This window comes from Actinomadura rubteroloni (assembly GCF_002911665.1).
Lineage (GTDB): Bacteria > Actinomycetota > Actinomycetes > Streptosporangiales > Streptosporangiaceae > Spirillospora > Spirillospora rubteroloni.
This window is the reverse complement of sequence record NZ_MTBP01000001.1, coordinates 2,459,120-2,574,462: the sequence shown is the minus strand read 5'-3', so window position 1 is coordinate 2,574,462 and position 115,343 is coordinate 2,459,120. Positions and strand designations below refer to the sequence as shown.

At 72.4% G+C, this 115,343-nt stretch carries 91 protein-coding genes, 3 tRNA genes, 1 pseudogene and 2 CRISPR repeat arrays (1 of these 97 cut by a window edge); of the genes and pseudogenes, 30 read left to right on the top strand and 65 right to left on the bottom strand.

Annotation, left to right across the window (positions count from 1 at the left end; translation table 11 throughout):
- Positions 1 to 880 carry the 3' portion of a fatty acid desaturase family protein gene (locus tag BTM25_RS11410; protein WP_103562901.1) on the top strand. 200 nt of this gene lie to the left of the window's left edge, so only the last 880 of its 1,080 coding nucleotides appear in the window; its start codon lies beyond the left edge, outside the window; it ends in the stop codon at positions 878 to 880.
- 4 nt (positions 881 to 884) lie between these two features.
- On the opposite strand, the gene BTM25_RS11405 is transcribed toward BTM25_RS11410, so the two are convergent.
- Positions 885 to 1,328: a DUF1877 family protein gene (locus tag BTM25_RS11405; RefSeq protein ID WP_103562640.1), complete on the bottom strand. Its 444-nt coding sequence runs from the start codon at positions 1,326 to 1,328 to the stop codon at positions 885 to 887.
- A 144-nt stretch (positions 1,329 to 1,472) separates the two neighbouring features.
- On the opposite strand from BTM25_RS11405, the gene BTM25_RS11400 reads away from it, so the two are divergent.
- A complete protein-coding gene (locus tag BTM25_RS11400; protein WP_103562639.1) occupies positions 1,473 to 1,994 on the top strand; it encodes a pyridoxamine 5'-phosphate oxidase family protein in 522 nt (173 codons plus the stop codon).
- A gap of 72 nt (positions 1,995 to 2,066) precedes the next feature.
- Here BTM25_RS11400 and BTM25_RS29160 read toward each other — a convergent pair whose 3' ends face one another.
- The 7 genes from BTM25_RS29160 to BTM25_RS11375 all read right to left on the bottom strand — a co-directional run bounded on the left by BTM25_RS29160 (position 2,067) and on the right by BTM25_RS11375 (position 8,451).
- Entirely contained in the window at positions 2,067 to 2,423 is a 357-nt protein-coding gene (locus BTM25_RS29160; protein ID WP_146059031.1) for a hypothetical protein, read from the bottom strand.
- The gene (locus BTM25_RS29155) at positions 2,424 to 2,705 is read right to left on the bottom strand and encodes a hypothetical protein (protein ID WP_146059030.1); all 282 of its coding nucleotides are present in this window, start codon (positions 2,703 to 2,705) and stop codon (positions 2,424 to 2,426) included.
- Between the two features lie 239 nt (positions 2,706 to 2,944).
- On the bottom strand, positions 2,945 to 4,081 hold the full coding sequence (locus BTM25_RS11395; RefSeq protein WP_235828340.1) for a winged helix DNA-binding domain-containing protein: 1,137 nt from the start codon (positions 4,079 to 4,081) through the stop codon (positions 2,945 to 2,947).
- 31 nt (positions 4,082 to 4,112) lie between these two features.
- Positions 4,113 to 5,252: a serine hydrolase domain-containing protein gene (locus BTM25_RS11390; protein ID WP_103562637.1), complete on the bottom strand. Its 1,140-nt coding sequence runs from the start codon at positions 5,250 to 5,252 to the stop codon at positions 4,113 to 4,115.
- Between the two features lie 120 nt (positions 5,253 to 5,372).
- Positions 5,373 to 6,353, bottom strand: coding sequence for a serine/threonine-protein kinase (locus tag BTM25_RS11385; protein ID WP_146059029.1), 981 nt, complete (start codon positions 6,351 to 6,353; stop codon positions 5,373 to 5,375).
- Between the two features lie 141 nt (positions 6,354 to 6,494).
- Positions 6,495 to 8,030 (bottom strand): acyl-CoA synthetase, encoded by a 1,536-nt coding sequence (locus BTM25_RS11380; protein ID WP_103562635.1) that lies wholly within the window; start codon positions 8,028 to 8,030, stop codon positions 6,495 to 6,497.
- 43 nt (positions 8,031 to 8,073) lie between these two features.
- Positions 8,074 to 8,451 carry a helix-turn-helix transcriptional regulator gene (locus BTM25_RS11375; RefSeq protein WP_103562634.1) on the bottom strand — a complete coding sequence of 126 codons (378 nt, stop codon included), beginning with the start codon at positions 8,449 to 8,451 and terminating at the stop codon, positions 8,074 to 8,076.
- A 315-nt stretch (positions 8,452 to 8,766) separates the two neighbouring features.
- On the opposite strand from BTM25_RS11375, the gene BTM25_RS11370 reads away from it, so the two are divergent.
- From BTM25_RS11370 to BTM25_RS11350, 5 genes are all read left to right on the top strand, one after another.
- Entirely contained in the window at positions 8,767 to 10,140 is a 1,374-nt protein-coding gene (locus tag BTM25_RS11370; RefSeq protein WP_103562633.1) for a wax ester/triacylglycerol synthase domain-containing protein, read from the top strand.
- Positions 10,141 to 10,166: 26 nt separating this feature from the next.
- Positions 10,167 to 18,371: a type I polyketide synthase gene (locus BTM25_RS11365; protein ID WP_103562632.1), complete on the top strand. Its 8,205-nt coding sequence runs from the start codon at positions 10,167 to 10,169 to the stop codon at positions 18,369 to 18,371.
- Positions 18,368 to 19,267 (top strand): patatin-like phospholipase family protein, encoded by a 900-nt coding sequence (locus BTM25_RS11360; RefSeq protein WP_168212079.1) that lies wholly within the window; start codon positions 18,368 to 18,370, stop codon positions 19,265 to 19,267. The genes BTM25_RS11365 and BTM25_RS11360 overlap by 4 nt, the downstream gene beginning before the upstream one ends.
- A 94-nt stretch (positions 19,268 to 19,361) precedes the next feature.
- Entirely contained in the window at positions 19,362 to 20,486 is a 1,125-nt protein-coding gene (locus BTM25_RS11355) for an NAD(P)-dependent alcohol dehydrogenase (RefSeq protein WP_103562630.1), read from the top strand.
- On the top strand, positions 20,486 to 21,907 hold the full coding sequence (locus tag BTM25_RS11350; protein WP_103562629.1) for an aldehyde dehydrogenase family protein: 1,422 nt from the start codon (positions 20,486 to 20,488) through the stop codon (positions 21,905 to 21,907). The genes BTM25_RS11355 and BTM25_RS11350 overlap by 1 nt, the downstream gene beginning before the upstream one ends.
- 112 nt (positions 21,908 to 22,019) lie before the next feature.
- Here the strand turns inward: BTM25_RS11350 and BTM25_RS11345 are convergent, their stop codons facing one another.
- The 3 genes from BTM25_RS11345 to BTM25_RS11335 form a co-directional block, all read right to left on the bottom strand.
- Complete coding sequence (locus tag BTM25_RS11345; protein WP_146059028.1) at positions 22,020 to 24,902, bottom strand: fibronectin type III domain-containing protein; 2,883 nt, start codon at positions 24,900 to 24,902, stop codon at positions 22,020 to 22,022.
- Between the two features lie 1,033 nt (positions 24,903 to 25,935).
- Positions 25,936 to 26,008 (bottom strand) — tRNA-Ala (locus BTM25_RS11340).
- A gap of 66 nt (positions 26,009 to 26,074) precedes the next feature.
- On the bottom strand, positions 26,075 to 27,064 hold the full coding sequence (locus tag BTM25_RS11335) for an NADP-dependent oxidoreductase (protein ID WP_103562627.1): 990 nt from the start codon (positions 27,062 to 27,064) through the stop codon (positions 26,075 to 26,077).
- 92 nt (positions 27,065 to 27,156) lie between these two features.
- On the opposite strand from BTM25_RS11335, the gene fxlM reads away from it, so the two are divergent.
- The 7 genes from fxlM to BTM25_RS11300 all read left to right on the top strand — a co-directional run bounded on the left by fxlM (position 27,157) and on the right by BTM25_RS11300 (position 35,963).
- Positions 27,157 to 28,326: a methyltransferase, FxLD system gene (fxlM, locus tag BTM25_RS11330; protein WP_103562626.1), complete on the top strand. Its 1,170-nt coding sequence runs from the start codon at positions 27,157 to 27,159 to the stop codon at positions 28,324 to 28,326.
- A 122-nt stretch (positions 28,327 to 28,448) separates the two neighbouring features.
- On the top strand, positions 28,449 to 30,269 hold the full coding sequence (locus tag BTM25_RS11325; protein ID WP_103562625.1) for a class I SAM-dependent methyltransferase: 1,821 nt from the start codon (positions 28,449 to 28,451) through the stop codon (positions 30,267 to 30,269).
- Complete coding sequence (locus BTM25_RS11320; protein ID WP_103562624.1) at positions 30,266 to 31,213, top strand: alpha/beta hydrolase; 948 nt, start codon at positions 30,266 to 30,268, stop codon at positions 31,211 to 31,213. Before BTM25_RS11325 ends, BTM25_RS11320 begins: the two co-directional genes overlap by 4 nt.
- Complete coding sequence (locus BTM25_RS11315; protein ID WP_103562623.1) at positions 31,210 to 32,922, top strand: fatty acyl-AMP ligase; 1,713 nt, start codon at positions 31,210 to 31,212, stop codon at positions 32,920 to 32,922. The genes BTM25_RS11320 and BTM25_RS11315 overlap by 4 nt, the downstream gene beginning before the upstream one ends.
- Complete coding sequence (locus BTM25_RS11310; protein WP_103562622.1) at positions 32,919 to 33,791, top strand: alpha/beta hydrolase; 873 nt, start codon at positions 32,919 to 32,921, stop codon at positions 33,789 to 33,791. Before BTM25_RS11315 ends, BTM25_RS11310 begins: the two co-directional genes overlap by 4 nt.
- A 51-nt stretch (positions 33,792 to 33,842) precedes the next feature.
- Positions 33,843 to 34,580 carry a GntR family transcriptional regulator gene (locus BTM25_RS11305; protein ID WP_103562621.1) on the top strand — a complete coding sequence of 246 codons (738 nt, stop codon included), beginning with the start codon at positions 33,843 to 33,845 and terminating at the stop codon, positions 34,578 to 34,580.
- A gap of 117 nt (positions 34,581 to 34,697) precedes the next feature.
- Positions 34,698 to 35,963 carry a hypothetical protein gene (locus BTM25_RS11300; RefSeq protein WP_103562620.1) on the top strand — a complete coding sequence of 422 codons (1,266 nt, stop codon included), beginning with the start codon at positions 34,698 to 34,700 and terminating at the stop codon, positions 35,961 to 35,963.
- Positions 35,964 to 36,003: 40 nt separating this feature from the next.
- Here BTM25_RS11300 and sigJ read toward each other — a convergent pair whose 3' ends face one another.
- The 8 genes from sigJ to nadD all read right to left on the bottom strand — a co-directional run bounded on the left by sigJ (position 36,004) and on the right by nadD (position 42,002).
- Complete coding sequence (gene sigJ / locus BTM25_RS11295; protein ID WP_103562619.1) at positions 36,004 to 36,909, bottom strand: RNA polymerase sigma factor SigJ; 906 nt, start codon at positions 36,907 to 36,909, stop codon at positions 36,004 to 36,006.
- Positions 36,910 to 37,022: 113 nt separating this feature from the next.
- Complete coding sequence (locus BTM25_RS11290; protein WP_103562618.1) at positions 37,023 to 38,132, bottom strand: tetratricopeptide repeat protein; 1,110 nt, start codon at positions 38,130 to 38,132, stop codon at positions 37,023 to 37,025.
- Positions 38,133 to 38,300: 168 nt separating this feature from the next.
- On the bottom strand, positions 38,301 to 39,107 hold the full coding sequence (locus tag BTM25_RS29150; RefSeq protein WP_146059027.1) for a hypothetical protein: 807 nt from the start codon (positions 39,105 to 39,107) through the stop codon (positions 38,301 to 38,303).
- A gap of 484 nt (positions 39,108 to 39,591) precedes the next feature.
- Positions 39,592 to 39,837 (bottom strand): hypothetical protein, encoded by a 246-nt coding sequence (locus BTM25_RS11280; RefSeq protein ID WP_103562616.1) that lies wholly within the window; start codon positions 39,835 to 39,837, stop codon positions 39,592 to 39,594.
- A 190-nt stretch (positions 39,838 to 40,027) separates the two neighbouring features.
- Positions 40,028 to 40,100 (bottom strand) — tRNA-Ala (locus tag BTM25_RS11275).
- A gap of 90 nt (positions 40,101 to 40,190) precedes the next feature.
- A complete protein-coding gene (locus tag BTM25_RS11270) occupies positions 40,191 to 40,844 on the bottom strand; it encodes a histidine phosphatase family protein (protein ID WP_103562615.1) in 654 nt (217 codons plus the stop codon).
- The gene (gene rsfS / locus BTM25_RS11265) at positions 40,837 to 41,238 is read right to left on the bottom strand and encodes a ribosome silencing factor (RefSeq protein WP_103562614.1); all 402 of its coding nucleotides are present in this window, start codon (positions 41,236 to 41,238) and stop codon (positions 40,837 to 40,839) included. Before rsfS ends, BTM25_RS11270 begins: the two co-directional genes overlap by 8 nt.
- A 161-nt stretch (positions 41,239 to 41,399) precedes the next feature.
- Positions 41,400 to 42,002: a nicotinate-nucleotide adenylyltransferase gene (nadD, locus tag BTM25_RS11260; protein ID WP_103562613.1), complete on the bottom strand. Its 603-nt coding sequence runs from the start codon at positions 42,000 to 42,002 to the stop codon at positions 41,400 to 41,402.
- A gap of 106 nt (positions 42,003 to 42,108) precedes the next feature.
- Between nadD and BTM25_RS11255 the strand changes: the two genes are divergently transcribed.
- Positions 42,109 to 43,149, top strand: coding sequence for a M48 family metallopeptidase (locus BTM25_RS11255; protein WP_205648029.1), 1,041 nt, complete (start codon positions 42,109 to 42,111; stop codon positions 43,147 to 43,149).
- Positions 43,150 to 43,156: 7 nt separating this feature from the next.
- Here BTM25_RS11255 and BTM25_RS11250 read toward each other — a convergent pair whose 3' ends face one another.
- The 20 genes from BTM25_RS11250 to BTM25_RS11155 all read right to left on the bottom strand — a co-directional run bounded on the left by BTM25_RS11250 (position 43,157) and on the right by BTM25_RS11155 (position 69,363).
- Positions 43,157 to 44,860: a TIGR03767 family metallophosphoesterase gene (locus BTM25_RS11250; protein ID WP_103562612.1), complete on the bottom strand. Its 1,704-nt coding sequence runs from the start codon at positions 44,858 to 44,860 to the stop codon at positions 43,157 to 43,159.
- Between the two features lie 57 nt (positions 44,861 to 44,917).
- Positions 44,918 to 46,171 carry a glutamate-5-semialdehyde dehydrogenase gene (locus BTM25_RS11245; protein ID WP_103562611.1) on the bottom strand — a complete coding sequence of 418 codons (1,254 nt, stop codon included), beginning with the start codon at positions 46,169 to 46,171 and terminating at the stop codon, positions 44,918 to 44,920.
- 34 nt (positions 46,172 to 46,205) lie between these two features.
- Positions 46,206 to 47,321: a glutamate 5-kinase gene (proB, locus tag BTM25_RS11240; RefSeq protein WP_205648028.1), complete on the bottom strand. Its 1,116-nt coding sequence runs from the start codon at positions 47,319 to 47,321 to the stop codon at positions 46,206 to 46,208.
- Between the two features lie 28 nt (positions 47,322 to 47,349).
- Positions 47,350 to 48,750, bottom strand: coding sequence for a GTPase ObgE (gene obgE, locus BTM25_RS11235; protein ID WP_103562610.1), 1,401 nt, complete (start codon positions 48,748 to 48,750; stop codon positions 47,350 to 47,352).
- A gap of 95 nt (positions 48,751 to 48,845) precedes the next feature.
- Positions 48,846 to 49,100, bottom strand: coding sequence for a 50S ribosomal protein L27 (gene rpmA, locus BTM25_RS11230; RefSeq protein WP_103562609.1), 255 nt, complete (start codon positions 49,098 to 49,100; stop codon positions 48,846 to 48,848).
- A gap of 12 nt (positions 49,101 to 49,112) precedes the next feature.
- On the bottom strand, positions 49,113 to 49,424 hold the full coding sequence (gene rplU, locus BTM25_RS11225; protein WP_103562608.1) for a 50S ribosomal protein L21: 312 nt from the start codon (positions 49,422 to 49,424) through the stop codon (positions 49,113 to 49,115).
- Between the two features lie 275 nt (positions 49,425 to 49,699).
- Positions 49,700 to 52,723 carry an Rne/Rng family ribonuclease gene (locus BTM25_RS11220; RefSeq protein ID WP_103562607.1) on the bottom strand — a complete coding sequence of 1,008 codons (3,024 nt, stop codon included), beginning with the start codon at positions 52,721 to 52,723 and terminating at the stop codon, positions 49,700 to 49,702.
- A 205-nt stretch (positions 52,724 to 52,928) separates the two neighbouring features.
- A complete protein-coding gene (locus BTM25_RS11215; protein ID WP_103562606.1) occupies positions 52,929 to 53,774 on the bottom strand; it encodes a TIGR03936 family radical SAM-associated protein in 846 nt (281 codons plus the stop codon).
- A 187-nt stretch (positions 53,775 to 53,961) separates the two neighbouring features.
- Complete coding sequence (locus tag BTM25_RS11210) at positions 53,962 to 55,884, bottom strand: TIGR03960 family B12-binding radical SAM protein (protein WP_103562605.1); 1,923 nt, start codon at positions 55,882 to 55,884, stop codon at positions 53,962 to 53,964.
- A 62-nt stretch (positions 55,885 to 55,946) separates the two neighbouring features.
- The gene (gene rodA, locus BTM25_RS11205; RefSeq protein ID WP_103562604.1) at positions 55,947 to 57,128 is read right to left on the bottom strand and encodes a rod shape-determining protein RodA; all 1,182 of its coding nucleotides are present in this window, start codon (positions 57,126 to 57,128) and stop codon (positions 55,947 to 55,949) included.
- Entirely contained in the window at positions 57,125 to 59,203 is a 2,079-nt protein-coding gene (gene mrdA, locus BTM25_RS11200) for a penicillin-binding protein 2 (protein ID WP_103562603.1), read from the bottom strand. Before mrdA ends, rodA begins: the two co-directional genes overlap by 4 nt.
- Positions 59,200 to 59,799, bottom strand: a complete 600-nt coding sequence (gene mreD, locus BTM25_RS11195; RefSeq protein WP_103562602.1) for a rod shape-determining protein MreD — start codon at positions 59,797 to 59,799, stop codon at positions 59,200 to 59,202. The genes mrdA and mreD overlap by 4 nt, the downstream gene beginning before the upstream one ends.
- Positions 59,800 to 59,801: 2 nt before the next feature.
- A complete protein-coding gene (mreC, locus tag BTM25_RS11190) occupies positions 59,802 to 60,773 on the bottom strand; it encodes a rod shape-determining protein MreC (RefSeq protein WP_103562601.1) in 972 nt (323 codons plus the stop codon).
- A 192-nt stretch (positions 60,774 to 60,965) separates the two neighbouring features.
- Positions 60,966 to 62,000: a rod shape-determining protein gene (locus BTM25_RS11185; RefSeq protein ID WP_103562600.1), complete on the bottom strand. Its 1,035-nt coding sequence runs from the start codon at positions 61,998 to 62,000 to the stop codon at positions 60,966 to 60,968.
- Positions 62,001 to 62,233: 233 nt separating this feature from the next.
- Complete coding sequence (ndk, locus tag BTM25_RS11180) at positions 62,234 to 62,644, bottom strand: nucleoside-diphosphate kinase (protein ID WP_103562599.1); 411 nt, start codon at positions 62,642 to 62,644, stop codon at positions 62,234 to 62,236.
- A 153-nt stretch (positions 62,645 to 62,797) separates the two neighbouring features.
- The gene (locus BTM25_RS11175; RefSeq protein ID WP_103562598.1) at positions 62,798 to 63,205 is read right to left on the bottom strand and encodes a DUF4233 domain-containing protein; all 408 of its coding nucleotides are present in this window, start codon (positions 63,203 to 63,205) and stop codon (positions 62,798 to 62,800) included.
- Positions 63,202 to 64,620 carry a bifunctional folylpolyglutamate synthase/dihydrofolate synthase gene (locus BTM25_RS11170; RefSeq protein WP_103562597.1) on the bottom strand — a complete coding sequence of 473 codons (1,419 nt, stop codon included), beginning with the start codon at positions 64,618 to 64,620 and terminating at the stop codon, positions 63,202 to 63,204. Before BTM25_RS11170 ends, BTM25_RS11175 begins: the two co-directional genes overlap by 4 nt.
- A 47-nt stretch (positions 64,621 to 64,667) precedes the next feature.
- Positions 64,668 to 65,777 (bottom strand): hypothetical protein, encoded by a 1,110-nt coding sequence (locus BTM25_RS11165; protein ID WP_103562596.1) that lies wholly within the window; start codon positions 65,775 to 65,777, stop codon positions 64,668 to 64,670.
- A 97-nt stretch (positions 65,778 to 65,874) separates the two neighbouring features.
- Positions 65,875 to 66,618 (bottom strand): ComEA family DNA-binding protein, encoded by a 744-nt coding sequence (locus BTM25_RS11160; RefSeq protein ID WP_235828339.1) that lies wholly within the window; start codon positions 66,616 to 66,618, stop codon positions 65,875 to 65,877.
- 126 nt (positions 66,619 to 66,744) lie between these two features.
- Positions 66,745 to 69,363: a valine--tRNA ligase gene (locus BTM25_RS11155; RefSeq protein ID WP_103562595.1), complete on the bottom strand. Its 2,619-nt coding sequence runs from the start codon at positions 69,361 to 69,363 to the stop codon at positions 66,745 to 66,747.
- A 148-nt stretch (positions 69,364 to 69,511) separates the two neighbouring features.
- On the opposite strand from BTM25_RS11155, the gene BTM25_RS11150 reads away from it, so the two are divergent.
- Positions 69,512 to 70,249: a sensor histidine kinase gene (locus tag BTM25_RS11150; RefSeq protein ID WP_103562594.1), complete on the top strand. Its 738-nt coding sequence runs from the start codon at positions 69,512 to 69,514 to the stop codon at positions 70,247 to 70,249.
- 32 nt (positions 70,250 to 70,281) lie between these two features.
- The gene (locus BTM25_RS11145) at positions 70,282 to 70,929 is read left to right on the top strand and encodes a response regulator transcription factor (RefSeq protein WP_103562593.1); all 648 of its coding nucleotides are present in this window, start codon (positions 70,282 to 70,284) and stop codon (positions 70,927 to 70,929) included.
- Between the two features lie 9 nt (positions 70,930 to 70,938).
- Here the strand turns inward: BTM25_RS11145 and BTM25_RS11140 are convergent, their stop codons facing one another.
- From BTM25_RS11140 to tig, 8 genes are all read right to left on the bottom strand, one after another.
- The gene (locus BTM25_RS11140; RefSeq protein ID WP_103562592.1) at positions 70,939 to 71,853 is read right to left on the bottom strand and encodes a serine hydrolase; all 915 of its coding nucleotides are present in this window, start codon (positions 71,851 to 71,853) and stop codon (positions 70,939 to 70,941) included.
- A gap of 68 nt (positions 71,854 to 71,921) precedes the next feature.
- Entirely contained in the window at positions 71,922 to 72,401 is a 480-nt protein-coding gene (locus BTM25_RS11135) for a protein-tyrosine phosphatase family protein (protein WP_103562591.1), read from the bottom strand.
- The gene (locus BTM25_RS11130; protein WP_103562590.1) at positions 72,398 to 73,288 is read right to left on the bottom strand and encodes an ABC transporter ATP-binding protein; all 891 of its coding nucleotides are present in this window, start codon (positions 73,286 to 73,288) and stop codon (positions 72,398 to 72,400) included. Before BTM25_RS11130 ends, BTM25_RS11135 begins: the two co-directional genes overlap by 4 nt.
- The gene (locus BTM25_RS11125) at positions 73,285 to 73,677 is read right to left on the bottom strand and encodes a GntR family transcriptional regulator (RefSeq protein WP_103562589.1); all 393 of its coding nucleotides are present in this window, start codon (positions 73,675 to 73,677) and stop codon (positions 73,285 to 73,287) included. The genes BTM25_RS11130 and BTM25_RS11125 overlap by 4 nt, the downstream gene beginning before the upstream one ends.
- A 98-nt stretch (positions 73,678 to 73,775) precedes the next feature.
- Positions 73,776 to 75,056 carry an ATP-dependent Clp protease ATP-binding subunit ClpX gene (clpX, locus tag BTM25_RS11120; protein WP_103562588.1) on the bottom strand — a complete coding sequence of 427 codons (1,281 nt, stop codon included), beginning with the start codon at positions 75,054 to 75,056 and terminating at the stop codon, positions 73,776 to 73,778.
- Positions 75,057 to 75,244: 188 nt separating this feature from the next.
- Positions 75,245 to 75,871: an ATP-dependent Clp protease proteolytic subunit gene (locus tag BTM25_RS11115; RefSeq protein ID WP_205648080.1), complete on the bottom strand. Its 627-nt coding sequence runs from the start codon at positions 75,869 to 75,871 to the stop codon at positions 75,245 to 75,247.
- Positions 75,872 to 75,944: 73 nt separating this feature from the next.
- Positions 75,945 to 76,574, bottom strand: coding sequence for a ClpP family protease (locus BTM25_RS11110; RefSeq protein ID WP_103562897.1), 630 nt, complete (start codon positions 76,572 to 76,574; stop codon positions 75,945 to 75,947).
- A 209-nt stretch (positions 76,575 to 76,783) separates the two neighbouring features.
- Complete coding sequence (tig, locus tag BTM25_RS11105; protein ID WP_103562586.1) at positions 76,784 to 78,292, bottom strand: trigger factor; 1,509 nt, start codon at positions 78,290 to 78,292, stop codon at positions 76,784 to 76,786.
- A gap of 318 nt (positions 78,293 to 78,610) precedes the next feature.
- Here tig and BTM25_RS11100 point away from each other — a divergent pair, with 318 nt between their 5' ends.
- On the top strand, positions 78,611 to 79,825 hold the full coding sequence (locus BTM25_RS11100; RefSeq protein ID WP_103562585.1) for a DMT family transporter: 1,215 nt from the start codon (positions 78,611 to 78,613) through the stop codon (positions 79,823 to 79,825).
- A 112-nt stretch (positions 79,826 to 79,937) separates the two neighbouring features.
- Here the strand turns inward: BTM25_RS11100 and BTM25_RS11095 are convergent, their stop codons facing one another.
- On the bottom strand, positions 79,938 to 82,346 hold the full coding sequence (locus tag BTM25_RS11095) for a Tex family protein (RefSeq protein ID WP_407923374.1): 2,409 nt from the start codon (positions 82,344 to 82,346) through the stop codon (positions 79,938 to 79,940).
- Between the two features lie 134 nt (positions 82,347 to 82,480).
- Here BTM25_RS11095 and BTM25_RS11090 point away from each other — a divergent pair, with 134 nt between their 5' ends.
- The gene (locus tag BTM25_RS11090; protein ID WP_103562584.1) at positions 82,481 to 84,058 is read left to right on the top strand and encodes a serine/threonine protein kinase; all 1,578 of its coding nucleotides are present in this window, start codon (positions 82,481 to 82,483) and stop codon (positions 84,056 to 84,058) included.
- Here BTM25_RS11090 and BTM25_RS11085 read toward each other — a convergent pair.
- From BTM25_RS11085 to BTM25_RS11060, 7 genes are read right to left on the bottom strand one after another with little or no spacing between them, the layout of a single operon-like run.
- A complete protein-coding gene (locus tag BTM25_RS11085; RefSeq protein WP_103562583.1) occupies positions 84,052 to 85,260 on the bottom strand; it encodes a TRAFAC clade GTPase domain-containing protein in 1,209 nt (402 codons plus the stop codon). The genes BTM25_RS11090 and BTM25_RS11085 overlap by 7 nt on opposite strands.
- Positions 85,257 to 86,828 carry a hypothetical protein gene (locus tag BTM25_RS11080; protein WP_146059026.1) on the bottom strand — a complete coding sequence of 524 codons (1,572 nt, stop codon included), beginning with the start codon at positions 86,826 to 86,828 and terminating at the stop codon, positions 85,257 to 85,259. Before BTM25_RS11080 ends, BTM25_RS11085 begins: the two co-directional genes overlap by 4 nt.
- 20 nt (positions 86,829 to 86,848) lie before the next feature.
- Entirely contained in the window at positions 86,849 to 87,403 is a 555-nt protein-coding gene (locus BTM25_RS11075) for a hypothetical protein (RefSeq protein WP_103562581.1), read from the bottom strand.
- Positions 87,400 to 88,518, bottom strand: a complete 1,119-nt coding sequence (locus tag BTM25_RS11070) for a hypothetical protein (RefSeq protein ID WP_103562580.1) — start codon at positions 88,516 to 88,518, stop codon at positions 87,400 to 87,402. The genes BTM25_RS11075 and BTM25_RS11070 overlap by 4 nt, the downstream gene beginning before the upstream one ends.
- Positions 88,518 to 91,124: a hypothetical protein gene (locus BTM25_RS11065; protein ID WP_146059025.1), complete on the bottom strand. Its 2,607-nt coding sequence runs from the start codon at positions 91,122 to 91,124 to the stop codon at positions 88,518 to 88,520. Before BTM25_RS11065 ends, BTM25_RS11070 begins: the two co-directional genes overlap by 1 nt.
- A complete protein-coding gene (locus tag BTM25_RS29145) occupies positions 91,121 to 92,437 on the bottom strand; it encodes a TRAFAC clade GTPase domain-containing protein (protein WP_146059024.1) in 1,317 nt (438 codons plus the stop codon). Before BTM25_RS29145 ends, BTM25_RS11065 begins: the two co-directional genes overlap by 4 nt.
- 2 nt (positions 92,438 to 92,439) lie before the next feature.
- Entirely contained in the window at positions 92,440 to 93,507 is a 1,068-nt protein-coding gene (locus BTM25_RS11060; RefSeq protein ID WP_103562578.1) for a hypothetical protein, read from the bottom strand.
- 369 nt (positions 93,508 to 93,876) lie between these two features.
- Here BTM25_RS11060 and BTM25_RS11055 point away from each other — a divergent pair, with 369 nt between their 5' ends.
- Together BTM25_RS11055 and BTM25_RS11050 are read left to right on the top strand one after the other, a co-directional pair.
- Positions 93,877 to 95,157: a sensor histidine kinase gene (locus tag BTM25_RS11055; RefSeq protein ID WP_103562577.1), complete on the top strand. Its 1,281-nt coding sequence runs from the start codon at positions 93,877 to 93,879 to the stop codon at positions 95,155 to 95,157.
- The gene (locus tag BTM25_RS11050) at positions 95,109 to 95,753 is read left to right on the top strand and encodes a response regulator (protein WP_103562576.1); all 645 of its coding nucleotides are present in this window, start codon (positions 95,109 to 95,111) and stop codon (positions 95,751 to 95,753) included. The genes BTM25_RS11055 and BTM25_RS11050 overlap by 49 nt, the downstream gene beginning before the upstream one ends.
- Here BTM25_RS11050 and BTM25_RS11045 read toward each other — a convergent pair.
- A complete protein-coding gene (locus BTM25_RS11045) occupies positions 95,750 to 96,127 on the bottom strand; it encodes a cupin domain-containing protein (protein WP_103562575.1) in 378 nt (125 codons plus the stop codon). The two genes, BTM25_RS11050 and BTM25_RS11045, sit on opposite strands and share 4 nt — an antisense overlap.
- Positions 96,128 to 96,183: 56 nt before the next feature.
- On the opposite strand from BTM25_RS11045, the gene BTM25_RS11040 reads away from it, so the two are divergent.
- The 3 genes from BTM25_RS11040 to BTM25_RS11030 are packed head-to-tail and all read left to right on the top strand — an operon-like array spanning position 96,184 to position 98,369.
- Complete coding sequence (locus tag BTM25_RS11040; RefSeq protein WP_103562574.1) at positions 96,184 to 96,648, top strand: MarR family winged helix-turn-helix transcriptional regulator; 465 nt, start codon at positions 96,184 to 96,186, stop codon at positions 96,646 to 96,648.
- 10 nt (positions 96,649 to 96,658) lie between these two features.
- Positions 96,659 to 97,339, top strand: coding sequence for an HAD family hydrolase (locus BTM25_RS11035; RefSeq protein ID WP_205648027.1), 681 nt, complete (start codon positions 96,659 to 96,661; stop codon positions 97,337 to 97,339).
- A 10-nt stretch (positions 97,340 to 97,349) separates the two neighbouring features.
- Positions 97,350 to 98,369, top strand: coding sequence for an NADPH:quinone reductase (locus tag BTM25_RS11030; RefSeq protein ID WP_103562573.1), 1,020 nt, complete (start codon positions 97,350 to 97,352; stop codon positions 98,367 to 98,369).
- Here the strand turns inward: BTM25_RS11030 and BTM25_RS11025 are convergent.
- Positions 98,356 to 99,759: a bifunctional aminoglycoside phosphotransferase/ATP-binding protein gene (locus BTM25_RS11025; RefSeq protein ID WP_205648026.1), complete on the bottom strand. Its 1,404-nt coding sequence runs from the start codon at positions 99,757 to 99,759 to the stop codon at positions 98,356 to 98,358. The genes BTM25_RS11030 and BTM25_RS11025 overlap by 14 nt on opposite strands.
- 92 nt (positions 99,760 to 99,851) lie before the next feature.
- Here BTM25_RS11025 and BTM25_RS11020 point away from each other — a divergent pair, with 92 nt between their 5' ends.
- From BTM25_RS11020 to BTM25_RS11005, 4 genes are all read left to right on the top strand, one after another.
- Positions 99,852 to 100,694: a universal stress protein gene (locus BTM25_RS11020; RefSeq protein ID WP_103562571.1), complete on the top strand. Its 843-nt coding sequence runs from the start codon at positions 99,852 to 99,854 to the stop codon at positions 100,692 to 100,694.
- 96 nt (positions 100,695 to 100,790) lie between these two features.
- The gene (locus BTM25_RS11015) at positions 100,791 to 101,669 is read left to right on the top strand and encodes a universal stress protein (protein WP_103562570.1); all 879 of its coding nucleotides are present in this window, start codon (positions 100,791 to 100,793) and stop codon (positions 101,667 to 101,669) included.
- Positions 101,666 to 102,469 carry a universal stress protein gene (locus BTM25_RS11010; protein WP_103562569.1) on the top strand — a complete coding sequence of 268 codons (804 nt, stop codon included), beginning with the start codon at positions 101,666 to 101,668 and terminating at the stop codon, positions 102,467 to 102,469. Before BTM25_RS11015 ends, BTM25_RS11010 begins: the two co-directional genes overlap by 4 nt.
- Positions 102,470 to 102,531: 62 nt before the next feature.
- Positions 102,532 to 102,605: transfer RNA gene (locus BTM25_RS11005), tRNA-Gly, on the top strand.
- 189 nt (positions 102,606 to 102,794) lie between these two features.
- Positions 102,795 to 104,372: direct repeats of the CRISPR family, unit length 37 nt; unit sequence GTTGCGATCCTCGCCCGCCAGCGAAGGCGGGCGCCAC.
- Positions 104,373 to 104,846: 474 nt separating this feature from the next.
- Here BTM25_RS11005 and BTM25_RS11000 read toward each other — a convergent pair.
- A complete protein-coding gene (locus BTM25_RS11000; protein ID WP_103562568.1) occupies positions 104,847 to 105,077 on the bottom strand; it encodes a DUF397 domain-containing protein in 231 nt (76 codons plus the stop codon).
- Positions 105,077 to 105,931, bottom strand: a complete 855-nt coding sequence (locus BTM25_RS10995; protein WP_103562567.1) for a helix-turn-helix domain-containing protein — start codon at positions 105,929 to 105,931, stop codon at positions 105,077 to 105,079. Before BTM25_RS10995 ends, BTM25_RS11000 begins: the two co-directional genes overlap by 1 nt.
- A gap of 222 nt (positions 105,932 to 106,153) precedes the next feature.
- Between BTM25_RS10995 and BTM25_RS10990 the strand changes: the two genes are divergently transcribed.
- A complete protein-coding gene (locus tag BTM25_RS10990) occupies positions 106,154 to 106,753 on the top strand; it encodes an ATP-binding protein (protein ID WP_103562566.1) in 600 nt (199 codons plus the stop codon).
- A 392-nt stretch (positions 106,754 to 107,145) separates the two neighbouring features.
- Positions 107,146 to 107,319: pseudogene (locus BTM25_RS30330) on the top strand (helix-turn-helix domain-containing protein); the annotation flags it as partial.
- Between the two features lie 402 nt (positions 107,320 to 107,721).
- Positions 107,722 to 109,881: direct repeats of the CRISPR family, unit length 37 nt; unit sequence GTTGCGATCCTCGCTCGCCGGTGAAGGCGGGCGCCAC.
- A 130-nt stretch (positions 109,882 to 110,011) separates the two neighbouring features.
- Here the strand turns inward: BTM25_RS30330 and cas2 are convergent.
- From cas2 to cas5c, 6 genes are read right to left on the bottom strand one after another with little or no spacing between them, the layout of a single operon-like run.
- Positions 110,012 to 110,302, bottom strand: a complete 291-nt coding sequence (gene cas2, locus BTM25_RS10980; protein WP_103562564.1) for a CRISPR-associated endonuclease Cas2 — start codon at positions 110,300 to 110,302, stop codon at positions 110,012 to 110,014.
- The gene (gene cas1c, locus BTM25_RS10975) at positions 110,302 to 111,372 is read right to left on the bottom strand and encodes a type I-C CRISPR-associated endonuclease Cas1c (protein ID WP_235828338.1); all 1,071 of its coding nucleotides are present in this window, start codon (positions 111,370 to 111,372) and stop codon (positions 110,302 to 110,304) included. Before cas1c ends, cas2 begins: the two co-directional genes overlap by 1 nt.
- The gene (gene cas4 / locus BTM25_RS10970) at positions 111,320 to 111,958 is read right to left on the bottom strand and encodes a CRISPR-associated protein Cas4 (protein WP_103562562.1); all 639 of its coding nucleotides are present in this window, start codon (positions 111,956 to 111,958) and stop codon (positions 111,320 to 111,322) included. The genes cas1c and cas4 overlap by 53 nt, the downstream gene beginning before the upstream one ends.
- Positions 111,959 to 111,963: 5 nt before the next feature.
- Positions 111,964 to 112,836, bottom strand: a complete 873-nt coding sequence (gene cas7c, locus BTM25_RS10965) for a type I-C CRISPR-associated protein Cas7/Csd2 (protein WP_103562561.1) — start codon at positions 112,834 to 112,836, stop codon at positions 111,964 to 111,966.
- Between the two features lie 24 nt (positions 112,837 to 112,860).
- The gene (cas8c, locus tag BTM25_RS10960) at positions 112,861 to 114,585 is read right to left on the bottom strand and encodes a type I-C CRISPR-associated protein Cas8c/Csd1 (RefSeq protein ID WP_103562560.1); all 1,725 of its coding nucleotides are present in this window, start codon (positions 114,583 to 114,585) and stop codon (positions 112,861 to 112,863) included.
- 4 nt (positions 114,586 to 114,589) lie between these two features.
- Entirely contained in the window at positions 114,590 to 115,294 is a 705-nt protein-coding gene (gene cas5c / locus BTM25_RS10955; protein ID WP_103562559.1) for a type I-C CRISPR-associated protein Cas5c, read from the bottom strand.
- Positions 115,295 to 115,343 lie beyond the last annotated feature (49 nt).

The following is a 115,343-nucleotide window of genomic DNA, read 5'->3' as shown; positions in this document are numbered from 1 at the left end:
CGCGCTGCGGCGTTCGGTGTGGGCGGCCGGGACGGTCACGCTCTCCCTGGCCAAGATCCTGGAGAACATGGAGATCGGGCACAACGTCATGCACGGCCAGTGGGACTGGATGCGCGACCCGAAGATCCATTCCACGACCTGGGAGTGGGACGCGGTCGCTCCCGCTGATCTGTGGAAGCACCTGCACAACGTCGTCCACCACACGAACACCAACGTGATCGGCGTGGACGACGACCTCGGGTTCGGTCTCCTGCGCATCACGCCCGAGCAGCCGTGGAACCCGGCGTGCGTCGCGCAGCCTCTGTACGCGCTGCTGCTGATGGCGTTCTTCGAGTACGGCGTCGCGGTCGCGGACCTGGAACTCGACAAGGTCCTGGCCAAGGAGGACGACCCGGAGGTCACGCGCGCCAAGCTCCGGAGGATCCGGGAGAAGATCGTCCGGCAGTGGAGCAAGGACTATGTGGCGTTCCCGCTGCTGTCCGGGCGGCGGTTCGGGTCGACGCTGGCCGCCAATTTCGTGGCCAACACCGTCCGGAACCTGTGGGCGACGACGATCATCTACTGCGGCCACTTCCCCGAGGACGTCCAGGTGTTCCCGCCCGAACGGCTGGACGGCGAGACGCGCGGGCAGTGGTACGTCCGGCAGCTCACCGGCTCGGCGAACATCGCGGGCGGGCGGGTGCTGGACCTGCTGAGCGGCAACCTCAGCCACCAGATCGAGCACCATCTGTTCCCGGACATGCCCAGCCACCGGCTCGCCAAGATCGCCCCGCAGGTGCGGGCGCTGTGCGACAAGTACGACCTTCCGTACAACTCGGGGTCGCTGGCGCGGCAGGTCGGCAGCACGTGGAAGAAGATCTTCCGCCTCTCGCTCCCCTAGCGGCTCACGTGATGTAGAAGGCGACGCCCAGGTTCTTGCCCGCGGCGACGGCGTAGAACTCGGCGAGCCGCTCGACCTCGTCGGCGATGAAATCGGGGGCCTCGGCGGGTTGGAGCAGTTCCAGTTCGTACAGCTCGTGCTCGTCGATCAGCGCGTCGAAGTCCGCCCGCGCCACCTCCGCGCGCAGCCGCTCCATATCCAGCTTCGCTAGACGCTCGGCGTTCTCGGCGACCTCGTCCGGACTGAGCAGGTGGAACCAGCCGGTCTCCAGCGCCGCACTCGTCACGCTCTCGCCGGGCTTGAGCGGGGCCGCGAAGTACTCGACGGCCGCGTACAGATGCGTCCAGCACGACAGCGCCGTATCGAGACGGTCGATCGAGGACGCGTCGCGCCGGAGTGTCGCCGCCTCCTCGTCCGTCACGGCCTGCAGCCAGTGCGCCATCGCCATGTTCCCGCTCCCGATCCCTCGGCCTGTCCCGCGGACGACCCTAACCAGCGCCACCGACACACGCACGGCACGGGCGGTCGATGAGTTTCCGGCCGTCCGCTGGTCTCATGAACAGACCGCACGATCCGACCGGGAGGACGGCGCATGCCGCAGCGAGAGCCCACCTCGACCACCAACCTCGACATCTACGACGACCCGGCGCTGCCGTGGAGCAGAGCCCATGAGCGCCTGAAGGTCGACCTGGTCGAGATGAGCACCCCGGTGTTCCTCGGGACGACGCGACCGGACGGCCGTCCCCACTCCGCCGGCATCGGCGCCCTCTGGCTGGACGACGACCTCTACTTCACCAGCGGCCCGGACACCCGCAAATCCCGCAACCTGGCCGCCAACCCGTCCTGCACGCTCTCGATACGCCTCCAGGGCATCGACCTCATCCTCGAAGGCGAAGCAACCCGCGTCACCGACCCCGAAACCCTCACCGCGGTCGCCCGCGCCTACAGCGAAGGCGGCTGGCCCGCCGAGGTGGACGGCGACGCCCTCACGGCCCCCTACAGCGCCCCCAGCGCGGGCCCGCCCCCGTGGCACGCCTACCGCATCACCGTCCACACCGCCTTCGGCGTCGCCACCACCGAACCCTACGGCGCAACCCGCTGGCGCTTCCATTAATAATCCGCACGGCACATAAAAATAATCACAGTCAAGCATAACAAGGAGATCGTAGAAAAAGACAGGGCGGCGTTATTCAACACCTTGCAACGAGCCAAAACTGGATGGCGAATGGGCACCGCCGTCATCTTCAGCCCATTGACAATGCGTGGCGATGACGTAATCGGTGCCATCGTTAATTGAAAATATCTTTCCACGCATTGGGAAATCTTCCGGAATGCCCACCAGCCGTCGATCCGTCGTGGCGATTTCGCGAATGGAAATCGAATCATATAGAGATCGCACACGCAGATATTCAACGTTGCTAAATAGTATTTCAACCCGCTTCGGCGTCAAACTTTGATCGATTCCACGAATCAGCAGTCGCGAATATCTTACATTATAGTGCCACAATTGAAATTGGCGATCCCATTCGACAGATCCGGCCATTCATCCTCCCGAAAAGTCCGGTTTTGGAAAATCTTCTACTGCTTGCCCGTCGCGATAAAAGGTTATACTATCCCATGTCCGATAGCCGCGACGGACCGCATCGCCGACGATCTTCATCTCCCGTTCCGTGGTGAACCAGTTGTCCCCAGCCCCTCGGTCATAGGCTGCTTTGAACGCGGCGGCAGGGTTCTCGGCATGATCGAATCCATCGAGAATAATGTGCACGCGCACATTTGGCTTCCAGAACGCTACATTCCGCACCGAACCCAGGGCATCGTCCATAGCCATATCCAAGAAGTGTGTATGTCCGTTTGACTCGGCGAATTCCTGTAGGCGGCCCTCCCCCTCATCCCGAGCGCGACCCCACAGGTGTGGACAAGGACCGGGGCGGGACCCGCCAGCACGTAGAAGGTGTGCGTGTCGGCGACTCGATACGCAAGATCCGAAGAATGTCAACGAGTATCGAATTCCAGAAAGTCGACAAGCACTCACCATGGAGGTGACACGAAGACGCCGGCCGGTCAGGGGTCGGTGATGTGGAGGGCGGTGCTGGCGCCTTCGGAGAGAAAGGAGGCCAGGGTTTCGCCTTCTTCGGTTATGGCTGTGCGGTCGTGGGGGGTGAGGGGGTGGAGGGGGGTAATGGTCAGGGTGTTGTTTTTCGTGGTCCAGGTTGCGGCTACTCGGCCGTCTACGAGGACGACTCTGGTGCCTGCTACTGAGAGGTTGCGGTGGGCGTCGTCCACGATCCTGGTTCGGTCGTGGTAGCCGAGCAGGGCGTTGTCAAAGGCTGGGAGGAAGCGGACGGGGGCTGGGGTGTCGGGGTCGGGGCGGGGGGCTTCGGGGAGATCCAGTAGTTCTCGGCCGTTTTCGTCGTGGAACGTGATGAGTTCTGGGCGTAGGGCGGTCACGGCGGCCGGGAGGCCGGTTAGTCCGCACCAGGCGCGTAGGTCGGCGGTCGTTGCCGGGCCGAATGCGGCTAGGTAGCGGCGGACCAGGGTTTGGCCCACCGGGTCTTCGGCGTCGGTGGAGAGGGGGTCTGGGGCGCGGCCCAGCCAGGATGTGAGCAGGGCGTTGCGGACGCCTGCTCGTTGTCGCCATAGGCCGCGTGGCGGGAGTTGCGCCATCGGGAGTAGGGCCGCGACTAGCATTTCGCCTAGTGCCCTTGGGGGTGGGGACGGCCAGCGGTCGGATACGGCTCGTGCCAGTTCGGCCATCGTGCGGGGCTCGCCGTCGGCCATGATCGCGTGGCCTGCTCTTGCCAGTTCTTCGAGGTCTACTCCTTCTAGTTCTCGGCGGTAGGTCGTCAGCACCCGCTGGCGCAGCATGGCGTCGTGGCGGGAGCGCCAGGCCAGGGCGTCGGTGGCCGTGACCAGGTGGACGGTGCGGCGCATCAAATGGGTTCGTACGACCTGCCGTTGGACCAGCAGGTTCGAGAGCGTCGCCGGGTCGAAGGTGCGCAGGCGCGTCCATAGGCCGATGAACGGCTCCTGCGGTTCTTGGGCTTGCAGGCCGCACAGGTGTCCGACGGCGTCCAGGGGCGGGAGGTCGGCGCGGTCGAGCAGGAGTTGGCGGGCCAGCGTCGCGCGGTTGAGCGCCCGGGTGGTGAGGCGTGTCTTCACTGCTGCGTCCTTGCTCTCGGCGGCCACTCTCGACGCCACGATGGCAGCCGAAGCGGTCAGATTCTGGCCGCTACCAGGGCAGTGGGACGACGGGCTCAGGGGTCCGTGCGGTGGTGGCCGTCTGTCCGGCGCAGAACGTGTTCGATGCGGCCTGGTCGATCGTGCCGCTGTTCATTCCGGGGTAGACGTTCATGGCGATGACCACTTGGCGGCGTCCGTCCGGCGTGGACATCCAGGTGTTGATGTAGCCGAGGACGGCGCCCTTGTGCATCCACGCCACCCCGCACGGAGTTTGCGCTCGGACCAATCCGATGCCGTAGCCGGTGCCGTCGGTGCCGGTCGGCGCCGCGGTCCGGAGTTCTTCCATCTGCTTCGGCGGCAGCAGTTTCCCGGTCAGCAGCGCCCGCGCGAAGTTCGCCTCGTCCTTGAGGGTGGAGACGATGCCGCCGGCGGTGCCGGTCACGTAGGTGTTGGACGCCGAGACGTCCAACAAGAACTCGTAGCCGTGCATGAAATCGCCCGACAGCTTCGATGCACCGGTCGGGAGATAGGTGCTGGTCAGGCCCAGCGGGACGATGATGCGCCGGTTGATCTCGGCGGCCGGGTCGTGGCCGGTGACGGCCCGGATCACCATTCCGGCGAGGATGTAGTTGGTGTTGGAGTAGTGCCAGCCGCCGCCGGGCGCGAAGTACGGCTTGTTCCGGTTGGCGATGTCGACGAGTTGCTGCGGCGTGTACTTGAGGTCGGCGAAGAGGTTGACGCCGTAGGTGACGAGCAGTCCCAGGTCGGACATGTAGTCGTAGATGCCGCTGGTGTGGTTCAGCAACTGCCGGACGGTCACCTTGTCACCGTCGCGCAGCGCGCCTGGCAGCCATCGGGCGACCGTGTCGTCCAGCGAAAGTCTTCCCTCGGCTTCGAGCTGCAGCAGAACCGTCGACACGAACGCCTTGGTGTTGCTGCCGATGCGGAACTGCGCCGCAGGGTCGGCCTTCGCGCCCGCGTAGAGGTCGCCGTGACCGGAGGCGGCGGTCTGCTCGGTCCCGTCCGCGCGGACCAGTCCGATCGCGCCGCCGCCGTTCGCCGTGACCACGGCGTCCAAGCCGGACTGGAGGGCGCTCGGCGGGGCGGGCGCCGCGACCGCGGCACCGCAGACCGCGACCGTCGCCGCGACGGTCACCATGAGCACGCCCGTTCTGCCCATTCTCTTCATGACCGCTCCCCAGGTGACGCACCTCACGATGAACAACCCGAACGGTAGCCACGCCGGGGAGCGGCAACAATGCGTCGCCGGACAGCGCTCGCCGCGTCCGGTAGCACTTCGCGGTGGGGCTCAGGCCGTTCCGGTGAACTGTGCGAGTTCGGCGCGGAGTCGGGCCACGGTCGGACGCGCGGCCGGGTCTTTCGCGAGCAGACCCGTCAGCAGCGCGCCCAAAGGCCGGCCGGCGCGTTGCGGGACGGGCGGCGCCTCGGTCAGGACGGCCGCCATCGCCGCCGTCGGGCTCGGACGGCCGAATGCGGAACGGCCTTCGACGGCATAGAACAACGTGGCGCCGAGGCCCCACAGATCCGTGGCGGGCGTGCATTCCGTCCCCCGGATCTGCTCGGGCGCCATGTAGGCGGGCGTGCCCATGATGGCGCCGGCCTCGGTGAGCGTCGGGTCGCCCTCGAACCGCGCGATGCCGAAATCGGCGAGCTTCACCGAACCGTCCGCGCCGACCAGGACGTTCGCGGGCTTGATGTCGCGGTGAATGATGCCGAGCGCGTGCGCCGCCTCCAGGACGTCGAGCAGGGCGAGACCGATAGCGGCGACGCGCGCGGACGGAAGCGGCCCGTCCGACGCGACCGTCCTGTCGAGGGCCGCCGCCTTGACGAGTTCCATCACGATGAGCACCGAGTCGTGGTCCATGATGACGTCGTGAACGGTCACGGCGTTGCGGTGGTGGAGTTGCGCGGCGGCCCTGGCCTCCCGCAGCATGCGCGCCCGCACGGCGTCCCGGGCGCCGGGCGCGAGACCGGACGGCGGGAGGAGCTGCTTGACCGCCACCTCCCGTCCCAGCACGACGTCCTTGGCCCGCCAGACCACGCCCATCCCGCCCCGGCCGAGTTCCTCCAGCGGCGTGTAGCGGTCCGCCGGACGAGCGGCGGCGGCCGGGGCCGGGACCGGGGCCGGGGCCGGGGGCACGGCGGGCGGCGGCACCCGGCGGCGGAGGCCCCGCGCCAGAACGACGCCGATCACGACGAACACGGCGACGACCGCAGCGACGAGAAGCGGGTCGACGTACCAGGAGTCCGCTGCCTCCGCTGCCGCCACGAGAAGCCCTTTCCGGCCGAACACAGGACGTAGCTCGTCCACCGGGCGCGAATCTACACGTAGCGCCCGTGCGGCCCGAGGTCCTGCGCGTCCCGGACCGCCATCGCGGCGGGACGGCGCCGGACGCCGTGCGCGGGACGTTCAGCGGACGGAGCGCGGCTGGCCGTTCCAGTGGCGCTCCCGCAGCTCGCGCTTGAGGATCTTGCCGGTGGGCAGGCACGGCAGCTCGTCGGTGAACTCGGTGCTGCGCGGCGCCTTGTATCCGGCGATCGTGCGCTTGCAGTGCTCGCGAATCTCCTCGTGGGTGAGCGTGTGCCCCGGCCGCAGGACGATCACGGCGTGGACCCGTTCGCCCCACTCCGCGTCCGGCACACCGATGACGGCGCACGCGGCGACGGCGGGATGCGCGGCGACGGCGTTCTCGACCTCGGTGGAGTAGACGTTCTCGCCGCCGCTGATGATCATGTCCTTGAGGCGGTCCACGATGTGGACGTAGCCGTCGTCGTCCATGAAGGCGCCGTCGCCGGTGTGCATCCAGCCGTCCCGGACGGCGGCGGCCGTCTGCTCGGGATCCCGCCAGTAGCCGAGCATGACGTTCGCGCCCCGGACGGCCACCTCGCCGACCTGCCCGCGCGGCACCTCCGCGCCGTCGGGGCCGACGATCCGGACCTCGGCGTGCGGGGCGGCCCGTCCGCACGTCCGCAGGTGCTCGCGCGCGGCGTGGTCGGCGGCCGAGAGCAGGGTGGCGACGGGGGCCAGCTCGGTCATCCCGTACGCCTGGACGAAGGAGGTCCCGGGCAGCGCCGCCATCGCGCGCTCCAGCGTCTCCTCCGGGATGGGCGAGGCGCCGTAGACGATCGACCGGAGGCTGGACAGCTCGCTCGCCGCGAGCCCCGGGTGGTCGACGAGCGCCCGGATCATGACCGGCGCGAGCAGCGTCGACGTCACCCGCCGCGTCTCGACGGCCGACAGCACGGCCGCGGGCTCGAAGGCGGGGACGATGACGTGGGTGCCGCCGACGACGGTCTGCGCCGTCCACGCCGCGAGGTCGGCGAGGTGGAACATGGGGGACGCGTGCAGGAGCCGTCCGCCCGGGATCGCGAAGTCCACCGCCGCCTGGCTGCCCATCGCCGAGACGAGCAGGTTGGCGTGGCTCAGCATGACGCCCTTGGGGAAGCCCGTGGTGCCGCCGGTGTAGAAGATGCCCGCGAGCCGGTCCCCGCCGCACCGCGCGTCCGGCACGGGGTCGCCGCCGGTCAGGTCCTCGTAGGCGAGCATGTCCGGCGGCGCGGGCCCGTCCGCGCAGTGGACGACCGTGTCGAGGTCGTCGCGCAGGTCCGCGGCCAGGGGCGCGAAGGTCTCGTCCACCAGGAGCACGCGCGCCCCCGACTGCCGGAGCGCGTACCGGTTCTCCGGGACGGCCCACCGGATGTTGAGCGGGACGACCACGGCACCGATCCACCAGGTGGCCAGAAGGTATTCGTGGAAGCGGTCCGAGTTGAGCGACAGGATCGCGATGCGGTCGCCCGCGCCGATGCCGAGCCGCCGGAACGCTCCCGCCAGCCGCATGACGCGGTCCGCGCTCTCCCCGACGGTGCGGATCCGGTCGCCGAAGACGGTCAGCGGCGCGTCCGGATTCTGCTGGAGCGCCCGGTGGAGTCCCTGGGTCAGATACATGCGGCCCTCCTGTCGTGGTCGAAATGGAACGGTCTGCGGGCGCTCACTCCCGGTCGCCCGTCCAGACGAATGCCGCCTCCAGGCGACTGTGCACGCCGAGCTTTCGGAATATCGAGTAGACGTGGTTCTTCGCGGTCTTCTCGGCGATGCCGAGGGCACGCGATATCTCCCGGTTGGATTTTCCCGCGCAGATCAGGTCGAGGACCCGCCGTTCCTGCCGGGTGAGCCGCCCGGCCGTACCGCTCGATTCCGCCGGTGCAGCCGTTTCCCCCGCTTGTGTGGAACGTGCGTTTTCGAGGGAAGCGAGCAGGCGTTCCAGTGCGGCCAGAGTTCTTCCGATCACCTCGAGGGCCGCGGTGACCTCCGCGATGACGTCGGCCTGCCCGGGCCGGTCGACGGCGGGCGGAACGTGCTCTTCCATTTACTACCGAGCCCGAAGCGATCGGAGGCCGCCGGATGCGGCGGCCTCTCTTGTAAGGTCCACCAGCGCGCGGCGAGATGTCAAGACCCGGCCCGTTATTTCGCATCCTGAAACGCACTCCCGGGCAGTGCCCACGGCAGAAGACCCGGCGGCTTGGGCAAAAGTACCCAGTATCGGGGTGAAAACCGGGGGTACGACGGAGCGCGATGCTCGGGACGGTCATTGATCAAGTGCCCGTCCGTTCCCGGGAAACGTTGGATCGGAGCCGCTTTGACCACCGCACCGCGTGTCGACGGATGGGGTCCCGCCTCGCTTATGAATGGCATGGAAACGGCGATGTGGCGGATGGATTCCGACGCCGCGCTGCGCACCGACGTCGTCATGGTGTGGACGCTGGACCGGGTCCCGGAGTGGGACCGGTTCCTGGAGTGCTGCGCGTGGCTGACCGGGGTCCTGCCGCGGCTGCGGCTCCGGGTGGCCGAGCCGCCGCTGCGGATCGGCCGGCCGGTCTGGGAGGTGGACGAGGCGTTCGACCTCGCCGCGCACGTCCACCGCGTCCGGTTGCCCGCCCCGGGCGGACGGCGCGAGCTGCTGGACCTCGCCGAGGACGTCGGCGCCTCGGTCTTCGACCCCGCCCGTCCGCCGTGGCGCGCGGTGCTCGCCGAGGAGGGCGAGTCCGGCCGGGCGGCGATCGTGATCAAGCTCCACCACTGCCTCGCCGACGGCGCGGGCCTGCGGCGGGCGATGGTCGCGCTGCTGCCCCGCTCGCGGCGGGCGTCGCTGCGTCCGCCCGGCCCGCCGCCCGACGCCCCCCGCCACGCGAGCCCCTGGGAGGTCGCGGCGCGCGGGCTGGCGAGCGATCTCGGCTCCGCGCCCGGACGGATCAGGCGCGGCGGGACCCGGCTGGCGGCGGGCCTGGCGCACGCGTCGACGTCCCCGGGGGACCTGCCCGCGCGGGTCGACGGGCTGGTCCGTTCGCTCGGGCGGACGGCGGTCGACCCCCGGCGGTCCCCGCTGCTCGCCCGACGCGGGCGCGAACGCCGGTTCGAGGCCGTCGAGATGCCGCTGGCCGACCTGAAGGCGGCCGGGAAGACCGCAGGCGCGACGGTCACCGCGGCCTTCATCACCATCATGCTCGGCGCATTCGCCGACTACCACCGCCTCCACGGACGGGCCGGCGGCACGCTGTCGATCGCGGTGCCGGTGGACGTGCGCGACGGCGGCCCGGAGGACGGCAACAACATCGTCGGCGGCCTCGTGCTCGGCGGATCCCTCAAGGAGATGGGCCCGCACGACCGCCTCGCCGAAGTGGGCGCGATGCTGCGGCGCGCGCGCCGGACCCCGCTCGCCGGATGGTCGGCGGCGCTGACGTCGCTGTTCCCCGTGCTGCCCGTCCCGGTGCTGCTGCGGGCGACCCGCTGGACGAGCGGCGTCCAGGACCTCAAGACCAGCAGCGTGCCCGGCGTGCCGCGTCCGGCCTACATCGCCGGAGCGCGGCTCCTGTCGACGCTGGTCTTCGGACCGCGCGTCCACGGCGCCTGCACCGCCGTCCTGATGTCCCACGACGAGACCGCCGGGCTCGGCCTGAACGTCGACCCGGCGGCGGTCACCGACACGTCCTCGTTCGGCCGCCTCGTCCAGAAGAACGTCGGCGCCGTCCTCGCGCTGGCCGACCCGGCGCGCACCTGACCACAAATCACCCTGAAAGGCATGTCATGCACGAATTCCACGTCGCCATCGGCCGTCTTGAGCGGGCCCCGCTGGTGCTGTCGGCTCCCGACGCGACCTCGCTGCGCTCGGCGGCGGCGACGCTGGCCGGCGAGGTCCGCGCGGCCGGGAACCCGAACATCGGCGGCCTGGCGGCCGACCTCGCCGCGCGGGACACGGCGGGCCGCCACCGAGCGGTCGTCCTCGCGGCGGACCGGACACAGCTCCTCGACGGCCTGGACGCCCTGGCCGCCGGACGCTCGGCGCCGTCGCTCGTGACCGGCGCGCCGCCGTCCGCGCGGCGGCCCGTCCTGGTGTTCCCGGGCGCGGGCTGCCAGTGGCCGGGAATGGCCCGCGCGCTGCGCGACGCCTCTCCCCCGTTCGCCCGCCGTCTCGACGAGTGCGCTCGGGCGCTGGACGCCGACCGGTCCCCGCACACGCTGCCGGACGGCGACCCGGCCTGGGACCGCGTCGAAGTCTGCCAGCCGGCTCTGTTCGCGGTGATGGTGTCCCTCGCGGAGCTGTGGCGGTCGTTCGGCGTCGAGCCCGCCGCCGTGCTCGCGCAGTGCATCGGCGAGGCGGCCGGGGCGTACGCGGCGGGCGCGCTGTCGCTGGACGACGCCGCCCTGGCCTGCGCGGCGGCGGCCGAGGCGCAGGCCGGGGTGGCGGCGCTCGGGGACATGGCCGCCGTCCGGCTGCCCGTGCCGGCGCTCGCCGCGAAGCTGAAACGCTGGGGCGGACGGCTCTGGATCGCGGGCGTCAACGCGCCCGACTGGACGCTGGTCTCCGGTGACCGCGGGGCGCGCGACGAACTCCTCGCCGCGCTCGACGACGAGGGCGTGTTCGCGACGGCCGTCCGGACGGGCGCGCCGACCCACACCGTCCGCCTGGACGGCGCCCGGACGGCGATGCTCGACCGGCTCGCCGGGATCGCGCCGCGCGCCGGCCGCGTCCCCTTCCACTCGGCGACCACGGGCACCGAGACCGATGGAGCGCTCCTGGACGCCGACCACTGGCACCGCTGCGTCCGTGAGCCGATCCGGTTCGAGGAGGCGACGCGGTCCGCGCTCGCCGGCGGCCCGGTCGCGCTGATCGAGTGCACTCCGCATCCGTCCCTGCTGACGCCGATGCGCGACACGGCCCAGGCGGACGCGGGCGCGGACGCGGTCGTGATCGGTTCGGTCGACCGCGACGACGACGGCCTCGACCGGTTCGCCCGCTCGGTCGCGGAGGCGTACTGCCACGGCGTCGCGGTGGACTGGGCGGCGGCGCTCGCCCCCGCGCCGGAACCGGAGCCCGTCGCGGCCGAGCCGGACGCCCCCCACGAGCCGATCGCGATCCTCGGCATGGCCTGCCGCTTCCCCGGCGGCATCGCGACCCCCGAGCAGTTGTGGGACGCGGTGGTCGAAGGCCGCGACCTGATCGGCGCCCTGCCCGACGACCGCGGCTGGGACACCCGCAAGCTGTACGAACCGGACTCCGGGAAGCCGGGGACGTCCTACACCAGGGAGGGCGGCTTCCTCGCGGACGCGGCGGAGTTCGACGCCGAGCTGTTCGGGATCAGCCCGCGCGAGGCGGCGGCCATGCACCCGCAGCAGCGCATCCTGCTGGAGATCGCGTGGGAGGCGTGCGAGCGCGCGGGGCTGGACCCCCTGTCGCTGCGCGAGAGCGACACCGGCGTGTTCATCGGCGCCTTCGCCACCGAGTACGGCCCGCGCATGCACGAGGCCGGCGCCGGTCCCGGCGGGTACATGCTGACCGGCGGCACCCTGAGCGTCCTGTCCGGCCGCATCGCCTACGCGCTGGGGCTCATGGGCCCGGCGATGACGATCGACACCGCGTGCTCGTCGTCGCTGACGTCGGTCCACCAGGCGGTCGGGTCGCTGCGGTCGGGCGAGTGCTCGCTCGCGTTCGCCGGCGGGGCGAGCGTGCTCGGCACGCCGGGGCTCCTGGTCGACTTCAGCCGCCAGCACGCCCTGTCGCACGACGGGCACAGCCGCGCGTTCTCGGCGGACGCCGACGGATTCGGCATGGCCGAGGGCGCAGGGATGCTCGTCCTCGCCCGGCTCTCGGACGCGGTGCGTCTCGGGCGTCCCGTGCTCGGCGTCATCCGGGGCTCGGCGCTCAGCCAGGACGGCGCGAGCGAGGGCCTGGCCGTCCCCGACGCCGGGGCGCAGGAGCTGGCGATCCGGCGGGCCCTGGAGGACGCGGGCCTCACGGCCGGCGACATCGACCTCGTGGAGGCCCACGGGACGGGCACCAGGGTCGGCGACCCGATCGAGGCCCGCTCCCTGCTGGCCGCCTACGGACGGTCCGCCGGGCACCCGGTGTTCCTCGGGTCGGTCAAGTCGAACATCGGCCACAGCATGGCCGCCGCGGGCGTCGCCGGGGTCATCAAGACGGTGCTGGCGCTGCGCCACGGCGTCCTGCCCAAGAGCCTGCACGCGGAGCGGCTGAACCCGGACGTGGACTGGTCGCGGGGCCACGTCCGCGTCCTGCGCGAGAACCGGGACTGGCCCCGGACGGGCCGGGTCCGCAGGGCGGCCGTGTCGGCGTACGGCATCAGTGGCACGAACGCGCACGTCATCCTGGAGCAGTCGCCGTCCGAGCGGGCCGGCGGCCGGGCGCCGCAGGACGTCCCGGGGCTCCCGTGGGTGCTCACGGCCCGGTCCCCGGAGGCGCTGCGGGCGCAGGCGGACCGGCTGCTGCGGTACGTCCGGGAGAACCCCGACGCCCGCGCCGCCGACGTGGGCTGGACGCTGGCGACGGCGCGGGCCCGGCTGGAGCACCGGGGCGTCGTCGTGGGCGACGACCGCGCGGCGCTCGTCGACGGCCTCGCGGCGCTGGCCGGCGGTACCGACGCCCCCGGCCTGGTGCGGGGCGCGGACGTCCACGGCGCCCGCAACGTGTTCGTCTTCCCCGGCCAGGGGTCCCAGTGGGCGGGGATGGCCGCCGAGCTGCTGGAGCGGTCCCCGGTGTTCGCGCGGCGGATCGCCGAGTGCGACGAAGCGCTGGCGCCCTACGTCGGCCGGTCGCTCACCGGGCTGCTGCGCGCCGGCGTCCCGGAGGACGCGGGGACGGACGTCGTCCAGCCCGCGCTGTTCGCGGTGATGGTGTCGCTCGCCGCCGTGTGGGAGGACCACGGCGTCGTCCCGGACGCGGTGCTCGGGCACAGCCAGGGCGAGATGGCGGCGGCCGTCGTCGCGGGGGCGCTGTCCCTGGAGGACGCCGCCCGCGTGGTGGCCCTGCGCGCCCGCGCGCTGCGCGTGCTGGCCGGGACGGGCGCGATGGCGACCGTCGCGCTGCCGCCCGACGCGGCGGCCGAACGGCTCGCCCGGCACGGACGGCTGTCGGTGGCGGCGATCAACGGCCCCGGCGAGGTCGTGGTCTCCGGCGACACCGACGCCGTCGTGTCCCTGCTGGCGGAACTGGAGGCCGAGGGCGTCTGGGCGCGCCGGATCGCCGTGGACTTCGCGTCGCACTCGGCGCACGTCGAACGGCTTCGCGACCGCCTGCTGGACGACCTGGACGGCATCCGGCCGAAGGCGTCGGACGTCCCGTTCTACTCGACCGTCACCGGCGGCCTCCTGGACACCGAGGCGCTGGACGCCGGGTACTGGTTCACGAACCTGCGCGACCCCGTCCGCTTCGACCCCGCGCTCCGCGCCGCGCTCGCGGCGGGCCACCGGGCGCTGATCGAGATCAGCCCGCACCCGATCCTGACCATGGGGATGCAGGAGGTCGTCGACGACGCCGGGGCCGACGCCGTCGCGCTCGGAACGCTCCGGCGCGGGGAGGGCGGCCTGCGGCGGTTCCGGCTCGCGGTCGCCGAGGCCGACGCGCACGGGGTCGCCGTCGACTGGTCGCGGGCCTTCGCGGGCACCGCGCCGCGCCGTCTCGACCTGCCGACCTACGCCTTCCAGCACAAGCGCTACTGGCTCGACGCCGACGGCCCGCGCACGGCCGACCTGCCCGCGGCGGGCCTGGAGGACGCGGGCCACCCGCTGCTCGGCGCCGCGACGGACCTCGCGGGCTCCCCGGCGCTGCTGCTCACCGGATCGGTGTCCCTGCGGACCCACCCGTTCCTGGCCGACCACGCGGTGCACGACGCCGTCCTGTTCCCGGGCACCGCGTTCCTGGAGATGGCCCTCCAGGCGGCCGACCGGGCCGGGTTCGAGGGCGTCGAGGAACTGATCCTGGAGGCTCCGCTGGTCATGCCCGCCGACGAGCCGGTGCGGTTCCAGGCGACGGTGGACGAGGACGGCTCCCTGGAGATCTTCTCCCGCCCGGAGTCGGCCCCGGCGCGGCAGCCGTGGACGCGGCACGCCACGGGCACGGCCGGCGATCCCCCGCCGTCCGACACCGGCGACCTGGCCGCGTGGCCGCCGCCCGGCGCCGAACCCGTCCCGCTGGACGGCTTCTACGACCGGCTCGCGGAGCGCGGCTACCGGTACGGTCCCGCGTTCCGCAACCTGCGGGCCGCCTGGTCCCGCGGCGACGACGTGTTCGCGGAGATCGCGCTCACGGGCGACGAGACCGACGCGTACGCCCTGCATCCCGCGCTGCTCGACGCGGCGCTGCACGGCACGCTGCGCGACGCGGCGGACGGGCTGCGGATGCCGTTCTCGTGGCAGGACGTCCGGCTGCACGCCGTCGGCGCCGCCACGCTGCGGGCCCGGCTGTCGCGGACGGGACCGGACGCCTACGGCGTGACGATCGCCGACGCGACCGGCCGCCTTGTCCTGACCGTCCGGTCGCTGGCTCTGCGGGCCGTGGAGCGGCTGTCGGCGACCGGCTCCGGCAACCTGTTCCGGCTCGACTGGCCCGTCGTGCCGCCGCCGGACCGCGCCGCTCCGGACGCGCGGACGTGGGCTTTGATCGGCTCCCCGGACGCGACGGCGGGCGTCCCCGACGCGGCCGTCCATCCCGACGTGGCCGCCCTGCGCGCGTCGAGTGTCCCGGCGCCCGACGTCTGCGTCCTGGTCTGCCCGCGCGGCGGGGTGCCCGAGAGCGCCGAGTCTCTGCACGAAACGGTCGGCCATGTGCTGTCGGAGGTGCGGGAGTGGCTGGACGACGAGCGGCCCGGCGTGCTGGTCGTCCTCACGCGGGGGGCGGTCGCCGTCCATCCGCGCGACGCGGTGACCGATCTCGCGCACGCGGCGGTCTGGGGCGCGGTCCAGTGCGCGCAGTCCGAGCACCAGGGCCGGCTGGTCCTGCTCGACGGGGACGCGGCGTCGGTCGCGTCCGCGCTGGGCACCGGCGAGCCTCGGCTCGCGCTGCGCGACGGGACCCTGCACGTTCCGCGCCTGGTCCCGTCCCGGCCGGGCGACGCGCCGGACGAGCGGCCGTGGCGCCTCGACCTGGAGCCGGGCGACCCCGACAGCCTGCGGATCGTCCCGGCCGACGAAGCGCCGCTCGGGCCGGGCGAAATCCGGGTGGCCGTCCGCGCCGCCGCGATGAACTTCCGCGACGTCGCGGTCGCGTCCGGGCTCGTGGAGCGGCACCGGGTCTGGCCGCTCATGGGCTTCGACGGCGCGGGCGTCGTCGCCGAGACCGGGCCCGGGGTGACGGGCGTGGCGCCCGGCGACCGGGTGATGGGCGTCTTCACCGGGAGCACCGCGTTCGCGTCCACGGCGGTCACCGACGCGCGGCTGGTCGTCCCCGTCCCGGACGACTGGACGTTCCCCGAGGCCGCGACCGTCCCGGTGGCGTTCCTGACCGCCTGGCACGGGCTCGCCGAACTCGCCGCGGTGCGGCCCGGGGACGCGGTGCTCGTCCACGCCGCCACCGGGGGCGTCGGGCTGGCGGCCGTGCAGGTCGCCCGGCATCTCGGCGCCGAGGTCTTCGCCACCGCCTCGCCCGCCAAGCACCCGGCGCTGCGGGCGCTCGGCCTGGACGACGCGCACATCGCCTCGTCCCGTTCGACCGCCTTCGAGGAGCACTTCCGCGCGGCCACCGGGGGCCGGGGCGTGGACGTCGTGCTCAACTGCCTCACCGGCGACGTCCTCGACGCGAGCCTGCGGCTGCTGGCGCCCGGCGGACGGTTCATCGAGCTGGGCCGGACCGACCTGCGCGACCCCCGGGACCTTCCGGGCATCACCTACGCCGAGTTCGATCTCGGCCTGCTCGATCCCGAACGGCAGCACGCCCTGTTCGGCGCGCTGCGCGGCCTGTTCGACCGGGGCGTCCTGCGCGCCCTGCCGTTCACGTCATGGGACGTCCGGGACGCGCGGGACGCGTTCCGGCGGATGCGGCGGGCCGGGCACATCGGCAAGATCGTCCTGACCGTGCCGCGTGCGCCCGACCGCGACGGGACCGTCCTGGTCACCGGCGGCACCGGCACGCTCGGCGCGCTGACCGCCCGGCACCTGGTCACCGCGCACGGCCTGCGCCACCTGCTGCTGGCGGGCCGCCGGGGGCCGGACGCGCCCGGCGCCGACGCCCTGCGCGCCGAGCTGACGGCCCTCGGCGCACAGGTCACGATCGCCGCCTGCGACGCGGCGGACCCGGCGGCGCTGCGGCGGCTGCTGGACGGCATCCCCGCCGAGCACCCGCTGACCGCCGTCGTCCACACGGCGGGCGTGGTCGACGACGGCGTCATGACCGCGCTGACGCCCGAGCGGATCGACCGCGTCCTGCGTCCGAAGGCCGACGCGGCGCTCAACCTGCACCGGCTCACCCGGCGGTCGGACCTGGCGGCGTTCGTGCTCTACTCGTCCGTGGCGTCGGTGCTCAGCGCGGGCGGGCAGGCGAACTACTCGGCCGCCAACGCGGTCCTGGACGCCCTGGCGCTGCATCGCGGCCAGCACGGCCTGCCCGCGACGTCCCTGGCGTGGGGGCTCTGGGAGCGGACCAGCGAGCTGACCGGAGCGCTCGCGGACACCGACCGGGCACGCCTCGCGCAGAACGGACTGCTCGGCCTGTCCGACCAGGACGGCCTGGCCCTCCTGGACGCCGCTCTCTCCGACGGACGGCCGTTCTTCATCGGCGCCCGTCTGGACGCGGGCGCGTTCGCCGGACGGCCCGAGGACGGGGTGCCGCCGGTGCTGCGCCGACTCGTCCGTCCGCAGCGGGCGAAGGCGACCGCGCGTCCCGCCGAGACGGGCCCGGCGCCGCTCGGCGAACGGCTCGCCGCGCTCCCGGCCGACGACCGCGTCCGCGAGCTGCTGGGCGTCGTCCGCGCGCAGGCGGCGTCCGTCCTCGGCCACAGCCGGGCCGAGGAGATCGACGCCGGCCGGCGGTTCCGCGAGATGGGGTTCGACTCGCTCATGGCGGTCCAGCTCCGCAACCACATGAACCGGCTGACCGAGCTGAAACTGCCGACCACCCTGGTGTTCGACCACCCGACTCCGCTTGAACTGGCCCGCGAGATCGACGCGAGGCTCGCGGCGCGGCCGGGAGGGCGGCCGTCGGCCGACGACACCGCCGCGCGCGTCCAGCGCGTTCTCGGCGACGACCGGGATCTGGAGGAGAAGGTCGCGTTCCTGCGGGAAGCCGTCGACGCCCGCGAACGCCGTTCCGGCGGCGACTCCGCCGACCTCGCCGTCCGGCCGGTGCGCCTTTCCGAGGGGCGTGCCACGCCGCGCCTGTTCTGCCTGCCGTCGATCCTCGCCCCCGCGGCGCCCGAGCAGTACGGCGAGTTCGCCGGGTTCTTCCAGGGGCGCCGCGACGTCGTCGCCCTCACCCTGCCCGGCTTCTCCGACGGCGAGCCGCTGCCCGCGACGGCCGACGCGTTCAGCCGCGCGGCGGCCCGCACGGTGCTGGCCGAGGCGGCGGACTCCCCCTTCGTCCTCCTCGGGCACTCGTCCGGCGCGTGGCTCGCGCACGCCGTCGCCGAGCAGTGCGAGAAGGACGGACGGCGCCCCGCCGGGCTCGTCCTTCTCGACCCCGCCGACGTCAACCGGAACGACCCGCGCGACATCGCCCGGACGGCTGACCGCCTCTGGGCGCGGATGGACCTTCTCCCCCTGCTCGACGAGGCGAACGTGTCCGCCATGATGCGCTACGCGGAACTGTTCGGCGCATGGACTCCGGGCACGCTCCAATGTCCCGTCCTGGCCTTGCGGGCCGAAGAGGCCATGCCCGGCACGAGCGCCGACTGGGCGCACGCCGGACGCACGGAACGCACGCCCGGCGACCACGTGACCATGATGACGACCCGCGCCGCCGCCACGGCGCAGGCCGCCGAGACCTGGGCGGAGGACCTGACATGAGCCCGTCCGGACCGGTCGCGTTCGTCCTCAGCGGAGGCGGCAAGATGGCGAGCACCGAACTGGGCATGCTGGCCGCCCTCGCCGAGGCGGGAATCCGGCCCGACATCGTCCTCGGGAGTTCCGCCGGAGCCATCATCGGCGCGGCGTTCGCCGACCGCTCCGGCGCCGGCGTCCTCGGCTCGGTGTACGACTGCTGGACCGAGATCCTCACCGCGCCGCCGCTCGAATGGACGATCCCGCACGCCGTGGCCAGGCTGATTTCGCCACGGGCGAGAACCGAGGCGCAGAACTGCGTGCGATCAATCGTGCAGCGCCACATCAAGGCCCGCACGTTCGACGAACTGGCCGTGCACTTCGAGTGCAACGCCGTCCAGTTGGGCACCCTGCGCGAGCACTGGTTCGACTCCGGGCCGCTCATCCCCGCCCTGCTCTCCGCCGGGGCCGCGCCCGCCATGATCGCGCACACGAAGGTCGACGGCGCGAACTACATCGACGGGGGGTTCATCAACCCCGTCCCCGTCGACCGGGCCCTCCACCTGGGCGCCCGCACCGTCTACGTCCTCCAGGCGAGCGATTTCAGCGAGGCGCCCAGCTTCCCGCGCACGCTCTGGGAGAAAGGCCCCACGGAAGGAAGCTTCCGCTTCCTCTTCGACAAGCTTCTGCGCGACCTGCCCGAAGGCACCGAAGTGCATCTCCTGCCCATCGGACGCCGCAGCCCTCCGCACGGCCTGAACATGCTGCGCCGGATCTACGGCTTCGACACCGCGCGGGCGCGATACGAGGGCGAGCACTACATGGAGGCGGCCTACCAGGCCACGGCCGCCTACCTCCGCCTGGAAGGCCAGGTCGGCAAGTCCGCCCGCAAGAGAGTCGGCACCCGCCGGCCCGGCGCATGAGACGGGGAGCGACGACTTGCCACGACCCTGACCGCTCGCCTATGTTTCGTTAGACAGGACTATATTCCTGAATTTCGAGACTCAGGGAGTGCGCATGCCCACCCCGACCACCGCCGCCGTCGCACGGGCCGGCGCCGGCACGCTGCACTGGGAGAACGTCCGGCTCGACGAGCCCGCGGCCGGTGAGGCGCTCGTCCGGATCGTCGGCGCGGGGATCTGCCACACCGATCTGTCGGTCCTCGCGGGACGGCTGCCGGTGCCGCTGCCCGCCGTCCTCGGCCATGAGGGCGCCGGGGTCGTCACGGCCGTCGGCCCGGGAGTGACCGCCGTCCGGCCCGGCGACCAAGTGGTGCTGTCGTTCAACTCGTGCGGACGATGCGAGAAGTGCCGGACGGGCCGTCCCACCGAGTGCCCGGCGTACTGGCCGCTCAACTTCGGCGCCGCCCGCCTCGACGGCACCACGCCCGTCTCCGGCGCGGACGGCGGGCCGCTCGGCGGCCTGTTCTTCGGCCAGTCCTCCCTGGCCGCGCACGCCCTGGTCTCCGAGCAGAGCATGGTCCGGGTGGACGCCGCCGACGAGGACGAGCTGGCCATGCTCGCGCCCATCGGCTGCGGCGTGCAGACCGGCGCGGGCACGGTCCTGAACGTCCTGCGTCCATCGCCCGGCGACACGGTCGCGGTGTTCGGCGCGGGAGCCGTCGGGCTGTCGGCGGTGATGGCGGCCCGCCTCAGCGGAGCGCGCCGGATCATCGCGGTGGACGTCGTCGCGTCCCGCCTCGCGCTCGCCGCCGAACTCGGCGCGACCGACCGCGTCGACTCCGGCCGGGAGAACCTGGCCGAACGGCTCGCGGAACTGGCCGGCCCGGGCGGCCTCACCCACGTCGTGGAGTCGACGGGCGTCCCGGCGCTGCTGGAACTGGCGATCGACGCGGTCGCCGCCGACGGGACGGTCGCGGTCATCGGGGCCCCGGCGGCGGGCACCAGGGCGTCGTTCGACGTCAACGCGCTCATCGGCGGCCGCACCGTCCGGGGCGTCACCGAGGGCGCCAGCGACCGCGTGACCTTCGTCCCGGCGCTGGTCGACCTCGTCCGCCAGGGCCGGCTGCCCATCGACCGGCTGATCCGCCTCTACCGGCCCGACCAGCTCGCCGAGGCGATCGAGGACGCCCGCTCGGGCCGCACCGTCAAGCCCGTCATCCGTTTCGAGGGAGCCCTGTGATGGCCCACGCCCGCAACCTGATCGCCGGCGAGTGGCGCGACGGACACGCGGTCGGCGAGTCCCTCGACCCCGCCACCGGGGAGGTGCTCGGCACGTTCGCCGACGCCGGGGCCGTCACCGCGCGGGCCGCGATCGACGCCGCCCGGACCGCGTTCACCGCGACGCCCTGGGCCCGCGACCGCGAACTGCGCGCCCGCGCGCTCCTGCGGCTCGCCGACCGGATGACCGAACGCCGCGACGACCTGGTCGCCACCCTGTCGCGCGAGAACGGCAAGAAGCGCGCCGACGCCGCGATGGAGATCGACGCCACGATCCCGAAGCTCCGCTACAACGCCGCGCTCGCGCTCACCGACGCCGGACGCGCCGGGGAGTTCCGCCCCGGCGCCTACTCGATGTCGCTGCACCAGCCGCTCGGCGTCGCCGCCGTCATCGTCCCGTGGAACTCGCCGGTGATCCTCGCGGTGCGGTCCTTCGCGCCCGCGCTCGCCGCGGGCTGCACCGTGGCGATGAAGATGCCCGCGCAGACGGCGCTGACCAACGGCCTACTGTACGAACTCGTCCGCGAGTGCCTGCCGCCCGGCGTCCTCAACGCCTTCACCGAGTCCGGCAACGACGGCGCCCCGCTCCTGGTGTCCGACCCGGGGACGGACGTGGTCAGCTACACCGGCAGCACCGCCGTCGGCCGCGTCATCATGGCCGGGGCCGCCGCGCGGCTCAAGCCGGTGTCGCTGGAGCTGGGCGGCAAGAGCCCGATGCTGGTGTTCGACGACGCCGACCTGGACGCCGCCGTGCCCGTCCTCACCGCCGCCGTCACGACCTTCGCCGGGCAGTTCTGCATGGCGGGCAGCCGGATCCTCGCCCAGCGCGGCATCGCCGGGGAACTGCGCGCCCGGCTCACGGCCGCGCTGGAGGCCGTCCGCGTCGGGCCGGGCGACGACCCCGCCACCGACATGGGACCCGTCATCGACCGCGCGCAGGCGCTGCGCATCGACGGGCTCGTGGCCGGCGCCGACGGGACGGTCCTGGTGCGCGGCGGGCTCGTCCACCCCGGCCCGGACGCCCGCGACGCGCTGCTGCGGCCCGCGCTGGTGGAGGTCGCCGACGTCGCCGCGCCGATCGTCCAGCGCGAGGTCTTCGGGCCCGTCGCCACGTTCGAGGTGTTCGCCGACGAGTCCGAGGCCGTCGCGCGCGCCAACGCCACCGAGTACGGCCTCGCCGCGTCGGTGTGGACGCGGGACGTCGACCGTCCGCTGCGCGTCGCCCGGGAGCTGGACGCCGGGACGGTCTGGACCAACACCTGGGGCGTCATCCACGACCAGATGGAAGAGGGCGGCTTCAAGCAGAGCGGCGTCGGCCGCCTCAACGGCCCCCGCGCTCTCGCCGAGTTCCACGAGATCAAGCACATCGTGCTGCGCGGGTAACGGTCACCGACCCCGCGCGGCCGATGGTGCCGCACTGAAGCGGAAAGCCCCCGCCGCCGCTGGACGCGGCGACGGGGGCTCCGTCTCACTGCTGGTCAGCCGTGACCGGTGGTCACTTCTTGGCGGCCTTCAGGGTGACGGTGTTGCCCGGGCCCGCCGCGATCGCACTGATCAGCGGGTTCAGGAAACCGCAGCCCTTGAGGGCGGGCAGCGTGTACGTGCCCTTCAGGTCGCCGCCGTTCGCACCGAAGTTGGACGACTCCAGCGGGATGTCGGCCGGCGCGGTGGTCTGGCAGGTCGAGCTGCCGATCTCGAAGCCGAAGACCTTGATCGAGGTCAGCTTGACGACCGTCTTGGTCCGGGTCTTCAGCGCGGCGCCGGCGAGGGTGCCGGTCGTCTTGCCCTGCGGGGCGAAGGCGACGTTGACCGTGCCGGGAAGGAACCCGAAGAGCGAGAACTTGCCCGCGCCCGGGTTGAGCTTCAGGTCGCCGGAGACCTTGCCGCCGCTGATCGTCGTGGCGACGCTGCCGGTCAGCGGGATCGTCCCGTTGACGCCCTTGACGAACGACGAACCGGTCAGCGCGTAGGTACCGGTGGTACCGCCGCCGTCGGTGACGTTCACCGTCGCCTGCACCGGGCTGCTCGCGTCAGAGACGTTGCCGGCCTTGTCGACGGCCTTCACCGTGAAGGTGTAGGTGCCGTTCGCCAGGCCGCTCACGACCTGCTTGGTGCCGGTCACCAGACCGCCGAGCTGCTTGCCGTCCTGGAAGACGTAGTAGCCGGCCAGGCCGGAGCCGCCGTCCTCGTCCTTGGACGCGGACCAGGTCAGCGTCACGTCCTTCTGGTTCACCGCGGCCTTGACGTCGCCCGGGACCGAGGGCTTCGTGGTGTCGGGCTTGGCCTGGGTCTTGGCGTCGACCGAAGCCGAGGCGCCGTCGCCCGCGGTGTTGTTCGGGGTGACCGTGACCTTGTACGAGGTGTTGGCGTTCAGGCCCTTGATCGTGTAGGTGGTGTCGGCGGTCTCCGCGGAGCCGCCGTCCCACGTGATCTTGTACTTGGTGGCACCGGTGCTCTGGTCCCACTTGAGCGTGATCGAGTCGAAGGTGGTGCCCGCGACCGTCAGGCCCTTGAGGTCCGCCGGCTTCTGGGGCGTGTCCTCCTGGGTCTTGGCGTCGACCTTGGCCGCGTCGCCGTTGCCCTGCTTGTTCACGCCGTACACCGAGAAGGAGTACGGGGTGTTCGGGGTCAGGCCGCTGATCGTGGCCGTGGTGCCCGTCGGGACTTCCTGGGTCTTGTCGCCGTACTTCACGACGTACGACTCAGCGCCCTCGGCGGCGTTCCACTTCAGCGACACCGACTTGGACGTCGTGCTGGTCGCTTCGAGACCCGTGACCGGACCCGGCTTCTGCGCCTCCGCCTTGGTGTCGAACTCGACCGAGCTCTTGGCGGACTCGTTGCCCTTGTTGTCGATCGCGCTGACTTCGAGCTTGTAGTGCTTGCCCGCTTCCAGCCCGGTCAGCGCCGCCTTCGGCTCGGTGACGGTGTCACCGAACTTGGTGCCGTTGAGGTACAGGTTGTACCCCTTCAGGCCCGAGCCGCCGTCCTCGTCCTTCGAGGCGCCCCAGGTCGCGTTCGCCGTGGTGCCGGTGATGGCGGTCACGGCCGGAACGCCGGGAACGGTCGGAGCCTTCGTGTCCTCCGGGTTGGGGACCCCACCGGTGATCTTGAAGGTGTGGATGATGTTGTTCTGGCCGGTCGGCGCAGCCGGGCCGTCCAGGGTGCAGGGGACCTGGAAGGGCTTGCCGCCCGCGTTCAGGTCGGGGTGCGGGTTGCCGTCCTTGTCGCGCAGGATGACGTACAGGTCGAGACGCTGCACGCCCATCTTGCCCTCGCCGGCCTTGGAGAAGACCAGCGGCGGGGCCGTGCCCAGCAGGCCCTTGATCGGGAGCGTGCCCGACTCGGGAACCGGGATCTTCGCGATCGGCAGCTTCAGCTTCGCCGCCAGCGGGGTCTGGCCGTTCTGGATCTCCGGCGCCCACAGGTTGGCCGTCGCGATGGCGTAGCCCTCAAGGGACGCCGCAGGCGGGTCGATGACCGTCTGCATCGCGTTGACCGTGTACGCGTTGACCTCGGCGTCCGAAGAGACCTTCATCTCCGGGGTCAGCATGTTGGTCTTGATGTCCTCGGGATACGGCAGGCTCGCGTCGACCTTCAGGCCCTGCGGCTTGATGATCGGGAACTTGCACGAGAACACCAGGCCGGACAGCTTGCCGTCGACCGAGGTGTGCTTGTCGGCCGCCGGCTCGGGCGCGACCGGAACGTCCCAGTTCACGACCGGAGCCGTGCCGGGGTTCTCCGACCCCTCCTTGACGTAGATCGCGGCGATCTGGTTGTTCTGGCCGGCCTTCTGGTAGCACTGGACGTCGAACTCGCCGAGCGCCGTCAGCTCGCCCGCGGCGTTCTTCGGCGCCACGTGCAGCTTGAGGTTGCCGACGTTGACGCGGCCCCAGCCCTTGGTGTTCGGCGCGGTGATCGCCTTCGGCGTCTTGCCGTTCACCGACATCGGGAAGCTTCCCTCATCGGGAACGCTCGTCTTGGGGATGGGCAGGTCGCCGGTCAGGACCTCGGTGTGCCCGTCGGGCCACGTCCCCTGGACCTCGGCGGTCGCCGTGCCCTCCAGGGACTTGGCGTCCATCGCGAACAGGCCCTTGGTGGTCTGCGCGCTCACGGTGTCGACCGTCTCGATCGGGAGCGGGTCGACCGTCTGGCCGAACGACACCGTGTCGGGAATGCCGGTGACCTTGACCTTCACCGTCAGGTCCTGGGCGCCGATCATCGGGTAGACGCAGCGGTAGTTGAGCGTCAGCTCACCGTGCGGCACATCCGCCGAGGCGGACGGCGCCGTCCCGAAGGCGACGGCACCGGAGAAGGCCGTGGCCGCCGCCGCGACGACCGCGACGACCCTGCCCCTCCGTGCTCGTGAATTCGAACTCACCGTTTATCTCTCCTGTGTTTGGCCGACCATGGGCTCGCGCCGAGTGGAACTCATTTCGACGGTGGAGCCTGCACTTTGACGACTGGTCGCCCGACGACCGCCGAGGCGTTCCCCGGGCTGAGCTTGCGGGCGATGGTGCTACCGGACTGGGACGCGAAGGCAGTGAGGACGCCGTTCAGCGGGCCCCAGTCCCCCAGCTAGGCGACCGAGTGCCTAGCGGCCCGTCCACCGCGCCGGCGGCGGCCACGGGACCCGCCGCAGCCGACTCCCGGCCGGCGCTCGCAGCCCCGGCACCGATGACCGCGCCACGGGCCGGGCCCGTCCCGATCCCCGTCTTCTTAGGATTCACGCCATGCCTTTCTGATGCGAAAAGCACCCATCGGGTGTCCGCTCGCAGCGCGGGCACCCGACTCCTGGTCCGTTCTCGAAAAGATCGAGGGAATCACCCGGGCGGGGGTTGATGGCGGGCCGCACCGGCTCACATCGAGCCGTTTCCTCCGACGTTTCGTGGACGTAAACTACAGCCGGACGAGACGAACGTCATCGTACGGCTGTGACAAGTTTCACGCCCCAGGGGCTCACTCGAAGCCCAATAATCCACGCACAGGTCAACGGACGGGCCGCCACTCGCCGGACCGACCACGATGCGGATACGCGGGCCTACCGAAACGTCTTTCGGCAGCAGGTTTCCAAGCCGACTCACCGGCTCCGCACAGCGTTCCGAAACCCCACGGCGACAGTGGGTGACGACCGAACCCGGACGGCGACACCGCGACACCCCAGCCGGAACACGATGCCTTTTACGGCTCGCGCCCTACCGCTAAACCGTTCATCACCCGAACAGGATCAGTTGTCCCCGGAAAAGAGGGGCGCGCATTCCAGACGCCATGACATTCCCGCACGAACACCGGCCGAGAGGGGGCGTGGGGGCGGAGCCCCCACATCGGGGGGTTCGGGGGGTCGTCCCCCCGGAAAACACTGCGGGCCCTTGCGGAAGGTGCGCGAAGCGCACCGACCACAAGGGCCCGACTCGTGGAGCTATGGGGATTCGAACCCCAGACCTCCTCCATGCCATGGAGGCGCGCTACCAACTGCGCCATAGCCCCGTGTCCTCGCGTGGTGCGGGGACGGGGGCAAGCCTAGTGCATGTTCGGGGCGGGCGCGGACGCGCGTCAGGTGAGGCGGACGAGCATCTTGCCGGTGTTGGCGCCTTTGAGGAGGCCGAGGAAGGCGCCGACGGCGTTGTCGATGCCGTGCACGACGGTTTCTTCGCTGCGCAGGGTGCCTTCGCGGACCCAGGCGGCGGCGCGGGTCTCGTACTCGTCGAGCAGGTGGTAGTGGTCGAGGACGAGGAAGCCGCGCAGGGTGAGGCGGCGGGCGATGGCCTGCCAGAGGTCGGCGCCGGGGGCGGGGCGTTCGCGGTGGCGGGAGACGGCGCCGCAGAGGGCGATGCGGCCGTGGTCGCGCATGGCGTCGAGGGCGGCGCGCAGGTGGGAGCCGCCGACGTTGTCGAAGTAGACGTCGACGCCGTCGGGCGCGGCGGCGGCGAGGCGGCGGTCGAGGTCGCCCTCGCGGTAGTCGATGGCGGCGTCGAAGCCGAACAGGCCGGTGAGGCGGGCGCTTTTGGCGGGGCCGCCGGCGGAGCCGATGACGCGGGCGGCGCCGAGGCGGCGGGCGATCTGTCCGGCGGCGCTGCCGACGGCTCCGGTGGCGGCGGAGACGAACACGATGTCGCCGGGCCGGACGCGGGCGATCTCGGTCAGTCCGACGTAGGCGGCGAGGCCGGGCAGGCCGAGGACGCCGAGGTAGGACTGGGCGGATGCGGCGGAGGTGTCGACCACGCGTCCCGTCCGGACGACGGCGTACTCGCGCCACCCGAGGGAGTGCAGCAGTGTCGTCCCGAGGGGACGGTCGGGGTCGGCGGACGCGACGACCTCGCCGACCGCCGCCCCGGTCAGGGCCGCGCCGAGCGGGTAGGGCGGAGCGAAGCCGGGGTCGGCGTCCATCCGGAACCGCATGTACGGGTCGACGGAGATCCAGTCGTTGCGGACGACGCACTCGCCGGGCCCGGGGGCGGGCACGTCGGTCTCGGCCATGGCGAAGTCGGCCGGGCACGGTTCGCCGCGCGGCCGGGCGACGAGGCGGATCTCTCGGCTCTTCATGTCAACGGACCTCCCCGCCCAGACGGTACCCGTAGCGCTCTGTGACCGTACGCTTGCGGGGAGGAGACCTTCGGCGGATTAGGCTGCGGGCGATGAGCGCCGACGATGCCGCCGAGCGGGCGAGGGACCGGCTGGTCGACCGTCTCCGGGACGAGGGGACGGTCGAGTCGCCCCTGGTCGAGAAGGCCCTGCGCGCCGTGCCCCGGCACCGGTTCCTGCCGGACGCGGGCGTGGAGGAGGCGTACGCGGACCGTCCGGTCGTGGTGAAGCGGTCGGCGGGCGGCGCGCCGCTGAGTTCGGCGAGCCAGCCGACGATCGTGGCGTCGATGCTGGAGCGGCTGGGGGTGCGTCCCGGCGACCGCGTCCTGGAGATCGGTACGGGCTCGGGGTACACGGCGGCGCTGCTGCGGGAGCTCGCCGGCGCGGACGGCGAGGTCACGACGGTGGACGTCGATCCCGATCTCGCGGCGGCGGCGCGGGAGCGGCTCGGCGCGGCGGTGACCGTGATGGCCGCCGACGGCGCGGCGGGCCACGCGGCGGGCGCGCCCTATGACCGGATCATCGTCACGACGGGCGCCTGGGACGTCCCGCCGACGTGGTGGGACCAGCTCGCCGACGACGGGCGGATCGTTGTTCCGCTTCGCTGGCGCGGCATGACGCGGTCGGTCGCGCTGGACCGCGACGGCGACCGGCTGACGGCGCGGTCGGCGATCGCGTGCGGCTTCCTCCCGATGCGGGCGGCGGACGGCGAGCGCTCGCTGGACCTGGCCGGGGACGGCCGGGTCCGGCTCGTCCACGACGAGGACCAGGCGATCGGCGCGGACGCGCTGGCGGCCGTGCTGGACCGGCCGCGCGCCGAGACGTGGTCGGGCGTCCACGTGACCGGGTCGGACGCGGTGCACGCGGTGTGGCTGCGGCTCGCGGCGGCCGAGCCGGGCACGTGCGCGCTGGCGGCGCGGCCGGCGGCGATCGACGGCGGCCTGGTGTCCCCGGCGCTGCCCGGGACGAGCCCGGCGGTGGTGGACGGCCCGTCGCTGGCGTACCTGGCGACGCGTCCCATCGGCCCGGACCTGGCCGAGCTGGGGGCGATCGGCCATGATTCGGGCGATCTGACCGACCGGATGGCCGACCAGATCGCCCTGTGGCACGAGGCGGCGCCCGCGCCCGTGCTGACGGTGTACCGGGCGGGTGCGGCGCCGCCGAAGCCCGAGCGCGGGACGGTCGTGCGCAAGCGTCACACGACGCTCGTCCTGTCCTGGTGACCTCCGCTTGCTCACCCGGCTGAAGGGTCGGGGCCGCGTGATCAGCATCTGGCCACATTGTTGTGCGCACACTGTGTGGCACAGAATGCGGGTCGGAAAGCGACACAGAGGAGGCGGAGGCCGTGACGATCGCACTGGCGTGCCTGGTCGCCGCCTGCATGGCCGCGAACGCGATCCGGCTGCGGCGGCGCCTGACGGCTCTGGACCGCCTGCGCCCGTCCGGCCCCGGCGGCGGCGCGGCGTACACGCTGCTGACCGCGCGCGGCGTGACGGTCCCGGACGCGGTGCGCGCCGCCGCCGAGGCCCATGCGCGCGAGCACGGGCTGGCGATGCTGGACCTCGTCCCGTCCGACCTCCCGGTGGACGAAGCCCTCGACCTGATCCGGCACCTGGACGTCCGCCGCTACCGGGACGACACGCTCGGCATGGGACGCGGCGCCTGCTACGCCCTGCTGGTCGATGCCGAGGCGCTGGCACGGTCCGGAATCGCCGCGACCGAGGACCTCGACCCCGACGAACTGGGCGAGGCCACAGCACGGCTCAGGCTCTACACCGGCGCGGCCGACCTGGTGGTCGCGGACGTGCGAGCACACGACCGCATCCAATTCCGGAGGTCGCGCCTACGGTCGCTGGCCCTTGTCATCCCGCAGACGCTGGCCCTGCCGCAGACGCTCATGGCCGCGGCGGTGGGCTACCTCCTGATGCTGGCGTGCGTGGCGCTGGCCTGGCCGTACGGGCTGCTGGTGGCCGCGCTGTACTGCGCACTGCCGTGCGTGGTGTTCGCAGGCACGCCGGTTATCCCGCGTGACCTGCCCCGGGTGACGGTGACCCGTCTCGTCCACACGCCGTGGTCCATCTGGCGGACGCTGCGCGCCCCGCGCACCCGCTGGGAACGACGTCTCATCGCCCGCCGCGAGGAGGCGCGCGTCTGGTACCGGGCGCAGATCGACCAGGGCGTCGAACGGTTCGCCGGACCCCGCCGCAACGACTGCCCGTGGTGCGGTTCCGAGCGGATCGGTCGGCTCGTGACCGTCCGGGACGTCCTCCAGGGCAAGCCCGGGACGTTCCGCCTGGACCGCTGCCGCGACTGCCGCCACGTCTTCCAGAACCCCCGCCTCACCCCCGAGGGCCTGGACTTCTACTACAAGGACGTCTACGACGGCCTCGGCGACGTCCTGGCCGAGCGCATCTTCAGCTCCAACACCGCCTGGTACCTGGCCCGCGCAGCGATGGTCCGCCGCTTCGCCGAGCCCGGCGCGTGGCTGGACGTCGGCACCGGCAAGGCGCACTTCTGCCGTGCGGCGCGGACCGTCCTGCCGCGCACGCGGTTCGACGGCCTGGACATGAGCGCCGGCGTCCAGGAGGCCGTCGCCCGCGGCTGGGTCCACAACGGTTATCGCGGCGCGTTTCTTGCGGCGGCGCACCGGTTGAACGGACGCTACGACGTCATCAGCATGCACCACTACCTGGAGCACACCGCCGAGCCGCTGGCGGAGCTGGACGCGGCGGTGAAGGCGCTGCCGTCCGGCGGGCACCTGCTCCTGGAGATGCCCGACCCCGAATCGTGGTTCGGGCGCGTCCTGCGCGGCTCCTGGGTGCCGTGGCTCGCGCCGCAGCACCTCAACATGATCCCGCTCGGCAACCTGCGGCAGGCCCTGGAGCTGCGCGGCATGGAGGTCCTGGCGGTGGAGCGGCGCGAGGCCGACCAGGGGCCGGACTTCGTCGCGTCGGCCGCCGCCGTCGTCAACCGGCTCGGCCTGGACGTGGACCGGCCGTGGTGGCCGCGCCCGCCGGGGCGCCGCGAGTACGCGGGCGTCCTCGGGACGCTCCTGCTCGCCGCGCCGCTCATGGGCGCCGCGATCGTCGCGGACGTCGCGACGCTGCCCCTGCGGCGCACCAACAGCAACGCGTATCGGATCCTGGCACGGAAGCAGGCGGGATGAGGAAGTTCCTGGGCGCACTGATCGTCGCCCTCGGTCTGGTGGCGGCGCCCCCCGCCCACGCGGGCACCACGGTCAACGAGCGGTGGGTGGACGCCCGGACGCTCGACCTGACGTGGCACTCCGCGAACGTGGGCGAGGACGTCAGCGCACGCGTCCTGCTGCCGAGCGGATGGACGCGCAATACCCGGCGCACGTGGCCCGTGGTGTACGCCTTCCAGGGCGGACGCGACGACTACACCTCGTGGACGCGCGAGACCGATATCGAGAAGCTGGCCGCGCGCTACGACGTCATGGTCGTCATGCCGTCCGGGGGCGAGAACGGCAGCTACGTGGACTGGTGGAACGACGGCAAGGGCGGGATCCCGCGCTGGGAGACGTTCCACACCGTCGAACTCCCGAAGCTGATGGCGCGCTACCACGCGGGGACGCGACGTGCCACGCTCGGTGTTTCGTCCGGCGGGCAGGGCGCGGTGGCCTACGCCGCACGGCATCCCGGCATGTACGAGTACGCGGCGTCGTTCAGCGGCTCCACCCATCTCACGATGGACGGGATGCAGCTCTTCCTGACGACGGTCAACCTGCTCGGCTCCGGCCCGGACGCGTTCCGCATCTTCGGCCTGCCCGGACGCGACGACGCGAACTGGCGCGCCCACGACCCGTACGTCCAGGCCGCGCACCTGCGCGGGACGGGCCTCTACATCTCCAGCGGCACCACCGGCATGAACGGCCCGTACACGCCGCCCGGCGGGGTGTGGCGGCTCACGCAGCTCAGCGAGATCCTCATCGGCCAGATGAACCGATCGTTCGTGGACCGACTGCACACGCTGAAAATCCCGGTGACCAGCCACATCTACGGCGACGGCTGGCACGCCTGGCCCGAGTGGACGCACGAGCTGCACACCGCCTGGCCGCTGATCATGCGGGCGCTCGGAGCGTCCCGATGAGCCCCCTCCCCGCCGACGAGCGCCCGCTGATCCTCCGGCTCTCGCAATGGGCGTGGGAGTTCGGGCACGAGACCGCCTACACGTTCGTGGACCACTCCACCGATCCGGCCGGCGTCCGGACGCATCTGACCTGGGCGGAGCTGGACCGCCGCGCCCGCGCCGTCGCCGCCGCGCTGCGCGAGACCAGCAGCCCCGGCGACCGCGCCGCGATCCTCGCCCCGCAGTCGCCGGACTACCTGGTCGCGTTCTTCGGCTGCCTGTACGCGCGGGTCGTCGCGGTGCCGCTGTTCAGCCCGGACCTGCCGGGCCACGCCGACCGGCTGACGTCGGTGTACCGCGACGCGGAGCCGTCCACGGTCATCACGACGTCGGCGTCCGCCGACCGGGTGGAGACGTTCCTGGACGAGCAGGGGACGCGGCCCAAGGGCGTCCTGCTCGCGGACCGCGTCGGCGACGGTCGTTGGACCGACGAACCGATCCGTCCCGACGACATCGCGTATCTCCAGTACACGTCCGGGTCCACGCGTGTGCCGGCGGGTGTCGTCATCACGCACCGCAACCTCACCGCCAACGCCGTGCAGCTCCACCATGCCGGAGAGGCGACGCCGCGTACGTCCAGCGGGGTGAGCTGGCTGCCGCTGTTCCACGACATGGGGTTGGTGTTTACAGCGGCACTTCCGCTCGTCCACGCCAACCCATGCGTGTTCATGGACCCCGTCGCGTTCGTCATGCGGCCCCTGCGGTGGCTGGAGCTGCTGAGTGCACAGCGCGACGTCTATACGGCCGGACCCAACTTCGCGTACGAGTACCTCACGCGGCACGTCACGGACGAGGAGAAGCGGCAACTCGACCTCAGCGGGGTGCGGATGCTGCTGAACGGCGCCGAACCGATCCGTCCGGCCACTTTGGAGGAGTTCTTCGCTGCGTTCGCGAGCTGCGGGCTACGCGCCGAGGCCCAGTCCCCCGCGTACGGGCTCGCGGAAGCCACCGTCTACGTCCTCGCGTGTTCGCCGAGCACGCCGCCCACGACCGCCGCGTTCGACCGCGCCGCGCTGGCCGCAGGCGTGGCCCGCCCCGCCGACGACGACGCCGCGACGCTGGTGTCCTGCGGCACGCCGTTCGGGCAGCACGTCGCGGTGGTCGCCCCGGACGGGCGCGTCCTGCCCGACGGCCGCGTCGGCGAGCTGTGGGTCCACGGCGCCAACGTCGCCGCCGGGTACTGGGGCCGGACGGACGCCACCGAGCAGACCTTCCGGGGCGTCCTCGCCGACCCGGCCGACGGCCTGCCCGCCCGGCCCTGGCTGCGCACCGGCGACCTCGGGTTCCGCCATGCCGGCGAGTACTACGTCACCGGCCGCGACAAGGACCTGATCATCATCGACGGCCGCAACCACTACCCGCAGGACGTCGAGCACACCGCCGCGACGGCCCACCCGGGCGTCCGCGCGGGCTACGTCACCGCGTTCGCCGACACCTCCGGCGGCGGCGAGCGCCTGGTCGTCGTGGCCGAGCGGAACCGGCGCGTGCCCGTCCGGCGGCTGGACAGCGCGGCCGTCGCCGCCGCCGTCCGGGGCGCCGTGCAGCGCGACCACGGGCTGACCGTGGACGACTTCGTGCTGGTCGAGCCGGGCTCGCTGCCGCGCACCAGCAGCGGGAAGCTGACCCGGACGGCCTGCCGCGACGCCTACCGCGCCGGCCGGTTCCGGTGAGCGTCGAGGTCCTGGACGACGAGCGCGCCGGGGAGCGGCTGCGGATCCTGACCGTCCGGGCGGACTCGGTGCCCGGCGAGGAGCTGCGCGTCCAGGTGCTGCTGCCCCGGGGCTGGTCGCCGAACGCGTCCCGGACGTGGCCGCTGGTCACGCTGCACCACGGCGGGCTGGACGACTGCACGTCGTGGACGCGGTGCACCGATCTCGAACGGTTGAGTCGCGACGACGACGTCCTGATCGTCATGCCCGACGGCGGACGCGCGGGCGGCTACACCAACTGGCGGCGTGGACCGCAGTGGCAGACGTTCCACGTCCGCGACGTGTACCGGCTCATGCGCGATCGGTACCGGGCCGGTTCGGCGCGCGCCGTCGCCGGGGTGTCGGGCGGCGGATACGGCGCGCTGCTCAGCGCGGCGCTGGCGCCGGGCGCGTTCCGGGCGGTCGCCGCGCTCAGCGCGCCGTGCTCGATCCGGACGCCGGTCACGATGGTCGGGCTGCTCGCCGCCACCGGTCTCGCCGGACGGGTGAACCCGCTGCGCATGTGGGGCTTGCCGATCGTCCAGGACCGGCACTGGCGCGCCAGCGACCCGCTCTACCTCGCGCCGCGCCTGCGCGGGACGCGGCTGCACCTGTCGGCCGGGCTCACCGGCAGGCCGGGGCCGCTGGACCCACCGGACGCGCCATGGAGCCCGGCCAACCTCGCCGAGCCGGCCGTCCGGTCGACGGTCGGGCCGTTCCTGCGCCGCCTGCGCGCCCACCGCATCCCGTACACGACCCATCTCTACCGCGACGGCACCCACTCCTGGCCCTACTGGGAGCGGGAGCTGCACCGGGCGTGGCCCCTGCTGATGCGGTCCGTCTCGGCCTGAAACCGCAGCCTTACACTGTGGGTCACCCGCGAAGGAACCGGCAGGAGCCCCATGACCCGCAGCACGATGGTCGACGAGATCACAGAGCGCATCGCGTTCCAGATCGCTTCGGGGCAGTTGCGGGCGGGCGACCGGCTCCCGTCGATCCGCCGGCTCGCCGAGGAGCACGCGGTCAACCCGACGACCGTCCAGCTCGTGCTGGCGCGACTGCGCGCGATGGGGTTCGTGGAGCCGCACCACGGGCTCGGGGTCGTCGTGAACGACATCGAGGCGCGCGGCGGGATCGAGACATGGCGCTACCTGTTCCGCTTCTCGCGCCGTCTGCCCGAGACTTCGGTGCGCATCCTGCGGGACCTGCTGGAGACGCTGTCGATCGTCTACGCGTCGGTGGTCACCAAGCTGGAGGCCGACCCGGCGGCCTACGACCCGCGTCCGGTGCGGCAGGCGCTGTCCCGGCTGGACCGGCTGGTCGCGAGCGGTGACGCGTCGCCGACCGACGTGCACCAGGGCGTCCTGGACGTGCTGCGCGCCGGGTCGTCGGCGATCGGCGGCGGGATCCTGCTCGGTGTCCTGAACTCACTCGGCCCGATGCTCGGAGACGTCCCTGAAGTGCTGGACGCCGTCTTCCACGACGCCGGCGCCCATGTGTGGTGGTGGGACCAGGTCGTCACGGCGTGGGAGAAGGGCGACGCGGAGGCGGCGCGTGCGGCCCTCGCGCTCCTGGACCCGTGGCACGCCGAGGTGACCGAGCGGCTGCGGCTCTCCCTGCAGGCCCAGCCGGCGAGCTGAGCCTTCAAAAGTACGCAGAATTTCTCCTGAGGACGCTCATTCGGCTGCATAGGCACGGGGCAACTGTGTGACACAAACTGTGGCACGAGTGTCCCCGAGGTGAAGGATGAGAAGCCCATGCGGCCGAGACCACGACGCGCCGAGCCCGCCGGCGCCCCCCGCCCCCGTTCCCGCCGCGCCGCGCTCGCGGCCGGCGCGGCCCTGCTCGCCTCGACGCTGACCGCGATGCCGTCCGCGCGGGCGATCCAGCCGACGGACCTGCCCGCCGTCGGCGTCGACACCGGACGGTTCAAGCTCCCCATCGCCTGCACGATCAACTTCGCGGGCGTCCTGCCCGTCCTGTGGCTCCCGCTGGACGTCGACATCCAGGGCGTCGCGCCGGTGCAGCTCGGCCCCGGCCAGGAGTTCTGGCTGACGCAGGGCTCGGGCAGCATCACGTTCCCCGAGTGGCTGACGGCCCTCGCCCCGATCCTCGGCCTCGACAAGGCCGACGCGACGATCAGCGACATGTCGATCGGGGCGACGCACTCGACCCCGGACGCGGTCAACATCGCCAAGGACCCGATCTCGATCAAGGACATCCCGATCGTCGCGGGCAAGCCGCTGAAGGTCGGGCTCCCGGCGGCTGGCCAGAAGCCGTTCGACGTCGGCCCCTACAAGGCCCCGCAGAGCGGCAAGGTGACGCTCGGCTTCAACAGCGCGGTCGCGAAGGTCGACCTCAAGTCGAGCTGGGGCTTCTCGCTGCCCATCACCGCGGACTGCAAGCCGCGCGGCGGCAACGCGCTGCTGACGATCGCGGTCGGCGGCGCGTCCGGCCAGGCCCCCGCCAAGATCCAGGGCGCACCGCTGAACTTCGGCGAACCGAAGTCCGGTGAACTGGCCGGCATCATCAACGCGCCGTACCAGTGCGTCTGGAACGGCCAGACCTACGGCGCGGGCATCGCGGTCGGCGCGGACGGGATCCCGCTGACGGTGAGCAAGTCCGGTTCGTTCTCGTTCACGAACGCGTCCGGGGCGCTGACCGTGCCGAAGGAGACCGTGAACAAGCTGCTGGACCAGGGCGCTAAGACCGTCTCGGGCAAGGTCACGAACCTGACCCTGGACGTCGAGGGCGGCACCCCGCAGAGCCTCAACGTCATCCCGGACAGCGGCATCGCGATCCCCACGACCACGCTCACGCGGGACCACGAGATCGTCGTGCCGCTCCCGCAGGACGGCACGCTGACCGCAGGCCCGTTCAATCCCGCGTCCGGCGCGTCGAGCGTGCAGGTATCGCTCGGCGGCGCGACCGCGACCCTGTCCTTCGACGGCGGCACGCCCACCACGGCGACGTGCGCAAAGCCGTCCCCGACCGTCTACCTGGTCGACAACCCGGTGACCTGACCGCGCGGGCGGGGGCGTCCGCGTTGGGACGCTCCCGCCGTCAGGCCCTGACGGGCGCGACCCCGCCCGGCACCAGCCCCGCCATCTTCTCCGGGTTGGTGATGACGAACACCTCGCGGACCAGGCCGTCCGCCACGAACGGCTGCAAGAACGCGACCGGACGCTCCCGGAGCGTCAGCACCACGCCCGGCAGCCCATTCGCATTGACGAACGCGACACCGACATCGTCCGGGCCTGCTCCGAGCCGGTCCAAGAAATGGTCGCGCCCCGCGCCGTGCAGAATCCCCCGCAACAGCCGAGCCGTCCGCTCAGACCCCTGCACGACCCGCCGCGCGTTAGGCATGACCCCACCCCCATCCCCGGTGAGCCGAACATCCGGAGCCAACGTGGCGATCAGCTCATCCACCCCACCCGTGGCACAAGCCAGAAAGAACCGGTCCGAAACCTCCCGCCACCGCTCCCGATCGACTTCATAACGCGGCTTGGCCTCCCGCACATGCGCCCGAGCCCGCACCGCAAGCTGCCGGACAGCAGGCTCCCGCCGCCCGATCATCTCCGCGATAGCGCCGTACGACTCACCGAACACGTCCCGCAGCACGAACACAGCCCGCTCCAAGGGCGACAACGACTCCAGCACCACGAGCACGGCCAACGTCACCGACTCGTCCCGAACAACCCGCTCACCGACGTCCTCGGTCAACACCGGCTCAGGCAGCCACTCCCCCGGATACACCTCGCGCCGCGCCCGCGCCCGCCGCAACCGATCAATTGCCAGCCGCGTCGTCACCCGCACCAAAAACGCCTCAGGATCCTCAACGTCACCCCGGTCCGCCGCAGCCCACCGCAGATAAGCGTCCTGGACGACGTCCTCAGCGTCGGCGACCCGCCCCAACACCCGGTACGCAACCCCGACCAGCCGATCCCGATGCTCAACAAACCCGTCCACCCCCCAAGCATCCCGCCCCGCCCCGGCGCGCCTTCAACCCACCCCGGCGACCCCCTATGCCGCACATGAACGGCGGCGTGGTGCGGCGCCGCTACATCAGTGCGCTGACGCCATCAAGAATCATCTTTGAGCAGCTCGGCGATCTGCTGCGACGTGGCGCCAAGCCCCCGGGCTTCAGCGACCACGTCCGCCAATTTCGCATGCTCGCCCACTCTTTTGAGCATCATTCCGTAGTTTAGCGCCGCATTGAGCTGACCGAACTGGATGGCCTGCCGGAAGTAATGTTCGGCCTTATCGTACTTGCCGCAATCAGCATAGAGAAGCGCCACGTTGTTCTGGGCAGAGTCCGAGCCCTCCTCGATGGCACGGAGATACAATCGAATTGCCTCGTCCACTCGACCGATGTCACCTAGATACAACGCATAATAGAATGCAGCGTCTTCCTCATCGTCAGCCAGTGCAGCCCGATATTCGCGCTCAATCTCTTCAGTATTTGAGAGCCGATGGGCCGCCCGAAAGTTCGTTCGAGCCAGGCGCGCTCCAGGGATTTCATGCGCAACGGCCTGCTCCAGATGAATTTCCGCTCGATCCAGATTCCCAATACCCTCTTCGGCTTCGGCAAGCTGCAGCAGAACCTTGTGGTTACCGCCTTCAAGCGCCTGGGCCAATAGCCGCACAGCAGCTGTGAAGTTTTCGCGATCGAGTTCAAGTCCGCCGAGGTTGCCGAGTGCGAGATCATCGCCATCCGCGATAGCATCGCGATAGAGCCGCTCGGCCTCCTCGTAACGCGCCGGATCTTCGGCGAGAAAAGAAGCGTAGTCGTTTTTGGCGCGATGATCTCCCGCATCGATAGCGCGCCGGTACCAGGATTCAGCTTCCCGCCGATCGTCCAGGACATCCGAAAGAATGACCGCTGCATGCAGCGCCGACCTGACGTCGCCCGCTCCAAAAGAACGGCGCAGAGCCGCTACGGCTTCATCAGCACGGCCGGTTTCAACGAGCACATCCGCCAACGGGTGAACACAAGACAGATCGCCGCCACTGAAAGCGTCGCGCAGCACACGCTCCGCTTCATCGAATTCTTCCAGATCCAGCAGGAGCTCGCCATAGCGGTAGGCGGCCTGCGGGATGCCTATCCGAACCGCTTCCCGATAGAGGAGCCTGGCCCCGTCCGTATCCGTCGCTTCGAGCGCCTCGGCACGAGCCATCAAGTCGTCAGCCATGTTCCTTCACCCCGCTTGACCTGCCCTGGCCCGCCCTAGAGGTTCCGACCAGCTCTTGAGAATTGATCACGCTGCGAGCCGGACCCACGGCCGCGATTCCTGCACATCGGCCCCCGGCCATCTCGACCGCACCAGCCCCGAACATTTGAAACCTCATTCACGCGGACACTAGCGATGAGCATCTCGGTATACAACTTTGAGATCCGGATAAGCTGGATCAAAATGGGGGCTCCCGGGTGCAATTATCGGAGACAAGGCCGTGAACACTCTTTCCATGGCGTTCTCATCATATTCACCAATGGACGATGTAGCACAAAGCAAGAGAGAGCCGTCGGCATTTTGTTGCACGCCTCGAAAGGCTCCAGATTCTATCAGGAGCGCGACATCGTCAAACTTTTGTGCTAGTTCGCGCGGGCAAATAGTCAGCCAAGAGTAGCCGCGCAGATATCTGCGCGCCTCACTCAAGGATGCGCGCCTGGAACGCCTGAGAGCAAAGTCGAGAGAGGTCATCCCCAGAAGATTGCGATCACCGATACTGCCAAACACGGCGCGGGCATGCTCACAAACGGCGACAGGGATGTTCCGAAGAGCCGAGCAGTATGATTTGTCAACAAGGAATGAGTCTGCTACGCCTAGCGTCGCATCGAGGCTAAAGAATTCACCATACTTCTTCTCGCGCCCAACTTCGACTGTTACAAAGCGCGTGTCCCGTTCACCTTCAGCCGCACCAGATGTGCTCAGGAGCACGTCCGTTTCACCGCTGGCCAACACATCGAATACGGCGTCACGAGCGTGCTCGAGTCGATGAAACCTGCGTAGTCTTCCTTCATTGACCGAAATAGCCGCCGTACGCCCTGCTCCTTCGCCGGCCCCTCCCTCGGCTTCCCCACTTCGAGCAAAGGCCGATAGGACTTCGGCGAACCAGCTCGAAAGCCCTGCGGCGGTATTTTCTCCATCAGGAGCTTCGATTGTCATTTGACAATATATATGATTAAGCATTTGGAAACACCGCCTCGCCACCGCACGCCGGTTCTGCGTGAGAGTCGGTTGGAGACTGCGCAGCCCAGCTCCGATCAGACCGAGCGCCACGGGGACCGCGACAGGGTCGCCAATGATTCCAGATCCGACCGGCTAGTGAAAAAGGAGGCCAATGCATCGCTGGATTACACCGATCGTCCCAACACCCCGGCGAGGACGAACATGGACCCGACCATACGAGCCGTGATTCTCCGCTGCCGTACGAGATCCCTGTCGCGCCACGGGGGGAGCCGCCGCAACTTCTCCGGCACCTCGGGAGACTGCGCCCACCGGGTTATCACACCGTTGACATTGAACAGGACGACCAGGCCGATTGCCAGCATGACAGGCGAAAGAACGAACGTCAGCAAAAAATCAATAAACTCCGGTGGCGAGGACTTCCTCGCCGAGCCATCGCCGAACGACAAGATCCTGTCCCACGTCACCTGACCAACGCCTTGATAAGCCAAACGACAGTCGATATGAAACAAATGATACCAGCCGCTATGGGAAAGTAGCCCGAGCGGCGCAGCGGCTCATATTCCTGCAACCGCAGGTCCCTGTCGGGACCCGCGTAACCTTTCATCCACCCGATGTAGCGAAGGGACCACTTCAGCCATGCCGCACCGAGACCGATGGCGATCAAGCCGAACAGAGGGAGAATAATGTAACCACTGGTCTCCGTCACCGATCAAAATACCTTCCCGGCATCGACCTTATTCCCAGCCGAGCCGAAGAAGGAGTTCCGGAGTCGGCTCACCAATGAGGGGGCGTGGGGGCGGAGCCCCCACATCGGGGGGTTCGGGGGGTCGTCCCCCCGGAAAACACTGCGGGCCACCGGGGAAGGCGCGAAGCGCCGACCACGGTGGCCCGACTCGTGGAGCTATGGGGATTCGAACCCCAGACCTCCTCCATGCCATGGAGGCGCGCTACCAACTGCGCCATAGCCCCGTGCGGCTACGTGGACGTTCATCCCGTAGCGCGTGGCCAGTTTAGCCGAGGTGGCGATGGGGGTCGAATCGGTTGTCGCGGGGCGGACGGTCAGCGGCCGACGGCGGGGCCGTCGTCGCCGAGGACGGGTTCGGGCAGCGTTCCGGCGTTGTGCTCGGTGAGGCGGAAGCCGCCGTCGCGGCGTTCGGACAGGACGGACCAGCAGCAGTTGGAGAGCCCGCCGAGGCGTTCCCAGGTCTCTTCGGGGAGGCCGAGGAGGTGGCAGAGGCCGAGGCGGAGGGCGGCGCCGTGGGAGGCGACGACGAGGACGCCGGCGGGCGGCAGGTCGTCGAGGGCGCGGTCGAGGGCGGTGCCGACGCGTTTGGCGACCTGGGCGCTGGTCTCGCCGCCGGGCGGCTGCCAGACGGCCTGCTCGGCGGGGTAGCGTTCGCGGATCTCGGCGCCTGTGAGGCCTTCCCAGACGCCGCCGTCGCGTTCGATGAGGTCGCGGTCGTGCCGGACGGGCAGGCCGGTGAGGTCGGCGAGGGCCTGCGCGGTGTCGGCGGCGCGCTGGAGCGGGGAGGCGAGGAGCGCGGTGGGCCGCAGGGCGGTGAGGAGGGCGGCGGCGCGGCGGGCCTGGGAGCGGCCGGTGTCGTCGAGGGGGACGTCGGTCTTGCCCTGGAAGCGGTTCTCCAGGTTCCAGGCCGTCTGGCCGTGGCGCCACAGGACGAGGCGGCGCTTGCCGGGGGTGCGGGTCTCAGTCACCGGCGCTCCCGACGGGGGCGCGGTGGGTGTTGACGCCCTCGGGCAGCTCGATGAGCGGGCAGTCCTTCCAGAGCCGTTCGAGGGCGTAGTACACGCGGTCCTCCTGGTGCTGGACGTGGACGATCACGTCCACGTAGTCGAGGAGGATCCAGCGGCCCTCGCGTTCGCCCTCGCGGCGGACGGGCTTGGCCCCGGTCTCGTCGCGCAGGCGCTTCTCGATCTCGTCGACGATGGCGCGGACCTGGCGGTCGTTGGCGGCCGAGCAGAGCAGGAACGCGTCGGTGATGACGAGCTGCTCGCTCACGTCGTAGGCAAGGATGTCGTCGGCCAGCTTGTCCCCCGCCGCTTCGGCGGCGGTACGGATGAGCTGCGCGGCCCTGTCGGATGCGGTCACGATGCGCTCGCGATCCTCCCTGTCGGGGGTCGGTTCCGGGACAGCCTCTCATGGCGGCCCCGAAATGACCCTTGTCCACCGGTTCCGGATGGTCCGTCCGGCTCCGGTCATGCCCCTTCCAGGGTAGGCGGGATCCGGCGTCCCCGTTCCGTCTTTCCTGTTCAGCCGCCGTCGGGCCGGTAGAGGGAGCGTTTGTTGATGTACTGGACGATCCCGTCCGGAACGAGGTACCAGATCGGTTCGCCGTCCTGGACGCGGTCGCGGCACTCGGTGGACGAGATCGCGAGCGCCGGCACCTCCATGAGGCTGACGCGGCCCGACGGCAGGCCGGGGTCGGCGAGCCGGTGGCCGGGACGGGTGACGCCGACGAAGTGGGCGAGCCCGAACAGTTCTTCGCTGTCGTGCCAGGTCAGCATCTTCTCCAGGGCGTCCGCGCCGGTGATGAAGAACAGGTCGGTGTCGGGGCCGTGGAGGGCGCGCATGTCGCGGAGGGTGTCGACGGTGTAGGTCGCGCCGGGACGGTCGATGTCGATCCGGCTGACCGAGAAGCGGGGATTGGACGCGGTGGCGATCACGGCCATGAGGTAGCGGTCCTCGGCGGGGGTGACGTTCGTGTGGCCCTTGTGGGCGGACACCCCGGTCGGCACGAACACGACCTCGTCCAGCGCGAACACGTGCGCGACCTCGCTGGCCGCGACGAGGTGGCCGTGGTGGATGGGATCGAACGTCCCGCCCATGATCCCCAGCCGCCGCTTTTGCGTCATGCCGACGAGAATAGTCGTCCCGAAACCGGGACGATCTTCCGCCCCGCAGGGACCCAATTCCCGGGAACCGGGGAACTCGCGGGACGTTCCGGTCGTCGGACGTAGCATGCCGGACATGACGAACACACCGGACCGTGCGCGCACGCGCTTTCCCGGGATCAGCTCCCGCGCCTACGAACACCCTGCGGACCGCTCGGCCCTGGTCGCGCTGCGCTCCCTGACCGGCTTCGACGTCGTCCTGCGGCGGCTCTCGGGGCTGTTCAACGAGCGGGCGATCCGGCTGACGTTCCTCGCCAGTTCGGTGCGGGCGAGCGAGAACCAGTTCCACAACCTGTACGACATGGTGCGGGACGCCGCGTACATCCTGGACATGCCCGAGGTCCCGGAGGTGTACGTCGAGCAGAACCCGGCGGCGAACGCCTACGCGATCGGCGCGGACCACCCGTTCATCGTGGTCACGACGGGCCTGCTGGACCTGCACGACGACGAGGAGCTGCGGTTCGTCATCGGGCACGAGGTCGGGCACATCCTGTCCGGCCACTCGGTGTACCAGACGATGATGATGATCCTGACGCGGCTCGGGTCGCGGCTGGCGTGGCTGCCGCTCGGCAACCTCGGGATCGCGGCGATCCTCATGGGCCTGCGCGAGTGGCACCGCAAGTCCGAGCTGTCGTGCGACCGCGCGGGCCTGCTGACCGGCCAGGACCCGGCGGCGGTGAAGCGGGCGCTGATGAAGATGGCGGGCGGGACGCGGCTGGCGGACATGAACACCGACGCGTTCCTCCAGCAGGCGCGCGAGTACGACCAGGCGGGCGACGTCCGGGACGGGATGCTGAAGTTCCTGAACCTGCTCGGCCAGTCGCACCCGTTCGCGGTCGTCCGGCTCGCCGAGATCGACCGGTGGGCGTCCGACGGCGAGTACCTGCGGATCCTCGCGGGCGACTACCCGCGCCGCGCGGACGACGCGAACGCCAAGGTCACCGACGAGGTGAAGAACGCGGCGCGGTCGTACAAGGACTCGTGGGAGCGCAGCGCCGACCCGTTCGTCGGGAAGGTGAAGGACGTCGCGGACGCGGCGGCCGGCGCGGCGGGCGGCCTGTTCGACAAGCTGGCGCGGCGCGGCGGGGACACGTCCGCGCAGAACTGACGGGCGGTTAGAAGGGGGCCGGGACGAGCAGTTCCACGTTCCGGTCCTCGGCCGCACCCCGGCGCGCGGCGGGCTCGTCCTGCCAGTCGTTGCCCGCGACCTGCCGGGACAGGGACGCCAGGTGGAGCGGGTCGCCGGTGCGTCCGCCGAACAGGTCGGGCGCGGCCGAATCCAGGACGGTCGCGAAGATCGACAGCGTCCCGTCGCGGTTGTCGGCGATCTCCACGATCCGGCTCTGCTGCGGGAAGTCGACGTGCGAGGCCGTGTTGACCTCCCAGAACCCGCCGCCGCCGGGCCGCCGGTGCGCGAGCACCTCGTTGCGGTGGGTGTGGCCGTTCACCCACAGGACGACGTTCGGGAACCGCAGCAGCAGCGCCTTCACCTGGTCGCCGAGGATCCGGCCGCCGCCGAGCGGGTTGTCCAGCGTGGCGATGGTGTGGTGGCTGAACAGGACGAACAGCCTGTCCTTGACGCGATGCCCGACCCGCTTGCCCGACCCGTCCAGGTACCGGGAGCTGCCCGCCGTGAGCTGGGCTTCGAGCCAGGCGAACTGCGCGGCGTCCAGCGAGCCCTCGGAGTAGCCGTTCGGGTTGACGGTGTCGAGGACGAGCCCCCGCACGATCCCCCGGTCGAAGGCGTAGTGGGCCGTCCCGTCGCGGAGGTTGGCGGCGGTGAACCCGTGCCCGCGCGGCCCGCCGGATGTCGTGAAGTGCTCCCGCACGACCTCGGCCCGCGTCAGCAGCCGCCGCCGGGCGTCCGGCGTGACCGGGCGCAGCAGCCCGCCGAGCGACGGCAGCGCCCCAGGGTCCGCGCCGGTCAGCGCGCGGGCGAGCCGGGCCGCCTGCTCCCCGCCGGCCGGGGCGTTGATCTTGAACCCGCCGGTCGCGAGCCCGCTGACCAGCGGGTTCGGCGGCAGGTTGCCCTGGACGAGCCCGTCATGGTTGCCGAACACCGCGAGCCACGGCGAGTCGAGCCCGGTCGCGCGGAACGGGCGGCGCGCCGCGTCCAGCAGGCCGGGCACGCGCGGAAACCCGTGGGAGGCGAGCGCGACGTCCGCGCGGCCGCCCGGCGGCGGGCCGTCCGGGTGCCAGAACCGGTCGTCGTACACGACGCGGTCCATCACGCCCTCGTACCGGGTGGGGTCGCCGGAGTCGGGGCGGATCGTCCGGCCGTCGAGCAGGTCGATGATCCAGCGCAGCTCGTTGTACTGGACGTTGTCGGCCGCGTCCCCGGTGTTGATCGTGAACGCGAGCGGCAGCCCGGTCGCCGGGCCGCGCCCGACCCGGTTCAGCGCCCGGACCATCGCCTCGGCGACGTGCGTCGTCAGCGTCTCCTGGGGCCGCCACGCGCCCTCGACCGGCAGGACGGACAGCAGGTCCTTGAACCGGTCGGCGAACTCCACCCGCGCCGGGGACTGCGCGTCGATGACGTGGACGTCGGTGAGCTGCCCGAACGCCACCAGCCCGGCGCGGCGGGCGGCGCGGTCGCGGGCGGCGGCGCCGCCGAGGTCCCGGCGGAGCAGATGCGGCTCGCCGGGACCGGCGACGATCCGCCGGAACCGGCCGGAGCCGAGCAGCAGCGTGCGGTCGAGGGTCGTCCCGGCCGCCGGGCCGCGCAGCGCGGCGGACGCGGGACGGGCGGGCAGGACGAGTCCGGAGGACGCCAGCCCCGCGCCGAGCAGGACGCGGCGGCGGCTGATCGCAGGGCGCACCCCCGGATCAGACCACACCCGAAGTGTTACAGCAAGACCCGATTTGTCACAGGACGGCTACCGGACCTGCCCGTCCCCCGTCACGACGTACTTGGTGGACGTCAGCTCCGGCAGCCCCATCGGCCCCCGCGCGTGCAGCTTCTGCGTCGAGATGCCGATCTCCGCGCCGAACCCGAATTCCTCGCCGTCGGTGAACCGGGTCGAGGCGTTGACCATGACGGCCGCCGCGTCCACCCGCGCGGTGAAGCGCCGGGCGGCGGGCTGCGACGCCGTCACGATCGCCTCGGTGTGGCCCGAGCCGTGCCGGCGGATGTGCGCGACGGCGTCGTCCAGCGAGTCCACGACGCGGGCCGCGATGTCCAGCGAGAGGTACTCGGTGTCCCAGTCGTCCTCGGTGGCCGGGACGACCGCGTCCCCGTACGCGCGCACGCGCTCGTCGCCGTGGACGGTCACGCCCTTCTCCGCCAGCGCCGCGAGCGCCGCGGGCAGGAACGCGTCCGCGACGTCGGCGTGGACGAGCAGCGTCTCGGCCGCGTTGCACACCGACGGACGCTGCGTCTTGGCGTTCAGCAGGATCTCCACGGCCATCGCCACGTCGGCGGCGGCGTCCACGTACACCGAGCAGTTCCCGACGCCGGTCTCGATCACCGGGACCGTCGACTCCTCCACCACCGAGTTGATCAGCGACGCGCCGCCGCGCGGGATCAGCACGTCCACCAGGCCGCGCGCCCGCATGAGGTGCTTGACCGACTCGCGGCTCGTGCCGGGGACGAGCTGGACCGCGTCCGCCGGGACGGGCGTCCCCGCCAGCGCCCGCCGCATGACGTCGACCAGCACCGAGTTGGACGTGTGGGCCGACGACGAGCCGCGCAGCAGCGCCGCGTTCCCGCTCTTCAGGCAGAGCGCGGCGGCGTCCACCGTGACGTTCGGACGGCCCTCGTAGATGATCCCGACGACGCCGAGCGGCACCCGGACCTGCCGCAGGTCCAGCCCGTTCGGCAGGACGCTCCCCCGGACCGTCTCGCCGACCGGGTCGGGCAACGCCGCGACCGACCGCACGGCCTCGGCGATCGCCGCGATCCGCTCCGGCGTGAGGCTCAGCCGGTCGATCATCGCCTCGGCGGTGCCCGCCGCGCGCGCCCGCGTGACGTCCTCGGCGTTGGCCTTGACGATCTCGGCGGTCGCGGCCTCCAGCGCGTCGGCGACGGCGTGCAGCGCGGCGTCCTTCACCGCGCGGGTCAGCGGCGCCAGCTCCGCCGCCGCGTCCTTCGCCCGCCGCCCGGCGCGCTCGAAGTCCTCGCGGTCCGTCATACCGGCTCCTTCACGGTCGATCTCGGATAAGGGGTCAGCCGTCGGCGAGGACCACCATGCGGTCGCGGTGGATGATCTCGCGTTCGTACTCGGGGCCCAGCTCCCGGGACAGCCAGCGGGTGGAACGTCCCATGAGGTCCGGGATCTCCCCCGCGTCGTAGTTCACCAGGCCGCGCGCCACGACCCGGCCGGCGTTGTCGCACAGGTCCACCGGGTCGCCCGCGGCGAAGTCGCCCTGGACGCCGGTGACCCCGGCGGGCAGCAGCGACTTGCGGCGGCGGACGACCGCGTCCACCGCGCCCGCGTCCAGCAGCACCCGCCCGTGCCCGGTCGTCGCGTGCGCGAGCCACAGGTGGCGGCCCGACATCAGGTGCGGCGACTCGGGATGGAAGTAGGTGCCGATCGGGTCGCCCGCGAGCGCCCGCGCGGCCGACGCCGCGTCCGTCAGCACGACCGGGACGCCCGCGATCCGCGCCGCCTCGACCTTCGTGATCATCCCGCCGGTGCCGACGCGGCCGGACGCGCCGAGTTCGACGCCGTCCAGGTCCGACGGGCCGCGCACCTCGCCGATCCGCCGCGACCCGGGCTTGCGGGGGTCGCCGGTGTAGAGCGCGTCCACGTCCGACAGCAGCACGATCGCGTCGGCGCGGGTCAGGTGCGCGACCAGCGCGGCGAGGCGGTCGTTGTCGCCGAACCGGATCTCGTCGGTCGCGACCGTGTCGTTCTCGTTGACGATCGGGACGATCCCGAGCGCGAGGAGCTGCGCGAGCGTCCGCTGCGCGTTGCGGTGGTGCGAGCGGCGCATCATGTCGTCGGCGGTCAGGAGCACCTGCCCGACCGTCAGCCCGTGCCGCGCGAACGCCGCCGTGTACTGCGCGAACAGCAGGCCCTGCCCGACGCTCGCCGCCGCCTGCTGGGTCGCGAGGTCGCGCGGCCTGCGCGCCAGCCCGAGCGGCCCGAGGCCCGCAGCGATCGCCCCCGACGACACGAACACGATCTCGGTGCCCGCCGTGCGGCGCGCCGCGAGGACGTCCACCAGCGCGTCGATGCGCGCCACGTCGATCGTCCCGGCGGTGGTCGTCAGCGACGACGACCCCGCCTTCACGACGAGGCGGCGCGCCTTCTCGATCTCTGCACGACGACTGCTCACGGTCGTTACCTCGGGGGTTCGGGGGCGGTCAGCGACGTCCGTCCAGTCTCCGGTCCGTGCCGCGCGGGCCGGCCACGCCGTCGCCCGCGGCGATCTCGGGCTCCCAGTCGAAGACGACCGCGTCGTCCGGGGTGCCGATGAGGACGGTCGCGCCCGCCTCCGCGCCCGCGTCCCGCAGCGCCTCCTCGACCCCGAGCCGGGCCAGCCGGTCGGCGAGGTAGCCCACGGCCTCGTCGTTGGTGAAGTCGGTCTGCCGCAGCCACCGGACGGGCTTGTCGCCGGTGATGAGGTAGGTGTTCTCCCCCGTCTCCCTGACCGCGAAGTCCGTCTTGCCCTGCACGGGCGTCGGCCGCAGGACGATCCGCGTCGGCTCGGCGGGCGGCAGCGACGCCCGGTACTCCCCGACCATCTCGGCCATCGCGAACGTCAGCTCGCGCAGGCCCTCGTGGCTCGCCGCCGACACCTCGAACACCGTCAGGCCGCGCTTCTCGAACTCGGGACGGACCATCGCCGCGATCTCCCGGGCGTCCGGGACGTCCACCTTGTTCAGCACGACCAGCCGGGGCCGGTCCGACAGCGGACGGTCGCCGAGCACCCGGTCGTAGGCGCGCAGCTCCTGCTCGATGACGTCGAAGTCGGCGACCGGGTCGCGGCCCGGCTCGGGGGTCGCGCAGTCCAGCACGTGGACGAGCGTGGACGACCGCTCGATGTGCCGCAGGAATTCCAGGCCCAGCCCGCGCCCCTCGCTCGCGCCCTCGATGAGGCCCGGCACGTCGGCGACCGTGAACGTCGTGTCACCCGCGCTCACCACCCCGAGGTTCGGGACGAGCGTCGTGAACGGATAGTCGGCGATCTTCGGCTTGGCCGCCGACAGCGCCGCGATCAGCGAGGACTTGCCCGCGCTCGGGAAGCCGACCAGCGCCACGTCCGCGACGCTCTTCAGCTCCAGCACGATGTCGCGCTCGTCGCCGGGCTCGCCGAGCAGCGCGAACCCGGGCGCCTTGCGCTTGGCCGACGCCAGCGCCGCGTTCCCGAGCCCGCCCCGGCCGCCCTCGGCGACGACGAACCGCGTCCCCTCGCCCACCAGGTCGGCGAGGACCTCGCCGTCCGAGGACTTGACGACCGTGCCGTCCGGGACGGTGAGCACCACGTCGCCGCCGTCGGCGCCGGTGCGGTGCCCGCCCTGCCCCTGCCGGCCGTTCGGGGCGCGGCGGTGCGGACGGCGGTGGTACTCCAGCAGGCTCGCGGCGCCGGTGTCCACCTCCAGGATCACGTCCCCGCCCCGGCCGCCGTTGGCGCCGTCGGGGCCGCCGAGCGGCTTGAACTTCTCCCGGTGGACGGACGCGCAGCCGTTGCCGCCGTTCCCCGCCACGATGTGCAGGACCACGCGGTCCACGAACTGCGCGCCCGACCCGGCACCCGCTGCCACGGCCCCTCCTCGGCATCGTTTCGCTCCGCCGTCAGACAGAGCGAGGGGCGGACCGTACGGTCCGCCCCTCGAAAAAGCCTTCTCGGCCCGCGGACCTATTCCGCCGGGACGATGCTCACGGCGTTACGGCCACGGTAGCGCCCGAACTTCACCGCGCCCTCGACCAGCGCGAACAATGTGTCGTCGCCGCCACGGCCCACGCCCGGTCCCGGGTGGAAGTGGGTGCCGCGCTGGCGGACGATGATCTCGCCGGCGTTGACCACCTGGCCGCCGAAGCGCTTGACACCGAGCCGCTGGGCGTTGGAGTCACGACCGTTCCGGCTGGACGATGCGCCCTTCTTGTGTGCCATTGCCCCGCTCCCTTACTTCCCGGAGATACCGGTGATCTTGATCTCGGTGTACGGCTGGCGGTGACCCATCCGCCGCTTGTACCCGGTCTTGTTCCGGTAGTGCATGATGTTGATCTTCGGGCCCTTGACGGCGCCGACGATCTCGGCGGTCACCTGGTACCCGGCCAGGTCGGCGGCCTTGCTGACGACGTTGTCGCCGTCGACGACCAGCAGCGCCGGAAGGGTCAGCGAGTCACCCGGCTCGCCGGTCAGCTTGTCGACGGTGAGAACGTCGCCCTCGGCGACCTTCTCCTGCCTGCCGCCTGCGCGGACAATCGCGTACACCGCGGAAACCTCTCGTCTGCGCGCGCTTCCGGGCTCAACCGGTCCCACGCGTGGTCGAAACCAGCCCTCGGACGAGGGCCTACCCCCGGATCGCGCCGAGGGCGGCACACCGGCGGAGGAATCCACCGGCGCTCTGAACAGGGCCCGCCGCGGCGGCGGCGGGGACGCGCCCGGAGATTCCGGGCGGTCGCAGGCGCGCCGACGGCGCGCCGACATTTGAGAATACCGGATCGCGGGACCCGAACGCGAACCGCGTCCGGGTCCCCGACCGGCCGCTACTCGGCGGGCTCGTCCTTCTTCGTCCGGCGGGTGCGCCGGCGGCGGCCCGCCGTCGCGGCGGGCTCGGACTCCTCGGTCTCCACCGGCTCGTCGGCGGTCAGCGCGCCCGGCGCCGCCGTGGCCGACTCGGCGGCGGCCTCGGCGGCCTCCACCACGGCCTGCGGGTCGGACTCGTCGGTGTCGTCGTCGTCATCGTCGGCGGCCCGCGCCGCGTCCTGGCGGGCGAGCTTGTCCTCGACCGCCTTCTCCACGTCGCCCTTGCGCTTGCGGCGCCGCCCGCCGGGCTCCTTGGTGCCACTGTTGCCCTGCGCCTTGGCGTCCTTGGACTCCACCGGCGTGGGCTGGAGGTGGATCCCGCGGCCGTTGCAGCACTCGCAGGTCTCCGAGAACGCCTCCAGCAGCCCCTGCCCGACCCGCTTGCGCGTCATCTGGACGAGGCCGAGCGACGTCACCTCCGCGACCTGGTGCTTGGTGCGGTCCCGCGACAGGCACTCCACGAGCCGCCGCAGGACGAGGTCCCGGTTGCTCTCCAGCACCATGTCGATGAAGTCGACCACGATGATGCCGCCGATGTCGCGCAGCCGGAGCTGGCGGACGATCTCCTCGGCCGCCTCCAGGTTGTTGCGGGTGACCGTCTCCTCCAGGTTCCCGCCCTGGCCGGTGAACTTGCCGGTGTTGACGTCGATGACCGTCATCGCCTCGGTGCGGTCGATGACCAGCGAACCGCCGCTCGGCAGCCACACCTTGCGCTCCAGCGCCTTGGCGATCTGCTCGTCCACGCGGTAGGCGGCGAACGCGTCCCGGCCGCCCTCCCAGCGCTCCACCCGGTCCTGCAGGTGCGGCGCGACGTAGTGGACGTACTCCGACACGGTGTCCCACGCGCCGTCGCCCGCGACGACCAGCTTGGCGAAGTCCTCGTTGAAGATGTCGCGGATGACGCGGACGGTCAGGTCCGGCTCGCCGTGCAGCAGCGACGGCGCCGACGCCGTCTTCTGCTGCTTGCGGATGTTCTCCCACTGCGCCGACAGCCGCGCGACGTCCCGCGACAGCTCCTCCTCGGTGGCGCCCTCGGCGGCCGTCCGGACGATCACCCCGGCGTGCTCGGGCATGATCTTCTTGAGGATCTGCTTGAGGCGGGCGCGCTCCTTGTCGGGCAGCTTGCGGCTGATGCCCGTCATCGAGCCGTCCGGCACGTACACGAGGTAGCGGCCGGGCAGCGAGATCTGGCTGGTCAGCCGGGCGCCCTTGTGGCCCATCGGGTCCTTGGTGACCTGCACCAGCACCGACTGGCCCGACTTCAGCGCGACCTCGATGCGGCGCGGCTGGCCCTCCAGCCCCGACGCGTCCCAGTTGACCTCGCCCGCGTACAGGACGGCGTTGCGGCCCTTGCCGATGTCGACGAACGCCGCCTCCATCGACGGCAGCACGTTCTGCACCTTGCCGAGGTACACGTTGCCGACGTAGGACTGGTTCGTCGCGCGGTTGACGTAGTGCTCCACGAGGACGTCGTCCTCCAGCACCGCGATCTGCGTCCGCTCGCCCTCCTGGCGGACGACCATCGTCCGCTCCACCGACTCGCGGCGCGCCAGGAACTCCGCCTCGGTGATCACCGGCGGGCGGCGGCGGCCCTGCTCGCGGCCCTCGCGGCGGCGCTGCTTCTTGGCCTCCAGGCGGGTGGAGCCCCGGACGGACTGGACCTCGTCCTCGACCGTCCGCGCGTCCCGGACGTGCACGACGGTGTTCGGCTCGTCGGCCGCGACCGCGTCCTCGGCGCCCGCGCGGCGGCGGCGCCGGCGCCGGCGGCGGCTGCCCGTGCCCTCGCCGTCGCCCTGCTCGTCGTCGTCCTCGGCCTCGGCCTCGGCGGCGGGCGCGACGGCCTCCTTCTTGGTCTCCTTCTTCGCCTTCTCGGGCGCGGGCTGCTCGGCCTCGGCCGGCTCGTCGCCGCCCTCGTCGGCGGCGCCGTCCTTGCCGCTCTTGCCCCGGCCCCGGCCGCCCCGGCGGCGCCGGCGACGGCCCGACCGCTCGGCGGACTCATCGTCCTCGGCGGCCTCCTCGGCGGTGGCGGCGGGCTCGGCCGTCTCGGCGGTCTCCTCGACGGCGACGGCCTCGCGCTCGGTGCGCGGCGTGGACGCGGTCGGCTGCGGCGGCTGGAACACGACCATCGGCGGCTGGAACGTCACCGACGGGATCCCGGCCGGAACGCCGGTCTCGCCCTCCTCGGTGTCCGGCTCGGCGGGCGTGCCGTCGGCGGGCGCGGCGACGGGCTCGGCCGGCGCGGGCGCGGTGTCCTCGGCGGGCGGCTCGGGCGGCGGCCCGGCGGGCGCGACGGCACGGCGCCGCGACCGCGTCCGCGCGGCGGGCCGCTCGGCCTGCGGCTCCTGCGCCGTCTCGGGCGCCGTCTCGGTCTCGGGCTCGGCGGGCGCGGCGACGGCCTCGACGGCGGGCGCCGCTGCGGCGGTGCGGCGGCGGGTCCGGGAGCGCGCGGCGGGCTTGTCCGCCGCAGGCTCGGCCGCGCTCTCCGGGGCGGCCTCGGCCGCGTCCTTGCCACCGCGCGCGGACGCGGCGTCCTCGGACGCGCCCCCGGCGGCGGACGCGGCGGTGCCGCTGCGGGCGGACCCGCGCCCGGCCTTGCGCCCGGTCGCGGTCCCCGCCTCGGTCGCGGTCCCGGCAGCCGGCGCGGCCTCGGGCGCCGTCCCGGCGGCCGGCGCGGCCTCGGTCCCGGCGGTGGACGCGGTCCCGGTCGCGAGCGCGGCGGGCTCGGCGGCGGATCCGGTGGTGGACTCTTCGGCGGGCTCGACCGGCACGACCTTCTTGCGCGTGCGCGTCGTCCGCGTGACCTTCGGCTTGCGCACGGGCGCGGCCGGGGCGGTCTCCAGGGCCGGCACGACGGGCGCTGCGGCCTCCTCGACCTCCGGCGGCGGGCCCGCGGGCCTGCTCGCGGCGCGGCGTGTCGTGCGCGCCGGCTTCTTCACCTGTGCGGTGCCGGCGGCCGTGGCCGATTCGGCTTCGTTCTCAAGCATCCGGGCAATCTCCCGTCAGGTTCCCGGGCGCGACCGCGCCGTCCCGCCCGTCAGGGCGGGAACGTGCGGTGCGCCGCGCGGGAACGCTCCTCAGTTCTCGGTGCCGGTGCGTCCGGACGGTCGTCCGGGCGCGCCGACGAAGTCGTCGGGGGTGCGCCCGCCCGCATGTCGCGGGCCCGTACCGTGGCGAGCACGGCACAGTCCCCTAGGGGTGAGCGCCGGCGGCATCCACGCCCACGGCCGGCGGGCGAAGGGCAGGCACGGCCGCCGTGCCGGCACCATCGCCGGTCGGCTGCGCGGTCTCCCGATCGGGTCCGAGCGGATCCGTGAGGCCACCGGTGGCCGCGTCCAGAGGCCCCTGCGCCAGCCTGGTCACCAACGGCGGTGACGGCGGCGCGAGGTCGGCGATCTGGCGCAGTCCGGTGAGGATGTCGTCGGGTCGTACGGCAGGAGTGGTATGCCGGACAACCATGCGAAGTATCGCACAAGGGGCATCCGCCGCCTCCGAGGCACGCCGGTCCAGCTCGCAGCGGGACACGGCGGGCCGCGTGTCGAAACGGCGCCGACCCTTCTTGGTGAGGCGTTCGACCTCGACCGCCTCGGCGGCCAGGAACGCCGCCACGGCTGCGGCGGCCTCGTCGATCCCGATCCCGTCCAGCCGGACGCGCCACTCCGACGCCTCCAGCCGGTCGGCCAGGGCACTCGCCCGGCCGGACCCCGGCGGCACGACCACGACGTCCACGACGTCCAGTCCGCCGGGCAGGGCCGCGTCGAGCTCGCGACGGACCCGTTCGGGGTCGCGCGGCTCGGTGAGCCCGAGTTCGAGGTACTCCGCCTCGCTGGCCACCCCGGTGGCCGCCGCACCCGCGTACGAGATCTTCGGGTGCGGGGTGAATCCCGCGCTGTACGCGACCGGGATCCCGGCGCGCCGGACGGCGCGTTCCACGGCCCGGGATATGTCGCGATGGCTCGTGAAGCGCAGTCTGCCCCGCTTGGCGTAGCGGACCCGCAGACGCTGGATCACGGGGGCCGGTGCAGGACCCTCCGGCATGGGTGCCAGGGCCTTCGTCCTTCCTACTGTGGTCGCGAGTCGTCGGCGTCCGCCCGTGTCGGACGGACGCTCTACCCAACAGAATACGGCTCCCCGACGGGCCATCGACCGCCGCGCCGCACCAGAAGATCGTCTTCGCTGCGCAAACCCTTGTGCGGCAGGGACTTCCGGCGTTTCTTCCGATTCGTCAGACGACGTTCAGCGGGAGCAGTTTGCGCCCGGTCGGGCCGATCTGGATCTCGGTGCCCATCGTGGGGCAGACGCCGCAGTCGTAGCAGGGCGTCCAGCGGCAGTCCTCGACCTCGGTCTCCTCGACCGCGTCCCGCCAGTCCTGCCAGAGCCATTCGCGGTCGAGCCCGGCGTCGAGGTGGTCCCAGGGCAGGACCTCGACCTCGTCGCGCTCGCGGACGGTGTACCAGTCGACGTCCACGGGCTCGTCGGCGAGGGCCTTCTCGGCAGCCGTCAGCCAGCGCTCGAAGGAGAAGTGCTCGCTCCAGCCGTCGAACCGGCCGCCGTCCTCCCACACCGCGCGGATCACCCGGCCGACGCGGCGGTCGCCGCGCGACAGCAGGCCCTCGATCACCGACGGCTGCCCGTCGTGGTAGCGCAGGCCGATGGCGCGGCCGTACTCGCGGTCGCCGCGCAGGGCGTCCTTGAGGGCGCGCAGGCGGCGGTCGACGGTCTCGTGGTCGCACTGGGCGGCCCACTGGAACGGGGTGTGCGGCTTCGGGACGAACCCGCCGATCGACACCGTGCAGCGGATGTCGCGGCGGCCGGTGGCGTCGCGGCCGGCCTTGATGACGCGGCGGGCCATGTCGGCGATCGCGAGGACGTCGGCGTCCTCCTCGGTGGGCAGGCCGCACATGAAGTACAGCTTGACCTGCCGCCAGCCGTTCTCGTACGCGGTCGTGACGGTGCGGATGAGGTCGTCCTCGGACACCATCTTGTTGATGACGCGCCGCATCCGCTCCGAGCCGCCCTCGGGCGCGAACGTCAGGCCCGAGCGGCGCCCGCCGCGCGAGAACTCGCCCGCGAGCGTGATGTTGAAGGCGTCCACGCGGGTGGACGGCAGCGACAGCGACGTGTTGGTGCCCTCGTAGCGGTCGGCGAGGCCCTTGGCGACCTCGGCGATCTCGCTGTGGTCGGCGCTGGACAGGCTGAGCAGCCCGACCTCCTCGAACCCCGACGCCTTCAGCCCGTTCTCGACCATGTCGCCGATCGTGGTGATCGACCGCTCGCGCACCGGACGGGTGATCATCCCGGCCTGGCAGAACCGGCAGCCGCGCGTGCAGCCCCGGAAGATCTCCACGCTGAACCGCTCGTGGACGGTCTCGGCCAGCGGCACCAGCGGCTTCTTCGGGTACGGCCACTGGTCCAGGTCCATGACGGTGTGCTTGGCGACCCGCCACGGAACACCGTTCCGGTTCGGCGCGACGCGCTGGATCCGGCCGTCGGGCAGGTACTCGACGTCGTAGAACTTCGGCACGTAGACGCCGCCGGTGCGGGCGAGGCGCAGCAGGACCTCGTCGCGTCCGCCGGGCTCGCCCTCGTCCTTCCACTCGCGGATCAGCTCGGTGATCGCCAGCGCGATCTCCTCGCCGTCGCCGAGGACGGCCGCGTCGACGAAGTCGGCGATCGGCTCGGGGTTGAACGCGGCGTGCCCGCCCGCGAGGACGATCGGGTGCCCGTCGGTGCGGTCGGCGGCCTCCAGCGGGATCCCGGCCAGGTCCAGCGCGGTGAGCAGGTTGGTGTAGCCGAGTTCGGTGGAGAACGAGACGCCGAGGACGTCGAACGCCCCGACGGGCCGGTGCCCGTCCACGGTGAACTGCGGGATGCCGTGCTCCCGCATCACGGCCTCCATGTCCGACCACACCGAGTACGTCCGCTCCGCGAGGACGCCGTCGCGCTCGTTGAGGATCTCGTACAGGATCTGGACGCCCTGGTTGGGCAGGCCGACCTCGTAGGCGTCGGGGTACATCAGCGCCCACCGGACGCGGGCCGCGTCCCAGTCCTTCACCTCGGAGTTCAGCTCCCCGCCGACGTACTGAATCGGCTTCTGCACCCGCGGGAGCAGCGGCTCCAGCCGTGGGAAGAGCGACTCGATGGGCATGGCGGCGGCCTCCGGAGGCAAAGGGGACAGGCGAACCAGGCTACCGTCCTCGCGACAGCGACCTAGTCGAACGTGCGGCGGCGCAGGTGGACGGCCTGGAGCAGCCCGAGCGCGATGAAGTTGGCGAACGTCGCCGACCCGCCGTAGGAGACGAACGGCAGCGGGAGCCCGGTGATCGGCATGATCCCGAGCGTCATCCCGATGTTCTCGAACGCCTGGAACGCCAGCCAGCACACGACGCCGGACGCGACGAGCGTCCCGAACAGGTCGGCGGCCTGGCTGGCGGTGCGCAGCCCGCGCCACAGGATGACGCCGAGCAGCGCGACGATCAGCGCGCCGCCGAGGAACCCCAGCTCCTCGCCGGCGACGGTGAAGATGAAGTCGGTCTGCTGCTCGGGGACGAAGTGCCCGAGCGTCTGCTGCCCGTGGAACAGCCCGCGTCCCGAGACCCCCCCGGACCCGACCGCGATGCGCGCCTGCTGCGCGTTGTACCCGGCGCCCGCGGGGTCGGCGGACGGATCCAGGAACGCCGTGAACCGGGCGATCTGGTACGCCTTGAGCAGCCCGAAGAACCAGACGAGGAACCCGCCCGCGAGGCCGATCCCGACGAGCCCGGCCATCCACCGCTTCCGCGCGCCCGACACCGCGAGCATCCCGAGGACGACGGCGGCGAACACCAGCGTCGTCCCGAGGTCGGGCTGGAGCATGATCAGCGCGGCGGGCAGCCCGGCCAGCGCGAGCGCCATGAGGATGTCGCGGCGGCCCGGACCGACCTCGCCGTCGCGCGGCTCGCCGAGGATCATCGCCAGCAGCACGACGAGCCCGACCTTCGCGAACTCCGACGGCTGCACCTGGAACCCGCCGCCGATGATGATCCACGAGTGCGAGCCGTTGACGGTCGAGCCGAGCGGCGTGATCACCGCGAGCAGCCCGAGGCACGCCAGCCCGTACAGGATCGGGACGTACGCGCGCAGCAGCCGGTAGTCCAGCACGGTGAACAGCGCGCACAGGCCGACGCCGATGACGAGGTTCAGCAGGTGCCGGTCCAGGAACGAGTTCGGGTCGCGGCCCTGGTCGAGCAGCAGCCGGTGCGTCGCGGACCGGACGAGCAGCGCCCCGAGCACCGACAGCGCCGCGACCGACAGGAACATCGTCCAGTCCAGGCGGCGCAGCACGGACGCGCGGCGGCGCCACAGCGCGGGGTCGCGGCGGGTGCCGAGCGGCGCGGACCGGGCGGCGGTCACGGGGCCTTCCCGGCGCCGTCGTCGGCGGGCTTGGGCAGGACGTTCGGGAGCTGCCCGTTCACCAGCGCGGGCTTCTGCCCGTTCAGCCCGTACATGGCCTCCCAGATCCGCCGCACGGCGGGCGCGGACGTCTCGGCGCCCGTCCCGCCCTGCGAGGTCATGACGACCACGACGAACCGCGGGTTCTGCACCGGGGCGAACGAGGCGAACCAGGACGTGTCGTCGTGGCCGTAGACCTCGGCGGTGCCGGTCTTGCCCGCGACGGCGAGTTTCTTGTCGTCGAAGCCGCCGAACGCCCCGGCGGCCGTGCCGGACTTCACCACGCCCGCGAGCCCGCCCCGGATGTAGGACAGGACGTTCTTGGACACCGGCAGCTTGCCCGCGGGCGGCGCGCCGACCTGCTGGGCGCGCGAGCCGTCCGGCCGGACGAGGGACGTGGCGACGCGCGGCACGACGAGCGTCCCGCCGTTGGCGACCGCCGCGTACGCCCGCGCGACCTGGAGCGGCGTGGCGAGCACGTCGCCCTGCCCGACCGACAGGTTCGCGGCGTCGCCGGCGCGCCAGGCGTAGCCCTGCGCGCAGTTCTCCGCCGAGACGGCCTTGAGGTAGGCGGCGCGCGCCGGGTCGGTCTTGGCGATCTCGGGGTAGCCCTGCTTGGCGCCCTTGCAGTCGGCCGTCTTGGTGGCGTCCCAGTACGCCTTCTTCCAGGACCGGTCGGGGATGCGCCCGGCCACCTCGCTCGGCAGGTCCACGCCGGTCCGCGAGCCGAACCCGTAGTCGCGGGCCATCGCGACCATCGGGTCGGCGGGGTGCTTCTTCGGCCGGGTGCCGCCGTCGCGGAGCCACTGCTCGTAGGCGAACTTGTAGAAGATCGTGTCGCAGGAGACGACGAGCGCCTGGTGCAGGTTCATGTCCCCGTGCGACTCGCCCTCGAAGTTGGTGAAGGCGCGGCTGCCGACCTTGTAGGAGCCGGGGCACGGGTAGGTACCGTTCAGCGGGTAGCCGCTGTTCACGGCGGCGGCCACCGACGAGATCTTGAACGTCGAGCCCGGCGCGTACTGGCCCTGGATGGCGCGGGAGACGAGCGGCTGCCCCTCCTTCTTGCCGAGCAGCGACTCGTACTGCTGCTGGGAGATGCCGCCGGTCCAGATGCTCGGGTCGTAGGTGGGGTAGCTGGCGAGCGCGGCGAGGTGGCCGTTGGTGACGTCCATGACGACAGCCGCCGCCGCGTCGGCCTTGCGGCCGTGCGCGCGGGCGCTCTGCACCGCTTCGGCCAGCGACTTCTCCGCCGCCGCCTGGATCTTGGAGTTGATGCTCGTGACGAGGTTCGCGCCGGGGACGGGCGCCTTCTCCTTCGCGGTGCCGGTGACGCGGCCCTGGCTGTCCACCAGGACCGTCCGCTCGCCGGGGACGCCGCGCAACTGCTCGTCGTAGGTGGCCTCCAGGCCGTCGCGCCCGATGAGGTCGGCGCCCGCGTACCCGGTGACCTTGAGGTTCTTCTGCCGGTCCAGCTCGGCCTGGGTGATCGGCTGCAGGTAGCCGAGGACCTGCGCGGCGCCCGCGCCCGACGGCCGCGGGTACTCCCGGACGGCCTGCATCTCGGCGGTGACGCCCGGGAAGTCCTCCTGGCGCTCCACGATCTGGAGGGCGCGCTTGTCGTTGACGCGGTCGTCCACCGGGATCGGCTGGTAGGGCGAGCCGGGCCAGCACGGGCGCGGCGTCGTCGGCCCGCACAGCCGGATCCGCATCTCCAGCGCCTGCCGCGTCGTGCCGAGCACGGTCGCGAGCCGGGACAGGACGGCGGCGCCCTTGTCCTTCTGGCGCATCAGCGTCGTCCGGTCGACGGAGACGACGAGCGCGGTGCGGTTGCGGACGAGCGGGCGCCCGGTGTCGTCCAGGATCATGCCGCGGACGGCGGGCACCACGATGTCGCGGGTGCGGTTGTCGGCGGCGACCTGCTGGTAGTGCTCGCCCTGGAGGACCTGCATCGTCCACAGGCGGCTGACGAGCGTCAGCAGCAGCGCGCCGACGATCACGTAGAGGACGACGAGCCGGAAGTGCGTCCGGGAGCTCACAGCCCGGTCCCCCGGCCCGACATCGCGCGGTACTTGGCGGCGGGCAGCGCGAACCGGTCGCGGGACGCGCGGTCGGCGCGTTCGTAGCGGCGGGTCACGCGCAGCACCGCCCACACGACGAACGGGCTGGCGACGACGTCGTAGAACACCTGGAGCGGGACCATGCGCGCGACGATCGTCCAGCTCGCGCGCGGATCGCCGAGGAGCATGCCGGTGAGCGCGTAGACGGTCGTCCCGGCGAGCGCGCCGACGGCGACGGCGAGGAACGGCACGACGGACTTGCGGTCCATCTCGGCCGACGCCATGCCGCAGACGTAGCCGATGATGCAGTACACGAGCGCGTACCGGCCGATCGTGTGGTCGGCGGGCGGGATGATGTCGGCGGCCAGGCCCGCGCAGAACCCGACGACGACGCCGGTCAGCGACCCGTTCACCAGCGCGAGCGCGACGACCGTCAGCAGCACCAGGTCGGGCGTGACGGCGCCGGGCAGCGGCAGCCGGTTCGCGACCGACACCTGGAGGACGAGCGCGACGACGAGCACGAGCGCGGCCGTGAGATGGCGGCCCGCCGGAGTCGGCTCGGGTGCGTTCAGCAAGGTCAGCCCTCCCTCTTGCGCTTGGCTTTCACGGTCTTGTGCGGCGAGGGGGAGACCGACGGCGACACGGTCGGCGACGGGGACGGGGGCGGCGCCGGGCGCGGCGGCAGCACGGCGTCGCGCGGGTCGGACTTGGGCGGCGCGACGACGACCGCGACGACGTCCAGGCTGGTGAACCGCGCGAACGGCCGAATGTGGGCGGTGCGGCTCAGCCCGCCTTCGGGACGGTCGATGCGGTCCACGACCCCGATCGGGACGCCCGGCACGTACGGCGAGTCGCCCTGCGAGCCGAGCGTGACGAGCCGCTGCCCGACCTTCAGCGTCGCGTTCGCGTCCAGGAGCTGGAACCGCATCGGGGTGGCGCCGCCGTCGCCGAGGCCGCGCCGGCCGCGTCCGGTGACGATCCCGATCTCCTTGGTGTCCTCCAGCCGCGCGCCGACCGAGGACGCCGCGTCGGTCGCGAGCAGGACGGTCGCGGTCGCGGGCCCGACGCGGGTGACGCGGCCGACGAGACCGTCCGCGCTCATCACCGTCATGTCCCGGCGGACGCCGCTGCTGCTGCCGACATCGAGCGTGACGGTGTCCTCGAAGCCCTGGCCCGCCGAGATGACCTGCGCCGCGACGATCTTGTAGCCGCCGATCCCGGCGGTGCCGAGCAGCCGGTCGAGCTGGCGGGCGCGGCCGGCGTCGATCGCCCCGGCGCGGATCCGCTCGCGCAGCCGCTGGTTCTCGCGCTCCAGCCGCTCCGCGCGGCGGCGCTGGTCGGGCGCGTCGGTGATCGCGTCGAAGGTGTTGCCGACGGGCCGGACCACGGCGGCCGACGCGCGCTCGACCGGGCCGAACACGGCCGCGCCGAGATCGCGCAGGCCGCGCAGCGGCGAGTTCTCCCCGCCCCGGTAGTCGACCGTGATCAGCACGAGGGCCGCGACGATCAGCGCACCGAGGACCGACCGGGTCCGCCGGGTGTCGTTCACCGACCGTCCTCCCGTTGTCTCGGCTGTCCCACTGTTATCCCACTGCTGTCTGACCGCTGGAGGCACGACATGCCGGGACAGCCTCGCATGCGTGAAACGGCCGGGCGAGCCGGGCCGCGTTGATCTCTTTCCCGGCCCGCCGGGTCCCCGAACCGAAACGGGCGAATCGGACGCTAATTCCGTCCGGGCAGGTCAGTGACGCGGCTCGGGGACGAGCACCTGCCGCAGGGACTCGAAGTCCTCCACGCACTTGCCGGTGCCGAGGACGACCGAGTCCAGCGGGTTGTCCACGAGGTGGATCGGCATGCCGGTCTCCTCGCGCAGCCGCTCGTCCAGGTTCTTGAGCAGCGCGCCGCCGCCGGTGAGCGCGATCCCCCGGTCCATGATGTCGCCGGACAGCTCCGGCGGGCACTTGTCGAGCGTGGTCTTCACCGCGTCCACGATCGAGTTGACCGGCTCCTCGATCGCGCGGCGGACCTCCTCGGCGGAGATCACGACCGTCTTCGGCAGCCCGCTGACCAGGTCGCGGCCCCGGATCTCGGCGTGCGGCTCGTCCTCGCCGCCGGGATAGGCCGACCCGATCGCCATCTTGATCTCCTCGGCGGTGCGCTCCCCGAGCATCAGGGAGTACTCCTTCTTGGAGAACGAGATGACGGCCTGGTCCAGCTCGTCGCCGCCGACGCGCACCGACTGGCTCGTCACGATGCCGCCGAGCGAGATGATCGCGACCTCGGTCGTGCCGCCGCCGATGTCCACGACCATGTTGCCGGTCGGCTCGTACACCGGCAGGCCCGCGCCGATGGCGGCGGCCATCGGCTCCTCGATGATGTAGACCCGCCGCGCGCCCGCCTGGTAGCCGGCCTCCTTCACCGCGCGCTGCTCGACGCCGGTGATCCCGCTCGGGACCGCGACGACGATGCGCGGCTTGGCGAAGTGGCGCCGCTTGTGGACCTTCTGGATGAAGTAGCGCAGCATCCGCTCGGTGACGTCGAAGTCGGCGATGACGCCGTCCTTCAGCGGGCGGACGGCGACGATGTTGCCGGGCGTGCGGCCGATCATCCGCTTGGCCTCGATCCCCACCGCGACGATCTTGCCGTTGTTGGTGTTGATCGCCACGACCGAGGGTTCGTTCAGGACGATGCCGCGTCCGCGGACATAGACGAGCGTGTTCGCGGTGCCAAGGTCGACCGCCATGTCACGGCCGAGAAACGACAACTTGTTACCCATGAAGAAAGGGAGCCCTTCATGTCGGCGGGCGTGCGGAGCGGCACCCCCTATCGTAACGTGCCACGCGCGGCCGGGTCAGCCGCCCATTCGGTGCGTCGCGCCCAAAAAACCGGCGTTGACCTGGGATCGCCGGAGTAAAACAGACGCGGGCCGGACGGATCCGGCCCGCGTGTGTCGGTCGCGGCGGGGTGCGCGGTCGGAGTGCGCGCGAGGGTGCGCGGGAGGGTGCGCGGTCAGCCCAGTTCGGGGAAGAACAGCTTGATCTCGCGCTCGGCGGAGTAGGTCGAGTCCGAGCCGTGGACGATGTTCTCGCCGATCTCCAGCGCGTGGTCGCCGCGGATCGTGCCGGGCGTCGCGCTCACCGGGTCGGTCGCCCCGGCCAGGGCGCGGAACGCCTCGATGGCGCGCGGCCCCTCGACGACCAGCGCGACGAGCGGCCCGCCGGTGATGAAGTCCACCAGCTCGCCGAAGAACGGCTTGCTCGCGTGCTCCTCGTAGTGCGCCTCGGCGGTCTCGCGGGGCAGCCGCTTCAGCTCCAGCGCGACGAGCCGCAGGCCCTTGCGCTCGATCCGGCTGATGACCTCGCCGACGACGCCGCGGCGGACGCCGTCGGGCTTGACCAGGACGAGAGTGCGCTCGGACACGGGTGGTTCTCCTCAAAACGGATGGATGGGAGTGGCGCGCGGACGCGGCGGCCGGAACGGGGCCGCCGCACGGGCGGCGCGCCTCCGGCCGCGAAGTTTACCGGTCTCCGGGAGCGCCCGGTGGGACCGGGGGCGCCGGAATTCGGCGCGAATTCACGCGCCGGGCGGCGGCGCGTCTTTTCCGGACGGGTTTTCCGCTCGGGAATTGGCGGCGGCGGCCTGGACGGCTTCGGCCTTGCGCGCCATCCACAGCGAGGTCGCCCACAGCGCCCCGAAAAGGACACCGAGGAAGAACATCGTCGGCACGAGGAACCCGGTCAGCAGGATCGCGACCTGGAGGACCGTCCCGGCCTGGACGCCCCACGGCCGCCGCAGCAGCCCCGTCACCAGCAGGCACAGCACCGCGAGGCCGCCGCAGACGCCGCCCGCCAGGCCCCCGTCCACGTCCAGGACGGAGATCGCGACCGGGATCGCCAGCGCGATGACGATCGCCTCGCTGGCCAGCACGGCGGACAGCAGCGCGCGTCCGCCCCGCGCGGAGGCCCCGGCCGGACGCGTCACGAACGGCCGTCCGCGCGCAGAAGCGTCCGGGCGTCGCCCGCCGTGACGACCGAACCGGTGATGAGCACGCCCGCGCCCTGGAACTCGCCGGTCTCCTCGGCGAGGGCGATGCCCTGGTCGATGGCGTCGTCCAGGCTCGCGACGACGTGGACGCGCTCGGGACCGAACACGCTCTCGGCCAGCTCCCCCAGTTCCTCGGCCGGCATCGAGCGCGGCGAGGAGTTGCGGGTGACGACGAGTTCGGCGAGGACGGGTTCGAGTTGGTCCAGGACGCCCGCGAGGTCCTTGTCGGCGGCCCCGGCGAACACCCCGACGAGCCGGGTGAACCCGAACGACTCGGTGATCGTCGCGACGGTCGCGGCCATGCCCGCCGGGTTGTGCGTGGCGTCCACGAGCACGGCCGGGCCGCTGCGGACGACCTCCAGCCGTCCCGGCGACTCGGCCTTGGCCAGGGCGCTGCGGACGAGCGCCGGGTCGAGCTGGCCCTCGGCGCCTCCGGTGTAGGTCTCGCCGGGCGCGACGCGGGTCGCGGCCTCCAGCGGGACCTCGCCGGGCGTCGGGCCGCCGGACGCGAACGCCTCGACCGCCGCGATCGCCGTCGCCGCGTTGCTCGACTGGTGGTCGCCGAACAGCGGGAGGAACACGTCGTCGTACACGCCGTGCAGCCCGCGCACGGCGATCTGCTGGCCGCCGACCGCGACGTCGCGCGACAGCACGCCGAACTCGATGCCCTCGCGCGCGGCGGCGGCGCCGGTCTCGGCGACACGGCGCAGCAGCACCTCGGCGGCGGCGACGGACTGCTGCGCGATCACCGCGACCGCGCCGGGCTTGATGATCCCGGCCTTCTCGGCGGCGATCTCCTCGACCGTGTCGCCGAGGTAGCGCGTGTGGTCGAGGGCGACGGGCGTGACGACGGCGACCTGCCCGTCGGCGACGTTGGTCGCGTCGAACGAGCCGCCGAGGCCGACCTCGACGACCGCGACGTCCACCGGGGCGTCGGCGAACGCGGCGAACGCCATCGCGGTCAGCACCTCGAAGTACGACAGCCGGACGGGGTGCTTGCCGTCCACGAGCGGCAGGTAGGGGGCGATGTCGGCGTAGGCGGCGACGAACGCCTCCTCGCCGATCGGCTCGCCGTCGATCGCGATGCGCTCGCGCGGCGTGACCAGGTGCGGGCTCGTGTAGAGGCCGACGCGCAGGCCGCGCTCGCGCAGCAGCGCCGCGATGAGCCGGGCCGTGCTGGACTTGCCGTTCGTCCCGGCGACGTGGATCACCGGGTAGGCGCGCTGCGGCGAGCCCAGCAGGTCGACCAGGTCGGCCATGCGGTCCAGGGAGGGGTCGAAGTCCCATTCGACGCCGCGCGCGTCGATCGCCGCGACGACGGACCGGTAGTCGGAAAGCGGGGTGTCTGCCACGCCGAAGAGCCTACTCACCCCGCGCCGCGGACCGTCCCGGGGCGCGGTCAGCCGGGCTTCTCCAGCGCGGCGCGCAGCGCGGCGGCGACGCCCGCGAGGTCGCCGGCGCCCGCGTCCTCGGCGGCGACGAACCCGTAGGTGCTCGCGGTGGCCCACGCGCAGTACCGGCGGGTCTCGGCGAGCACCGCGAACGTGCCGCAGGTCATCGTCCCGGCGCGCTCGGCGGTGAGGACGGTCTCGGGCCGCGCGCGGCGCAGGAACACCGGCGGGTCGCCGACGATGTCGTCGCCCGCGAGGACGAGGACCTGGCGGACGCCCGTCCCGTAGAGGGCGGCGACGAGCGGGGGCCGCTCGATCCCGGCCGCGCGCAGCGCCGCCGTCGCGAACGGGTAGGTGACGGCGGCCTGCGGGAGGTCGGTGCCGCGGGCGAGCCCGGCGGCCGTCGCCGGGGCCGGGACGATCGCGGCGGCCTTGTCCCCGCCGCCCGCGAGGACGGCGGCCGTCCCGCCCCCCAGCACGAGCGCCACGGCCGCCGCGACCAGCGCGCCGTACAACGGCGCACGCCGCCGCCGCGCCCCGAGCCCCGACGCGGACGCGGAGCCGGACCCCGACGCGGGCGCGGACGCGGGCGCCGTCGCGGACCCGGGCGCGGACCCGGGCGCGGACTCGGGGGGAGAGGCGGGCGCGGGTGCCGTCGCGAGCGCGGACGCGGAGGCGGACGCCGATGCGGGGGCGGACGCGGGCGGGAGTGTCGACGCGGACTCGGGATCGGACGCGGGTGTGGGCGGGAGTGTCGTCGCGGGTGTGGGGGCGGACGCGGGCGTGGGCGTCGACGCGGACTCGGAGGCGGACTCGGGGGCGGACGCAGGCGCGAGTGTCGACGCGGGCGCGGGGGCGGACGTGGAGGCGGGCGCGGACGCGGACGTGGAGGCGGGCGCGGGGGCGGACGTGGGCGCGGACGTGGGCGCGAGTGCCGTCGCGGGCGTGAGGGCGGACTCGGGGGCGGGGCGGGGGGCCGGGACGGGCGGCGGTTCGGTGACCGGCATCGGCGGGTCGGCCGGTGGCGTGGCGGGCTCCTCGGCCCACCAGGGCGGGGACGCGCCCCACAGCCCGTCCTGCTCGGCCGGTTCCGGCGGCAGGGGGGACGAGTCGGCCATGACACTCCCGGCAGGATCCACAACAAAGCCCACGATCAGCCGGAATCGTAACCTGCCCGGCATCTCGCCCGGTGACGAACCGGCGCGACCGCCCGCGTCAGGGAAGGTAGAGGCCGTATTCGAGCAGCTCGGGCAGCAGCTTGGGCGGCAGGTCGGCGATCGTCGCCAGTTCCTCGGCGGAGCTGAAGCCGCCGACCTGGTCGCGGATCGCCACGATCCGCTCGGCCGTCTCAGTCGCGATCCCGAACCGCGTCAGCTCCTGGGCCGGGACGAGGTTGACGTCGATCAGCCCGCCGTCGTCGTAGGGGCGGCGGTAGGGCGGGACGTCCGTCCGGCCGATGCGCAGTTCCCGCGCCATCAGCGGGTTGTGCATCGCGAGCCCGCGCGCCTCGCGGCGGCGGTACGCGCGGGCGGCGGCCTGCTGGACGGCCGCGTGGTTGATCTGCTCGGGCGACGGCGGCGGCACCGGCGGCCCGGCCGGCATCATCGGCCGCACCGGGACGGGCACGGGCGCCGGACGCGGGCCCTGCGCGGCCATCACGATGGTGTGGACGATCCACACCGGCAGCCACAGCCCGAACGTCGCGACCGTCAGCACTCCGTGCACGACGTGGATCGACGGGTCCGGCGACCGGCGCGGCAGATGGTGCACGTGGACGGGCGGCGGAGGCGGCGGCGCGACCGGCATCCCGTACTGCTCGGGGCGCTGCTCGCCCGCGCCGTGCGGGTCCGGTTCGTGGACGCCGCGCGTGCCGGACGGCCGCCGCGTCCCCGGGCCTGGCAGGTGGCCGGGCGGCGCGTCGCGCACGAGATCGGGACGGACCGGCCGCTGCTCGTACATCGCTCTCCCCTGCCGTCCGGGGCGTTCCGCGCGTCCGGGGGAACGGACGTGCGGGCACGTCGCCTTACCCGCCAGTGTAAGAGACGACCGGCGGTGCCCCCGGGTTCCCGGGGACACCGCGCGAACTCAGCCGGCGGGCAGCGCGGCGAGCTGGTGCTCCAGCCGGGCGATGTCGGCCTCGGCCTGCGCGAGCCGGTCCTTGTTCTTGGCGACGACGGCCTCGGGCGCCTTGGCGACGAACGCCTCGTTGCCGAGCTTGCGGCGCGTCTGGTCGGCCTCCTTGCGGGCGGTGGCGAGGTCCTTCTCCAGCCGCCGCCGCTCGGCGCCGACGTCGATCGCCCCGGCCGTGTCGAGCCGGACCGTCGCGCCCTCGACCGGCAGCGACGCGGTCGCCGCGAACCCGTCGCCGGGGACGGTCAGCCGCAGCAGCGTCCGCACGCCCTCCTCGTGCGCGGCGAGCGGGGACCCGGCCCAGTCCAGTTCGGCGGCGACGCGCTGGCCGGGCTTGAGGCCCTGGTCGGCGCGGAACCGGCGGACCTCGGTGACGAGCCGCTGCAGCGACTCGATCTCGGCCTCGGCGGCGGCGTCGCGGCGGGCCGCGTCGGCCTGCGGCCAGGCGGCGGTGACGAGCGTGTCCGCGCCGGTCAGCGTCGTCCACAGTTCCTCGGTGACGAACGGGATCACCGGGTGCAGCAGCCGCAGCACCTTGTCCAGCACCTCGCCGAGGACGCGACGGGTGGCGGGGGCGCGGTGGTCGGCGAGCTGCACCTTGGCCAGCTCGACGTACCAGTCGCAGACCTCGTCCCACGCGAAGTGATAAAGCGTCTCGCAGGCCTTGGCGAACTCGTAGTCGTCCAGGTGGGCGTCCACCTCGGCGATCACGGTGTTCAGCCGGGACAGCACCCAGCGGTCCACGGTGGTCAGCTCGGCGGGCACCGGGCCGGTGACGTTCGCGCCGTTGATCAGCGCGAACCGCGCCACGTTGAACAGCTTGTTGCAGAAGTTGCGCGAGCCCTGCGCCCACTCCTCGGCGACCGGGACGTCCCCGCCGGGGTTCGCGCCGCGCAGCAGCGTGAAGCGGGTGGCGTCCGCGCCGTAGCGGTCGATCCAGTCCAGCGGGTCCACGACGTTGCCGAACGACTTGGACATCTTCTTGCCGTGCTGGTCGCGGACCATTCCGTGCAGGACGATCGTCCGGAACGGCACCGCGCCGTCCATCGCGTACAGCCCGAACATCATCATCCGGGCGACCCAGAAGAACAGGATGTCGTAGCCGGTGACCAGCGCGGACGTCGGGTAGAACCGCTTCAGCTCCGGGGTGTCGGCGGGCCAGCCGAGCGTGGAGAACGGCCACAGGGCCGAGGAGAACCACGTGTCGAGGACGTCGGTGTCCTGCGTCCAGCCCGCCGGGGGCTCCTCGTCCGGGCCGGGGCAGGCGGTCTCGCCGTCCGGGCCGTACCAGACCGGGATGCGGTGCCCCCACCAGAGCTGGCGGCTCACGCACCAGTCGTGCATGTTGTCGACCCACTCGAAGTAGCGGGCGGCCATCTCCGGCGGGTGGATCGCGACGCGGCCGTCGCGGACGGCGTCGCCCGCCGCCTGCGCCAGCGGCGCGACCTTGACGAACCACTGGAGCGAGACGCGCGGCTCCACGACCGTCCGGCAGCGCTGGCAGTGCCCGACCGAGTGCTCGTAGGGGCGGATCTCCTTGACGATCCGGCCGTCCTCGCGCAGCGCGGCGACGACGGCGGGCCGCGCCTCGAACCGGTCCAGGCCCTGGAACGGGCCGGGCTCGGTGATGACGCCGCGCTCGTCCATGACCGACCGGGACGGCAGGTCGTGGCGGCGGCCGATCTCGAAGTCGTTCGGGTCGTGCGCCGGGGTCACCTTGACCGCGCCGGTGCCGAACGCCGGGTCGACGTGCTCGTCGGCGACGACCGGGATGCGGCGGCCGGTCAGCGGCAGCTCGATCTCGCGTCCGACCAGGTGCCGGTACCGCTCGTCGCCGGGGTGGACGGCCACGGCGGTGTCGCCGAGCATCGTCTCGGCGCGGGTCGTGGCGACGACGATCGAGTCGTCCCCGTCGCCGTAGCGGATCGAGACCAGCTCGCCGTCGCGGTCGGCGTGCTCGACCTCGATGTCCGACAGGGCCGTCAGGCAGCGCGGGCACCAGTTGATGATGCGCTCGGCGCGGTAGATGAGGCCGTCGTCGAACAGCCGCTTGAAGATCGTCCGGACGGCGCGGGCGCGGTCGTCGTCCATCGTGAACGCCTCGCGGGACCAGTCCACGCTGTCGCCGAGGCGGCGCATCTGGCCGAGGATCCGGCCGCCGGACTCGGCCTTCCACTTCCACACGCGGTCCACGAACGCCTCGCGGCCGAGGTCGTGGCGGGACAGGCCCTCCTTGGCCAGCTCGCGCTCGACGACGTTCTGCGTCGCGATGCCCGCGTGGTCCATCCCGGGGATCCACGCGACCTCGTGGCCCTGCATCCGGCGGCGGCGGACGAGCGTGTCCTGGATGGAGTGGTCCAGCGCGTGGCCCATGTGCAGCGAGCCGGTCACGTTCGGCGGCGGGATCACGATCGAGTACGCGGGACGGCCGGGGTCGCGGGCCGGGTCGGCGGTGAATCGGCCCTCGGCCACCCAGCGTTCGTAGAGCCTGCCTTCGACGTCCGCCGGCTGGTAGCGGGTGGGCAGGTCGACGGCGGCGTCGCCGCTCGGGGGCTGAGTCGTGGGCTGAGTCACGGCCAACGATTCTACGGCCCGTCCCGCTGTGGCCACGCCCGCGGCGGGCGTCCCACGGGGATCGGGACACAGGTCACCTGACACCGGGTCACCGGTCCCGGAACGATGGGGCGGCGGCCTCCCCGCACGGCCGCGGAAAGGGATCGGAATGCGAGCGGTCGTCGCCCGCGCCGCCGTGCTGGCGGGCGCCTTCACCGCGGGCGTCGTCACCGCGCGGCTCGCCGGGACGCCCCGCACCCTGCGCGTGACCGGGGAACTGCGGCGCTCGCGCGCCCGCATCCTCGCGACCCGCGAGGAGGAGCGCCGCCGGCTGCGGCACGACCTGCACGACGACCTCGGCCCCAGCCTGGCCAGCCTCGCGTTGACGGTGGACGCCGCCCGCCTCACCCTGTCGTCGGAGCCCGAGCAGGTCGGCCCGGTGCTGACCGAGCTGCGGGACCGGCTCGCGGGCGCCGTCGGGGAGATCCGCGACCTCGCGCGCGGCCTGCGCCCGCCCGCCCTGGACGACCTCGGGCTCGTCACCGCCATCGAGACGCTCGCCGACGGCTGCGGGGACCGGGTGGACGTCCGGTTCGACGGCTCCCCCGCCGACCTGCCCGCCGCCGTCGAGGTCGCCGCGTACCGGATCGTCGCCGAGGCCGTCGCGAACATCCGGGCGCACGCGCGGGCGCCGAGCGCGCTCATCCTGCTGTCGCGCGCCGACGACCTGCACATCCTCGTCGCCGACTCCGGCGTGGGGCTGCCGCCGCCGGGCCGGACGCGCGGCCGCGGGCTGGACGCGATGCGCGAGTGGGCCGCCGAGGTCGGCGGGAACTGCGCGATCGGGTCGCGGCCGGGCGGCGGGACCGTCGTCGCGGCGCGGCTGCCGCTGGCCGTCGCCGGATAGCATCGGTCTCCCAGCGGCAGAGGCGGCACACCATGACCAGCTCCCCGATCCGGGTCCTCGTCACCGACGACCATCCCGTCTTCCGGCAGGGCCTCAAGAGCCTGCTCGTCGCGCTCGGCGGCATCGACATCGTCGCCGAGGCCGAGCGCGGGCCGGACGCGGTGCGGCTCGCCGCCGAACTGCGGCCCGACGTCGTCGTGATGGACCTGCACATGGCGGGCGGCAACGGCATCGAGGCGACGCGGACGATCACGCGCAACAACCCGTCGATCGGCGTGCTCGTCCTCACGATGTTCCGCGACGACGACTCGGTGTTCGCGGCGATGCGGGCCGGGGCGCGCGGCTACCTGCTGAAGGAGTCGGGCGCGGAGGAGATCGGCCGGGCGGTGCGGGCCGTCGCGGCGGGCGAGGCGATCTACGGGCCGGACATCGCGCGCCGCGTCCTCGCCTACTTCACCGACATGCCCGACCCCAAGCGCGCGGCGTTCCCGCAGCTCACCGACCGGGAGCGGGAGGTGCTGGAGCTGATCGCGCAGGGGCGGGGCAACGCCGAGATCGCCGCGACGCTGTTCCTGAGCCAGAAGACCGTCCGCAACCACGTGTCGAACATCTTCGTGAAGCTGCACGTCGCGGACCGCGCGCAGGCGATCGTGCTGGCGCGCGAGGCCGGGCTCGGCTGACCCGGCCGGTCACCGGGCGGGGTGGCGGGCGACGGTCGCGGCGACGTGCTCGGCCATCGCTATTCCGGCGGCCATGGACGTGTGGCGGGTGGTCAGGACGGCGACGAGCCGGTCGCGGCCGTCGCGGCGCAGGCGGCCGATGCTGTTGACCGTCCACAGGCCGCCGTCGGGCTTGCGCGGGAGCCAGCCGTTCTTCAGCGCGACCTCGTCGCCGTCCCCGGCGGCGGCGCTGATCCCCCACGCCTGCTCGGGCGCGACGCGCGCCATGAGGTCGAGCAGCAGGTGCCGGTGCTCGCTCGTCAGCGGCCCGTCCGCCGACGTCAGCGCCGTCAGGACGCGGATCTGGTCGGCGGCGCCGGTGACGGTCGAGCCCCAGTAGTCGTCCGGGCCGGGGACGGTGTGGCGTAACCCGAGGACGCGTCCGGCGGCGGCGAGCCCGGACGTCCCGCCGATCCCGTGCCACAGCTCCGTCGCGGCGACGTTGTCGCTGTGCCGGACGGCCCGGCCCGCGAGCGCCCGTTCCGTCGCGGTGAGCGTCCGGTGCCGCCGCTGGGCGCGCAGCATCGCCGCGATGACGATCTCGACCTTCACCACGCTGGCCGTGACGGGCCGGAGCGCGGCGTTGTAGGTGAACGAGAACCCGGTGTCCGGCTCGCGGACGGCCGCGGTGAACGGCTGGGGATGCGCGGCGGCGTACCGGTCGAGCGTCCGCCGCAGCGCCTGGCGCCGCGCCCGGAACGCCATGGCGGTGGGTTCGGCCGTCGGCGTGACCGGGGGACGCGGGCGGGGAGCGGCGCGGTCGGGGAGGGCCCGGGGGCGCGCCGACCGGGCCGGTGGGACGCTCGGCGCGCCCCCGGCGGACGCCGCGACCGAGACCGAGGCGAGCACGAGGGCGGCGAGCGCGTCGCGACGGGCCGGACTCACCGGGGCCGCCGCGCGTCGGCGGGATGGCTCATGTCCGGCACTCTGCCGGATGGGATGTTAATCCCGCGTTACTGCTTCGCCGGACTCGACGGGAAGTCTCGCACCCACCTCCGCTGCCAGGGCGTTTCCACCGCGCGCGGGTGGAAACGGGCGCGCGTCCAACTGACCGCGTCGTCGGCGGGCACTCCGGCGAGGACGGCCAGGCACGCCAGCACCGTCCCGGTGCGTCCGACGCCGCCGCCGCACGCGACCTCGACGGCCCGTCCGGGTCGGCCCCGACCGACCTCCCCGGCGCGGGCGCGCTCGTGCAGCGCGCGGATCTCGGCGACGGCGCGGTCCCGGTCGCGCGGCAGCCGGAAGTCGGGCCAGTCCAGCCAGACGTGCTCCCACGCCAGCTCGCCGTCGTACCGGCGCCGCATCCGCGCGGAGCCGAGGTAGAGGCCGAAGTCGGGCGCGGGGCCGTCCGGCGGGCCGTGCCGCAGCCCGCGTCCGCGCACCCGCGTCCCGTCGGGCAGCACGACGGCCCCGGGCAGGATCCGTTCCGTCATGCGCGCCAGGCCAGCTTCGCGCGCGCGGCCGCGGGACGCGCGACGGGTTCACCGCTCATGTACGCGATGACGAGGTCCTCCAGTCCCACTTCGCCGACCTCCCACGCCGGGTCGAGGATCGGCCCGTCGGTGCGGACGACCATGCTGCTCTGCCGCGCCGCGTGGACGGCCGCGACGACGTGCTGGCCGCGCGGCAGCGTGCCCGGGTCGCGGCGGGGGCCGGTGAGGCGGTGGTGGCCGGCGAGCAGGTCGTCGATGTCGCCGGACACGCGGACGCGGCCGTCTGCCAGCACGACCAGGTGGTCGCACGTCCGCTCCAGGTCCGCGACCAGGTGCGACGCCAGCAGGACGCTCAGCCCGTCCGCCGCGACGGCCTCCAGCAGCGCCGCCCGGAAATCGCGGCGGGCCAGCGGGTCCAGCGCGGCGGCGGACTCGTCCAGGAGCAGCAGCTCGGGCCGCTTGGCGAGGCCGAGGGTGAGGGCGAGCTGCGCCCGCTGCCCGCCCGACAGCCTGCCCGCGCGGCGCGCCGGGTCCAGGCCGAGCCGGTCGGTCCGGGCGCGGGCGAACGCCGCGTCCCAGCGCGGGTTGAGGCGGGCGCCGAGCCGCAGGTGCTCGGCGACGGTCAGCCCGGCGTACAGGGGCGCGTCCTGCGCGACATAGGCGACCTTGGCGAGCCGCGCCGCAGGCCGTTCGCCGAGCACCCGGACGGTCCCCGCCGACGGCGCCAGCATCCCGGCGGCCAGCGCCAGCAGCGTGCTCTTGCCCGCGCCGTTCGCGCCGACCAGCCCCGCGACGCGCCCGGCCGGGATCCGCACCGTGCACTCCGCCAGCGCCCAGCGCCGCCCGTACCGCCTGCCGAGGCCCCACGCCTCCAGCAGCGGCGTCACCGCGCCTCCCGCAGCGACGACTGCCGGAACGTCGTCATGAACAGGGCCTCGATGCTCTCGTCGTCCAGCCCGGCGCGGCGCGCCTCGCCCAGCCACGCCAGCAGGTCGCGGCGCAGCGGGCCGTGCGCGGCCAGGGACGCGTCGGCGAGCGTCGCGGTCACGAACGTCCCGACGCCCGGCCGCGCCGCGACCAGCCCCGCGTGCTCCAGCTCCCGGTAGGCCTTGAGCACGGTGTTCGGGTTGATCGCGAGCTGCGCCACGACCTCCTTGACGGTCGGGAGCTGGTCGCCCTCGCGCAGCAGCCCGACGCGCAGCGCCTGCCGCACCTGCCGGACGAGCTGGAGATACGGCGAAAGGCCGGACCGGTCGTCCAGATGGAACGCGATCACCGAACCTCCATTGACCTAGCTTCGCAGCACAATAACACCGGCGCCGGAAACGACGAACGCCCCTCCGGAGAGGGGCGTTCGGCCGAAGGCGGGCGCGGTCAGGCGCTCTTCTCGCGCGGCTCGCGCTTGGTCGCGCGCTCGCGCGGCACCAGCGTCGGGTTCACGTGCTCCAGCACCGCCTCGCGGGTGATGACGACGCGCGCCACGTCCTGGCGGGACGGCACCTCGTACATCACCGACATCAGGACCTCTTCCATGATCGCGCGCAGGCCGCGGGCGCCCGTGCCGCGCAGGATCGACTGGTCCGCGATGGCTTCAAGGGCGTCGTCGGTGAACTCCAGGTCCACCCCGTCCATCTCGAAGAGGCGGTGGTACTGCCGCACCAGCGCGTTCTTCGGCTCGGTCAGGATGTTGATCAGCGCCTCGCGGTCCAGGTTGTGGACGCTCGTGATGATCGGCAGCCGGCCGATGAACTCCGGGATCATCCCGAACTTCAGCAGGTCCTCCGGCATGACGTCGCCGAGCATCTCGGCGACCTCGCCGAAGTCGGCCTTGGAGCGCAGCGCGGCGCCGAAGCCCATGCCCTGCTTGCCGATCCGCGACTCGACGATCTTCTCCAGGCCCGCGAACGCGCCGCCGCAGATGAACAGCACGTTCGTCGTGTCGATCTGGATGAACTCCTGGTGCGGGTGCTTGCGTCCGCCCTGCGGCGGGACGCTCGCGGTCGTGCCCTCCAGGATCTTCAGCAGCGCCTGCTGGACGCCCTCGCCGGACACGTCCCGGGTGATCGACGGGTTCTCGCTCTTGCGGGCGATCTTGTCGACCTCGTCGATGTAGATGATCCCGGTCTCGGCCTTCTTGACGTCGTAGTCGGCCGCCTGGATCAGCTTGAGCAGAATGTTCTCGACATCCTCCCCGACGTAGCCCGCCTCGGTCAGCGCGGTCGCGTCGGCGATGGCGAACGGCACGTTGAGGAGCTTGGCGAGCGTCTGCGCGAGCAGCGTCTTCCCCGACCCCGTCGGGCCGAGCAGCAGGATGTTGGACTTGCCCAGTTCGACGCCGTCGTCCCGGCCCGCCGCCTCACCCGACTGGATGCGCTTGTAGTGGTTGTAGACGGCGACCGAAAGGTTCTTCTTCGCCGTCTCCTGCCCGATCACATAGCCGTCGAGGAACTCGTAGATCTCTCGCGGCTTGGGCAGGCTGTCCCACTTGAGGTCGGAGGTCTCCGACAGCTCTTCCTCGATGATCTCGTTGCAGAGATCAATGCACTCGTCGCAGATATACACGCCCGGACCCGCGATGAGCTTCTTGACCTGCTTCTGGCTCTTTCCGCAGAACGAGCACTTGAGCAGATCACCACCGTCGCCGATGCGTGCCACCCAACCGTCTCCTTTTCGTGGGGCCGCCCGCCTGGAGGATGTGGGCCGGCTCGATTGCGTCCCGGAGGTTCATTCGACGTTGGATTCGACGTTACCGTCTCCTGCGGACCCGGTGAGCCCCTCGCCCGGAAGTGTCACGACCGGGCGGGGGTCTCCCGCGTCCCCGGAGCGCCGCCGGAGGCGCCGTCTCAGGACGACACTACCTCGGCTTGGCGCTTCCTGCTGACGAAGACGTCGTCGATGAGGCCGTAGTCCTTGGCCTCGTCCGCCGTGAGGATCTTGTCGCGTTCGATGTCGACGCGGACCTCGTCCTGCGTCTTGCCGCTGTGCAGGGCGAGGATCTCCTCCAGCAGCTCGCGGATCCGCATGATCTCGCGCGCCTGGATCTCGATGTCGCTCGACTGGCCGTAGGTGCCCTCGGTCGCGGGCTGGTGGATCAGGATCCGCGAGTTCGGCAGCGCCGCCCGCTTGCCCTTGGTGCCCGCCGCGAGCAGCACGGCCGCCGCCGACGCCGCCTGGCCGATGCAGACCGTCTGGACGTCCGGCTTGACGAACTGCATCGTGTCGTAGATCGCCGTCATCGCGGTGAAGGAACCGCCGGGCGAGTTGATGTAGATGCTGATGTCGCGGTCGGGGTCGATCGACTCCAGCGTGATGAGCTGGGCCATCACGTCGTTCGCGGACGCGTCGTCGATCTGCACGCCGAGGAAGATGATCCGCTCCTCGAAGAGCTTGTTGTACGGGTTCATCTCCTTGACCCCGTACGTGGTGCGCTCGACGAACGACGGAATGATGTAGCGGTTGTCGACGGGCATCGCCCCGCCGGCTTGGATCTGCGGACGGATCAGGTCGCTCACTTGCGTGCCTCCGTAGGTCGCTTCGGGTTCGTCAGGAGACGGGGCCCTCGGAGGGCACCTGGGTGGCGCTCAGCACCACGTGGTCGACCAGGCCGTAGTCGCGGGCCTCGTCGGCGGTGAACCAGCGGTCGCGGTCGGAGTCCTTCTCGATCTGCTCCAGCGGCTGGCCGGTGTGCTCGGCGATCTTCTCGGCGAGCGTCCGCTTCACGTACAGCATCTGCTCGGCCTGGATCTTGATGTCCGAGGCCGTGCCGCCGATGCCGCCGGACGGCTGGTGCATCATGATCCGCGCGTGCGGCAGCGCGTACCGCTTGCCGGGCGTCCCCGCGCAGAGCAGGAACTGGCCCATCGACGCGGCCAGGCCCATGCCGACGGTGACGATGTCGTTCGGGACGTACCGCATGATGTCGTAGATCGCCATGCCGGCCGTCACCGAGCCGCCGGGCGAGTTGATGTAGAGCGTGATGTCGCGCCGGCCGTCCTCGGCGGACAGCAGCAGGAGTTCGGCGCAGATGCGGTTGGCGATGTCGTCGTCGACCTGCTGGCCGAGGAAGACGATGCGTTCGCGCAGCAGCCGCTGGAAGAGCTGGTCGCCGAGGGGCAGCAGGGGCGCCTCGGCGACCCGCGCCTGAACCTGCGACGACTCGAAAGTCGGAGGCATGCTCACCGGTGTTCCTCCGGTCCTTTAATCGGTACGGATGTCTGGACAGTAACGCGCCGGACGGCCGTGTTAAGCCGCGAGGGCCCGCTTTTCGCTGGCGGCGTAGCTCGCCGTGACGGGATTGGAACGGGTCTCGGCCGGATAAGGCGAACGCCCCGCGTCCCGGCACGGCGGCCGGGAAACGGGGCGTTCGTCGCTTCTTGCGAGGATCAGGCGTCCTTCTGCGCATCCTCCGCGTCGGCCTTCGCCTCGGCCTCGGCGTTGGCGTCCGCGGCGGCCTCGGCGTCCGCCGTGTCGGCGGCCTCGGCGTCGGCGTCGGCATCGGCGATGGCCTGCGCCTCGTCGGCGACCTCGACCTCCGCGTCGGCCTCGGACTCGACCTCGACGGTCTCGCCGTTCAGCTCGCGCTGGAGGGCGGCGGCGTCGATCGTGGCGCCCGCCTCGTCCTTGATGACGACGTGCTCGACGATGAGGTTCAGCGCCTTGTTGCGCAGGACCTCGGCGACGATGGCCGGGAGCTGGTTGTTCTCGGTGAGGTACTCGGCGAGCTGCTGCGGCGCCACGCCCATCTGCATGGCCTGCGTGACGACGTACTCGCTGAGCTCCTCGTTCTCGACGCCCAGCTCCTCCTGCACGGCGAGCTGGTCGAGCAGGAAGCCGCCCTTGACGGCCAGGCGCGCGGCCTTCTCGACGTCGGCGGTGAACTCCTCCTCGGACTTCTCCTCGTCGGCGAGGTAGTCCGCGCGGGTCGTCCCGGACATCGCGAGCTGCTGCTCGAACTGCTGGTTGCGGCGGTTGACCTCGTCCTCGACGACCTTGTCGGGGAGCGGGATGTCGACCTTGTCCAGCAGGGCCTCCAGCGCCTTGTCGCGCGCGTCGGAGAGCTGCTGCAGCTTGACCTGGCGGCCGAGCCGCGTGCGGACGTCCTCGCGGAGCTGCTCGATCGTGTCGAACTCGGACGCGAGCTGGGCGAACTCGTCGTCCTCGGCCGGCAGGTCCTTGATCTTCACGCTCTGGACGGTCACGGTGATCTCGGCGTCCTCGCCCGCGCGCTCGCCGCCCGGCAGCGGGGCCGTGAACGTGGCGCTCTCGCCCGCCGACAGGCCGGTGACGGCGTCGTCCAGGCCCTCGACCGACGAGCCGGAGCCCACCTCGTAGGAGTAGCCGGTGGTGGAGGCGTCCGCGACGGCCTCGCCGTCGATCGACGCGGCCAGGTCGATGGTCGCGAAGTCGCCCTCCTGCGCGGCCCGCTCGACCGTGGTGAGGGACGCGAAGCGCTCGCGCAGGTTGTCGACCGTCTCGGCGATCTTCTCGTCGTCGACCTCGGCGGTGTCCACGACGACCTCCAGGCCGTCGTAGTCGGGCACCTCGAACTTCGGCCGGATGTCCACCTCGGCGGTGAACGCGAACTGCTGGCCGTCGTCCAGCTCGGTGACCTCGACGTCCGGCTGGCCGAGGACGAAGATCTCCGACTCCTCGACCGCCCGCCCGTACAGCTCGGGCAGCGCGTCGTTGACCGCCTCCTGCAGGACCGCGCCGCGGCCGACGTACTTGTCGATCAGCGGGGCGGGGACCCTGCCGGGCCGGAAGCCCTTGATCCGCACCTGCTGCGAGATCTCCTTGTACGCCTTGTCGAGGTTCGGCTTGAGCTCGTCGAACGGCACCTCGACGGTGAGCTTGACCCGCGTGGGGGTCAGCTCCTCGACATCGGTCTTCACTGGGGTAGGTCTCCTTGATCCGCGCTGTCTCGGCCGGGGCGTTCGACGCGTGCTCAGCCGGGCAGTCTCTCCGGCTCGGTCTCACTCGCGGGCACGCCGAAGAAACCGGCTCCGCGCCCGTGCGCGCCAAGTCTATGGGGTTCGGGCGCGGACTGCGGACACCGCGTCCGCCGCCCGGCCCGCTTCCGGGTCCGGCGCGGCGCCGGACGGCCCGGCCGGGACCCGCGCCGCATGATCACCCAGCGCCGCCGATTCCCTACCATGCGCGCTACCTGGGCATGTGACATGGAGCACCCGGACCCCCCATACTCTTCCGGGATGAACGGGATAGCTGCGGCCTTCGGCGCGACGGCTCTGTACTACCTCGGCTTCGCCGTGTTCAAGCTCGCGGCGGACCGGATGGAGCCCCTGCGCGGCAACCGAATCGTGCACATGATCTGGACCATCCTGTCGAGCTGGGTGTTCCTCGTGGCGCTGGCGATCGTGCTGTGCGGGCTCAGCCTGCAGATCGTCGCGCTCTCCAAGCTGTCGCTCGGCGTGGCGGTCCCGATCTTCATGGCGGGCGTCGTCCCGCTGCTGCTGATCGCGATGGTGTTCTTCCGCGAGCGGCTGTCGGCGCGCGAGTGGCTGAGCCTGCTGCTCATCGGCGGCGCGATCCTGCTGCTGGTGGCGTCCACGGGCAACCCGCCGCCGGTGCGGACGGTGGACGTGCCGCTGTGGAAGATCGGCGTCGTGGTGGTCCCGGCGCTGCTCGGGCCGCTCGTGCTGCTGCTGTTCCAGGACTACCGCCCGGACGGACGGCACGCGCGTCCGATCACCGGCATCGCCTACGGCATGCTCGCCGGGTTCCCCGTCGGCACGGCCGAACTGGCGATCAAGGGGTGGAGCGACTCCGACGCCTCGGGCTTCGGCGTCCTCACCACCCTGTACCCGTACCTGACGGTGCTGGCCGCGGCGCTCGGGTTCGGGATCCTCGTGACGGCGTTCCAGCGCTGCCGCGTGTCGGTCGTCGCGACGATCATGACGGTCAGCGCGAAGACGTACCTGCTGCTCATGGGCACGTTCATGTACGACGAGCCGTGGCCGACGGACCGGCTGAACTCGACGCTGCGCGTGGTGGCGCTGGCGATCGGGCTCGTCGCGGTGCTCCAGTTCCCCCGGCACCGGCCCGTCCCGCACAGCGACCTTCCGCTCGGCACCGACAGCGGTGTGCTGGAGGGCGACCCGTTCGGTGAGCCGCCGATCGGTCCGCGTTCGTCGTCGTCCGGGCTGACGGGCCTGTCCCGCTCGGAGTACGGCCTGGCGTCCGCGCCGACGCCGCTGGACGGCCCGGGGTTCGGCCGCAACCCGTTCGCGCCCGGCCCGCAGGACCGCGACCCGCTGGCCCCCGACCCCCTGGCCGGAGACCCGCTCGGCCGCGACCCCCTCGGACGCGGCCCGTATCCCCCGGACGACCGGCAGGCCCCGCCGCCCGAGACCGGCAGCGGACGGCACCGGATGCCCGAGGACAACCACAACCCGCCCTGGCAGTAGCCCGTCCCGCGATCTGAACGCCGCATCGGCGCGCCCTTCGCCGGCCACGTTCGGAGCCGTCACGGTCACGCCGGGTGCCCGGCGCGGCCTCCGGGGCCGCGCCGGGCTCTGTTCAGCGGTTCTTCTTCGGCTTCTTGTTGGTGGCGGGCAGGCCGTCGGTCAGTCCGGCGCGGCGCAGCGCGTCCGCCATCGCCCCGGACGCGGGCTGCGCGGCGGGCCGACTGCGGGGCGCGTTGCGGTTGCCGGGCTGCGGACGGGACGGCTGCCGTTTCTGCGCCGGGTTCTCGGTGCGGGTCTCGGTGCGGGCCTCGTCGGTCAGCCGCAGCGTGAGGGAGATGCGCTTGCGCGGCAGGTCGACGTCCAGGACCTTCACGCGGACGATGTCGCCGGGCTTCACCACGTCGCGCGGGTCGGCGACGAAGCGGTCGGACATCGCGGAAATGTGCACCAGCCCGTCCTGGTGGACGCCGACGTCCACGAACGCGCCGAACGCGGCCACGTTCGTCACGACGCCCTCCAGGACCATGCCCTTCTCCAGGTCGGAGAGCTTGTCGACGCCCTCCTTGAACGCGGCGGCGCGGAAGACCGGACGCGGGTCGCGGCCGGGCTTCTCCAGTTCGGCGAGGATGTCGGTGACGGTCGGGAGGCCGAACGCGTCGTCCACGAAGTCGGCGGGGCGCAGCGAGCGCAGGACGGCCGTGTTGCCGACGACCCCGGCGACGTCCGAGCCCGCCGCCGCGAGGATCCGGTGGACGACCGGGTAGGCCTCGGGGTGGACGCTGGAGGAGTCCAGCGGGTCGTCGCCGCCGGGGACGCGCAGGAACCCCGCGCACTGCTCGAACGCCTTCGGGCCGAGGCGCGGCACGTCGCGCAGGCCGGCGCGGGAGCGGAAGCGGCCGTTGGCGTCGCGGTGCGCGACGATGTTCTCGGCCAGGCCCTCGCTGATGCCCGACACGCGGGTGAGCAGCGGCACGGACGCGGTGTTGACGTCCACGCCGACCGCGTTCACGCAGTCCTCCACGACGGCGTCCAGGGACCGCGACAGCTTGGTCTCCGACACGTCGTGCTGGTACTGGCCGACGCCGATGGACTTGGGGTCGATCTTGACCAGCTCGGCCAGCGGGTCCTGGAGGCGGCGGGCGATGGAGACGGCGCCGCGCAGCGACACGTCCATGCCCGGCAGCTCGCGGCCCGCGTACTCCGACGCCGAGTACACCGACGCGCCCGCCTCCGACACCATGATCTTGGTGAGCGGCAGGTCGGGGTGGCGGGCGATGAGGTCGGCGGCGAGCTTGTCGGTCTCGCGGGACGCGGTGCCGTTGCCGATCGCGACCAGGTCCACGTTGTGCTCGCGGGCGAGGCGGGCCAGCGTCGCGATCGAGTCGTCCCAGCGGCGGCGCGGCTCGTGCGGGAAGATCGTGTCGGTGGCGACGACCTTGCCGGTGCCGTCCACGATCGCGACCTTCACGCCCGTGCGCAGGCCCGGGTCCAGGCCCATCGTGGCGCGGGTCCCGGCGGGGGCGGCGAGCAGCAGGTCGCGCAGGTTGGCGGCGAACACCCGGACGGCCTCGTCCTCGGCCTCCTGCCGCAGCCGGGTGCGCAGGTCGATGCCGAGGTGGACGAGCACGCGCGTCCGCCACGTCCAGCGGACGACCTCGCCGAGCCACGCGTCGCCCGGACGGCCCCGGTCCTCGACGCCGAACCGGCGGGCGATCTCGGCCTCGAACGACGAGCGCACGCCGGGGCCGGGGTCCTCCTCGGGCTCCAGTTCGAGGTCCAGGACCTCTTCCTTCTCGCCCCGGAACAGCGCGAGGACGCGGTGCGACGGCAGCTTGGCGAACGGCTCGGTGAAGTCGAAGTAGTCGGCGAACTTCGCGCCCGCCTCCTCCTTGCCGGCGCGGACCTTCGCGACGACGCGGCCCCGCGTCCACATGCGCTCGCGCAGGGCGCCGATGAGGTCGGCGTCCTCGGCGAACCGCTCCACGAGGATGGAACGGGCGCCCTCCAGCGCGGCGGTGGCGTCGGCGACGTTCTTGCCGGCGTCCACGTACGCCTCGGCCTCGGCGCGCGGGTCGCGGCCGGGATCGGCCAGCAGCAGCTCGGCGAGCGGTTCGAGCCCGGCCTCCCGGGCGATCTGCGCCTTGGTGCGCCGTTTGGGCTTGTACGGGAGGTAGATGTCCTCCAGCCGGGCCTTGGAGTCGGCCGCCACGATCTGGGCGCGCAGCTCCGCGGTGAGCTTGCCCTGACCGTCGATCGACTCCAGGATCGCGCCGCGCCGCTCGTCCAGCTCGCGCAGGTAGCGCAGGCGCTCCTCCAGCGCGCGGAGCTGCGCGTCGTCGAGGGCGCCGGTGGCCTCCTTGCGGTAGCGGGCGATGAACGGGACGGTCGAGCCGCCGTCGAGCAGGTCCACGGCGACGCGGACCTGGCCCTCCCGGACGTCCAGCTCCGCCGCGATCCGCGCGGTGATCGGCGGCGGGGCCTGGTCGTCGGGTCCGGCGGTGTGGCTGATGGTCGCTGTCACGGTCTCGATTCTTTCTCCCCGGTGGCGTCGCTCGTGCATTGTTCCGGGAACCGGGACCGGTTGTCGCCCCGTCCGACCCGCACGGCGCGGGACACCGCGCCACGGTACATTTGCGACGCGGCGGAAGGATCGGTGTGACGCGGGAGACGTGGGAGGCGGCCGACTTCCCGGCGGCGCTCCGGGACCGGTTCACCCCCCGGTCCGTGCTGGACGTCGGCGCCGAGTCGGTCGTCTACCTGGCGGACTCGGCGGCGGGCACGGTCGTGGTGAAGGTGGACAAGGAGTTCCCGGCCGACCTGGACCGGATGCTCGTGCTCGCGCGGCGGGGCTCGGCGCGGCACGTCCCCCGCATCTACGGGTACGGCAACGTGGAGCACGACGGCGGCACGGTCGGCTGGACGGCCGAGGAGTACTGCGTCCACGGCTCGCTCCGGGACGTCATCCACGGCGCGTCGCCCCCGGCGGGCGACCGGGAACTGCACGCGGTCGTCGCCGAGCTGGCCGAGTGCCTGCACTTCTGGCTGGACGACCTGAACCTCACGCACACCGACGTGAAGCCCGCGAACGTCCTCGTCCGGTCCCGCGACCCGTACGAGCTGGTCATCGGGGACTTCGGCGGGACGGGCCGCAACGTCCGGCGGCGCCACGGCCCCGGCGGGATCGTCGTGCTGACGACCTGGGCGTACGCGGCGCCCGAGACCGCGCGGGGACGGCCCGACGCGCGGTCGGCGTGGTGGGCGCTCGGGATCATCGTCCACGAGCTGCTGACGCGCCGCACGCCGTACGGGGACATGACGCCCGACGAGGTGCGCGCGGCGCTGACGGCCCGGCGCCCGCCGCCGCTGGACGCGGTGCGCGACCCGGCGTGGCGCCCGCTGGTCGAGGGGCTGCTGACGGTCGATCCGGCGCGGCGCTGGACGTACGAGCAGGTCGCCGGGTGGGTCGCGGCGGAGAACCCCCCGCCGCGCTTCCAGGGCCGGACCTACCGCGCGATCGAGGACCTGGCCGACGATCTGGAACGCCACTGGCGGGCCGGGGCCGTCTGGCTCGCGGACGGCAACGGCGACGCGCTCGCGGACTGGCTCGTCGCGCGCGGCACGGACCCGGCGTCCGTCCGGCACCTGCGCGCGTTGTCGGCGGGGCGGGCGCCGCTGGCCCTCGCGCGGCTCGCCGCCGACGTCCTCGCGGACCTGCCGCCGCGCTTCCAGGGCCGTCCGGTCGACGCGGCCGGGCTGCTCGCGCTCGCGCGCGGCGGCGAGTCCGGGCAGCGGCTGCTGTGGGAGGCGGTGGACGGCGGGATCCTCGCCGAGGCGGCCCGGCACCGCTGCGGGCACCCCGGCTGCCGGGACGGCTGCGCGCCGCTGCGCCGCGTCCACGCCGAGGCGCCCGAGGTCGTGCGGCGCGCCGAGGCGCGGCTCGGCTGGCTGCGGGGCCGGGTGCTCGGCGGCTACGACCGGGCGGGACGGCGGCGTCCGGCCGAGCTGCCGTCCGGGGCGGAGTGGGCGGCGCTGTGGGCGCGCGCGACGGAACTGACGCTCGATCCCGGCGCGGCTGGGCAGGTCCGCGCTCTGGCCCGCGCTGTCCCGCCGGGCGCCGCGTGGTGGGACGAGCGGCGTGCGCTCGCCGACCCGTCGTCCCTGGACGGGCGGGCCGACCTCGCGGTGACGGCGCTGCTCGTCCGGCACGCGTGGCGGACGGCCGTCCCTCAGTAGTACAGCGGCGGCGGAGGCGGGCCGGGCGGCTCCTCCATCTCGATCGCCGGGACGAGCCCCGCCATGCTGAACAGCGACAGCAGCGGCCGCAGGACCCGCTTCGGGCCGAACCCGTCGTCGGGGAACGCGCCGAGTTCGGGGTCGGGGAGCTGCGGGACGCCCGACGCGGACGCGAAGTGCAGCGTCACCGGCGACCCCGGCTGGAACGGCTCCAGCCACAGTTCCGCGCCGCGCCGCCGCAGGAAGTGGAACGCCTCGCGGCTCTCCAGCTTGGCGGTGCGCAGGTCGGCGAGGCGGGTCTCGTCCTGGCGGCCGATCCAGCGGGTGACGGTCTCGTCGTCGTCCACGCCGTCCAGGACGTCGGACTTGGCCACGACGATCACCGCCGGGACCGGGCCGCGCGCCGGCGCGTCGGTGAGCTGCGCGATCGCGGCGGCGAAGCCCGGCTCGGGCGGCCACGGGTTCCAGCGGTCGCCCGAGCGCAGGCGGCTGCCGTCGGCGACGTAGATGAGGCCGTCCACCAGGCTCATGAACGGGGTCGCCTCGTACTCGTGCGCGTCGAACAGCTCCCCCGCGACGTCGAAGAACACGACGGCGTGGGAACGGCCCGTGTGCGCGCTCGTCACGCGCAGCCCGTAGACGAACTCGGCCCGCTCGGTGCGGCCCGTCCGGGGCAGGACGCGGCGGTGCTCCAGGAACGGGCGGACACGGTCCTCGTAGAACCGCTGGCGCAGCCGTCCGTCCAGCGGCCGGAAGGTCAGCTCGCCCGACAGCATCGCGCGGCGCCGCTCCAACTGGGCGATCATCGACGTGAGCAGGTGCGTCTTGCCCGCCGCCGACGCCCCGACGATGCCGATGATCAGCGGTTCCAGCTCGCCGTAGTCGGCGGGCAGGTAGTGCGGCTCGCCGTCGCCCCGGCACTGCCGCTTGGCGCCGAGCGTCCGGTGCCGCCAGCGCTCGTCGGACTCGCCGAGGGCGCGCGTCAGCGCCTCCGGGCCCTCGGTGGTCTCCCGGACGAGCGGGACGGTCCCGAAATCCTGCCAGTCGATCGTGTTGAGGCAGTACGGGCAGATCACGGCGCGGCCCGGCGCGGGCTGCCCGTACTGCTGCTCGTACCGCTGCGTCCGGCCGTACTGCTGGGGCGGCGGGCCGAAATGGTTCGGCTCGCCGTACGGGCCGGGCTGCCGGGGCGGGGCGGTCATGGCAACACCACCAGGAGGACGAGGACGACCAGGACGAACAGCGCCGGCCAGAGGACGGCGGGGTGAAGACGGCGGTTCCCGTCCGCGTTCGTGTGGAACGGGAAGTCGGGCGGCAGGGACGCGCGGCCCGGCGCCGGGGCGGACGGACGCACCGGATGCGGCGCGGACGTCTCGGGTCCGGGGACGTCCGGCGGCGCCTGCGGGCCGGTCGCGCGCGGTGCGGCGGGCCGGGCGGGCGCGGGGCCCGTCCAGCTCCGCTCGAACTCCTCGCCCGCGACGAGTTCGTCCTCGGCGGGCTGCGGCGGCGGCTGCGCCGGGGGTTGCTCCGGGCGCTGCGGCCGGGGGTTCGGCTGCGTCCGGGACGGCGGCAGGTACTTGACGCGGTCGGTGCGGACGTCGTCGGGCCCGGCGGCATCGCGCGCCGTCCCGGGCTCCCCCGGACGCCCCGGCACGCCCCCGGCTTCATGCGCCTGTCCCGGCACGGGCGCCTGTGAGTCCCCGGGCACGCCCTGCGCAAGCCCCGCTTCGTGCGGATAACCAGGCGCGCCCTGCGCAGGCCCGGGGCCGGGGCCGTGCGAGTGGCGCGACCCGGGGTCGTGTCCTGGTCCCTGCGCGGATCCGGGAGCGGGCGCGTGGCCGGGTGCCGGCGCGTGGCCGGGGCTTTGCGGGTGCCCTGGCGCGGGCGCGGGCGCGGGGCCGGGAGCGGGCGCGGGGCCGGGAGCGGGCACATGGTCGGGGCCGTGCGGATGGCGCGACCCGGAGTCGTGCCCGGGTCCCGGCGCGGGGCCGGGGCGGTGCGGCTGCGCGGGGCCGGGGGCGGGTTGCGCGGGGGCGGGCCAGGCCGTCATGCGTTGCAGGAGGGCCGCGGCCGTCGGTTCGGTGCCCTCGTAGACGGGGCGCAGGACGACCGCGAGGTCGGGGTGGAAGCGCATCAGCCAGTCCAGTTCCCGGGCGCGCTGGGTGTCGTCGCCGTCGGGGGCGAGCGCCGACGGGCCGCCCGAGGCGAGCCAGTGCAGCAGCGCGGCGGCGGCCGAGACGTCGCGGGCGAGGTCGTCGTCGGACGGCTGTCCGTAGGCCTCGGTGAGGTCGGCGATCTGGAGGCGCGTCCCGTCGAACAGGACGGTCGAGGGCGCGATGTTGCGGTGCGCGTACCCGTTGTCGGCGAGCACCCGCAGCGCCGTGAACAGGTCCCGGACGGGATGCCAGAGCTGCTGGTCGCCGAGCGGGAGGCGGCGCGGGTCGACGGGCCTGCCGCGCCGGGTCTGGAGCAGCCGGGCGCGACCGTCGTCGGCGTCGAGGTCGTGGCCGAGGAGGTCGGCGAACTGGTCCGCGCGCAGCCCGTCCATGCGGAACGCGCCGAACACGCCGAGTTCGGCGTCGAGCGCGCGGCGTCCGGACTGGCCGTGGGCGACCTTGTAGAGGCAGTCGACCGGACGGCCGTCGGGTCCGGCGACGGTGCCGAAGTGCGCGATGTACCGCCCGCCGCCGACGGCGGCGGCCTCCAGCGCCAGGTCGAACACGACCCGGTCGCCGGACGGCGTCCAGAGCGGCACCCGCTCGGTTCTCATCGCCTCGCCTCCCGGTTCGGTCAGTTCTGGTAGAAGAACGTGATGATCTGGACCGCGTCGCCGCCCTCGCCGCCCGTCCACGCGGCGCGGTAGATCGCCTCGCCGAACCGGTCGTCGCCCGTCCGGATCGCCTTGGCGGCCTTCTGGCCGAGCTGGACGCCCCGGTTGACGTCGGCCTGCGCGCCGTAGACGAGGAAGAACCCGACCTTGAGGTCATCGCGCAACTGCCGGTCGCACGACGCCCGTCCGGCCTTGGTGTGCATCTCGGGCCCGTGCAGCCAGGACGGGCGGTCGCCGCGCAGCGCGCTCCGCACCTTGGCCAGCAGATCGGCGCGGGCCGAGGACGCGCCGCCGAGCAGCCCGTCGGCGCGCACCGGGATCATGAACTCGCAGAACTCCTGGCCGAGGACGCGCGGCCCGTCCGGCGTCGGCCGCTTCTCCGGCGTCTTCCCGACGGCGATCTGGGCGCGCGGCTGCACGGCCATCGCGACGAGGAACAGCACCAGCATGAGGTCGGCGAACAGCCAGCCGGCCAGGTGCCCGACGCCGAACCGGCGGCGCGGACGGCGGCTCATCGCGGCGCGCCGTCGTCGCGGCGGCGCAGGTAGTCCACGAACGTGCGGGACTCGCCCACGAAGTCGCCGAGGTCGCGGACGGCGTCCGACAGCCGCAGCGCCGTGTCCGCCATCGCCTTGCTCCCGGCCTCCTGGTAGTGCCGGGTGACGTCGGCGTGGTCGGCGGTGGCGAGCGTCGCGTCCTCGACGGCCTTCAGCAGCGCGGCCAGTTCGGCGCGCAGCTCGCGCTGACCGGCGGCGATGTCAGCCTGAAGCGAGCGGAACGCGTCGATCGTCTCGGCGGGGACGCGCAGCGCGGTGAGCGAGTCCTCCAGCACCGACGCCTTGTCGATCCAGCGCTGGATGGCCTCCTCGATCCGCTTGCCGCCGGTGCTCTCCAGCGCGGCGCGGACCTCCTCGGCGGTGCCCGCGAGCCGGTCGACGAGCGCGCCGACGCTCGACTCCATCGCCTGGACGTACGCGCGCAGCTCCCGGTAGGAGACGTCGATGTCGGCGTTCCCGGTGATCAGGTGGCCGGCGAGCGCGAGGTCCTGCGCGATCTGGGCGCGCTCGGCCTCGTAGCGGGGCCGCTCCAGCCGGTTCTCGCCCGCGTTCACCGCGACCGCGACGGCGATCATCACGAGCACCGCGAGGACGACCCACCACGCCGTCTGCGACAGCGGCGTGAAGTCCTGGACGCCCCGGCGGATGTGGTCGGGGTCGAACGAGCCCGCCTGCCAGCCGAGCAGGAACGACGCCTGGCTGCCCGCGTCGCCGTACGCGCCGAGCGCCTCGTGCAGCATCCACCAGGTGATGAGGATGGGGACGAACACCAGCACGTCGCGCAGCGTCCGCGTCCAGCCGACCAGCCGCTCCAGCCCGCGCGACGGCGGCGGCTCGGGCAGCAGCGCCTCGGCCGGGTAGGCGGCGGCGAGGTCGATCGCGGCGGGGAGGCGGCCGTTGGACGGGTCGAGTTCGTCGGCCAGCCGCAGGAGCAGGTCCGGGCCGGTCGCCGCCGGACGGTCGGCCGCGCGGGTGCGGCGCAGCGCGTCCTCGGCGTACCGGCGGAACCGGCCGCTGATCGCGGCGAGCGCCTCGTCGGGGGCGGTGACCGCGAGGGCCGATCCAGACGCCATCAGGGTCCGTTCCCATCGTTGTTCTCGTTCTGCTGGCGCTTCTGCTTGTCGGGCTTGACGTCGTCGGACGGCGACGGGCTGACGGTCTTGGTGACGTACACCGTCGGTCCGGGCTTCGGCTTCTCGCCGGATCCGCCGGTGAAGGCCAGCAGGAGCACGAGGACGAGCAGCACGAGCACGACCGCGCCGCCGCCGAGCAGCAGCCGCCGGTCCTGCGCGCCGAGCCACGCGGCGAAGCCCGCCCCGCGCCCCTCCGGCTCGGCCGGCTTGTCCTGCGACCCGCCGGACCCGTTGCCCTGCCCCGCGCTGTGACCGGCGCCCTGGGTCTCGGTGCGGAACGGCGCGGGCGGGAGCGGCGCCTTCGGCGGCTCCTCCTTCGCCCAGCGCGGCGCCTGCGGGGCCGGTCCGCGCTCGGTCCGGATCTCGACCGTCCGGTGGTGCGGCGTCCGCAGCGCCGCGTCGACCGTGGGGGCGGGCAGCCCGAGTTCGGTCCCCGACCGCCGCGCCAGCGCCAGCAGGACGGGCACGACCGCGTCCTCCCCGGCCGCCTGGAGCAGCGCGAACAGGAACGGCTCGGGACCGTCCAGTGCCAGCAGTTCCTTCGCCTCAGCGGCGGTGAGGCCGGTGGCGCGGCCGTCGCCGTCCGCCACGCGGTAGGCGACGCCGAGCAGGATCCCGTACGCGGCGCACCGGTCGGCGGCCGTGGGCCACGTCCGCTCGACGGGGTCGATGAGGAACCGGGCCGCGAGCAGCACGCGCCGGTTGGCCGTGCGCTCCTCGGGCGTGGCCTCGCGGGCGCCGACGACCCACAGGACGGCCGTGACGAGCGTCATCTCGTCCGGCCGCTGCCGCGCCGCCTGGAGCAGCCCCGGCGTCGGCAGCGGCTCCAGCATCGCCTGGAGCACCGCCGACCGCGCGCCGCGCGCCGCCGCGTGACATGCGACGTCCACGACCTCGGTGCCGCCGCCGAGCAGGTCCGCCAGGGCCAGCCAGGGACGGAACTCGGTGCGCGTCCCGTCGGCGGGCAGGTCGGCGAGGACGGTCCGCAGCTCCTGCTCGGGCACGCCGTACCCCAGCTCGAACACCTGCCGGTACAGCGCGGTCTCCGCGTCGCCCGACAGGTCCTCGACCTGGACGATCCGCGCGATCGTGTCGTGGAACGCCTCGGTCTCGCGCAGCAGCTCCCGCACGTCCGCGTCGCCCCGGCGGCGGCGCGAGCGGGCCGCCCCGGCGTGCGCGGTGGCGAGGAAGTGCCGCGCGGCGCGGGTGTCGTCGGCCGCCGCCAGCTCCGCGCTCCAGCGCAGCAGCCGGACGGCCGTCATCCCCGGCAGCAGCCCGCCGATCGTCGGGTCCCCCGCCAGGTCCAGCCCGAACCGCAGCGCGAAGAAGATCGCGCCGTACTCGTGCGTCGGCGTGACGCCGGCCTGCCCGGCGCGCCACTCCGCCAGGATGTCGGCGGCCTCGCGGCCCGCGACGCCCATCGCGCCCGCCGCCGTCAGCAGCCGCTTGGCGGCCTCGCGGTCCTGCTCGGCGTCGGCGAGGTAGCGCAGGGCGCCGACGCGGCGCAGCGTCCGCGCGGCCTCCTCCAGCCCGTGCGGCGGGTGCGCGGCCCAGCGCGCGAGCCGGTCGGCGAGGACGGCGACCGGGACGAGCCGGGTCTCCGCGCGCAGCCGCTCCTGCCCGGCGGGGCCGTTGAGGTGGCGGCGGCCGGGCTCGTCCAGCGTCCCGTCGAGGGCGCGGTCGACCAGCGTCAGGACCGTGGACGCGCGCTGGTGCTCGGCCTCCACCCAGTCCAGCAGCAGTTCGGGGTCCGACAGCGGCGCGGCCGGACGGGTCAGGGCCACCGCCCCGAGGTCGGACAGCAGCCCCGCCGCGCGCGCGAACCGGGAATCGGCGGGCGGCGCGGTCGTCAGGAGGGTCCGGCCCCGGCGCGCCTCCGGGGACGCGAGCGCGAGGACGCGGGGGCGCACGGCGGCGCGGGTGACGTCGGCGCCGAGCATGACCGTCCACGGCAGGTCGCCGGCCGTGCCGTCCAGGCGGGTGACGAGCGCGGCGACGAGCCCGTAGTCGTCCGGCGCGATCTCGGCGGCGTAGGCGTCGGCGGGCGCGGCGAGGACCCCGGCGAGCAGGCCGCGCAGCGCGTCCGGGCGCACCGGCAGCGCGTCCAGCCCGGCGTCGGCGAGTTTGCGCAGGTCACGGCCGTGCTCGGGGCGCAGGGTCGGCGGCGTCCGGCCTGCCGCGTCGGCGGTGATCCAGCCGGTCCAGTCGTGCAGGCCGAGGGCGAGCCGGGCGTCCACGGTGTCGGCCGCGCCGACGAGCGCGTGGACGACCTGGGAGATCCGCCCGTTCGGGTCGCGCGCGGGCAGCACGCGCAGCACGGCGCCCTCCCCGCCCGTCTGGCCGAACGTCAGCGCGCCGAGCGCGACGCATTCGGGCGCGCCGTGGAACCACTGCCCGACGGCGATGTCGCCGCCCGCGAGCCGCTGGTTCCACACGCGCAGCGCGTCCGGGCCGAGCGACGACGCGACCGGGCCGAGCCCGCTGCCGCCGACGAGCAGCCGGTCCGACCAGGTGAAGACGATGTGGTCGACGCGGTCCCCGGTCATGACGCCTCCGGGTCGATCATCCGCCGGGGCAGGACGCCCCGCATCGCGAGCAGTGCCAGCAGCGGCCGGAGCACGCGCTGGCGCCGGAAGGAGCGTTCGGGGTACTCGCCGTCCTCGGGGTCCACGCCGGTCGCGGACGCGAAGTGCAGCGTGGCGTCCGAGCACTCCTGGACGGGCGCCAGCCACGAGCCCGCGCCGCGCGCCCGCAGGAATGCGTAGGCGTCCTCGGACTCCTGCTCGACGGTCGTGAGGTCGAGGTCGTCGTCGCGGGCGATCCACCGGTCGACCTCGGGGAACGTCCGGAGCTTGTCGGACTTGGCGACGACCAGCGCCGCCGGGACGGGCAGGAACTGCTGCCCGCCGCGCGCCCGCACCTGGTCGACGTGGGTGAGGACGGCGGTGAAGCCGGGGTCGGCGACGGGCGCGCCGGGCCGGACGTCGAGGTCCGCGCCGTCCGCCACGAAGATCAGCGCGTCCGCGACGGCCATGAACGGCGTCATCGCGGCCGTCTCCCCGGCGGTGAAGATCTCGCCCGCGACGTCGAAGACCAGCAGCGCGTACTGCTCGCCGGTGTGCCCGCTGGTGACGCGGTAGGCGCAGGTGAACTCCGGCGTGCCCCGGAACGTGCGGGGCAGGACCCTGCGGTCGTTGAGCAGGCCGAGCTGGTACTTCTCGGTGAGCGTCCGCTGGAGCCTCGCGTCCAGCGGCAGGACGTTGAGCCGGTGGGTGATCTTGAGCGCGGCGTTCTCCAGCTCCTTCATCATCGCCGCGAGCAGGTGCGACTTGCCGGAGCTGGTCTTGCCGACGAGTCCGATGATCAGCGGCTTCATCCCGCCGAGCGACGCGGGGATGTAGTGGTCCTCGCCCGTCACGTCGCAGATCCGCCAGGCGTGCATCGTGCGGGTGCGCCAGCGGGCGTCCGACTCGCCGGGCTCGGGGCGCAGCGGCGTCTCGACGCCCTCCTCGTCGCGGTCGACGAGCGGCGCCTTGTTCCAGTCGAAGTCGCTGAGGCAGTACGGGCACGTCATCTTGCGTCCGGCGGGGCCGTCGGCCGGGCCGGGCTCGCGCTTGGCCCTCCCGCGCGCCGGGGCGGGCTCGCGGACCGGCTGCGGACCGGACGACCGCGCCTCCTGGGCGGTGTGCGGGAGCCGCGCGCTGGACACCGCCGCGCCGCTGCTCCCGGCCGCCGGGGACGGGTCGGGGGCGCCGCGCTCGGCCTGCGGCTCCGGCGCGGGCCGGTCGCTCTCGGCGGGCGGCATCAGGAACGGTCCCTCGATCTTCGACGGGACTTCCGGAGCCGGTGGCTCGCTCACGGTCACCTCACCATCAGGACGACGACGATGATCAGCACGAGGACGATCGCCCCGGCGAAGACGAACAGGGCGGGCGAGGCGCCGTCGCCGGCGGGCGCGGGCCGGGGCGCCGCCGTCGGGGGCGGGAACGCGTCGAGGGCCGTGCGCGGACGGCGGGACGGCGTGCGCTCGGCCGTCCGGCGGCGGAACTCGCGCTGCTGGCGGCGCAGTTCCCGGAACTCGCTGCGGAACGCGTGGTCGCGGTCGCCGGGCGCCGCCGGGCGGCGGCCCGGCGCGGGCTGCGCCTCGGGGGCGGTCCGGGCCGGCGCGGGGCGCGGCGCGGTCTCCACGAGCTGCGCGGCGATCGCCGCCGGGGGCACGAGCGGCCCCGGCCCGGCATGCAGGGCGGGCGCGAGGACGGCCGCGAGCGCGGGGTCGATCCGGGCGAGGTCGGCGAGCAGCGCGTCCGGGGGGCCGCCGTGGTGGCGGCCGGTCGCCAGCCGGTGGATGACGCGGGCCGCCGCCTGCACGTCCGGCATCTCGCTCGCGGGCAGCCCGGTGGGCGTGGCGAGCGCGGACCCGGCGAGCGCGGCGCCCGGCCCGAGCGGCTGGACGTGCCCGAGTTCCTGGAGTTCGACGCGGCGGCCGTCCCAGAACACGCTCTCGGGCGACACGGCCCGGTGCGCGAAGCCGTGCTCCTCCAGCGCGGCGAGCGCGCCGAACAGGTCGCGGGCCGCCCGCGCGAGCTGGACGGCGTCCAGGCGCGGCGCGGGGTCGAGCCGGGCGATCGGCAGTCCGCGCCGGGTGACGAGCAGGCAGACGGGGTCCTCGGCGGTGCGGAACCCGAGCAGCGCGCCGAAGCACGCGTGCCGTCCGCCGACGCGGTCGAAGACCTCCGCCTCCCGGCGCAGCACCCGCGCCCCGGCGGGCGACACGGCGACCTTGAGGAGGCTCGGACGCCCCTCGGTGCGGCCGTGGCGGTGGGAGAAGAGGGCGTCCTCGTACTCCGGGCCGTCCGGCTCGAACGCGAGCCGCACCCGGCCCGGCTGCCCGAAGGACTTCTGCAGGACGAGCGTCTGCTCCACCGGCACCCCCGTCCGCTCGTTGAGTTGGTGCGTCCTATTTACGGCAAACCTACCGGGCCGCTCAAGTCGGTTCGCCCCTTAATGCGGGACGAATTCCAGGCGATTGTTTGGACCGGTCCAAACGCCACCGGACCCTGCGAACGTCGAGGAGAACCGGGAGCTACTCCATGAGACGCGCGCGGCGCCGGTTTGTTTCCGCCGACCCGCTAACTGGCCGGATCCGGACACGGAATGGAGCACGGGACGCGCAATTACCGTCTCGTATCGCGGACGGGAATTCGCGGCGAAGACCTCCCCGCGACAGGGGGTCTAGGCCCCCTGCGCCCGCGCTCCCCCGCCGGTGAGAATGGGACCGTCGGAAGGAGGTGGTCGGTGATGGATGCCCAGGCCGGACGGCGTGCGGCCGGCACGGCGGCGCGCGGGCTCGCGGTCGCGGCGGTGGCGCTCGCGGCGGGGATCCCGCTGCTGGTGATCACGGTCGTGTCGCTGGCGCTGATCCCGGCGGCGGGGGTGGGGCTCGTCCTCGCGCCCGTCGCCCTGCTGTCGGTGCGCGCCCTGGCCGACCAGCAGCGGACGTGGGCGGCGGACTGGACGGGCGTGGAGATCGCGCGCCCCTACCGTCCCGAGCCCGCGGGCCGGTCGCCATGGCGGCGCGCAGCGTGGGTGCTCGGCGACCCCGCGACCTGGCGGGACGTCCTGTGGTTGCTGGTGAACATCCCGGTCGGGTTCGTGCTCGGGCTCGTCCCGGGCGCGTGCCTGGTCTACGGGCTGGAGGGCATCGCGGTCGCGCCCTGGCTCGCCCGCATCAGCGGCTACGGCTGGGGCCCGTTCTGGCCGCTGGCCGACTACGGGATTTCGGGCACCGCCGCGACGCTCGTGCTCGCGGCGCTGCTCGTCCTCGCGGGCCTGCCGCTCGCCCCGGCGCTACTCCGCGCGCACGCCCGGTTCTCCCGGTCGCTGCTCGCCCCGACCCGCGACGCGCTCGAACGCCGCGTCGCGCACCTGGCCACGACGCGCGAGGAGGCCGTGGACGCGTCCGCCGCCGAGCTGCGCCGCATCGAGCGGGACCTGCACGACGGCGCGCAGGCCCGGCTGGTCGCGCTCAGCATGAACATCGGGCTGGCCGAGGAGCTGATGCGCCGCGACCCCGAGACGGCGGCGCGGCTGCTGGCCGAGGCGCGCCAGGCGAGCGGGACGGCGCTGACCGAGCTGCGCGACCTGGTGCGCGGCATCCATCCCCCGGTGCTCGCCGAACGCGGCCTGGACGGCGGCGTGCGGGCGCTCGCGCTGTCCCTCCCGATCCCGGTGGACGTGTCCGTCGAGCTGCCCGGACGCCCCGACGCCCCGGTCGAGTCGGCGGGGTACTTCGCGGTCGCCGAGGCGCTCGCGAACGTCGTCAAGCACAGCGGCGCGGCCCGCGCGTGGGTCGAGCTGGACCACGACGGACGGCGGCTGCGGGCCATCGTCGGCGACGACGGGACGGGCGGCGCCGCGGTGACGCCCGGCGGCGGCCTCGCGGGCGTGGAACGGCGGCTGGCGGCGTTCGATGGCACGATGGCGGTGACGAGCCCGCCCGGCGGGCCGACGATCGTCACCCTGGAGCTGCCGTGCGCGTTGTCATCGCCGAGGACCTCGCCCTCCTCCGGGACGGGCTGATCCGCCTGCTGGAGGCGTTCGGGTTCGAGGTCGTCGCGGCGGTGGACAACGGTCCGTCGCTGCTGCGGGCGCTCACCGAGCACCGTCCGGACGTGGCGGTCGTGGACGTCCGGCTGCCGCCCACCTTCACCGACGAGGGGCTGCGCGCCGCGCTGGAGGCCCGCAAGGAGCGGCCGGGGCTGCCGGTGCTCGTCCTGTCGCAGCACGTGGAGCGGCTGTACGCGCGCGAGCTGCTGTCGGACGGCTCGGGCGGCATCGGCTACCTGCTGAAGGACCGCGTGTCGGACGTCGCCCAGTTCGTGGACGCCGTCAAACGCGTCGCGGCGGGCGGGACCGCGCTGGACCCCGACGTCGTCGCGACCCTGCTCACCCGGCACGCCGCCGAGGAGCCGGTGCAGCGGCTGACGCCCCGCGAGCGCGAGGTGCTGGGGCTGATGGCCGAGGGACGGTCGAACGCGGCGATCGCGGCGCGCCTGGTCGTCACCGAGAAGGCGATCGGCAAGCACACCGCGAACATCTTCGCCAAGCTCGACCTGCCGGTGTCGGAGGACGACAACCGCCGCGTCCTGGCCGTCCTGGCCTACCTCAACGTCTAGCGGACCCAGTCCGGGACGATCCGCTCGTCCCTTCCGCCCACGTCGTAGACGACGGTCCCGGCCTGCGCGGCGACGACGGCGGTGAACCCGTCCGGCCCGGCCGTGACCTGGCGCGGAACGTCGGCGGGCAGCACGGCGGTGTCGCCCTCGGCCAGGTCGAGCCGGTCGCCGCCGAGGTCGACGGCCGCCGAACCGGTGAGGAACGTCCAGACCTGCCCGGTGCCGGACGTGTGCCGGGGGCCGGCCGCGCCGCCGCCCATCTCGGTCCGCCAGACGGACAGGTCGGCGCCGCCCTGGGCGGGCGAGGCGAGCGTGGTCATGACGGCGTTCGGGGTCTCGGTGCGCCGGGCGTCGGCGTGGCGGATGACAGTCATCGGGTTCCCTAAGATAGACAATGTCGTTGTCCATATAGTCAACGAGGTTGTCTTTCATGTCAAGCGAACCCTGGGACCTCCCGCTGCGCCTGCTCCTCGGCTTCCGCGCGATCATCGACGACGTCCACGTCGAACTCGCCGCCGCGGGCCACCCGGACCTGCGGCCCATGCACGGCTTCGTCTTCCAGGCCATCGGCCCGGACGGCACCACCGCCGCCGAGCTGGGCCGCCGCCTCGGGGTGTCCAAGCAGGCGGCGGGCAAGACGCTGGACGCCCTCGCCCGGGCCGGCTACGTCGAGCGCGGGCGCGACCCCCGCGACGCGCGGCGGCGGACCGTCCGGCTGACGCCGCGCGCCCACGACGCGCTCGCGCGGTCGGCCGCCGGGTTCGCGCGGGCGCGGCAGCGGTGGGCGGACGCGCTCGGCGACGACCGCGTCCGGGCGCTGGAACGCGACCTTGCCGCCGTCACGCCCGCCGACGTCTGGCGCCTGGACCTGCCCGGCTGGTTCGGCCCCGCCTAGGATCGGGAGCGTGCCCTTCGACGCCGTGCTGTTCGACCTCGACAACACGCTGCTGGACCACGACGGCGCCGCGGCCGAGGCCGTCACCGCCGCGTTCCCGGACGTCGACCCCGATGTGCTCGTCCCGCGCTGGGCGGAGCTGACGGACATCGCCGTGGACCGGTACCTCGCGGGCGAGCTGACCTTCGCCGAGCAGCGCCGGTTCCGGATCACCGCGCTCGCCGCCGACCTCGGCCTCGGCGCCTGGGACGACGCCCGCGCCGACGCCTGGATCGCCGCGTACGTGCCGCGCTATGAGGCGGCGTGGCGTCCGTTCCCCGACGCGGCGCCCGCGCTGGCGGCCCTCGCCGGGCTGCGGCTCGGCGTGATCACCAACGGCCATCCCGCGCAGCAGCGGGCCAAAGTCGCGGCGCTCGGGCTCGAACTCCCCTACGTCCTGACGTCCGCCGAGGCCGGGTGCGCCAAGCCCGCCGCGCGGATCTTCACGACGGCGTGCGCGGCGCTCGGGCTCGCTCCCGCCCGCGTCGCCTACGTCGGCGACCGGCTGGACGTGGACGCGCGCGGCGCTTCGTCCGCGGGCCTGCGCGGCGTGTGGCTCGACCGGTCCGGCGCCGGGCCGGACGTGCCGGATGTGCCGCGCGTCACCACGCTGACGGACGCCGTCGCGCTGCTGACCCGTCCTGCGGGGTAGGGCCTGGGGCATGAGAGCTGTTGTTTATGCGGAGAACGGGCCGTCCGACGTCCTGAAGCTCGTGGAGCGGGAGCCGCGCGAGCCGGGGCCGGGCGAGGTGCGGGTGAGGGTCGTCGTGTCGGGCGTGAACCCGACGGACTGGAAGCAGCGGCAGGGCAGCCCCGTCGACGGCGAGGCCGTGCCGAACCAGGACGGAGCGGGCGTCGTGGACGCGGTCGGCCCCGGCGTCGAGGGCCTGCTGCCGGGCGACCGCGTCTGGACGATGATGTCCGCGCACTACGGGCCGCTGTCGGGCACGGCGCAGGAGTACACCGTCCTGCCCGCCGAGCGCGTGTTCCCGCTGCCGGACGGCGCGAGCTTCGACCTCGGCGCGTCCGTGGGCGTCCCGGCGGTGACGGCGCACCGCGCGCTGACCGTCGCCGAGGACGGGCCGTCCCGGCTCGCGCCGGGCGCGCTCGCGGGGCGGACGGTGCTCGTCCCCGGCGGCGCGGGCGCGGTCGGGCACGCGGCGATCCAGCTCGCCCGCTGGGCCGGCGCGACGGTGATCAGCACGGTCAGCGGGGACGCCAAGGCCGAGCTGGTGCGGGCGGCCGGGGCGCACGACGTCGTGTTCTACACGCGTCCGGACGCCGCCGACGCGATCCGCCGGGCCGCCCCGGACGGCGTGGACATCGTGGTCGAGGTCGCCGCGTCCGCCAACGCCGCGCTGAATGCGTCCGTGCTCCGGACGGGCGGGACCGTCGCCGTCTACGGCAACGAGCGCGGCGGCGGCGCGCTCACGCTGGACTTCGGCGCGAACCTTTTCCTCAACGCGCGCTACCAGTTCCTCGTCCTCTACACCCTGGCCCCTTCCGCGCTGCGGGCGGGCGCCGAGGACGTCGGCGCCGCGCTGCGCGACGGGGCGCTGCCCGTCGGCGCGGACGCCGGGCTCCCCCTGCACCGCCACCCGCTCGCCGAGACCGCCGCCGCGCACGACGCGGTGGAGGGCGGCGCGGTCGGCAAGGTGCTGATCGACGTCAGCGCGCCCTAGCCCGGACGATCTCCAACGCCCGGTCCAGCGCCGGGCCCGTCGTGTCCAGCGGGACGGCTTCCGGCCACGGGTCGGCGCGCCCGGCCATGCTCCGCGCCGTGTCGCGGTCGGCGTCGGACGCGCCCGGCCCGCGGTTCCGCAGCCGCGCGGCCGTCACGTCGCCTGGGGCGCGGCACTCGATCGCGACCAGGTCGGCGTGCTCGCGCTGCGCCGCCTCGGCCGCGAGCGCGCGGTGCTCGGCGGACGTCCAGGACGCGTCCAGCACGACCGTCTCGCCGCGCCGCAGCAACCGCGCCGCGCGTCCGGCCAGCTCGGCGTAGGTGCGGCGGGTGTGCTCGGGCGCGTAGAGACCGGTGGCGTAGGGCGCTGCGGCGGACGTCTCCGGGGTCAGGCCGGCGAGTTCCTTGCGGACGCGGTCGCTGCCGAGGACGGTCGCGCCGAGCCTTGCCGCGAGCCCGCCCGCCAGCGTGGACTTCCCGGTGCCGGGCAGGCCGCCGACCAGGACGACCGTCACCGCGCCCGCCCGCAGATGCCGCAGCGCGAGGCCGGCGAGCGCGTCGGCGCCGGGGTCCGGCGCGCCCTGCGCGGCCCGCAGGCACGCCACCCGCGCCCGGACGAACGCCCGGTAGGCGACATAGTGGTGCAGCAGGGACGGCGGGGCGGGGTCGGCGGCGAACTCGGCGTACCAGCCGACGAACTTTCGCGCCTCCTCGGGGGCGCCGAGGCGTTCCAGGTCCATGGCGAGGAAGGCGGCGTCGTCCAGGCCGTCCAGGTGGCGCAGGTCCGCGTCGAACTCCAGGCAGTCCAGGACGCGCGGGCCGTCGTCCAGGCAGAAGACGTCGTCGGCGAGCAGGTCGCCGTGGCCGTCCACGATCCGGTCCTCGCGCGCGGCGAACAGGTCGGCCCGTCCGGCGAGGAAGCGGTGGACGCGCTCCTCTATCTCGTTCTGGCCGTCCAGCCGGACCTGCGCGAACCCTTGCTCCCAGCGGGCGCGCAGCGCGTCCCGGCCGCCGTCCGCCGTGATCTCCGGGCCGCGCGGCGCCCGCGCGTGCCAGGACGCCAGCAGTTTCGCCGTGGCGCGCAGCGCGTCGTCCACCGGCTCCCCCGCGCGGACGAGCGCCGCCAGCCGCCGCTCCGCCGGCAGCCGCCGCATGACGACCAGGTGGTCGCAGAGATCGCCGTCCGGGCCGGTGACGTCGGCGACGCCGAGGTACACGTCCGGGGCGAACCGCCGGTTCAGCCGCACCTCCGCGCGGCAGGCGCGCTCGCGGGCCGCGCGGTCGCGGAAGTCCACGAACCCGAGGTCCACGGGCTTCTTCAGCTTGTAGGCGCGGTCGCCGACGAAGAACACGACGGCGGTGTGGGTCTCGCGCACCTCTGCTCCCGTCATGGCGCGCCCCTGCCCGTCCCGGCACCGGTTCATCCGGCGGAGGCGGGGAAGGGCTCTTTGCGCAGGTAACGGGGGAAATCGGGGGATACATCATGGGGTCGCACGTCCTCGTCGGCTACGACGGCACCAAGGAGAGCGAGCACGCCCTGCGCTGGGCGGCGCGGGAGGCCCGGCTGCGCCGCCTGCCGCTGACCGTCTGCCACGTCTGGCGCTGGCCGTACCCGGACTCCTACGTCGACGCCGACACCGTCACGATCGTCAAGCGCATGGCCGACCACATCCTCGACCAGGGCGTCGCGTTGGCCCACGACGCGGTACCGGCCGTCCGGATCGTCAAGCGGCTCCTGGACGGGCCGCCCTACGCGGCGCTGATGCACGAGGCCCAGACCGCCGAGGTGATCGTCGTCGGGTCCCACCAGCCCGGCGGGGTGCCGCTCGGGTCGACGTCGATCCGGCTGGCGGCGACGGCGCACTGCCCCGTCCTGGTCGTCCGGGACCGGGCCGAGACGTTCTCCGAGGTCGTCGTCGGCGTGGACGGCTCGGCCGCCAGCGACGCCGCGCTCGCCTTCGCCTACGAAGAGGCCACGCTGCGGGGCTGGAGCGTCCGCGCGGTGTACGGCTCGTGGGAGCCGAGCGCCGCCCCCAACGGCGACCTGGCGCTCTACGGCGACTCCGAGGAGCTGCGGCGCGTCTGCGGCGCCCGCCTCGAACGCGCCGTCGCGCCCTGGCAGACCAAGTTCCCGGACGTCACCACCCGCACCGCCCTGGACCTGCGCCCACCCCGCGAGACGCTGCTGGAGGAGGCCGGTTCCGCCGGGCTCGTCGTCGTCGGCAACCGGGGCGTCGGCGGCCTCGAACCGCTTCGCCTCGGCGCGACCAGCAGCGCGGTACTGCAACACGCGCCCGGGACCGTCGCCGTCGTCCCGCCCGCCTGATGGGGGTTTGGCGCAAGACTTACCCGGCGCCGGGGTCGTCCACGGGACGCCCCGGGCATCAGCCGGAAGACCGTCCCGTTGCGGAAGGCAGGACCGATGGGTGACCGGCACGCGGCACGCGGCGTCGTCGTCGGGTTCGACGGCTCGCCCAAGAGCGAGAAGGCCGTGCTCTGGGCGGCCGTGGAGGCCCGCCGGCGCGCGGTGCCGCTCACGCTGTGCCACGCCTGGGAGGTCTACATGAGCGCGGGGCCGATGACGTTCCCCGACACCGACCTCAAACTCGCCGCCGAACAGCTCCTGGAACACGGCGTGGAACGCGCCCGGGAGGAATGGGACAACGTCGAGTCCGTCCTCGGGCGCGGCTCGGCGTCCTCGGTCCTGATGGACGCCGCCGCCGAAGCCGAACTGGTCGTCGTCGGCTCGCGCAGCCACAGCAAGTTCGGCAATCTCGTCATCGGCTCGGCGGCCGTGGAGATGACGGCCCACTCACCGTGCCCGGTGGTCGTGGTGCGCGAGGAAAAGCAGACGCACGAACGCGTCGAATCCGGGAACGTGGTCGTAGGCGTGGACGGCTCCGAGGCGTCCCGCCAGGCCGTAGGCGTCGGCTTCACCGAAGCCCACTTGCACCGGACGTCACTCGTCGTCCTTCTCGCCTGGCCCCGAAGCGTCGAGAGCGGCGTGCTGCCGTTGCTGAACGCCGACGACCTGCGCGGCCTGGCCCAAGACCGCCTGGCCCGCCTCATCGCCCCCTGGCGCGACGAATACCCCGAGGTAAAGGTGGACGCCCGAGTAGAAATCGGCCCTCCCCGCGAAGTCCTCCTGGAAGCCTCGGCCGACGCCGGCCTCTTGGTAGTCGGCTCCCGAGGCCTGGGCGGCTTCCGCGGCCTGCTCCTGGGCTCCGTAAGCCGCGCCCTTCTAGACCAGGCCCCCTGCCCAGTGGCGGTGGCCCACGCCCCCGAGCCCTCCGGCGGATGACCACAACGCTGGTAGTCGGCGTAGACGGCTCAGCCGCCAGCCTGACGGCCGTCGAGTGGGCAGCAGCCGAAGCCTCCCGCCGCGAGACGTCCCTAAGAGCCGTCTGCGTGACAACCCCAGGCCCACCCGACGCCGAAACCATCCTGGACCAAGCGGTGACCAGAGCCCGCCCCCACATCTCAGCCCCGCACCTGACCACCGCCGTAACAACAGGCCAACCAGCCGCCGCCCTGATCGACGCCGCCTCAGACGCGTCGATCCTGATCGTCGGCTCAAGAGGCCGAGGAGGCCGCACAGGCCTCCTCCTAGGCTCGGTAGCCCTCCAGGTAACGTCCCACGCCCCCTGCCCCGTGATCTCAGTACGCGGCGACCCGTCGTCCACGCACGGCGAGGTGGCAGTGGGCATAGACGGCTCCCCAGGCTCGCAGGCAGCCCTGGCGTTCGCGTTCAACGCAGCCAACGTCCGGGACAAGCCCCTACGAGCAGTCCAAGCCTGGACGACCCCACCACCCAACGCCGCCCCCCACGTCCCCGACCCAGAACTGATAGAGGACGCAGAAGTACAAACGACCCTGGCCGACGCCCTAGCCGAAGCAGGCAAGCCCTACCCGAACGTCCGCGTGATCCCCGACGCAACCCAGACCCGCCCCGTAAGAGCCCTGACCAACGCCTCAACCCAAGCAGACCTGCTGGTAGTGGGCTCCCGAGGCCGAGGAGGCTTCAAGGGCCTACTCCTAGGCTCAGTGGCAAACGCGATGCTCCACCGCTCAGCCTGCCCCGTAGCGGTAGTCCACCCCTGATCACGCCCACCCACGAAACCCTGTACCCTACATACGGCGACCGACCACCCGTCGCGCCGCACGCGGGCGTAGCTCAATGGTAGAGCCCCAGTCTTCCAAACTGGCTACGCGGGTTCGATTCCCGTCGCCCGCTCCAATCAAAAAAGCCCAGGCTAGGTACACTCCCCCGCCTGGGCTTTCGTCTTTCACCGTGCCTACTCGATCATCCGGCCCGTCGCGGACCCGATCGCCCCTTTCTATTTCTCACCCTGCGCGCAGCCTTGAGAGGCCGCGCCGAGCGGTCAGCTCCTGTGCCGGTGTCGGGGCGGTCACGGACGGACAGGCGGCTGCGGTCCTCGCCCGCCAGCAAAGGCGGGCGCCACCCATCGCGGCGGACGCCTTGTCCTTGGCGATGAGGTTGTTGCGATTCTCGCCCGCCAGCGAAGGCGGGCGCCACCCGCCCGTCCCGCCGGCCAGCGGAGCGAACCGCAGGTTGCGATCCTCGCCCGCCGGCGAAGGCGGGCGCCACGCGTGCGCGAGCTGTACGCCAAGCGCGCCGCGCAGACGTTGCGATCCTCGCCCGCCAGCGAAGGCGGGCGCCACTCCTCGTGCTCAGGCTTGCGGGTAGACGGTCGCGTCGTTGCGATCCTCGCCCGCCAGCGAAGGCGGGCGCCACAGAGGACCGAGAGCCCTACCTGCCCGATGACCAGAGGTTGCGATCCTCGCCCGCCAGCGAAGGCGGGCGCCACCCGCTTCCTGCGGGTCCGCGTCACCGCGGCCACGGCCGTGTTGCGATCCTCGCCCGCCAGCGAAGGCGGGCGCCACCGGTTGAGACGACGTTCCGCGCGGACGTCAATGACCCGTTGCGATCCTCGCCCGCCAGCGAAGGCGGGCGCCACCGGTACGGACGTCAGGTCGTCGCGTGGTACGGGCTGTTGCGATCCTCGCCCGCCAGCGAAGGCGGGCGCCACTTCCTCGACCCGTTCAACCGGCGCTGGCATGAGGGGTTGCGATCCTCGCCCGCCAGCGAAGGCGGGCGCCACAGCCACACAATGCCACGCGACGCCACGGGAAGCGCGTTGCGATCCTCGCCCGCCAGCGAAGGCGGGCGCCACCGGAGCTTGGGCATCGACATGATGTTGCTGCACCAGTTGCGATCCTCGCCCGCCAGCGAAGGCGGGCGCCACCCGTCCGATCTGCGAAGCGCGATCACTGGCCATAGCGTTGCGATCCTCGCCCGCCAGCGAAGGCGGGCGCCACCGCCCGGGCGCGCGGCGGGTCGATCACAGACCGGGCGTTGCGATCCTCGCCCGCCAGCGAAGGCGGGCGCCACGCGCGGCCCTTGGCGATCCCCATCCCGTCGGCGGCGTTGCGATCCTCGCCCGCCAGCGAAGGCGGGCGCCACCTGGGCGAAGCGTCCTTCGAGTGGTCGACCCACGGAACGTTGCGATCCTCGCCCGCCAGCGAAGGCGGGCGCCACTCGGGAGGTCGCGGAGCGCCCCCAGGTCGTCGTTGATGTTGCGATCCTCGCCCGCCAGCGAAGGCGGGCGCCACGTCGGCGACACCCTCGATCAGCGGTGCCCAGTGCGGGTTGCGATCCTCGCCCGCCAGCGAAGGCGGGCGCCACCTCCGTCGCCAGATCGCCGCGCCCACCTCGACCCCGTTGCGATCCTCGCCCGCCAGCGAAGGCGGGCGCCACCTGACCCCCTGGCGGTCTCGCTCAAGGCGCGTACGGCGTTGCGATCCTCGCCCGCCAGCGAAGGCGGGCGCCACGACGAGATGGCCGGAACCGACTTCCTCACGCTGTCGCAGTTGCGATCCTCGCCCGCCAGCGAAGGCGGGCGCCACCTGCCCGAGTCAGTGACCGACCGCGTCCGGGTATCGCACGTTGCGATCCTCGCCCGCCAGCGAAGGCGGGCGCCACGGCAATTGAGCTGGGGACATTACCCACTGAGCTTGGTTGCCTACGACATTGAAAGGGACACTGATGCCCACAGATGCCCAAAAGTAGTTCGAGACCTCCCGGCGATTCGGCGACCACTTGAGGTTCCGAAGTGTCCGGCGTCGTGGGAGGTCGCCAGCGAGCATCTGCCCACGGTAATGCTGTGGCGTGCGGCTCGCCCGCGATTGGGGCCACTGTGCTTGCCTGGCCGCGCGCGCCCGGGCGACCGGAGACGACTCGACTTTGCGACCTCGCCAAGTGACCATCGCTGAGTCTTCTGCCTGGAATTTCCGCCTTAGAACGTACGGGAAGCACGTTGTGGCGGTAGCGTGACTTCCACCCGGAAGCACGAAGGCCCCAGTATCAGAACTGGGACCTTTCGTGGGGACGATGCATCGGAGGTGGACGACGCCCGGTTCGCGAGCCAGACCGCTGAGGGCGGGGCGTCGGGGGGAGCTAGCCGAAGTCGAAGTCTCCGGCCTTGGCCGCTCCGACGAAGCCGGCCCAAGTGTCCCGACTGAAGGCCAAGACGGGACCGTCCGGGTCCTTGGAGTCACGCGCCAGGTGGACGGCCCCAAGAGTCGCTGCTTCGACGCAGTCGCCGTTCCTTCCGCTGAAGCTGCTCTTCTGCCACCGGACGTTAGGCACATCGGCACCCGTGATAGTGCTCGCGTTGGATCGGATCATCAGACTTCCCGGATCGCCTGCGCAATCAGCGCACGCGACCGGTCAGCGTCGTGCGCCTTCGCGCGCAGATGGTTGAACACGTCGTTATACCGGGTCACATGCTTCTTCTCCTGGAGGTACAGCGACCCGTGCTCCGACTCAATGTAGACCACGTCCAGGTCGGCGGACTCCGGGAAGCCGAAGATGACGAACGGCGCGAGGTCCTGCGCAGCGTGCATCCCCGCTGAGAACGGCAGCACCTGCATCGTGACCGAAGGAAGCTCCGACCGGTCCAGTAGGTACTTGAGCTGCACTCTCGCCGTCTCGGCCTGATCGAACCGCCGAATAGCAGCTTCGTTGAGGATGGCCCAGAACGTGGGCGCATCGACGGCTTCCAAGCGCTTCTGGCGCTGGCGGCGGAGTTCGATCGTCCGCTCGATCTCGTTCTCATCGCCGTCGTCGAGCAGGGCAGCCCGCAGGTAGGCCCGATGGTAGTCGGGCGTCTGAAGCAGGCCCGGAATCAGCTCGCTCTGGTAGCTGCGGATCTCCGCGGCCTCGGTCTCCAGACCGACGAAGACCTCGAACCACTGCGGGATTGCATCGGTGTAGCTGTGCCACCAGTCCTTGCGGGTGGCGTCCTTGGCGAGCTGGATCAGCGTGTCCGCCAGCTCGTCCGACACCTTGTAGAGGCTGAGCATCGCGCGCACGTCCGCGACCTTGGCCGGCTGGATGCCGCGTTCGAGCTTGATCTGTTTGCTCTCCGACCAGCCCATCTCCTCCGCGACCTGCGCCTGGGTGAAGCCGGCCTCCTCACGAGCACGCCGAAGCTCCTGGATCAGCCGACGGCCGCGCACAGTCAGCGTGTGAGTTGCCATTGCCTTTCACTCCTTTTGTTCACTAACACCCGGAATGTCATGTAGCTGATCGTAATCGAAGTGAACTTTCCACCTGGAATCCCTTGTGGAATCAGAGTTCCAGGTGGATTCTAGTTGGGCAACACAGCCTTCGGATGAGAAGTATGGCGGTGCATCGTCTTGCGTGGTGGTCGGTCTCGTGTATCTCCACGTTCGGATGGTGTATCTCCGACAGGGAGCGCCATGGGATTCGGCGATTGCACGCACGGCCGACGTCAACCGCTGCTCGGCGGTGACGTCCAGAGCGCCAAACCACCCACCGACATACCGGTCACGAACCGGCCACCCGCCACGACGAGACTTGCGCACACTGAGGAACCGGCACGTCAGACCCTGTCCAGCGAAGTCCCGGCCGCTGCCGTGCCGACGGTGACGCGGCAGTACCCGGCATCGCTGGCCGCCGCGGGGGTCGCACGCGACCAGACTCGGAACGCGCTGCAGCGCTGGGGCCTGGCGGCGCTGGCCTCCGATGCGGTCCTGATCGTCGGGGAGCTGATGGCCAACGCGGTCGAGGTTTCTGGCGTCCTGGACAGGATCGGCGTCCACGTTCGGGCCGAGCGCACACGGATCGTCCTGGCCGTATGGGATGGCGACGCCGCGCTCCCCGCGCCCCGGCACGTCGAGCTGTCGCTGGAAGCCCTCGACCTCGACGAGGACAACTGGGATGACAACGGCGGCTGGGGACTGACGATCGTCCAGTCCCTCAGCTCGGCGTGCTGGATCGAACAGACTCCGCCACGCGGCAAATGGGTCTGCGCCGCTCTAACTCACGGCCGCATGTAATGACGTGTTTCGCCTGGCGTCAGCTGCCCGCGCTGGCCCACCGCTGCAAGCCTCACATCGCCGACGGTGCGCCGCTGGAGCTGGCGAACCGAGGGCCGCCCGCGCTCTCGCCGTTACCGTCCACCCGACCGCGGTTCTTGACCACGGCCACATCGCCGGGGCCGCCCCGCAAGACGGGGGCAGGACGGCCCGGAACCTCCAGGACCCGTCCAGCGCCACAGCGCACCGAACGACGAACGCCTGGCACCAACCGAACGCGGCCGACGTACATCAACGCCATGCCCGTTCACGTCCCAAGCAGCGCCACCGCCCACGACGAGCAGCCCCGCAAGTTCCACCGACCGAACAACACGGCACCGGTCATCGGGCCGTCCAACACCGGAGTCCAGAAGTTGAACGAGAAGAACGAACAGCAGCCCACCCTCTACACGCCGTCCGAAGTGGCGCAGTTCTTTCGCGTGGACCCCAAAACCGTGACCCGCTGGGCCAAGACCGGAACCCTGCACCCGATCACCCTTCCGTCCGGCCACCGCCGCTACCACGCCACCGAGATCCATAACCTCCTCCAGCTCGGCAACGCCCACGACACGACCGCCGGCGGCCCCGACACCAGCACCCCGGCCAAGGTCTCCGACCCCATCCCGTCCGGCCGAGCCCGAGCCGTACTCCACAGCGTCGTCCGCGACTACTTCAACGGCGACAAGCACGCCGCAATCAACATCCTCAACGCCGACTAACTACGCGCAACCAACAAACCGAGACACGACCGATCCATCAAGGCACCCCCGGGCTGCGGTGGCGAAGCCACAATCCGGTTTCTGCCACCGCACCCGACCAAAAACCCTCGTCAGCGGCCACGAGCCTCACCCGCCAACGCGATCACCAGCGGCGCAACGTCGCAGTCCTCGTCCGCCAGAGTGAAGGCGGGCTCCACCGCTGACGCTGGCGCGAACGCGGCTCCTGAACCTCTTGCGATCCTCGCTCGCCAGTGAAGGCGGGCGCCACCTGAGAGCGGAGCATCATGTAGTTGGCGGTGCCGCCGTTGCGATCCTCGCTCGCCGGTGAAGGCGGGCGCCACGTGGGGAAGATGGAGCCAACGTAGTAGACCACATCCTAGTTGCGATCCTCGCTCGCCGGTGAAGGCGGGCGCCACCCCTTGGCAATCCCCATCCCGTCGGCGCCGCGCATGTTGCGATCCTCGCTCGCCGGTGAAGGCGGGCGCCACGCCCGGTTGCGGGCGGCTCCGGAGTCGGTGATGCGGTTGCGATCCTCGCTCGCCGGTGAAGGCGGGCGCCACACCGCAGCGCGCACCACGTGATCGCCACCGGCCCCGTTGCGATCCTCGCTCGCCGGTGAAGGCGGGCGCCACCTCATGGGCGCGCTCGGGCAGGCGTGGCGGGACGGGCAGTTGCGATCCTCGCTCGCCGGTGAAGGCGGGCGCCACCGACGGCGCGCCGGATGGTGTCGGCGGTCACGGGAGGTTGCGATCCTCGCTCGCCGGTGAAGGCGGGCGCCACGGGCGAGGTCGTGCGCCTCCAGGAGCGAGGTCGCCAGGTTGCGATCCTCGCTCGCCGGTGAAGGCGGGCGCCACCCGGGAGAGGACACCACGATGGAGCCCCACGAGCGGCTGTTGCGATCCTCGCTCGCCGGTGAAGGCGGGCGCCACGCGCGAGACGGCGGCCCAGGACGCGGACGTAGGCGGTGTTGCGATCCTCGCTCGCCGGTGAAGGCGGGCGCCACTGCCGAGGCGGGCACGGCCGGACCGGTACCGGAAGTAGTTGCGATCCTCGCTCGCCGGTGAAGGCGGGCGCCACTCGTCGGCGACATCCTGCTGCCCCCGCTCACCCAAGTTGCGATCCTCGCTCGCCGGTGAAGGCGGGCGCCACTTTACGAGTGCTCGCGTATCCTGCGCGAGATCGCCGAGTTGCGATCCTCGCTCGCCGGTGAAGGCGGGCGCCACAACGACGTGATCCGGAACCTTCACAGGGTGAACGACGTTGCGATCCTCGCTCGCCGGTGAAGGCGGGCGCCACGGTCGATAGCCCCGATGGAGTCAGAGCCGTTCCAGTCGTTGCGATCCTCGCTCGCCGGTGAAGGCGGGCGCCACGACGGCGAGCATGACGCGGCTGCTGTCGTGGAGGCTGTTGCGATCCTCGCTCGCCGGTGAAGGCGGGCGCCACACGGCTGCGGCGAGCGCTTCCGGGGAGCCCATGAGCTCGTTGCGATCCTCGCTCGCCGGTGAAGGCGGGCGCCACGGGCTGGACTGCTCGGGCCTGACCTCGGGGGCGTGGTTGCGATCCTCGCTCGCCGGTGAAGGCGGGCGCCACTCGGCGCAGGATCTCCATGGCCGGGCCCGCGGCGGCGTTGCGATCCTCGCTCGCCGGTGAAGGCGGGCGCCACACACGCTCGCCGGTCGCGGCGACGGCCAGCGCGAGGTTGCGATCCTCGCTCGCCGGTGAAGGCGGGCGCCACGCGCCAAGACGCCGGGGTCGCCCATGAGACCGAAGTTGCGATCCTCGCTCGCCGGTGAAGGCGGGCGCCACTGCAGCTCGCGGTCGCGTTCGGGGCGCACTTCAACCAGTTGCGATCCTCGCTCGCCGGTGAAGGCGGGCGCCACCGCAAGGACGGGCGGCTCCGCGAGCACAAGAACAAGGTTGCGATCCTCGCTCGCCGGTGAAGGCGGGCGCCACACCGGCTCGCACGTGCAAGAGGTCCCGATCAGCCGGTTGCGATCCTCGCTCGCCGGTGAAGGCGGGCGCCACCTAGGCGTAGTGGCCCCGGTAGCCGTCGGTCGTCCAGTTGCGATCCTCGCTCGCCGGTGAAGGCGGGCGCCACGCCCGCGCCGGCGCGCAGCCGCTCCAGCGGTCCACCGAGTTGCGATCCTCGCTCGCCGGTGAAGGCGGGCGCCACGACCCGGGACGCCTGGCCCGTGGCGCAGTGGCTCGAAGTTGCGATCCTCGCTCGCCGGTGAAGGCGGGCGCCACTCGTACGGGATGCCGCGCGTGTCGCGGATCGACTCGTTGCGATCCTCGCTCGCCGGTGAAGGCGGGCGCCACAGGTGGATCGGGTTGGGCTGCGACTACGGCACCACGTTGCGATCCTCGCTCGCCGGTGAAGGCGGGCGCCACAGCAATTGACCTGCCGTTATTACGCTGTGTGTTGACGGGTACGGCTTGTTGAATCGGACGAAGTATGCGTCTTTCGCCTAAATCTCATTGGGAACCTGCCGGGGGTTCTGTGGGCGCTTGGGGTTCCGAACTACAGGATGAGCGCGTCGTCGTGCGGTAGAGGTGCGGCCGTGCCGAGCGTCTTCACGTCTCTGAGAGAGCCCTTGGGAACGCGGTAGATCCGGATGCTGTCCTGGTCATGGTCGATGATCCGTTGGACCTTGTCCAGGAGGACGAGGAGGTCGGCGTCGCTGCAGACGATCTCGAAGACCGACTTTTGGACGCGCATTCCGTAGCCTTCGCACAGTTTCGCTACTCGGCGCAGGCGGTTTCTTCCGGGTGGGTCGATGGTGCTGACGTCGTAGGTGAGTAGAAGTTCCATCAGATCATCCAGGGCATGTAGTCGGGGAGTTCGCCGCGGATGTGGCGCGCGAGGATGCGTGCCTGGACAGCTGGAAGGAGTGCTGTCGGGATCCTTCGTCCGTGGAGGCGGTGTGGGCGTTCTTTCGTCATGGCCTCGCGCCATGCGGTCAGGGCGATGGTCCTGCCTGGCTCGGTGAGTTGTACTGCGCCGCCGGGCAGGGTCTCGAAGTGCTCTGCCGTGAGCTGGCGGCGGTTGAGCAGGGTGAGTGCCAGACGGTCCGCGATGGGTGCGCGCAGCTCTTCCATGAGGTCTAGTGCCAGGGCCGGTTTGGCCGGGCGTAGGCCGTGGAGGAAGCCGATGTACGGGTCCAGGCCGACTTGCTCCGCTGCTCCCTGCGCTATCGACCTTGTCAGGCCATAGAAGAAGGACAGCAGGGCGTTGATCGGGTCGGTCGGGGGGCGGCGGATTCGGCTCGGGAAGGCACCTACGTCCAGGTCGCGGCGCAGCAGGAAGCGGAAGCCCTCGAAGTAGCGCCGGGACGCCTCGCCCTCGATGCCGCGCAGGACGTCGAGATCGCCAGCTTCGGGTATCGCGATGATGGCTTCGGCGATGTTCTCTGCTTTCGCGCGGATCTCGTCCTGTCCTCGTTGTGCGTCGCGGGCGCCTTTCAGCAGGATCTGGCGGCTGTTCTGCAGCTTTCCGGCGACGAATCCTCGGGCGGTTTCGAGCGTGGCGCGGGCGTTCGCGTGGTGGAGGTGTTGGGCGTGTCTGAGCAAAACGTTTCCTCGGGTCGGGCCGTCGAGTCGGTTGAGGAAGCGGCCTCCTGCGCTCATCCACGTCACCGAGCGTGCGTCTGCTGCGCAGCGTGTCAGGAGCGGGTTGCTGACGTTGACGTTCCCGAACGCGACGATCTCCTGGATGCGCCGCAGCGGCACGATGTTCCGTCCGGTGTGTTCGGGGATGACGATCCGGATGCTGTCGCCCTCGAGGAACAGCGACGCGCCCTGCGTCTGGACGTACAGGGTGTTGAGGAGTTCAGTCATCCCCGGAACTTTCGGCTGCGGGTCGGAATCGACGAGCGAGTTCATTCGCGTAGCGTTTCTGGTTGGCGAGCAGCTTCGGCATGCAGAGTTCGTTCATCGAGCAGCGGCGGCATCGTGCATCGGCGACCGGGCCGGGCAGCACCGTGCCGGTGAGAACGGCTCGGACTTCTTCGCTGATGGCGACCACCCGGCGGCGGAGGATGTCGTCCACGGGCACGGCATGGCGGCGCCGATCCGCGCCCGAGTAGATGTAGCCCTGAGCTATCCGGGTCGCGAACCGCGCTTCCAGGCAGATCGCCTGCGCGGCGAGCTGGACGTCCGCCGGCCCGCCTTTCACGTACGAACCGGCCTTGTACTCGATCGGGACGACGTTTCCGTCGTCGTGCAGTTCGACCGCGTCGCAGACCCCGTTCAGGCCGAGTTCGTCGTGCCAGACCGGGAGCGCACGAAGAACGCGCACTCCCGGCCTGGTCTCCTCCCCCGGCTCGTGGACGCGCTGGTGGAGCAGGTTCCCGCGGACGGTGCTCGCGTCGTCGGCGTAGCTGCTCTCCAGCAGAATGAGGCCGGCCTGACGCGGGCAGTAGTCGTAATGTTCGAGCGCGGACAGCGGGACCTGGATCTCTTCCGTCATTTGCGTCAGCCGACGACCCGGGTATAAGTGACGCCGTCGGGGATCCCGGACTCATCGAGCTTGACCTGGTAGTCGCTGAAACTGCGCGGCGGGCCTGCCACCTGCGCGCGGACCGACATCAGCTCGAACAGCTCGTGCGCGGGCGCGTTGCCGAACGCGTCGCTGTGCGTGAAGACGTGCAGGCCGCGCAGCGCCATTTCGCCGCGGCTCGACGCGCGGTCGTGCTCGAACATCAACTGCATCGACCGCCACAGGACCGCCAGGTCGTCGGACGTGACGCCGGTCTTCTTCGCCAATGGCGCGCTGAAGTGACCGTATCCGACGTAGAGGCCGTACGGAATGGTGCGCTTGTTCCCCATCTCCGTCGTCTCGCCCTTGTCAATGTGCTCGGTCTTGGTCTGCGTGACCCGGGTGATGCTGTGTTCGGCCGGGAAGACGGGATCGACCGACCGCGCGAAGGTGAGCTGGACCGGCCCCTGGACGCGTCCCGCCTGCTGGGTACCGGTGGACATCACCGCGCCGAACATCCGGACGTCGAAGAACGTCTCGCACATCCACCGCTGCGCCGCGAGGATGGCGTCCTTCTTTTTCTTCGCGTCGAGCTTCAGCGCCGTGTAGGCGCGCTCGTGCTGGGAGTTGAGGGAGACACCCGCCTCGACGTAGATGTCATAGCCGGGTGTGCCTTCCTTCAGCAGGCTGATCATGTTGCGGATCTTGCGCTTGACGGCGACGTCCGTGACCAGCCCTTCGCCGGTCTCGGGGTCGGTCCTGGGCAGGCCGCCGGCGTCCGGGTCGCCGTTCGGGTTTCCGTCGCGCACGTCGAAGAGCAGGACGAAGTCGTGCTTGCGAGCGGGGTCGAGATGGGGCGCTGTCGTCATGGTCGGATCTCCTCGTGTCTCGGGTCAGTCAGCGGAATTGGCGGCGGCGCGGGCGCGGGTGATGTCCTCGCTCCCCTGCCGGCTGTAGCCGATGATGAAGGCGGCTTGGTCGCGCAGCTCGAAACGCTCGGGGGGGCCGCCGTCCGGAAGCTGCTCAAGAAGGGCCTTGAGCTTCACCTCGAGCGCGAATCCAGCAGCTCGGCTCGACTGCTGCTTGCTGTTCTTGAGCTTCTTGAGGTGGCCGTTCGCGAGCGGGAACAAGCGCGTGAGGGTAGCCTGCGGTCGCGTCATCGCGGTGCTGAGGTACCGGTCGCCGATCGTCGTGTTGACGTCCGGAATCGCCCTGCGCTGAATCGACTCCAGGACGGCGAACGCGCGGCCCCAGATCACGGCGACGTTCTCTTCGTTGGACACCCTGGTCTCCTTGAACGGGGGACGGGACAGGACGAGCTGCACCAACGCGACCCTCGGCAGGTCGATGCGGGAATCGGCACGGACGCGGTGCAGCAGATGGGGCAGAACCCAGACCGGGACGGGTACGCCCGTCAGCGCCGAGCGCAGCAAAGCCGAATAGGTCGCGTCCGGTGCTGACTTGTCGACGTAGCGCTTCTTGTCGGAGTCCCAGCGTCCGCACGATTGAGCGATCTGCCACAGCGGAAGGACGCGTTCCCTGCCCTTCCACGGATCGGGGAGGCGATGGTCGTCGAACCAGACGGTCACGTGCTGCAACGCCTCGGTCAATGGCACGTCGATCCAGTCCCGTATGACCGCGCGGCCCTGGTTGGCGCCCAGCGTCACCGCGTAGAAGACGTTGTCCACGGCGGTGTCGATGTCTTCGTTCGCCTTGTCCACAGCCTTGTAGACGGCGTCGACATCGGCCGGATCGGCGCGATCCAGCGCCGACCCGAGTGGGAGTTCCTGCTCGTCACGCAGCCACCACACGGTGACCGTGTCGCTGCCCCGGAATCGATGTTCTGGATCGGCGAGGAGCGAGTTGAGCACGGCCATCGCTCGACCACAGCGGTCGCAGATCGGCGTGTTGCCCAGTTGGATCGTGCCGCCACGGCCTTGTGCGGGCTTGTTGATCGACACGAGTTGGGCGTCACGGGTCCGGCCGTTCGAGGACGGGATCGCGCCGCCTTTGATCGGTTCGGGAATCGTGTCGAGCAACTCACCGATCTGGCCGCACGACAGGCAGACTCCCTTGGCGTTCCCGGTGCTCTTGCGCTCCCGTACCACCGCACGCCAGCACTCGACCGCACTCTCGCGCATGTGGACGTATTCCCTGTCTCCGGAGAGCAGGATCGCCACCGTGTCAGAGTGCTTGGCGTCCTCGGGAAGGGTGATGTTGAGGTGGCGTGCCCTGTCGAAGAACGACACCACCGCAGCGGCTCGGGGATCGTCGGGAGCGCTGTCCCGCCACCGCCGCAACAACGCGACGTAAGCATCGTTGCGCCGGTTCGCCTCCTCTTCTTCTCCCAGCGAGTCGTCCTTCGGCATGGCGAACACGTATTGGAGCGTGTCCACGAGGAGAGCGGGCGGGGGCTTCATTCCCGACCGGTAGACGTACGGCGCCGGCATCGGAAATCCCGCCGGGTTGTCGTCGGTGGCGAGCGAGGCCAGGCCCTGCGCCATCGGGTTGCCGTCGCCATCGAGTTGCAGCGCCCACTTCACCGAACGGACCCGGTAGTAGTCCGGAGGCAGTTTCGGACGCTGCTCTGCGTGGTCGGCCAGATGTTTCAGCAGCACGGGATCACGCGTCCCTCCGCGTGCTCGCCGGCTCGGCCGACGACAGCCGACGGCCTTCCTTCGGGACGTGCATCACGCCGTCCTTCAGTTCCGCGAGGAACCAGGTGTAGGTCTCGCCTCGCTCGCCATACTCGATGCTGTGGAGCATGACGCCGAGGTCTTCGGTGTGCGGGATCGGTGGCCGATCCGTCAGCTTGCGGACGTAGCTCGCCGAGAACTCACGGGTTCCGAGGAACGGCTGCGAGAAGCAGGCGCCGCGATCCATGCGGCGCCTGAACATGGCGCGGTACTTGTCGATGGGTTCGGTCGCGTGCGTCCGGAGGCGGACCTGTGCGTGGATGCGGTAGTCCACGTCTCGCAGGCAGACCATGTTCCGCTGATCACGATCGTCCTCGACGTCGTACCGGACGGACGTGTCCGCCATGGCCTTCCGCACCCAGTCGACGGTCAGCATCGACTCGACCTCGTTGCGACGGATCGCCGCCCATTTGATCTTGGACAGCACGTCAATCTGGGTGATCTGGTACTCGAATTCCGGTTTCCAGAAGATCGCCTCCAGTACCCCGCGCGCCGCCGAGGGCGTCATAACGGGATAACTCAGGCGCTCGGACTTGTACTCCGGCCGCGTGAAACATGCCAGCGGACCGCCGACTTCAACGACCAGCGCGGGCGGCGGGTGGTGGCCGCCCCGATGACCTGCCGTGGTCATTTTCGTACCGCCTTACCTGGATGGACAGGCAGCAAGGTACTCGGCAAGT

What these genes read in the sequence shown, in the direction of transcription:
- BTM25_RS11375 (WP_103562634.1), bottom strand. Translation starts at nt 8,451, where the DNA reads ATGGAAGAGCACGTTCCGCCCGCCGTCGACCGGCCCGGGCAGGCCGAC.
- BTM25_RS11185 (WP_103562600.1), bottom strand. Translation starts at nt 62,000, where the DNA reads ATGGGTAACAAGTTGTCGTTTCTCGGCCGTGACATGGCGGTCGACCTT.
- BTM25_RS11290 (WP_103562618.1), bottom strand. Translation starts at nt 38,132, where the DNA reads ATGGCTGACGACTTGATGGCTCGTGCCGAGGCGCTCGAAGCGACGGAT.
- BTM25_RS11245 (WP_103562611.1), bottom strand. Translation starts at nt 46,171, where the DNA reads ATGACGGACCGCGAGGACTTCGAGCGCGCCGGGCGGCGGGCGAAGGAC.
- BTM25_RS11045 (WP_103562575.1), bottom strand. Translation starts at nt 96,127, where the DNA reads ATGACTGTCATCCGCCACGCCGACGCCCGGCGCACCGAGACCCCGAAC.
- BTM25_RS11335 (WP_103562627.1), bottom strand. Translation starts at nt 27,064, where the DNA reads ATGAAGAGCCGAGAGATCCGCCTCGTCGCCCGGCCGCGCGGCGAACCG.
- BTM25_RS11300 (WP_103562620.1), top strand. Translation starts at nt 34,698, where the DNA reads ATGCGGCCGAGACCACGACGCGCCGAGCCCGCCGGCGCCCCCCGCCCC.
- cas1c (WP_235828338.1), bottom strand. Translation starts at nt 111,372, where the DNA reads ATGAACTCGCTCGTCGATTCCGACCCGCAGCCGAAAGTTCCGGGGATG.
- fxlM (WP_103562626.1), top strand. Translation starts at nt 27,157, where the DNA reads ATGAGCGCCGACGATGCCGCCGAGCGGGCGAGGGACCGGCTGGTCGAC.
- BTM25_RS10990 (WP_103562566.1), top strand. Translation starts at nt 106,154, where the DNA reads ATGGGATTCGGCGATTGCACGCACGGCCGACGTCAACCGCTGCTCGGC.
- BTM25_RS11010 (WP_103562569.1), top strand. Translation starts at nt 101,666, where the DNA reads ATGACCACAACGCTGGTAGTCGGCGTAGACGGCTCAGCCGCCAGCCTG.
- BTM25_RS11110 (WP_103562897.1), bottom strand. Translation starts at nt 76,574, where the DNA reads ATGCCTCCGACTTTCGAGTCGTCGCAGGTTCAGGCGCGGGTCGCCGAG.
- BTM25_RS11065 (WP_146059025.1), bottom strand. Translation starts at nt 91,124, where the DNA reads ATGACCGGGGACCGCGTCGACCACATCGTCTTCACCTGGTCGGACCGG.
- BTM25_RS11025 (WP_205648026.1), bottom strand. Translation starts at nt 99,759, where the DNA reads ATGACGGGAGCAGAGGTGCGCGAGACCCACACCGCCGTCGTGTTCTTC.
- BTM25_RS11360 (WP_168212079.1), top strand. Translation starts at nt 18,368, where the DNA reads ATGAGCCCGTCCGGACCGGTCGCGTTCGTCCTCAGCGGAGGCGGCAAG.
- BTM25_RS11135 (WP_103562591.1), bottom strand. Translation starts at nt 72,401, where the DNA reads ATGACGGAACGGATCCTGCCCGGGGCCGTCGTGCTGCCCGACGGGACG.
- BTM25_RS11085 (WP_103562583.1), bottom strand. Translation starts at nt 85,260, where the DNA reads ATGACCGCCCCGCCCCGGCAGCCCGGCCCGTACGGCGAGCCGAACCAT.
- BTM25_RS11320 (WP_103562624.1), top strand. Translation starts at nt 30,266, where the DNA reads ATGAGGAAGTTCCTGGGCGCACTGATCGTCGCCCTCGGTCTGGTGGCG.
- BTM25_RS11380 (WP_103562635.1), bottom strand. Translation starts at nt 8,030, where the DNA reads ATGTATCTGACCCAGGGACTCCACCGGGCGCTCCAGCAGAATCCGGAC.
- BTM25_RS29150 (WP_146059027.1), bottom strand. Translation starts at nt 39,107, where the DNA reads ATGACAATCGAAGCTCCTGATGGAGAAAATACCGCCGCAGGGCTTTCG.
- cas5c (WP_103562559.1), bottom strand. Translation starts at nt 115,294, where the DNA reads ATGACCACGGCAGGTCATCGGGGCGGCCACCACCCGCCGCCCGCGCTG.
- BTM25_RS11075 (WP_103562581.1), bottom strand. Translation starts at nt 87,403, where the DNA reads ATGAGCCGCCGTCCGCGCCGCCGGTTCGGCGTCGGGCACCTGGCCGGC.
- BTM25_RS11145 (WP_103562593.1), top strand. Translation starts at nt 70,282, where the DNA reads ATGACCAGCTCCCCGATCCGGGTCCTCGTCACCGACGACCATCCCGTC.
- BTM25_RS11000 (WP_103562568.1), bottom strand. Translation starts at nt 105,077, where the DNA reads ATGATCCGATCCAACGCGAGCACTATCACGGGTGCCGATGTGCCTAAC.
- BTM25_RS11015 (WP_103562570.1), top strand. Translation starts at nt 100,791, where the DNA reads ATGGGTGACCGGCACGCGGCACGCGGCGTCGTCGTCGGGTTCGACGGC.
- BTM25_RS29155 (WP_146059030.1), bottom strand. Translation starts at nt 2,705, where the DNA reads ATGGACGATGCCCTGGGTTCGGTGCGGAATGTAGCGTTCTGGAAGCCA.
- rpmA (WP_103562609.1), bottom strand. Translation starts at nt 49,100, where the DNA reads ATGGCACACAAGAAGGGCGCATCGTCCAGCCGGAACGGTCGTGACTCC.
- BTM25_RS11355 (WP_103562630.1), top strand. Translation starts at nt 19,362, where the DNA reads ATGCCCACCCCGACCACCGCCGCCGTCGCACGGGCCGGCGCCGGCACG.
- BTM25_RS11305 (WP_103562621.1), top strand. Translation starts at nt 33,843, where the DNA reads ATGACCCGCAGCACGATGGTCGACGAGATCACAGAGCGCATCGCGTTC.
- BTM25_RS11210 (WP_103562605.1), bottom strand. Translation starts at nt 55,884, where the DNA reads ATGCCCATCGAGTCGCTCTTCCCACGGCTGGAGCCGCTGCTCCCGCGG.
- BTM25_RS11030 (WP_103562573.1), top strand. Translation starts at nt 97,350, where the DNA reads ATGAGAGCTGTTGTTTATGCGGAGAACGGGCCGTCCGACGTCCTGAAG.
- BTM25_RS11390 (WP_103562637.1), bottom strand. Translation starts at nt 5,252, where the DNA reads ATGAAGAGAATGGGCAGAACGGGCGTGCTCATGGTGACCGTCGCGGCG.
- cas7c (WP_103562561.1), bottom strand. Translation starts at nt 112,836, where the DNA reads ATGACGACAGCGCCCCATCTCGACCCCGCTCGCAAGCACGACTTCGTC.
- BTM25_RS11020 (WP_103562571.1), top strand. Translation starts at nt 99,852, where the DNA reads ATGGGGTCGCACGTCCTCGTCGGCTACGACGGCACCAAGGAGAGCGAG.
- nadD (WP_103562613.1), bottom strand. Translation starts at nt 42,002, where the DNA reads ATGACGCAAAAGCGGCGGCTGGGGATCATGGGCGGGACGTTCGATCCC.
- BTM25_RS11315 (WP_103562623.1), top strand. Translation starts at nt 31,210, where the DNA reads ATGAGCCCCCTCCCCGCCGACGAGCGCCCGCTGATCCTCCGGCTCTCG.
- BTM25_RS11080 (WP_146059026.1), bottom strand. Translation starts at nt 86,828, where the DNA reads ATGAGAACCGAGCGGGTGCCGCTCTGGACGCCGTCCGGCGACCGGGTC.
- BTM25_RS11220 (WP_103562607.1), bottom strand. Translation starts at nt 52,723, where the DNA reads ATGCTTGAGAACGAAGCCGAATCGGCCACGGCCGCCGGCACCGCACAG.
- BTM25_RS11370 (WP_103562633.1), top strand. Translation starts at nt 8,767, where the DNA reads ATGAATGGCATGGAAACGGCGATGTGGCGGATGGATTCCGACGCCGCG.
- BTM25_RS11150 (WP_103562594.1), top strand. Translation starts at nt 69,512, where the DNA reads ATGCGAGCGGTCGTCGCCCGCGCCGCCGTGCTGGCGGGCGCCTTCACC.
- BTM25_RS11350 (WP_103562629.1), top strand. Translation starts at nt 20,486, where the DNA reads ATGGCCCACGCCCGCAACCTGATCGCCGGCGAGTGGCGCGACGGACAC.
- BTM25_RS11165 (WP_103562596.1), bottom strand. Translation starts at nt 65,777, where the DNA reads ATGGCCGACTCGTCCCCCCTGCCGCCGGAACCGGCCGAGCAGGACGGG.
- BTM25_RS11115 (WP_205648080.1), bottom strand. Translation starts at nt 75,871, where the DNA reads ATGCCCGTCGACAACCGCTACATCATTCCGTCGTTCGTCGAGCGCACC.
- BTM25_RS29160 (WP_146059031.1), bottom strand. Translation starts at nt 2,423, where the DNA reads ATGGCCGGATCTGTCGAATGGGATCGCCAATTTCAATTGTGGCACTAT.
- BTM25_RS11215 (WP_103562606.1), bottom strand. Translation starts at nt 53,774, where the DNA reads ATGCCGGAGGGTCCTGCACCGGCCCCCGTGATCCAGCGTCTGCGGGTC.
- BTM25_RS11070 (WP_103562580.1), bottom strand. Translation starts at nt 88,518, where the DNA reads ATGGCGTCTGGATCGGCCCTCGCGGTCACCGCCCCCGACGAGGCGCTC.
- cas2 (WP_103562564.1), bottom strand. Translation starts at nt 110,302, where the DNA reads ATGGAACTTCTACTCACCTACGACGTCAGCACCATCGACCCACCCGGA.
- BTM25_RS10995 (WP_103562567.1), bottom strand. Translation starts at nt 105,931, where the DNA reads ATGGCAACTCACACGCTGACTGTGCGCGGCCGTCGGCTGATCCAGGAG.
- BTM25_RS11055 (WP_103562577.1), top strand. Translation starts at nt 93,877, where the DNA reads ATGGATGCCCAGGCCGGACGGCGTGCGGCCGGCACGGCGGCGCGCGGG.
- BTM25_RS11160 (WP_235828339.1), bottom strand. Translation starts at nt 66,618, where the DNA reads ATGTACGAGCAGCGGCCGGTCCGTCCCGATCTCGTGCGCGACGCGCCG.
- BTM25_RS11400 (WP_103562639.1), top strand. Translation starts at nt 1,473, where the DNA reads ATGCCGCAGCGAGAGCCCACCTCGACCACCAACCTCGACATCTACGAC.
- BTM25_RS11100 (WP_103562585.1), top strand. Translation starts at nt 78,611, where the DNA reads ATGAACGGGATAGCTGCGGCCTTCGGCGCGACGGCTCTGTACTACCTC.
- BTM25_RS11405 (WP_103562640.1), bottom strand. Translation starts at nt 1,328, where the DNA reads ATGGCGATGGCGCACTGGCTGCAGGCCGTGACGGACGAGGAGGCGGCG.
- BTM25_RS11255 (WP_205648029.1), top strand. Translation starts at nt 42,109, where the DNA reads ATGCCGGACATGACGAACACACCGGACCGTGCGCGCACGCGCTTTCCC.
- BTM25_RS11040 (WP_103562574.1), top strand. Translation starts at nt 96,184, where the DNA reads ATGTCAAGCGAACCCTGGGACCTCCCGCTGCGCCTGCTCCTCGGCTTC.
- BTM25_RS11365 (WP_103562632.1), top strand. Translation starts at nt 10,167, where the DNA reads ATGCACGAATTCCACGTCGCCATCGGCCGTCTTGAGCGGGCCCCGCTG.
- cas4 (WP_103562562.1), bottom strand. Translation starts at nt 111,958, where the DNA reads ATGACGGAAGAGATCCAGGTCCCGCTGTCCGCGCTCGAACATTACGAC.